We start from the raw sequence: 115,343 nt of genomic DNA, 5'->3' as shown, positions 1-115,343 counted from the left end.
TCCACTTAGCAAAGCTTCTTTGGTGTATGCATAATGAAGATGATTCGGTAGGCCAATATAGATTGTATCCACGCTTTCATTTGCGAGCATCTCCTGATAATCCAGATGAATCGTTTCAATACCATAGGTCTGCTGCCACATCAGCAGCTTCTCTTCATGGCTCGGTCTTGAACTGATTGCAGCCAGGGTAATGGCAGGAATCTCACGGATAAAGCTCAACAGATCCGCCACGATCATACCTGCTCCAACAATGCCCAGTTTCATATTATTCGCACCCTTCCATTCCTTTTTCAAGTATATCCATGACTAGGATCGTCTCTTCATCCCGGATGAACTTCTCCTGTCCATGAACAATCGCCTGGTAGATATCGTCGTAGACACGTGCATAATCCCCACGCTCGGATACGACTTTCTCCTCATGATAATGACCTTCATCATCCATATATGTTAAAATGCCATAGTGCTGAGGCAGATCCACTCCAAAATCCGCATGTCCCTTCGGTAGATAGAATAGCTTCAAATGCTCTTCCTGACGATCCTCGGTCTGCTTGACGAAGACACCTTTAGTGCCGTAAGCGACAAATCTCGGACGAGACTTCAAGCGAAAGAAGCTGGATTTGATCGACACCTTGAACGGACTATAGTGCAGATCAAGATCAAAGTAATCGTTCATTCTACCCGGACCGAGCAGCTGACGCACATCATAATGAATCCTTTCAGGCTCTCCAAAATACGAGATAGCTTGATCAATCGTGTGAACACCGTGTCCATACAAAAAGCTATTGTACTTGGAGTACTGCTTCACAGCGTGTGGTATCTCTGGACGATAGTAATCATAATGCATCTCCACCTCCAGCAGATCTCCAAGCTTACCGGATTCTATGACTTTCTGGGTTGTGAGAAAATCCGAATCATATCGTCGGTTCTGATAGCATTGAATAATGAGATTTTTCTCCTTGGCTTATTGGAAGATATCCTCAGCCTCTGATTTCGTAAGCATGAATGGCTTCTCGACCAATACATGCTTTCCGTGATCAAGAGCCATTTTCGCATAGGAGTAGTGGGACTCTGTGTGTGTACATACAACGACCAGTTGAATCTCCTCATCCTGCATGAATGCAGCTAGATCATCTGTGTACTGAACGCCTGGCACTCGCTCCCACTCCTGCTTCTCCAGGGTTCGGGCAAAGATTGTTTTGACCTTCAAATGCTCCCTATTCAACGAAAAAGGAAGATGATAGCGGTTCGTGCTCTTGCCGTTACCAATATATCCGATAGTCAGCATATTCTTTCCTCCTTGACGTATCTTTAACATCATTATAGTAAAAGAATGCACTGGGTATAGTATTTGCAGATATAACGGTACATTTGATCATTATTCCTACTGAAAACCATTGATTTTTGCACAAAATGTTCATTATAGCTTGATGCAAGTATGCAAAATGTACATTATGAATTGAGGCGAGACTGTTGAAGATCCTGACACAATTATCTGAAATGCATAGCTTCACTCCCAATGAGCAAAGCATTGCTACCTATATTCTGAGCCATAAGGAGCAGATTCTTCAGCTCAACATTCAAGAGCTTGCCAAGGCAACCTATACCTCACACTCCGCCATTAATCGTCTGACTCATAAGCTCGGACTATCGGGCTTTAAGGAGTTCATGATTACGCTTGCCCGGGAGTTCCAGCAAGATAGCCAAAGTCTGTCCCCCGTAGACCCTAACTATCCCTTCAGCGTTGCTGAATCCTCCGTTCAGGTGGCGCGGGAGATCGCTGAATTAATGAAGGAGACCATCGACAAAACTGTCACCTTCATGGACGATGAATTGCTTACACAGACAGCACAGCTGCTGGATCAGGCCGAGAGAATCTTCATATACGCCGTAGGAGACTCGCAAATCCGGGCAAAGAGCTTTCAGAACAAAATGTTCAAAATTAATAAATATGTGATTATAGCGACAGAGCTGTCGGAATGGGCTCACCACACAGTTAATCTTACGCCGCATGATTGTGCCATTTTCTTAACCTATCATGGAAAGTCATCGAGCTATATTAAGGTCGCCCAGCATTTAGCCTTTGAGCGCATTCCATTCATCACTATAACAGCGAGTCGTTATAGCGAGCTGGCACGTCTTAGCACCCTCTGCATACAGGTTCCCAATGATGAGATGAAGCTTGCCAAGATCGGTACCTTTTCTTCGCAGATCGCCTTTGAATATGTGCTGAACGTAATTTATTCCTGCATCTACAAAATCGATTATCAGAACAACCGGCAGCTTCGAACCGAGTCTCTCAAGAGGTTCTACGACGGGGATGGCGATAGGATGAACGATATGTAGCTAAAGAGTTGTGTCAGCTATTCACTCCATGATCGATTATATCCATGCATCGAATCATGGAGTGAATAGCTATAGCCCTATGGGGTCATGTTCAAATAGGTCATGTCGGTTATAATGTACCCTGGTACATATGAAGTAGACAGGAGAGACTTATGGACAGACATAGCAGTTCCAATTCAAAGAAGCTACACAGTGGGACGATTTACCAGGCGATCTGGAGATGGCATTTATATGCAGGCATTATTTTTGCTCCCTTCATCCTGATTCTGGCGGTAACCGGCTCGGTATATCTATTCAAGCCGCAAATAGAGCAACGGATGTATCAGGATTATTATGTTGTAAAGGATGAGGGCAACAAGCTGCCGCCTTCTCAGCTGATCGACACCGTGAAGGCGGCATATCCAGAATATAACGTACTGAGATACCGTCCCGGAGAAGACGCGACCCGTTCTGCCGAAGTGAAGCTAGGGCTTGGAGATGAGAAGCTCACGATATTTGTAGACCCGTACAGCTCCACAATCATTGGCGAGCTGAATGACCGTCATCGACTAATGGATCGTATTGAGGAGTTCCATGGGGAGCTAATGCTTGGAACCGTCGGTGACCGAATTGTGGAACTGGCCGCCTGCTGGGCATTGATTCTCGTCATTACAGGCTTGTATCTGTGGATACCAAGAGACTGGAAGAAATGGAAGGGTGCCTTTGTTCCCCGGATCAACACCTCAAAACGCAATCTGATAAGAGATCTGCATGTGGTCCCTGCCTTCTGGATCTCAGCAGCCATGGTATTCCTGATCATTACAGGATTGCTCTGGTCCGGATTCTGGGGAACAAAGGTACAGACACTGGTGACGAATTCCGGACTCGGCTATCCTCCCTCCATCTGGGTTGGCAGCGCACCTTCCAGTACGTTAAAAACCAAAGACATCGCAGATGTGCCTTGGGCTGCAGAGAATCTGGAGGTTCCTCTCTCCAACCCAAGTCAGGAGTACACACAGCTATCCATTAACAACGTAGTGAATACAGCTAACCAGCTACAGATCTATCCAACCTATGAGGTGATTTTCCCAAAATCCGCTGAGGGCGTGTTCACGTTATCTGTCTTCCCCCCCAAAGCAAGAGATGAGGCTACCGTCCATATCGATCAATATACGGGGGCTGTCTTGGCGGATTATCGCTATGAGCATTATGAGGTGCTTGGCAAATGGATGGCATGGGGGATTACCCTACATAAGGGATTGGAATACGGGTTGCTTAATCAATGGATCGGGCTAATCGTATGTATCGGCATCGCTGGAATTGTAATTACAGGCTTTCTGCTATGGTGGAGACGTAAGCCCAAGACACACATGGGAGCCCCTAGAGCACAAAGCTATGGAAGCATTAAAGGCATTGTAATCCTGCTGATTATCTACGGGCTGCTATTCCCGCTGGTGGGCTTGTCCCTGATCGTGGTTGCACTCCTAGATGTATTAGTCATCACCCGTTCTGCCAAGCTTAGGCAAATATTCAACTCCTAATTCATATAAGTACAAGGCGGTATTTAGAGATGAGGTTAACACAACACAGCTACTTGATTGCCCTGGCATTGCTGCTGCTCTTAACGGCTTGCAGCTCTGTCAGACCAGACACAGCAGCCAAATACAAGCAAGAGAATGTGCTCGGCATTGACATTCATATCCCCTCTCCCGTCCAGTCAGGCATATCCCAAGCCTATATTGCCACCCTGACACAGGACGGGCAGGAAGTAGAGCATGCGGAGCAGGTTCATTTTTATTTTTGGAATGACGAACCTGCCGGCGAAAGCTCTTATTATCATAAAGAGGTCCTCCCCAGCTATGAAGGAGACGGAAGGTTCCGTGCAGAAGTCAGCCTGCCACAAGACGGTACGTACTTCGTCCAGGTGACCGCTTCCTCTCAGGGGTCCACCGTGATGCCGACCAAGCGTTTCACCGTAGGCGACGTAGAGCCCTCTAATCAGACAGACCAGACTCCTGTACACCCTTCTTCGCATGAAGGGCACCATTAGAAATAGCTTTCATTGAAATAGAATTTGCACTTATAGTAGGAAAGGTAAGCTTTCAGGCTGGATCAACCTATATCGAATGAAGCGTCTTCGCTAGCCAATCATAGGACATCCGGCCGTTATACTCATGCTTTCCTTCAAATAAATCATAGCCAAAGTGAGCCTTGGCATTCAGGCTGTCGTACAATGCACGCAAATAATGAATCGCCGTCTTCGTTGTCTCTACCGGGAATATTGGATCATGTATCCCTGCCTCTATAAAAAGCGGCCGCGGAGCGATAAGCCCCAGAACCTCCGGCATCTCTGCATGATTCAAGAGACCAGGTATGTAATTGCATAGACAATGGCGCATGGCCAATATACTGCCACGATAGGTGTTCGGGTAGATGCCTAACACGGATGCCTTCATGCGTGAATCCAAGGCAGCAGATAAGGAAGCGACCATTCCCCCACCGGAATGTCCCATGTTACCAAGCTGATGAGCGGATACCTCAGGCCTGGTGGACAGATAGTCAGCTGCTCGCCATGCTTCGGCGGCGCGTAAGCCGGCAGTTGTCTTTCCACTCATCAATAGAGCGGTTGAAAGATTGTAGCAAGAGTTCCCGAGCGAGGGGTCTTGTCTCTCATCTCGCTCCAGCATGCGATCCCCGAAGCCTACAATCTCAGGAACCAGTACGACTAAGCCTCTACGGACCAGTTCGAGTGCGATATTATCTGTCGGCTTACTGCTACTACTATCGAGCTTCGGACTGCCGTCCTTCTCTAGTCCCACCAAGGAGCGGCTTCCATATCCATGACCATGCCAGAGCAGCACACCAGGTCGGCGCTCACCTGGCTTGATCGATTGGGGAAGCATAACATATGCTGGCATTCGCAATCCATGAAGCGTAGTGAATTCTACGCGCTCCCGGACTACCTCTGGCAGTTCGACCCGTTCCAATAGAACAGGGTCTAACCCAATATCTCCGCGCTGAGGAAGCTCGAATGCTCCCAGCAGCATCTGAAGCTTGGTCAGAATTCGTTCCCTTTGTTGTACCCATGGTTCGGTCTGCTCATCGCGCCGGCTGTCTAAGGTGTTGAAAAGGTGTTCGAGGTAAGCATCAGGCTTTCTCATCGTTATTCCTCCTTGTAACCGTGCTGATTCTTAAGATTGTGGCTGGTAGGCGATCGAGCAAAAACAGCTAATCAAAGGATCAGCTGTTTTTTTGTTCTACTTACATTGCTAGTTATCGCAAACCATGCGTGCTAACTTCTAGAGCTTAGTTAGATCTTGCTGACAAGCTCCTTATTCTGAATCATGGATACCAAATACGCCAGGGTCAGGCCTTGTCCCCAGCCCTGCACTCTCTTTTTGGAGATCACTTTATAGTCATCCGCTGAATACATGACGGCAGTACCTGCCGATACATTACGTACAGAGCCATCCTCATCAATATTGGCAAGGATACCCTTATAGGCTGCTCTCATATAATTCTGATGCAGTGGATGTCCGTTAATGACGATCGCAGCTGCAATACCTGCCGAAGCAGAGGTCTCCTCATAGGAAGATTCGTCATTCAATACGGTCCGCCACAGCCCATCCGGTGTCTGTAGTCGCACCAATGCACTCAGCTGGTCTCCAAGTGCACCACCAATTTGCATCCACATCGGCATGAACGGATTCAGCATCTTGTACGCCTGCGCCATAGTGTATGCCGCCCACGCATTGGCTCTGCCCCAGTAGATACCAGACAGATGGTCCTGTCTCACATTGTCCCACGCATGGTAGAACAGATTCGTCTTCGCATCCTGTAAATATTCCTCATGCCAATAGAACTGATTCAGCGCATCGTCAATGTATTCCTTATTGTCCAGCTTGAAGCCAAGTCGGAGCAGAAAATAGGCTGCCATGAATAAAGTATCGGCCCACGCTTGCTCTGGGAAATCGTTATCTGATGAGACCGTGTGCTGGAATACACCTTCACCAAAGCGTATGGCATCCTTGCGCAGATACTCCGCTTTCATCAGCGCCAGCTCCAGATATTTTTCATCCCCCGTAGCTTCATGCAAGGTCAGCAAGGTATGTCCCATTGCACAGGAGTTGACCATCAGGGTCGGTATACCAAGCTCCAGATACTCCTCCACCCAATGAACGAGAAAATCAATGTATTCCTGGTTCCGAGTTACCTCCCAAGCTTTGCTGATCCCGTAAAAAGCCACTCCGCAGGACCAATTCCAGGTAAAATCCATGTTCATCGTTCGCCGAACTACCCGATCGATCAGTTCCATTACTTCTGCTTCATTACATTCGAATTTCTTCATATGAATCTCTCCCATCCTTGTAATGCCTCTGGTGTAGGCTGCTCAAGCACATAAATAGTAAGCGCATTCATTATTTTGCTGAAGATAAAGCGTCTTGCTCGCCAAAATCTTCTGGTCGATCCCTCTCTGCCTTAGCTTGCCGAAGGAATAGACCTCTTAGCTCTTCCCTATGTAGATCATCTACCTGATTGTATATAAAATCAAGTCTTCTTCATGTTTTCTCTGGAATTGTGCACATTTAACTCTAATATTTAATCCCTGTTCCTAATGAATTAAGCCTATTATCAAGCAGCATACTGAGTAATCAAGATGTCAGACCAAACGGGTGGGCGGTATATGTCTGTCGCAGAGGCGGAACCACTTAAGTTCATTCGTTTAGTTGACGATATATAGTCATTGCAGACTATACTATATAAAACCGTCTGGGGAGTTGGCTATAACATTGAATAAATTCTTACCGAAATTGCGTCGAATAAGAAGTATACAAGTCAATATTTTAATTCGGATGGTGCTGAGCATCATTATTGCTACTATGATAAATAATCTGTTGATATACCTTCTACTAGAGACTTTTAATGAGCTGAACAGTAAATGGCTTTTTAACACCTTCCCTTATCTCATGACAGTTATCTTCATCATAAATGTCATTTGTATCTTTTTATTGTTGACACGCCGTATCGTAAAGGATTTGAGCAAGCTAGAGCATGGCCTTCACGTCATCTCCGAGGGCAACCTGCATTATCGGGTATCTATGAACCGTCAGGATGAGCTGGGGAGTGTCGCGCGAAATATCAATATGATGGCCGAACGATTGCAGCAGCAGATCATTAAGGAGCGTGAAATGGAGACCTCCAAGATGGAGATGATTACAGGCATTTCTCATGACCTGCGCACCCCGCTTACGAGCATTATTGGGTATTTAGAGCTGTTAAGGACCAACTCCTTTCACAATGAGGATGAATATAACCGCTTCGTGCAAAATACGTACAGCAAAGCAACACACCTAAAGAAACTGCTGGATGATCTGTTTGAATACACGCGACTGACCAGTATAGATACTCACCTGGAGCTTCAGCAAATCGATGTCCGGCAGCTGCTGGAGCAATTACTATTCGAATTCGAACCGATCGCCCAGGAGAACGAGCTTCGTATTGTGAAGGACATGAATCACATGCCGGTTAGCGTCTTTATTGATAGTGAAAAAATAGCCCGCGCTGTTGATAATCTGCTGATGAACGCCCTGAAATACTCAATCAAGCCCGGTACCGTTCGCATCTCACTGAAATTGGATGACCAGCATATTCATATTGAAGTTGAGAATAATGGGCATCCGCTCACGCCGGAGCAAGAACATAAGCTCTTCGAGCGTTTCTATAAAGTTGACTACTCCCGAAGCAGCGAAGGGATCCAGACAGGGACAGGATTAGGCCTGTCCATAGCTAGAAATATTATTGAGCTGCATGGTGGAACGCTAATACTGGAGCACAAAGGTAATCTATTCAAATTCATACTGTCATTGCCAAGGAATGAGAATCCGGTCGTTTCCTGGCCTTAGTACACCCCAGATTGAAAAATGATCTATAGTAATTGACTGGAAGAAAAATGAACCCATCTTGTCCTATAAAGCCCTTGCCAAGAATATGCTGTCTATAGCTATTTGAGGAGGGGAGTCATATTATTACCACATTTATAGGCCATATTTTTTTGGGTTTATCCCTTTCTGCACCCATTGGGCCGATCAATGCTGCACAATTGGACAAGGGGATTCGGGGTGGATTTTTTCCTGCATGGTTTGTTGGATTGGGTGCCATTTGCGCAGATATCCTGCACATGCTGCTGGTTTTTTTAGGAATTATCCACCTGCTTGAGCTTCCGTTTGTGAAGGTTTTTCTGTGGTTATTTGGATGCTTTGTACTCATCTATACGGGGATAGAAAGTATGAAAAATGCGGGAACCCTCACTGCATCGCAGTCGAGAAGCCCTGAGTCAGGACTCTCCTGGTCATTCCTGCAGGGCTTTCTGATGTCTTTGTTCAATCCCCTCTCCATCATGTTCTGGCTTGGTATTTACGGCTCGATATTGGCCAAGAGCATGAATGAATCCTCAGTCCAACAAGTGCTATTGAATAGTGGCGCAATCGTCCTAGGTATTCTTTTATGGGATGTCGTCATGGCCGCAGCGGCAAGTCTGTTCCGCAAATACCTTACTTTCGGTATTCTCAAATTCATCTCTGTCGTATCTGGCCTTTCACTCGTCGGCTTTGGAGTATATTTCGGGGAAAAAGCTATCCAGTTCCTATTCTTCACCTAGGCCTGCCTTCAACCTCATGTGTCCAAGACCTGCTACATTCCCAATTGCATGTGTATCAAAAGGCCATAGTCTCGAAGTGAATCACGGGCCTCGCCTCCGGTTAGTTCGAAGCGAAGTGGGTTCCCGAATGCATCGGAAACCGCATGAATTTTGGCGTTTAGTCACCTCGGGATCGTCCGATTCGCTAGAACACCAACTGAGTCAAATCCTGAACCATATAGGTGTCGCGCTTCATATTACAATCCGTCTCTATAAAAGCTTCATAAGCTTGTGTATTAAACTCATATTCCTGCAGAGCATAATCCAAGAAATGATGTACATTGAAAGGGTCAATTACTGCTCTCGCCCTATCTATTCCGAATAAAGGGTTAATTACTGCTCCAGATTCATTCTCGTTAATCTTAGCAACATCATAAACGAGAGATCCTTTTCTCCACACAGGATGGGCTTGAGAGTATAAAAAATCAATAACCAGATTATCTGAGGCCACCCATCCATACTGCCGAAATGTAATATGCCTAAAAGTATGTTCAAAGTGGGTGTGAAGGTAAGAGGCCAGCAAATTATTGACAATAAAGCGCTTTTTACCATCTAAATTGTTGTTGTCGTTAATAAATGCTGTAAACTCTACTTCGATTTCTTTTAGAAAGATGCATACGTTCATTTTTTATCTCCTGTTATCTAAGATGATGCAACCTGATAGCCTGATAAGATTACTCTAATTTTTTTTGTTTATCAACAATGAATTGTAGAACACCAAAAATTTAATAAAAACTTAATATAATTAGGAAATGCTATGTCTCCTCATTTCACTCTGTTTTTGTGCAGCCGGATTCCCGTTATGCGGAGTCCGGATACTGAACCTTTTACTTTTTCCATATTAAACCCATGCTTGGTATGAGAGCTTGATGTCGAATCAGAGCTTGGTGCCGAGCCACCCTTCTTGCGAACTCGCTGCACCACCCAATCACTTACCGCGATTAGGGAAACAAGCACCAGACTCGTATAGAACCCAGGACGGCTAAGTGCATGAAATAATGTTCCTGATACGGCCATGGCAATCAGCAACAATCCAATCCAGCGCTTGGCCGCTCTGAATCTCTTCTTCTTCAGAAGCTTGCCTGAGGACAGCAGGATAAATGCCCAATTGTAGAGCAGCATGATCCCAGCCGCCGTCGTAATGTACTCATACACTTTCCCAGGCAGCAGGAGAGACATCACAATGGTCCCAATTAACCCACAGCCAATGAGAGATAACGCGTACAAGGGGTATTTCTTTTTCCATGTTCGGGAGAACAGACGGGGCGCATCTCCCTCCTGTGCCAGTGTGAGCATCATGGACGTAACTGCATAGAGAGACGCTGTCATGGTAGAGAATCCGGCAACGATGAGCACACCATTGAACACGTGTGGAATAAAGGCCAACTGTTCACTACTAAGGGCCAATACGAACGGACTCTCCTTGGGATTAAATGCCTTCAAAGGGACCATCGTTAATGCCAGACCAATAGAAAGTACATATACTGCTGCCAAAGATATCAACATAACCTTCCCTGCTTTTGGGGCCTCCTCTGGTTTTTGCAATCGATAAGAAATAATACCGAGCACCTCAATGCCACCATATGCATAAAAGGCAAACAGAAAGGCAGACCACAATCCGATCGCTCCTGTCGGGAAGATCGAGGTAGCATCAAGCGGCACCTTATGATCGTACTTCGCTCCTCCAATCCACCCTGCTAACAGTGCCACAGCAAGGGCCAAGAACATGAAGATCGCAGCAATCTTGATGACGGCCAATACATTTTCAACCCGATCAAAGCCTTTATTACCAAAAAAAACGATGCAAAGTCCAACGATACCGAAGCCTGCTGCAAAGATCCATAAGGGAACCGTCGGGAACCAGAATCGGGAGAAAATGGACAAGGCTGTCAGCTGACTTCCCATGATGAGCAGTTCGGAGAACCAATAGATCCAACCACTAGCGAAGCCAGCCCACCCTCCGAATGCCTTCTTCGCATAGGAGCGAAAAGACCCTTGCTCGGGATGATCTGATGTCATTTGGGCCAGCGCATCAAAAACGATGTATGTACCCATGGCAGCACAAACATAAGCCAGCAACACAGCGGGTCCACCAATGGAAATGGCCAGACTGGAGCCCAGAAAATAGCCTGTTCCAATCGTACCAGCCACACCGAGAAGGCTTAATTGCCACCATTTTAATGTTCCTTCTTTGGTCGAGGAGCTCGAAGCCGCTTTACTCATTCATTTCCTTCCTTTACTGTTTAATTAAGTCCTTATAATGAGAACAAAAAAGAAAGCAAGAGATGCCGGCAGTAGATCTTACCATATCTCTTGCTCTTTGTCGGAATAGCCTTGATTAGTGAGTAACGTTGCCAGGGGTCTGAGGCTGCAGTGAAGCAGGAGCAAAGCCATTTTGCATGAGCTGCATATCCTGCTGCGGCAGCTGTGGAACCTGATAGTAGCCATGCTTATTCTGATACAGTGAGATCTCATAGGCCATCTCAATACAGTTAGGCAACGAGTCTGCAAGGACACGACGAACTACCGGATTGGTTGATTCCAAAGCCGCATTGGTCTTCATTACTGCTCCGCCTTTGACGGCGTTCAGCATGCTTAAGGAAATGATCTGATCAGACACCTCAGCAGCTGATTGTATCGGCTTCTTGGGCTGACCTGGCTTCATTCCGAACACGAAATCATTGCCTTGCTTCATTTTATAGCTTTTGGTTGGCTGGGATGGGTCCAGACCTGTCTTGAAGCATTCCAAAGTGGTATTGTACTCCTCAGCCATAAACTGCATCTGGCGTTGCAGAATGTCCTGCAATTCAGGGTCCTTGACCTGCTGGCTCAGCATAGTATAAGTGTCCAATGCATGGACAGCACTCGCCAATACCTCATGAACATCAAACATCTCATGCCCACCATGATTAAGCTGTGGTGGGATTTTTCCTGTTTCAATATTCTGGTGATTTTGCATTTCCATGTGTGTGATTCCTCCTGTAATTTGTGCATGACAAGCTTGATGTCTCATGTTCTTGAGAGCCTTACAAGCCTGTCGCAATAATTAACTGCAAGCGCGGTGATTCCTTGTTTGCAATCTGCGTTTATTATCTTTACCAACTTCGTAGATTATTCAGGAATGTATGGAATTAGCTAGTGTAATGGCCGCCTGTATCACCTGTCTGTCAAGAGATTATGCCGGTCATGAGTAACGCATAAAGGCGTACTGCATAGGCTAATGCATAATCATCTAGGAGGAATTCGATTGTATAATTATGAACCCCACCGCTCTAAGCAGCATCTCGCCTGGCATGAGACACTTGAACTGCATGAATTAACTGCCTTTCAGAGCAATCAGTTGACACTCTTCAAAATGGTCGTGAATGAGGTGGTGAACCCGCAGCTCCATCAATTGTATCTGGAGGCGATTCAGACCATTGAGCAAAATCTGACAGAGCTCCTGCAATACTACCCACTTGCTCCAGAGGGCACAAGAAAAGGTGGAAAAGAAATGGATATGACTGCCTTCTATGCTGGGCTGCTTCTGGGGTTTGCCAAGACCTCGGTACGTAGTTATGCCATTGGCATTACAGAGACTGCGACGCCACAATTACGTCAGACCTTACAGAAACAATTGAATGGAGCTATTCAACTACACGCTAAAGTGTTTCAATTTATGCTTGAGCACGGGTTTTATCCATCCTATGACCTTCCCAAGCTTCTATCCAACGATGTTGCCATGGCCAATAAGGCCATATCCATGTGAAGCACACAGCCTTGCATAAAAAAACAGCAGTCCGTAGGAGGAGAGCTCCTGGACTGCTGTCATTATTAGTACAAAATAACTTAGAATATCGTAGGCACCATTCCCCCATCCATACGGATTGGGGAACCTTTGAAGGCCGAGGCGTATGGACTGCAGATGAATGTGGCGAGCCTCCCGATCTCGGAAGGTCGAATAAATCGTTGAATTTCAGATTGGGGCAATTGGGTGCTCATAAATTGCTTCTCTTTTTCCGCAAAGGACATGTCCTGATTGGCATAAATCCCCTCGATAATATCCTGCACATTCTCCGAAAGTGTGGGTCCTGGCATGATCGTATTGACTGTCACCTCAGTGCCTTTGGTTAATTTGGACAAGCTCTTGGACAGGGAGAGCAGCATAGATTTGGTCATACAATACTGCGGCATTTGTCCTGATGGCATGACGGCCTCCTCGCTCGCAATAAAGATAATACGACCATCGTTTTGACTCAGCATATTCGGCAAATAGTGTCTGCATAATCCATTGGCAGCAAGCACATTCGTCTGGAAGTATTGGTTCCAGACGTCATCGCTAACGTCCTCATACTGCATAATTTCATAGATTCCCATATTGTTGATCAAAATGTCAACTTGAGGATATTTTTCGAATAACTTCTTTCTCTGTTCTTCATCCACCAGATCTGCTGTAGCGTTAAGAGGAGAGGTCATCGGAAATTCCGATTGAATCTCCTGAATCGTTCTCTCTACTTCTATGTTATCACGTCCGTTGACCAATACATGTACACCTTCTCTGGCCAACTCTATAGCGATAGCTTTCCCAATTCCCTTCGTCGATCCCGTAACCAAAGCTGTCTTGTTGCGCAGCCCCATATCCATGTTCAATCATCCTTCTGCTTCACATTCTCGGCAAGCTGATTCTTCTTCGTTGTGTGAGAACCTACTTGTATCCGGTAGTGAATATATTACAGCTCCAGCGTATTATAGTAACTAGTACCTACCGCCAAAATTCTTGCTTCACACGCCAATTCGAGGGCGTCTCTCCCTCCCGCAGTCGGAAAGCCCGATAGAAGGAATTCTGATCCGCATAGCCAACGAGGAAAGCCACTTCTTTAATATCGAGGGCAGGATCTGCAAGAAGCTCTCTGGCTTGCTCATGTCTTGCATCCCCCACCAGCTGCTTGAAGCTGACTTTCTCGTCTGCAAGTCGACGCTGAAGCGTCCGCCCACTCATGCCAAGCTCTCGTGAGACTGTTTGAATGTCGGTTCGCCCCCCGGAGAGACTGCGCTTGATGAGCCATTTTACCTGCTCGCTAATGCTAGGCTTGTCCTGATGCTCATTCAGGGATTGATCTAATGCTGGAGTCAGGATCGCCAACAGTTCCTCGTTATACGTAGTGAAAGGCTTGTCTAGATCTTCGCGCTGCAAAATCAACCGATTCCCTACAGTGCCTGTCTGAATCCCGCAGCCAAAATAGGCTTCAAGCGTCACCCTGTCCCCCATTGGCTGGGAAAGCTCCACTGATAAGGCGGTTATAGCCCGCCCTGTTCCTCTGCGGCCAAGCTCTAGAAGATAGGCGAAGGTGATACCTATGAGTATAGATGGACCTGCATGATGGGGATCTAACCATCCTAGCTCAATGATACAAAGCTCACCCGACTCAGTGATCCGCAGCTTCTCTGGAGGACAGAATGGCTTGTACCGTGCCATGCGGTTCAGTGCATCCCGATAATCACGGGCATGATAAGTCGCCAGGGCAGCTGGAGGATAATGTGCTGCTTCGAAGGCCGTAGCTAGGCTGATGATACCACGGGCCGTATCTCCCATCAGGTCTGAATAAGCTCGCCAAATTGCAAAATATTGAGCTGTCGTTACGACAGGCTCTGAAATGACCGTAAGCGGGAGTCCTGCTTGAAGAGCAATGTCCTGCGGTGTGATATTGAATTGAAGCAACCCAGACCAGAAGCCCGGTGCGATTTTGATGCGGTCTGCAGTATGGAATTTCACTGCCATTCCCCCTGTAATCTACGTGTATTTCATTGTTCATAATGCACTATAACGCAAAAAACCGCCACATTGGCGGTTCTTTACAGATCAGATGCACCATTAGCGAATCGACTCATCCAGGCCAGCTATAAAATAATCAATGCCCTCTTCCAGGTCTGGCGGCAGCTCTTGTAGTCTCAGACTGGCTGTTAGCTCTTGCACGAGCTTGTCCCGATCCCGGCCAATAAGATCGACGGTATGCGCAAGCTGCTCCCATGGAGCCAGATCTGCACGAAAGTCTGAGCCATTCATGGGTGTGCCATGGGATTCTACGTACCAGCTTGCATCGTATGCGTAAGCCAGACCAAGCACTCTTAGAAATTCTGTAGAGCGGTATCGCCGTGGCCCACCATAAATTGCTGGAGCAAGTGCATCCCCCAAGAAGAGCACGTTATCCTCCAGTACGTGGAGAAAACAAGAATCTTCGGAATGATCCCCACCCACATGAACTAGCTCGCACGTTACGTCGCCCAGCTCCAGCTTCAGTTTTTCTAAGAATTGTATATCTGGAGCTATCACTCGGACCTGGGCTGGGTCATCATATTCGAGGCGAATGTGACTCGCACTTTCGTCATTAATCGTGCCATCAGCTATCAGTGTCTCCAGCGTGGACTCCGACCAAGTCAGATCGGCCAGCCGTGTCAGCATCTCGCTGGTTCTAGTGTGGGCAATCGCTGGGATATCCCATGCATGCATCCCAAAGCTATGATCCCAGTGCCAATGAGTCAATACCAGAATATCCGGTTCTCGAATTCCTCTTCTCTCTAGCTCAGCCTTGAAAGCATGGGCATGCTCAAGAGAATTGCCAGCGTCCAGCAGCAGTGTCCGACGCGAGCCTGTAATTGCAGCCAGAATAGGTCGATCTGTCTCATGCTCAGCATGCATGATGATAATATGTGGTGTAAGCTGTTCAAATTGATGCTTCATTTCCACAATTCCTCTCTTTCAAAACTGTCTACTATACTATATCAATATTCTCTGGGTTTCAGAATCCTATGCACAACTGATATGATATGAGCAAGTAGACAAGAATTTTTGTGCTGTGGAGGTAACTGATCATGACAAGAGATAACATTATAGAATATTGTCTATCCTACCCGGGTTCCTATCAAGATTTTCCGTTCGGTGAGGATTGGATAGTCATGCGTCATCGTGGGAATAACAAGTCCTTTGCTCTTATATTTCAGCGTGAAGGGCATCTATGTGTCAATCTGAAATGCGAGCCTAGTCGTGCTGACTTCCTTCGTGGTCTATTCAAGGAAGTGAAGCCGGGCTATCATATGAACAAAGAGCACTGGAATACCGTCATCCTGGATGGTGAGCTTCCAGAGCAGGAAATACACGATATGGTAAATCATAGCTTTGAACTAACCAAGCCTAAAATCCCCAAAAGACAGGCACTAAAGAAATCATAATAGAAAGTGGTGCTATCTATGCAGCCAGAAAGCTGTGTTCCTTCAGGACTCCTTGCAGAAGAAACAGGTTTTGGGTACACTTTATCATTGATCGGCGGCAAGTACAAAATGACGATACTATACTGGCTGGTCGAAAACAACGTCATGAGGTTCAATGAGCTAAAACGAAATATTGGCATCATCTCTTTCAAGACCCTGAGCGTCATGCTGAAGGAGCTGGAAGCAGATGGACTGATTATTCGAACCGAATATCCACAAATCCCTCCCAAAGTGGAATACTCTCTCTCAGAGCGCGGGCGATCCCTGATTCCGATCATGGACATGATGTGTGAATGGGGAGAAAAGAATCGTTCGTTGAACAACCTTCAATCTAAGAGTATACGCTAAAAAAAGACTCCAATCCTGTAAGGGTATTGGAGTCTTTCGCTTCATGCAAGCATTCCTTGCACGTTATCATTTAGAGATTGTTCAGGAAACGAATATATTCTTCTGCATTTGCAGCGACTTCACTAGATGTCGTGCCCTTTTCCGTGCCATAGAAGGCGAAGAAAGAGCGATAGTCAGCTTTACAATACTCGGCTGTCATTTGAAAAGGCAATAGTATCTGTTCAAGCGAATAACGGTACCTGCCATCCGCATGATAGTCATCCTTCTCTATGCCTGCTGTTACCGCGAGAGCCAATTTACGGTCTGTCAGCTTATTTCCTTCGGAACCATAGGCCCAGCCATATGTGAGCACCTCATCCTGCCATTTCTTCAAGAGCGGGGGACTGCTGAACCAGTATATCGGAAATTGAAGCACAAGATTGCCGTGAGCCTCAATCCGTCGCTGCTCCTCTTCCACATCCAGATGACCGTCAGGATACTCCTTATACAGATCATGTATGGTATATTGCTCCGGGTACTTGGCCAATTCCTCCATCCATCGTTTATTAATAACCGAGGTGTCCAGATTAGGGTGGGCCACGATGACAAGTGTTTTCGATGTATGCAAAGTAAGTTCCTCCTTCCGTGTTCACCCTGAGTATACCCGTTCAAATCATGTCCCGTAAGTACGCACTTTTAGTCTAGCTACTAACCTTGAGGTAAGTATGGAGGCGAAGTTATAACACCGTCAAAATCTGTGGCCCGTGGTCAGTAATGGCAACCGTATGCTCATATTGGACACAAATCGAACGATCAATGGTACGGGTAGTCCAACCATCCCTTTCCACGTAGGAGCGCCAATCACCCAAGGTTAGCAGAGGCTCAATGGCAAGCACCATCCCTTTCACAAGGAGGACTCCACTGCCTTTGGTGCCGTAGTGTGGCACTGTGGGCTCCTCCCATAGCTCCCTTCCGATGGCATGACCAGTGAAATCGCGCACATTACCATAACCAAATCGCTGGACATAGCTATCAATAGCATAGCCAATATCTCCGATACGGTTGCCTGCGAATGCTTGCTCAATACCGAGTAGTAGGCTTTGATGGCACACCTTCATGAGCTGCTCAATATCCGGAGAGACAGTTCCTACCGTATAGGTCCATCCTGAGTCTCCGTGAAAGCCTTGGTAGAAGGCACCGATATCAATAGTAATGACATCCCCATCCTTGAGGGGAACCGAGTCGGGGAACCCATGGCAGATCACATCATTCTTGGCCGTGCAGATGGAGGCGGGGAAGCCCTGATGCCCTTTAAAGCTAGGAGCAGCCCCCCTTGAACGTATTTTCTCCTCCACTAATCTGTCGATCTCAATCGTTGTAACTCCAGGCTTAACCAACTCTCCAAGCAAGGCATGACATTCGGCAACGATACGTCCTGCCTCCCTCATCAACTCGATTTCCTGATCCGTTTTTACAATGATCATGCCTTGATCTCCTTGCTAGAATAGGTTCGATGAAATCGGGACAACTCACACCATCAATCACTACCTAAGGCTATCCATAAAATAGCGCAGAGCATTGGATACCCACTTCTTCGGATGAAGTACAAGCTGAATCTCCAGCTTGAGCTCTGGATGGTGAAGAGGAAGTACCGTTAGCTCCCCGCGCTCAATCTCTTCCAAGGCTGCCATCTGTGGCAAAATCGATATGCCCTCACCGTTCTTGATGCTTCGCTTGATCGCCTCCGGATTCCCAAGCTCAAGTCCGACACGATAAGAAATCCCGTTCGTGCGAAGCAATCTCTCCAGCAGCTGTCTATAATTGCAGGTATGCTCTGGCAAGATCCACTCCGTATCCTCCAGATCAGCGAGCTCAATTCGTTCCTGCTGAATCAGCGGGTGATTAGGATGAACAATGAGTACAAGCGGTTCCTCCCGAATCGTAATCCAATGGAGGGCTGGATCACTGGAATCATCGGCAAGGATAAGTCCTACGTCCGCTTCTCCCTCTCTTACTTGATGCAGGATCAACTCCTCGCGATCCGTATTTAATCGTATATTTAGCTCTGGATACTCCTTGCGAGTAGACTGCATATATGCAGGTAAGAAATACGAAGCAATGGAGTCCATCGTGCCGATCGTCATCGAGCCACCGCCCTGCTTGGCCATCTTCTCCTTGGATTGCTCGAAGAGCTCCAACATTTGTCCGGCCAGCTTGAAGAGCTCCTCTCCTGCAGAGGTTAGACGGATCTTGTTGTTGCTGTAGCGCTCGAATAGCTTGACTTGATAGGCCTTCTCCAGCTTCTGGATCTGCGTCGTGACGCTGGATTGCGCGTAGCCCAGCACTTCCGCAGCCCTTGTAAAGCTCTCCCGTATGGCCACTTCCCGAAAAGTCTGCAGATAAATAAAATCCAATGTAGCCACCCCATCGAAAATATTGATTATAATGATCGTTTATTATAGATAACTCTGATGTTATTACCTATGGTACATTAGATTTACCATATTGGAAAGGGATTACTAATCATGATGAATGAACAACAGATTCATGGGATTTTCATACCGGTGATCACACCGTTCTCACTCGACCACAAGCTGGATTGCGAATCATATCGAAAGTACGTTACCCATCTGGCAAGCCATGACATTCAAGGACTTGTCGTAAACGGCACGACAGGCGAGTCGCCAACCGTCTCCTGGGACGAAGTGAAGCAGCTGGTTCAGATCACGCAGGAAGTGCTCGCAAGTATGAACAAGACGATTCCCATTGTCGTTGGTACGGGAACCAACGATACGTATTCAACAGTTCATCGGACTGAAATGGCAGCTGAACTAGGTGCAGATGCAGCCATGGTAGTTACTCCTTATTACAATCGACCAACACAAGAAGGAATTGTAGAACATTTTCGCACCGTGTCCCGTGCTGGCTTGCCTGTATTGGTCTATGAGATTCCAGCTCGTACGGGGAGTCGCATGACACTCGATACTCTGCGGAAAGTGCTGGATCTGGAAGGCGTAATCGGACTTAAGGACAGCTCGGGTGGCCTTGATCTCCTCCTGCAATTGACTCAGTATGAGACAAAGCCTATCCTGTGCGGTGAAGATGGATACTTCCATGCTATGCTATGCCAAGGAGCTGCTGGAGGCATGCTTGCTTCCGCACACATTAACCTTCAGAAATATGTAGACATCTATCAGCGTTTTGTAGCTGGCGATGTGAACGGATCACGGGACAGCTTCAGACTACTGGAGCCAGTCATTCAGCAAGTATTCTCAGAGCCAGCACCGGCTCCAATCAAGTGGTGGCTCACCCAACAACAGATCATTGCCACAGATCAACTGCGCTTGCCGCTGCTGCCTGCATCGGACAAGGTCAAGCAAGGACTTATAGCGTCCATTCCATCTTAATTACTGGGCTCCTCCTGGACCAGACTATGCAAGACACATGAATACACTTATTAGGAAGAAGCATCTCCAGCTAGGGAGACGCTTCTTTTTTCATTTAGTTGCTCACTTTCTGGTATATCTCTGCCCTACTTCCTTCCGTTACTCCATTTTCACCCTTAACAGCAACCATTGAATACCAATGCAACTAATGACTGCTCCGCATGATTGGCGCCTTAATCACGAATTATCTGCTACGTCCACAATCAGGGACTATCGACGGCAATTCGCCCCCGCCACTAAGATACAGCTATGGATTGAATTCCAATTGAAGCTGAAGGCGAAAGGAATGTGAAGACATGCCAAGAAATGCGAATATGCAGTCACTCAGGTACCCTGTTTCCAGAGCCCCCACGAGATTAGGACGAATGATAAGAAATCGCTGGCTTTATTTGATGCTTCTCCCGGGACTATTGTATTTTCTCATTTTTAAATATTGGCCAATGTATGGGGTTCTCATTGCATTTAAAGACTATCAGCCCTTCCTTGGCTTCTGGGAGAGCCCATTTGTAGGCTTGAAGCATTTTGAACGTTTCTTTCATGATCCGAATTTTGTGGTTCTTTTTCGCAACACACTAGTGCTAGCCATGCTCAACATTTTGTTTTTCTTTCCCCTCCCGATTGTTATAGCACTGATGCTGAACGAGCTTCGCTACCACCTGTTTAAACGAACCATTCAGACCCTGGTCTATATTCCTCATTTCATGTCCTGGGTCGTTGTCGTCGGAATTGCTTATATTTTCTTGACCACTGAAGGTGGTATTGTGAACGATCTTCTGGTGTACTTTGGCTGGGATAAGATCAACTTTCTCGCAAGCAATGAATGGTTTCGGACCATCGTGACCGCCGAGGTCATTTGGAAGGAGACCGGATGGGGTACGATTATTTTCCTCGCTGCCCTCGCTGGTGTGGATCCACAGCTGTATGAAGCGGCACGCATGGATGGAGCGAATCGACTTCGCCAGCTATGGCATATCACACTGCCCGCCATCCGCAGCACCATCATAATCTTGTTGATCCTTCGGCTCGGACATTTCCTGGATACAGGCTTTGAACAGATTTTCCTCATGCTTAATGCAATGAACCGTGATGTCGGAGAGGTATTTGATACTTACGTCTATTCCGTCGGCATTAGCCAGGGGCAATATAGCTTCAGCACTGCTGTTGGCTTGTTCAAGTCACTCGTTGGTCTAGTGCTGGTCGTCGTAGCCAACCATTTAGCCAAGAAATTCGGTGAAGAAGGAATCTATTAAGGAAGGAGCGTGTACGGGAAATGTCGATCAGACCCAGCAAGGGAAGCCGGATTTTTGACTACTTAAACATCACATTATTGAGTGCATTCGCTCTGCTCACCGTGCTTCCTTTCATTTACGTGATTGCCGGTTCTTTTGCTACGCAGAAGGAGCTGTTAACACGTGGATTCATTTTATTCCCTACAGAATTTTCACTGGATGCATACAAATACATTTTCTCTACCCCGACACTTGTCAAAAGCTTGTTCGTTACCATTTACATTACGCTATTCGGCACGCTCATCAACATCTTTCTCACCTGCCTGATGGCCTATCCGCTAGCCCGCAAGGACATGGATTTTCGCCGCCCCATCCTGATGCTCATTGTATTCACTATGCTATTTAGTGGCGGGATGATTCCGACCTTTCTCGTGGTCAAGCAACTGGGAATGATCAACACGTATTGGTCCCTGCTCATTCCCGGAGCGATTAGTGCCTTTAACCTGATTATCATCCGCAACTTTTTCCAGCAACTGCCGGAAAGCCTGGAGGAATCTGCTAAGATAGATGGGTGTAACGATCTGAGTGTGTTTTTCCGAATTGTAATCCCTTTATCCATGCCAGCCATTGCTACCTTCTCATTGTTTTATGCTGTAGGCCACTGGAATACTTATTTTAACGCTGTCCTGTATATCAACGATAATACGAAATGGCCGATTCAGGTGCTCTTGCGGCAGTTTGTAATCCTCGCTTCTGGTGGAATCGGGGACTCTACCGCAATGGAAGCCGATTATGTGGCACCACCTGAGCAGTCACTGAAAATGGCCGTCATCGTCGTATCTACCTTACCGATTTTGCTGGTCTATCCTTTTTTGCAGAAGCATTTTGCCAAAGGCGTATTGCTCGGGTCAGTAAAAGGCTGAGCACCCATAATTAACGATTCCTAAATAGAGGAGGATCATCAATGAAGAGACAATCTTGGACAGCTTGGTTCGGCACAGGAGCTATGCTCATCTCACTAAGCCTGATCATGACCGCTTGTGTCGGGGGTAATAACCAAGCCTCGCAAGGAGCCAGTCCAGACAGCCCTGACGGAAGACTGATGCTATCCATGATGCTGCCGACCTATAATGCGGAGCAAATGCCTGAGAGCAGCTCCATTCTTGCGCAGCTTGAGGAGAAGACCAATACAGACCTATCCGTGTCATGGGTCCCCTCCTCGTCTTATACGGATAAACTAAGTGCTACAGTAGCCTCTGGTGAGCTTCCAAAAGCATTCGTTGCTTTGGAGCCTAAGGCCTCCTTCATCATTAATGCTGCCCGTTCGGGCATGTTCTGGGAAGTCGGCCCGTATCTGAGCAGCTACCCGAATCTTAGTAAGATGTCGGATGTCGTATTGAACAATGTTTCCATCGACGGCAAAATATACGGTCTGTACCGGGAGCGGGACCTGGCACGCTTCGGATTAATGATACGTCAGGACTGGTTGGATAATCTTGAGCTAGAGCCACCCAAGAACCTCGATGAGTTGTACGAAGTTCTGAAAGCGTTTGCCAACCAGGACCCTGATCAAAACGGACGCCAGGATACAGTTGGACTCGCTGTTGGCATGCAAGGCAATAACATTGCTGGCTTTAAGGATATCCTGGTGTACATGGGAGGTCCGAATGAATGGGAGCTGAAAGATGGTCAGATGATTCCTGCTCACATGACGGAGGCATACATGGACACCCTGAAGTTCTATAAGAGGCTATATGATGAGAAGCTGATTAACCAGGACTTCGCACTAGTGCAGGATGGCCGCACGGTCATGTACAAAGGCAAGGCTGGTCTTTGGATCGACAATATGATTGACGGTAAAAATATTGAGGAAAACATCAAAAAGGTCGTACCGGAAGCCAAGATTGATCTGATTAACCGGATTGCAGGGCCAAACGGCGATGCTACTCGCGCTGGAGCGGGCTTTCTGGGCATGTATATGATCCCAAAAACCAGTGTCAAAACGGAGGAAGAGCTTAAACAGATCCTCACCTATTTCGACAAGGTATCCGAGAAGGAAATTCAGAATCTGCTGAAGTATGGCGTTGAGGGTATGCAATATACGTTGGAGAGTGGACAATACGTACAGAGCACGGATGCCAAGGCGCGGGCTGAGATGACGGACAGCAGCCAGTTCATGATTTTGCAAAATGAGATCGAGAACTATGGCACTGAGCTGGAGCAGCTTAGTACGGAGCTATTCAAGGACAATGCCACCTTCGCCACTCCCAATCCGGCAGCCCCTTTCATCTCGAACACGGCTATAGAGCTCGGAAATGAGCTGAATAAGATTATTCAGGATGCGACCGTCAAATTCATTATGGGTACAGCCAGTGAGCAGGAGTGGCAACAGGCAGTAGATAAGTGGCTACAGGGCGGTGGAAGCAAAATCATGGAGGAGATCAATGCCGAATATGCCAAGACAGGAAAGTCATAACCTATGTGTTCTATAATCTTGTGCCATGTAATCCACTGAGTACACGTTAAATTGTCATAGTCAGGTATAACCTAGTCAAGAATAATACGACCTTCGCAGCAAGGGATGCCACACCCCATAGGAACAATACTCGTGTTGATCTCTCCTATGGGGGATGGTAATCGCTACAGGCCTCCCTATGAGCTACAATCCTTCCCGATATTTACCGGGTGTCGTTCCCATGATTTTGCGAAATGAGCGAATGAAATTAGCAGAATTGTTATATTGCAATCGCTTAGCAATCTCAGCGATCTTCATATCGGTCTCCTTCAGCCAGACTTTCGCCATCTCCATGCGGTATGATGTGAGATACTCGCCAAAATTCACTCCGGTCTCCTGACGAAAGACACGGCTCACGTAGTGCGGATGATAATGAATCCGGGAGGAGCAATACTCCAGCGTCAGCTCCGTATCGAACTCTCGATGAATCATGTCGATAATGCTCTCCGAAATTTGCTTAAATTGATGGCTTCGTCTGCTCTCAAGCTCCAGGGTGTAAGGCTGTACGAATAACGACCAGAACCATTGTTCCATCTCCCGGGTATTGCGAAGCCTGAACAATTCATGGACTAGTAGGGCTTCATCCTCCCCTATTCGTTCCATTGGGAGCGATAGCTCTTGGCCAAATTTTAGAAAGCTCACCAGTAGACGCAGCAGCGACAAATGATAATCCTGAAAGGGCGCATGTGCCGAGAAAAGTGCTTCAATGAAATGCTTCAGCTCCACTTCAGCTAGTGATAAATCCCCAGACCGGACTGCATCGAATAAGGACTGCTCTTTATCTTGCGGAAAAAGACTCAGATCACCCTTCTGCGGCTGTACATCTTCAATAAACAAAATCGTCTGTTCCCCAAGACCTGCGCTGAATTTCAAAGCGGTTGTAGCCTCATACATAGCCTGCTGTGCTGCAGAGAACATGTAGAATGGACGGCTAATACCGATACTTACACTAATATTCAAATACTGAGATATTGCGGCCTGAATTGCAGAGGACATCTTAAATAGCTGTGCCTTTAGCATCTCTCCCTGTTGATCGGTCCCGATCAAGGTTACTTGGCTATCTGCACGAACTACAGGGAGAAGCCTCTGCTCAGCGGGGACGAGCTCTTCTACCATATTATTGATAGCGAACATGAGCAAATCTCGATTCCCTTCTTCATAACGGGTATCCTCAAGGGTGTCAATCTGAATGGCAAGCAGGCTCATGGTCGGCCACGGACACTTCCATCCATACCAGCTCAGTTTTTCCACAAAATCATCATTGCTGATCTCTCCTGAGAACAGCTTATGCATGAAAAATTCCTTCAATTGCGTCTGCTGTCCCTGAAGCTCATTAGTAATCCGCGATTGATTGCGAAGCAGGAAATGAACACGTTCTCCAATAGCCTGCAGTTCACCCACAGACTCCTTCGGATCAGCTGTCACCGCTACATCGGCAAGTGCGGTGTTAATCGCACGAATAGGGCTATACATTCTTCTGGAGCCAATCCACGCCAAAAATAACGTGATGAGCAAAATGAGAAAGCATACAAGAAGCGTCATCCAGCCGATCATTTGATTCTGTTCATTGACCTGCTCGTTCGAGGCCACGGATACATAGATCCAGCCATTATAAGAGGATTTACGATAGGTGACGGTTACGGACTCCCCTTCTTGCTTGGATACGTACTGTCCTGTACTTGTGGTTGCTTCCTTAATAGGCTGTAAAGAAGGCTCCGCAGATAGATTGTGTCCTGGCGCACTTCCATCATCACGCTGATGAAGCAGTTTAAATTCATGGTCCATAATGAAAGCGTTTCCTAATTTGTTGTCCTGAAGAGACAATCTTCTTGCGATCGCGTCAGGAGATAACGCAACACTGATGATGCCTTTGGGGTTAGCCGCATTAAAGGGGTATTTCTTCACAAAAAAGACGGATTCACTCGTATGTGAAGTACTGTTCTTATCCCTGATCCAGAAGGAGCCTGTCTGTTCACGGGCGAAGCTTTCCATCTGTGGCATGAAATCGGGCGAGCTATATTCATTAACCCCAGTGCCTGATACCATCCACTCCCTACTAAGACTGATCAGGTAGATTTCCTTAATACCCAGCTCGTAGGTCTGGATCGTGGCGATCCCTTTATATAATTCATGAACCATTTCAAAATCCTGATTCGTAATTTCCTTATTAAAGGCATGGCTCACGACCGAGGACTGTAAAAACTGTGTTGCTGAGTTATCAATGGTCCTGAGCATCTGCTCTACTCCCATCTGTGTCTGCTGCAACAGCAGCTCATTTCCTCGGTTCACATTTTTCTGTACAGTCAAAGAGGAATTGTAATAAGACAAGGCACCTAGTACGATGACTGGAAGAGTGCCTAATACCACAGAGAATAGCAATAGCTTCCATAGGTAGGAAAGAGAACGTAATTTCATAATGCCTCCAATTCTCTTGACGTAGTTTTCAGTCGAACCTTTAACATATTTATACGCGGTTATATCGCTCTCCTCCTGTTTTTTGTGAGGATTGTGACCTTTTCCCCTTGCGTAGTAGCATAACTAGCACAAGTAACAGAGGTACCAGGATTTGAAAGAATGGTGCTATCCATGTAACGGATACGTTCAACCCTAACCATATATACTCTGCATACCTGGGAGATAAAAATGATAACCAGTAAATCGCTATGCCAGTAGGTATTATTAGTGTCTTATATCTTATGTTAGAAATTCGACTCAGGCCTGTCACAGCACCAATAAAGAAAGCAGCCATTTTAATGCCTAGCCCTAGAAAAAGAACCATTGCGAAAAGAGCATCCATTCTCTCCAAAATTCCAGTAAGTCGGATGAGCTGCACCGTTTCCAGTAATGGGTTTGTTGCATTAACAGCAATAGCAGGCCCAAGTACAAGAATGGTAAGCTGATTAAATATAATCAGCATAATAGATACGACACAGTACCAGCCTAATAAAGCTTTGTTAAATTTCGAGTTGTGCTCAGAGAGCTTGAAAAAGGTTAGGAACAGAACTACCTGCCCAAAAGGAAAGGAGACTATTTCCGGAAAGGCAGCTTTCCAGACCGGTTTTATGCCGTTTTCGAGTATCGGCCACATATTTTCGAGGTGTAACAAATCTGTGGTTACAATCAATAAAAGCAATAAACTGTAGCCGAAAATAAAAGCGGGAAGAAGGATGGTGCAGGCTCTCATGAGTACCTCAGGCCCATATCTAACCGTATTCCCCACAACCACGATGGCAATGAACATAATAAAGGCGATAGGAGTCCTGTTTAACAAAGTAAGCTCCGTTACTTCCCCCATATCCCGCAAATTGCGTGAAGTTTCATACAGGAAATACACGGCGAAAAGGAAACCCAACACCCGTCCGGGGATTTTCCCCATATAATATTGTAAAAGCTCATATAGGTCTCTACCTCGATCCAAATGATGTATCCAGAGATACATCATTAATAAGAAAAATCCGATGACAGAGCCAATCAACATAGCAAGCCAAGCATCCTGTTTTGCACCCCCCCCTAATAAGAACAATGTGGTGCTCCCTACTTCAAAAAGAGAAAATGCGATTACCAAATCCGACAGTTTTGGGGTCAATTTACTCAAGACACTTCTCCTTCGATGATGGACTAGTTTTTATTCTAGATTCCGAAACGAATTCTGGAACATTCCGGGCCGTTTTATTGTCACGTTAACCTGAACATTCAGATCCATGTTCTTAAACTCTTTTCCCCAATTCTTTTCAATTTCTCTCCAGTCCTTGGGATACTTACGATGGATGATATCAGCAAATCCGCCCAAATCTGCCCCAAGCTGCTGCATAACTTCCCAGCTCGCACGAATTTCGTCTCCAATTTTCTTTGCCGCCTGATCCTCTATTTGCTTGACCGACGTCACTTGGGACAAATTCAGCTTGGACCCAGATTCACTTATATTCGCCTTTGCCTTAACCTTGACATTCATGATGTAGTGATATCCTTGTTTCACTAGTTGAAGTCTCGTTTTGGATTGTAAAACAGTAAGAGAGATATTCTGTTTAGGTTTCTGTGCTGAGGAAGATAAGGACATGACCGTTCCATTCACTTTATTTGTAAGCCAGCTGAGTCCTCTGCTCTCATGCTGATTCATGTGTCCAACGAGGCGGTCGTTTTGAATAATAGCTAGCTCAGAAACTCGAACTTTTAGTGCTGGGCTAACCTCCTTATAAATATCCAGTGATTCCAGATCTTTTTCATTTCCGGAGTTGTCGGTACCCGTTAATGTAATCACGGGTATACCAATGGCCTTTGCGTCAGAATTCATTTTATAGGCATAATCAAACACCGTTACGGGTGGGAAAATAGAAGAAAGTCGCTTCTCTTTGATTAGCATTTGCGAAATGCTTGAACCAGGTACCTTCTCAGGTGGGATTAGCTTACGTAGAATACTGTTAGCCTTTTTATCTGTCAGGAGCAGCCACACTGTTTCACGCGACTCCGTGTTTCGCAAGTATGTGTCGATGAGTTGGCTGATTCCTCTGTCCATGGTCTCTTTCCCAATGATAACTAGGTTATTATGCGCCAAATATAACCTCCGAGGATTGTCCAAGTTGCTTAAATTGGCTGCTTCCGTGATCGTACTGCCTTTTACAGAGAATACATTTACGGCAGGTTGAGAGGTGCCTGAGCCACCACCAGTATTGGAAGTGATGGAAGACGGCACGATGACTTGGTAGGTAGCTAACCAATCTTCCCCTTCCCGGTCAAATCCAGTAGCCGACGTAATCCCAATTTCATTAAGCTCAATTCGATTCCAGCATCCTGGAAGAATGAATATCAGAATAACTGAAACATAAATTTTACTGATTTTATGCATCCATTCCCCTCCTAATTGTCTGAGTGATCATTCCGTTCATCACTTGTCAATAGAGAATTTGGCTTCTGTTCGGGTCCCTGTCTGATGTGATTGTTATCACCGATCATGGCAGGCCTTGTTCGCATTTTCCACCAAGGAAAACGAAATACAAAATCCTTCATATTATTACTCTTGAAGGGCGATGCGGGTAGGAGATAGGGCACACCGAATGTTTGAAGAGATACCAAGTGAACCAAGATCGGCACCAATCCTACTAAAATGCCGAATAAACCTAGTGAGCCAGCAAGCAACATGAGTGCAAAACGCAACAATCGAACAGCAGAAGCCATATTTATGGCTGGCAGCACGAAGTTGGATATGGCCGTAAACGAGACCACGATGACCATAGCCGCCGAGACAAGCCCCGCTTGAACAGCTGACTGCCCCAATACCAAGGCTCCAACAATAGAGATAGCTGGACCTATTGCCCGTGGCATACGCACACCTGCTTCCCGTATGACTTCAAAAGTCAGTTCCATGAGAAGGGCCTCCACTACTGCGGGCAAAGGGGTATTCTCCCGCTGAGCAGCAAGACTAATTAACAGGGTTGTAGGTAACATCTCCTGCTGGAAGGTAGTTAATGCAATAAAAAAAGAAGGTAGCAGGAGCGCAACAAAGAAAGAAGTGAAGCGAATGATTCGTAAAAAGGAGGCGATATCATATCTTTGATAGTAGTCCTCACTTGATATAAAGAATCTGAAAAAAGTCACGGGAGCAAGAAGCACGAAGGGAGTACCGTCAACTATAATCGCTACTAACCCTTCCAATAACCCACCAGCTACAGCATCAGGACGCTCCGTATCCAAAATCGTTGGAAAAGGTGTGTATACCCCGTCCTGTATAAATTCCTCAATATATCCACTCTCCAAAATACTATCTGTATTGATGGATTCAAGTCGCTTTTTCACTTCCTTAACCACATTCGGATCAGCAATACCCTTGATAAAAGCTACAGACACTTTGGTTTGTGTATATTCTCCAATTGTTAAAGAATCGAATTGCAGCTCTGGTGTTCGCATTATTCTACGTAGAAGAGCCATGTTTGTGGAGATGTCCTCCGTGAACCCCTCTTTGGGGCCGCGCAGAACCGTTTGTGACGTTGGTTCTTCAACCGATCTTCGAACTCCACCCGCAATCGCTACAGTAAAGGCTGCGTTCTCGTCATCAACAATGATTGCCGCCTGGCCATCAAGGATCATTTTTAGAAGCTTATTTTTATCTGTAGACTTGAGACTCCCTACTGGGAGGTGGGTTTTCAGCCAAGTTACTGGATCGAGCGCATCACGAAGGCTAGTCTCTGTATTAGACAATACATCTAACATCTTCGTTAGTAATTGTTGATCTACAAGGCCTTCGATATAGATAATTGTCACTTGAGAATTGCACGTTTCACTTGAAGTGGATAGTATACGAAAAACGACGTCTGAACTTCCACCTATTTTTTTTTGAATCCAATCGACTATGCTCATTCGCTGAAGGTCAGACACATCTTCAGTGTTTGTGTTACTAGGCTCGTGATAATGGTCTCTGGGGGCATTTTTAAATGGCTTAAAGAATTTTTTGTGCTTTTTGAATTTCATAATAGCCCTCTTTACTATATTTTCCTTAAGTTGTACGGCTTGATGCACTTTTATTCAAAGCGCACCATCAAAACAGAAAAGCCCTACTAGCGTTACCCAGCAGAGCATGATATTAATTGTGAATTTCGTATTAACTTCGAAACAAGTACGAGATGATTTTGCTGGACTCTGGGTTGAATTTCTCTATTCAGCTGCCGTTACGAGGTTCTTCTATGAATAGAAGATTCATAGATCTCATGGATTAACTGTACAGCCTTCAGTCCTTCCAAGGCATCAATCGGGAATGGTCTGCCAGACTTCAGGCACTGATAATAATGCTGAATCAAATGAACATGACTGATCCCCCAGTAGGATCGCCCTGTGAATCCATCGTATGCGGGTGGTTCGCAGAGCACTATCTCTTGCCCATCCTTCTGAAGGAATAACGAATGGCTTCGCTGGATCAGTCTCCCCTCCTCGAAGACGATCTCCAGCTCAAGTGGTGAATTCTCGATATATCCATTCGTAGCGTAGAATATGGCTGTGGCCCCATTGGCAAAGCGTATCCTCGCGTGCGCCGTATCCTCCACCTCAATGCAATGTCCCAGTGCGTCCGTCGTCACACTTCCATGAACGCTAGCGATCTTGCCACCGAACCATTGCAGCAGATCCAAGGTATGAATGGCCTGGTTCATCAGGACACCGCCACCTTCCGTTGCCCATTGCCCACGCCACGGACTCTGCGTATAATAAGCCTCTTCCCTGTACCAGGTCAGGACGGCCTTCATTCCCACAAGTTTTCCGAGCTCACCGGAGCTTGTCATCTCCTTGATGCGGATGGACGATTCATTATAGCGATTCTGGAAGCATACGCCGAGCTGTAATCCACTAGTTAAAGCAGCTTCAATCAGTTGTCTGCCCTCCCCAAGTGTATGCGACATTGGCTTCTCGGTGAGCACATGCTTACCCGACTTCAGCATCATTAGCGCCATTGGAACGTGGAGATGATGCGGCGTACATAGATGTACGACCTGAATGTCTGATCTTTGGGTCAACTGATGTATATCACCCAGTGCTTCACATCCATACTCCCTTCCTATTGAGTGAGCTCGCTCCAGATCGGTATCGACTACCGCACGCAGCTGAACGCCTTCCAATTCGGATAACGCCTGTGCATGAACCGTGCTGATATTGCCACAGCCGACAATGGCCACTCCAATCTCCTTCATAGCTATCGCCTCATTTCACCATGATCTACCTGACCTCCAGCGGATACGAGATTCACGGCTTGAGCCTGAGCTTGAAGACATAGCTCCGCTGCCTTGAAGACATGGTGCTGTGTCATAGCACGCTCGGTTCGATGCAAGCAATCGAGAATCAGCTCTCCGAAGAAGGGATAACCCACTTTACCTCCCACGTCCAAGTAATGTTCTCCTTTTTGATCCACCCAGTAGACATGATCACCTTTCTCGGAGCGGGCAATATCTACATATTTTCGAAGCTCGATATATCCTTCCGTTCCCAGAATTGTACATCTGCCATCGCCCCATACGCTGAGTCCACTTGGAGTGAACCAGTCCACCCGAAAATAGTTCGTTGCTCCATTGTCGCCAACCAGCATGGCGTCCCCGAAATCCTCCAATTCCGGGTAGCTGGCATTTGCATAATTCCCCACATGACTACGAACCACGCTAGCATCCTTGCAGCCTGCATAATACAGAAATTGCTCGATCTGATGGCTACCAATATCGCAGAGAATGCCTCCATATTTGCTCTTCTCGAAGAACCATGCCGGTCGATCAGGCGCACTCAGACGATGGGGTCCTGTACCCATTACCTGAATGACACGTCCAATGGCTCCCTCTTGAATCAATTGGCCTGCATATACAGCACTTTCCACGTGCAAACGTTCGCTATAATACACCATGTATTTTCGTCCAGTTCGTTGTACCACTTGTCTGGCTGCCTCCAATTGCTCCAGTTCAGTGAATGGCGTCTTATCGGTAAAATAGTCCTTGCCTGCATTCATCACCTGAATGCCCAGAGGCCCTCTCTCACAAGGTATAGCGGCGGCGGCTACCAGTCGGACATCAGCATCCTCCAGTATCTCTTCAGGAGATTGTGCAGCCTGTACATCCGGATATCGCGCTATGAATTCCTGCACCTTGACCGGGTCTGGATCGTACACCCATTTCAATGTTCCGCCTGCTTCAAGCAATCCATTACACATTCCATAGATATGTCCATGGTCCAATGCCATGGCTGCAAATACAAATTCTCCGGGCTGTACGACGGGCTTGGCTTCAAAGACTGGGGCATATATCATGCCATTGTTCGTATTCATGCTGTTATCTCCTCCTCGCACTTCCCAAGCAGATACTGCCAGCTGATCTCAATGCTCTCGAACGGATCGCGCTGACACTCATCCTGTTCGACTACCACCCACTCGATGCCTGCTTCATTACAGGCCTTAATAATCGCAGGATAGTTCATGTTTCCTTCACCAATCTCCGCAAATAGCTGCTTCTCGGCTACGATCGTCATATCCTTGAAATGCACAACCTGCATCCGTCCAGCAGCCTTGCGAATCCATTCCACCGGGTCGCCCCCACCTGCCTGAATCCAGTACAAGTCCAGCTCCAGGCCGAACGAAGCCGGGTCCGTCTCATCAAGTATGATTTGCAGGCCAGCCTTCCCCTCGAAGCGCTCAAATTCAAAATGGTGATTGTGGTATACGAATTGCAGACTGTAGTCATGCTTGAGCTTATTCGCAATGGACCCTGCTTTTGCAATGAAAGCTCGATAGCCCTCTGCCGAGCCCCGGAAAGCCTGAGGCATTCCCCCAAGACCTACGTACGAGCAGTTCCACAGCTTATGCTGCTCAGCAACCGCTTCCAGGTTGTTCTCCAGCCGATCCCACGGAATATGAGTAGCGCATATGGACAGACCCACTTCATCGGCCAATTGCTTAACCGTGTGAGGTGGTATCGGACCAATACCAGATACCTGCACAGAACGGTAGCCTATCTTGGCCACCTTGGAGAGCGTCTCCCTGAGTCCCTCCTCTGTCTGCGTGTAATTACGCAGCGTATATAGCTGAACAGCCAATTTTTCCGGTGTCATGGCATGTGTTCCTCCTTCAGTTCGTCTTAGTGGGTTCCCGTCACGTCCAGCGCAATATCACCCACGTTCTTCTTTACATATTTTGAGTCAGCAATTTTGCGCTCCAGCAGCTCCAGGAACCGATCCTCATCCAGTGGAAGGTCGACCCAGTCATCCTCCCAAGCAGACAGATACATCGCATTGGACAAGGTAAGCCCATGAATACCCTCCTCACCGGGGGCCAGTAGCTGTTCGCCGTGCAGGATCGCATTTGTAAAATTCCGAAGAATGCCCACATGCTGCTCTCCATGCCCGTCAGGAACAGGAATGTCGCAGGTCCAGCATTCTGGCGAGCCGAATCCACCAGTGTAGCTTGCATTCCATTCAGGCTCGGGGACGCGCAGTCGCCAGAAGGTAAGCTTCCCATCCTCCACGACGATTTTGCCACGTGTACCGTTCACCTCGAATCGATTCGTACCGGGTGCCTCTCCAGTAGTCGTGACGAACAGCCCGGTAGCTCCATTGGCGTATTCCACATAGGCCGTCACATCATCCTCTACCTCAATATCGTGGTATTTGCCAAAATAACAGAATGCTCGGACTCTCGTCGGCATCAACCCTGTCGTCCACTGCCACAGGTCTAGCTGATGCGGGTCCTGATTCAATAAGACGCCTCCACCCTCTCCAGCCCAGGTCGCTCGCCAGCCACCTGAATCATAGTAGCTTTGAGAGCGGTACCAATTCGTGACAATCCAATTGGTACGGCGGACTTCTCCCAGCTCACCTGACGATATCAGCTCCTTCAGCTTCTGGTACAGTGGATTGGTTCGCTGATTATACATAATGCCGAACACCCGGTCCGAAGCCGCCGCCTTCTCATTCATCTGTCTGACCGCCTTGGTGTAGACACCTGCCGGCTTCTCGATCAGCACATGCAAGCCTGCCTCGAACGCCTGAATGGCAAGGGTGGGATGGTCATAATGCGGTGTAGCGACAATCACTGCGTCAATCAGACCCGACTGGAGCATGGCCTCAGGCTGCTCATAGTGATGTATCCCTGCTGGCAGCTCTTCCTTAGCCCACTTCAGGCGCTCTGGGGATATATCACATACGGCGGCTAACTCGGCCCCCTCTATCTGATTCAACAGCTGAATAGCATGGGACTTCCCCATATTCCCGATGCCAATAATTCCGTAACGTACCTTCTCCATTCCGCTTGGATAACCTCCTTGGTTATGGTATGGATAGAGAATATAACGTTTTCATTGGAAGTAGAATACCTGAAACTAAGGCATATTTGTACAATACTAAGGTGTTCATGCCAATTGTTTGGATTATAATAAAAACAACTATTACGGACACGAAGCAGGAGGCTGCAGTATGTCTGAATCCCTATCCTTTAGCGAGAATCTGCTGGAGAATCTCAAGGTATCTATATCATTAGTTCATTCAAAGTCCCAATTTGCAGGCTGGAATCATACCGATGAGATCCCTTCATTCTGTCGGCTATATTACATTGCAGATGGCGAAGGGTCTGTCATAGTGAATGGTGAGACCTATTATCCTAGGCCTAGACAGCTTATGATCATGCCGGCAGGCTCTGTTCAGACAGCCATTACCTCTCGTTTGCACCCCTATACACGTCATTTTTGTCATTTTGACGCCAAGATCGGGGAATGGCCTCTCTTTCCAGCCGATGTCGGCTTGATCCTTGTCGATGCAGCCGATCCTGAGGCAACACGAAGTCTATTTCTGGATATGGAGGAGCAGTTTCATCAAGGTGGTTATCTCGCTCCATTACGCCTCAAAGCTGCACTTCTTCATATTCTTGCCTACTGTATGGAGCAGTGCGAGTATGCTACAGAGCTTAATCGTTTCCTCTATCATGAGGAACGCCACAAGCTTGGAAGTGTGCTTCAGTATATTGAAGAGCATCTGGATCGCCAGATCGAGATTGACGCCCTGGCGGATATCATTCATCTGCATCCGAATTACTTCATTCCCTATTTCAAAAGATTAATGGGCGTCACGCCTATGCATTATGTCCAGCAAAAGCGTATGGATAAGGCAAAAAGACTACTTTCGTTTACCGATCTGTCCATTTCGGAGACTGCTGAGCAGCTCGGTATGGATCTTCCCTATTTCTCGCGTACCTTCAAAAGAGCAACCGGCGTCAGTCCCAGTGCCTATCGAAGCGGTACGAAGTAATCGCCAGAATGCTCCTGTGTCCCTTTCCAGTATCTATAGCACTACCGAGTATCTATAGCACTTTCAAGTACCTATGGCACTTTGGAGTACCTATATTACAAAAAAGTACGTTCTTCACAAAACGAATCCTTTGCAGCATAATGGCAATGGTCAACGGTAGTGAACTGAAATTCATTTCCTACAATTCGAGCTATTAGGATATTGGCAAAATATATGATTGTGAGTGGAGGAAAAAGATATGGCAACTCATTTACAGGATACAACGGTATTGGCGAACGGGGTCAAGATGCCCTGGCTTGGACTTGGGGTATTCAAGGTCGAAGAAGGCCCCGAGCTGGTAAGCGCTGTGCGCGAAGCTATCACCCAAGGCTATCGCAGTGTGGATACGGCTGCCATCTATGCTAATGAAGAAGGTGTCGGTCTTGGTATTCGTGAAGGCCTAGAGGCAGCAGGCATAGAGCGCGAAGACCTATTTGTCACCTCCAAGGTGTGGAATAGCGAGCTAGGCTATGAATCCACGCTGCAGGCCTATGATGAAAGTCTGCGTAAGTTAGGTCTGGAATACCTGGATCTATACCTTATCCACTGGCCTGTTGAAGGAAAATTCAAAAAGGCCTGGCGAGCTCTGGAGACGCTGTACACAACAGGACGCGTCAAAGCCATTGGTGTCAGTAACTTCCAGATTCATCATCTGGAGGAGCTAATGAAGGATGCAGAGATCAAGCCCATGGTCAATCAGGTGGAATACCATCCTCGCCTTACACAGCTTGAGCTTAGAGCCTACTGTCAGAAGCATGGCATTCAATTGGAGGCTTGGTCCCCTCTTATGCAGGGGCAATTGCTTGAGCACAAGGAGCTTCAGGAGATTGCTACGAGACATGGGAAGTCGGTTGCCCAGATCATTATCCGCTGGGACCTGCAGAATGGCGTAGTAACCATTCCGAAGTCCATCAAGGCACATCGCATTGCAGAAAATGCTAATGTGTTTGATTTTGAGCTATCTTCGGAGGATATGCAGCTGATCAGCAGCTTGAATCAGGATATGCGTGTTGGCCCCGACCCGGATAACTTTGACTTCTAATCATTTCCGTAGCAATAATGGCATCTGTATGCTCCAGTCGTACAGGTGCCTTTTTCAGCCTATAAAATTGATTAGACAGTGAGATAATATGCTTATTAAGAAATCAGATTTAAGGGGGATCGTGTAGATGTGAAGAAGCTTGGAATATTTATGCTAGTTCTGGTATTGGCTCTAGGGAGCAATCTACTACTGGATTGGCTCTATGGTGTCCGACATCCTCTGAAGGTCATGTCCAACATCATTCGTACTTTACACCCATCGGAGATATTCATGTTGATGTTCCTAGTGCTATGCTTCATCATCTCCTTATTCAACAAGCGGTTAGGCAAGGCCCTACCTACAGCTATACGTGGTTATCTTAACCTGTACAAGATGCCGACTGAGGTCCAATCCAGCGAGAAACAGCAGCGGGTTAAAGGCCGTTAACCTTGATCATCAGGTTCAGGACTTCTCTTCCTCCTCCCTCCTTGCATCCACGCTACAGCTAGAAGCAAGAAAGGAATGACGATCACAAATAGTGGATAGACATGCACCAATATAAAGTCACTTTCTTGCAGATGTTCCTCCAGATTGGGGGCAATCAGTAGCGAGGACAAAAGTATGATGATACCGAATGGAAGCAGCAGCTTTCGATAAGGAACACTGAATAGACCCTCTGCCACTCGCAGAGCCGCATAGAATAACACTGTAACTTTGAAAAAGATGCCTATAATTACAGCCATTACTCCCAGTACATCGACTCTGTCGATAAAATCAGATACTTCAATCCGGTTAATCATAGTTAGAAAAGGATGAGTAGTTTGGACAAACAGCTCATTGCCAAGGCTGGCTACCATGAGTACCGTCACTTCAGTCAACATCGTTCCCCCAAAAAAGACTGCTGTCAGGCAGACCGCTATAGAGTTGTACTTCTTGGACATGGCGGGTAGCACCATGGCGAAGCTGACCAGCTCACCATAAGGAAACATTAATGCACTGGTTCCACCAATCCCAAGAATCGGCTTCCACCCTTGTGAGGCGACGGGCAACAGATTGTGTAAATCAATAACACCCGAAAATGAGAGCAGCAACAGCATCGTAAGCATTAGGAACATCGACAAAATACCGTAAAGAATAGCTATTCGGCCCAGCACATGTATTCCCAGATACAATACATACACAGCTACACCGATCAGCAGAAGCCCAATGACTAGTATGGGAGTCGTGTTTAACGCCCGAATCTGGATCAGTGAGATTCCGTCGCGCAGATCTCGTGTGGTGTCATACAGAAAGAACAGTAGATACAGGACCCCAACAACTGTCCCCAGGATCTTACCAAGCAATTGCTTGCTGTAACCCGTTAAGTTCAAATCAGGAAATCTGCGATGGAGGCCACTATAACACAGCACCAGAATCATTCCCCCAGCAGCACCAATAATCATGGCGATCCATGAGTCTCTGCCTGCATTCTTTGCGGGATTGACGACGAGAGCTGTACCAAATTCGAAATGTAACAGCAGCAAAAACATTTGTAAGGCGTCCAGCTCTTTTTTTTTCACAGTCCTGCCTCCATGAAGTTATCCTGTCCGCTCGGAGAAGGGGCTTGATCGCGTCTGGGTATGCTTGATGATGGAAATGACTCTAACCTGTACCGTACTATCGGAAAACGCCTTGCCCCAATCCTTGGAAATTCGCGACCAATACTTGGGATTCTGACGCTTCAACTTCTCCCCAAATCCGAGTACATCCGTATGAGAACGCTGAGCCGCCCTCACGGTAGATATCACTAGCTCTCGCGTATCCTTGCTCCAGTCATTCTGTATAGCTTCAATAATGTCAGTCCCAGTCAGATCCAGAGGGCAATTCACCTCCGAGAGCATACCCGTCTGCTTGATGACCAGTGTAAAGACTGGTTCTCCACGCTGGAAGGATACATCTAGATCAGATTTGACAAAGTCAGACTCAACAATTATAGAATCTGGCTCCTTACCACACGCGAGTGAGGATATCCGACTCCTAATCTTGTTCTTAATAATAGACAATCCCATTGCTTCTTCCCCATCAAGCCAGCTGACCAGCTTGTCGCTCCGAAATATACTGGTCCCATGCATATAGATCGTAGCATCAGGGATAATTTTCTCGACATTATCTTTCTTTGGAGCATTCTCGACATTACCTGTTAATTCCACACCAGCGATGACTGGTCCACTTCCGTCTGTATTCATGCTGCGAATGACATCATCAATATTAACCACGTAGGCTTCACCATATACACGCTCTGATGACTCCAGCTTGCCTGTTATATCATTGGCAGGAATACGCCCGATTGATGTCATCGTAGACAGCAGCACTTTCGCCTTATTTTTGCGTGCTATCAAGACCCGCATGGTCAGGCGCGTCTCCGCATCTCGTTCCAGAAAGTCCACTAGCTGGCTGATCCCTTCGCGTGCCAATTCCTCACTGATCACAACGACTCTTACATGTGCTAGAGAGATTCTGCGCGGTACTTTTCGGGCGGCTTTACGCGTGGCTTCCATTATGGTATTGCCTGTCTCTCGATATAAAATGACTGGGGTGGTGCCTCTTGCCTTGCTGCTGGCAATCTCATCTGCCACGATGATCTGGAATGCAACTTCGTATCGCTGCTGCTCCGAACGATCAATACCGATCGCAGCTACGACCGCTCGCTCATTCAATTCCGTCGAATCCCAACACCCCGACAGCTGTGGAACGAGCATCAAGCACATCAGCAGCAATAGTCCTTGCCTCCACTTCTTCCGCACCATGAGCAGTCATTCTCCTTTGATCGGACTCTTGCCTCCACTCTCCTCCGGCATCCGTCTGTTATTTTTGTTGCTGAACATAGCTGGCCTTGTCCTCATCATCCATGCAGGCAGCCGCAACACGGTATCTTTATTGCTCTTCAGTCTGAACGGGCTAAATGGTGCCATATACGGAACGCCAAAAGATTGCAAGGAGCACAAGTGGGCTGCCAGGACAATCAAACCAAGTGTAACTCCATATAGACCAAATAAAGCCGCCAGCACCATAAAAACAAAACGGCATAGTCTGCCAGCTGTAGCCATGTTATAAGAGGGGATGGCAAAGCTGGCAATCCCCGTAATGGCGACCACGATCGTAAGCAAAGCCGTGACCACTCCAGCCTCAACGGCCGCTTGACCAAGCACTAGGGCACCTACCACCGAGACGGTCTGGCCCACAACTCTGGGCATACGAACTCCAGCTTCGCGGAGCACCTCCATGGTAAACTCCAGAATAAATGCCTCTACAATTGCTGGGAAAGGAACCGTCTCTCGCTGGGCCAGTATACTGATTAATAGAGGAGTCGGGATCATTTCGTAATGGTAGGTTGTGAATGCAATGTACAAGGACGGGCCCAGCATCAGGATAATGAAGCATATGTAACGCAGTATTCGCAGGAGTGTCGCACTATCATAACGCTCCGCGTAGTCGGATGCTGACTGAAAAAACTGGGCAAACACAATGGGCATAATGAGTACAAACGGCGAGCCATCTACCAGCAATATGATACGTCCCTCCATCAGATTACCTGCTGCCGTATCAGGACGTTCTGAATTATAGACCGTCGGAAACGGGGTAAAAGTCTTATCCTGAATGAAATCTTCAACCATGCCCGAGTCCAAAATAGCATCCGTACGAATACCGTGAATCCGGCTTCGCACCTCATTTACAACCTCTTCTTCTGCAATATTTTTCATGTACATCATAGCTACATTGGTACCCGTGTAATTACCCACCTCGAACATCTCCAGAGTTAAATCCGAGTTCTTGATCCTTCTGCGCAGCAAGGCTACATTCGTGAACAGAGATTCTACAAACCCTTCCTTGGGTCCCCGGATATTCGATTGAGTGGTGGGCTCGCTGATGGACCGTTCAGGCCCGCCGGGAGTATTGCAACTGATGATTCGATTGCAGCCCTGCAAGAATATCAGCGTATCGCCTGATAGCAGCCCCGCCATCATCTGGCTCCACTTTCTATGAATCTGGATATTTCCCATCGTTAAGGCATGTTCCTGCAATTGCTGAAAGACCTGCTCGGCAGAATCCATATCTGCATCTCGCACGCGTTCAGACCACCCCATGACGGAGCCCAGCACTAGTTGATTCACCGTATCCAGGTTTACCATACTACTCAAATAGACGAGAGCAGCTGGGCACGGATCGTCCATGCCGACAGTAAAACGACGGATAATGAAGTCAGGGCTGCCTGCAGTCAGCTTACGAATCTGCTCCAAATTTTCTTCAAGATGGGGACTGATCATGATAGGCTCATTCTTTCTAGATGGATCGGCTTTAGATGAAGGGGGATTCAAGTAGGCTACCTCGCTTTCCTGCACAACTTCCATTGGATATAAATGGAGTATGTACAACTTCCTCTCATTTATTCGCGAACACAGCGTTGGGTCTGCTTTTTCTTGCAAATTACAGTTTTCATCCCTCTGCCTCTCACGGCAGCTTCCTTCCTTCAAAGAATCCTCATGCAAAAAAACGCCTCCAGCCCCACTCGATGGTGGTGCCAGAAGCGCCTGAACTACTTCAATGATGCCAACAAGCCACTTCAAATCACCTCAAGAACACTGTACAAAGAATATACCAGCATCTTCATCCTCGTTCGAAAGGTGGGGATTGCGTGAAAGCAACAAGTATCCTACAGAATCACTTAGGTAGAATATATCATTGTACCCTTCGGGGTAATCGCCTCCATAGAGTTGAATACAAAACATGAATTGCTCAACCTGGAGATCCTCGTTCTGCAAATATCCCGGACTGCCACCTAGCTTCGAGCCCGTGAATGAGGCTTCTGCTTCATCCTCAATCCTATCCCCGAGTGAGATCGCTTGCGCAGGGACTGTAAATTCTGATTCATTACGTGGTTGTCCTATGGAGTGCGCAATCACCTTCGTAAATCCCATTTTGATCATATTCAGCTCTAGTGGGTCACCATGATACACGATATTATCTAGGAAATAGGTGTTTCTATTATATGTTGTAAACACAGATATAGCCGTTGCTTCAGGATAGGTGCAGCCAAACGTATCATTCAAAAAACGGGCTGGCAAATGCATCGCTAACGTCAATTTCTCACCATCTGGATTTTCTGGCCACGAGATTTCCTCAGGTAAAAGGCTTACTCCACCTGTTCGGGCCTCATTGGCGTGTTGAGTAATATCTGTAAAAGCAATTGTTGTCGCTCTTGTCACGGTCCTCATCCTCCACTTTTGGTGTAGTTCATTTGGTGAGATCTATTTCTATCCAGTTTTTCAACTACGAAATTCTGATCTGAAAAAGAGGCCACTCGAACCGAGCAGCCTCTCTTACAACATTCATGAACCATCTTTATTCTAAAACCATCTTATACACATTCATGTCATCATCGCTCAGGCTCCATCCCTCTCAACCTTACCGGAGCAGCAATGAGTTCATGGAATTCCCTTTACTGCGCCGTAACGCCTCCATCAATGGAGTAGACAGAACCGTTAATGTACGGGGCCTCATCTCCCAGCAGAAATGCAACCAGATTCGCAATCTCTTCAGGCTTGCCAAGTCTTCCCGATGGAATGCTGTCCAGTGTAGCCTGGAACACTTCCGGGTTATCCTTGCCGAATTGGACTACCATCGGCGTCTCGATCGTCCCCGGTGCGATTGCATTAACCCGAATATTGTCTTTACCATACTCAATAGCTGCTGTTCTCGTAGCGCCGATGACGCCATGCTTGGTCGCCGCATAGGGAGCAACGGATTGCACACCCACGACACCTGCTGTAGACGCCGTATTGACGATAGAGCCTCCACCCGTCTTGAGCATTTCCGTAATGACATATTTCAGACCGTACAATACACTTCTCAAGTTAATATCAATAATCTGGTCGAACTGCTCAATGCTATGATCCGCCAGCTTGAGTCCAGGACCAGAAATACCTGCATTGTTGAAGAACATGTCCACTCGGCCAAAGGCCTCTACCGTTGTCTTCACATAATTCTCCACCTCGGCTGCTTTGCTAACATCCGCCTTGACGAAGATCGCTTTGCCGCCTGCGGCTTCAATCTGCTGCACCGTCTCCTGACCGGCTGGCTCCACCAGGTCAACAACAGAGATCAAGGCCCCTTTCTCCGCCAGCTTCAAGGCGGCAGCACGTCCCAGACCGCTTCCCGCTCCTGTGATGATTGCTACTTTTCCAGTATGACTCATGTTCTCTCCTCCTAGGATGCATTAGGACTGCTTCTATGCGGTTGTAATACCCAACCATGGCTAATTATAGACTAGCGTATCAGGTTTGTCTTGGCTAATTCAACCAGTTCGTCTCCTCTTCCGTTCAGCACAGCCTTCATCATCCATAGTGTAAATCCCTCTGCCTGCTTGAGGTTGATTTTGGGCGGGAGGGACAGCTCCTGTCGATTGACTACCACGTCGATCAGTGCAGGGCCATCGTGCAAGAGTGCTCGCTTCATGGCATCCTCAAGGTCTGCTGGGTCTTCAACACGGATACCCTCGATTCCTATGGCCTGCGCCACCATTGCAAAATTCGGATTAACCAGCGTCGTCCCTGACTCCAGAAGGCCAGCAGCCTTCATCTCCAACTCGACAAAGCCGAGCGCCCCGTTGTTATACACGACGACCTTGACTGGCAGGCGATGCTGGTGCAGTGTCAACAAATCGCCCATGAGCATGGTCAGGCCGCCATCACCGGACAGTGAGATCACCTGCCGATCTGGAGCTGCCTTCTGGGCACCAATCGCTTGGGGTAAAGCATTGGCCATGGTACCATGATTGAACGAACCCAGCAATCGCCGCTCTGGTCCCATCTCCAGATAACGAGCTGCCCATACGGTAGGTGTCCCCACATCACAGGTGAAGATGGCCCGATCATCGGCTGCCTCACTCACCACCTTGGTCAAGAATTGCGGGTGAATCGGCTGCTTGCCTGGCTTGCCAACTGCTAGATCATCCAGCTCTTGGCGCACCTTCGCGTATCGATCCACGCATTTAGCAAGATGCTTGCTGTTATGCTCCTCCCTAAGATATGGCAGCAGCTCTGTAATTGTCGCCTTGATGTCTCCACATAATCCATAATCCAGCTTCGTACGGCGTCCCAGATGAGCGGGCTCAATATCTACCTGTACAATTGTTGCATCCTCAGGATAGAACTGGCGGTACGGAAAATCGGTCCCCAGCATGAGTAATACGTCACAGTCCATCATGGCATGATAACCAGACGAATAGCCGATGAGTCCGGTCAGACCTACGAGATAGGGATTATCGTATTCGAGATATTCCTTCCCACGTAAGGCAATAACCATCGGAGCCTGCAGTCGCTCACATAGCTCCATAAGCTCAGGACGTGCCTCTGCACAGCCCGCTCCGCATAATAATGTGATTCTCTTCCCGGCATTTAGATACTCCGCCAGCTTCAAGAGCTCTTCCCTCGCTGGATGGATGACCGGCTTCGTTACGTGGTATACATGCTCAGGTACAGGCTCTGCAGAAGCCTCAAGCGCGGCTACATCACCAGGCAGGACGATGACAGAGACTCCCGAACGAGCAATGGCAGTCTGAATCGCCATCGTGACCATGCGCGGCATCTGCCGTGGTGTCGTGATCACCTCGCAGAAGTGGCTGCACTCCTGAAAGATCTGCTCGGGATGAGTCGCCTGGAAGTATTCACTTCCGAGCTCATCGCTTGGAATATGAGCGGCAATGGCCAGCACCGGGACACCATTCCGATGGCAGTCATACAAGCCGTTGATAAGGTGCATATTTCCTGGGCCACTGCTGCCCGCGCATACTGCAATGCTCCCGCTGACCTGTGCGTCGGCCCCTGCTGCAAAAGCTGCTACCTCTTCATGGCGGACGTGAATCCATTCAATCTGATCTGAGCGGCGGATGGAGTCGAGTATGGCATTCAATGAATCGCCGACGATTCCATAGATTCGCTTGATGCCCGCATTCAGAAGTGCTTCTAGTACCTGATCTGCTATGGATTTCTTCATGGTTGAAGCCTCCTTCGTACGATAGTCTTCCTTCTAGCGGTAGCTTATCCATGTCACAATATACCTATTCTCTTACCCCACGCTTGCCAGGGTTGAATCCCTGCATGTGTTTTTCCAAAAATAGCGGAAGACATAACCATAGACACAAATAACCGAGCAACCCTAATGGCTACTCGGTAACGAGCTACTCTGCAATGAGCTACTCCGTATTTAAATTGTGGATGTTTATGCTAGACGTACTATGCTGTCTTAATCCACGTCCTCAACCTTTGACGGAACCAATCATAACCCCCTTCTCAAAGTATTTCTGAATGAATGGATAGACAATAAGTATTGGCAGAGTAGAAACAATAATCACAGCATATTTCACCTGATCCGCATATTGCTGGGCATATCCCCCTGCTGAACCGCCAGCTCCTGCACCAGAAGCAAAAACCTGATTGGATAGCAGGATATCCCGCAATACAATCTGAAGCGGCTGCAAATGATTGCTCTGGATATAAATGAGCCCGGTAAAGAAATCATTCCAATGGGCTACTAGGTAAAAAAGGGCTACTACCGAGACCACCGCCTTGGAGAGCGGAAGTGCAATCTGCGCGAAGAATTTGAAATGACTACAGCCATCCATCTGCGCTGCCTCGAACAGCTCCTTCGGTAATGAATGCTCAAAGAAGGAACGTGTGATGATCAGATTGTAGACGTTCACTGAGAACGGGACAATGAACACCCACATCGTATTGGTCAGATGAAGCTCCTTCATCAACAGGTACGTGGGAATCAGGCCACCATTGAAGAACATCGTAATTACAAAAGCAAACATGATCCATCTTCTGGCCCGGAATTCCGGTCTGGAGAGCACATAAGCCGCAGGGAGCGTGAACAGCAGATTGACAAAGGTGCCAAGCGTTGTATAGATAATCGTGTTCTTGTACCCCGTCCAGATGCGTGTGTCCTGGAAAATCTCCTGATAGCCGAAAAAGCTGATATTGCGCGGTAGCCACGTCACCTGCCCGGTCGATACTAGAGTAGAATCACTAATCGACGCGATGATTACAAAATAGATGGGATAAGCCACGATCAGAAATACCAACAGAGACAATATCACAACAGCCGCATCAAATGCATAATCCGAGAGCGGTCGTTCTCTTAGCCGAATCTGGTTCAAGGTGATCTCCTCCCTTTGCCCGAGTGATGCCGCTTATCATTTACCATAGACTGATATTGGAGAATTTCTTGGCGATGAGATTCATGGCATATAGGAAGAAAAAGTTGATCAGTGTATTGAAGAGCCCGATCGCCGCCGAATAGCTGAATTGGTTGCTGACAATACCGATCTTGTATACATAAGTTGCTATGACCTCAGAGACTGGGAGATTCAGCGGATTCTGCATCAGAAACACCTTCTCGAAGCCAGTACCAAGCACATTGCCCATGCTGAGAATGAACAAAATAATAATTGTCGGCACCAGTGCGGGAAGCTCTACATAACGGATCAGGTGCCAGCGACTGGCACCGTCGATCTTGGCCGCATCGTATAGCTGCGGATCAATCGTGGACAAGGCTGCAAAGTATATAATGCTGTTCCAGCCGGCATGCTGCCAGATGTCCGACATGACATAGATCGGGACGAAGGCCTCCGTCGAGCCGAGCAGGTTCGTACCACCAAGACCGATTGCACTGAGTACATGGCCGATGACCCCTGAATTCGGCGACAGCAGGACGTTCAGCAAGCCCACCATGACTACTATTGAAATAAAATGTGGAAGGTACACCGTCGTCTGCAGCGTCTTCTTGGCACGTTTCCAGCGAATCTGATGAACAAGCAGTGCCAGAATAATCGGCGCTGGGAAGCTGAAGATAATGGTAGCCAGACTGATGACGATCGTATTTTTCATCAAATCCATGAACATATAGTTGTTGAAGAACTGCTCGAAGTAATAAAAGCCCCGCCACTCACCGCCAGTAAGCCCTTGTGTGAAGTTATAATCCCGAAAAGCTAGCTGGATGCCGTACATGGGAATGTAATTGAATACGAAGATGACGATAATCGCAGGCAACACCATGATCCACAGCTGATAGTCTCTTGTAACCGTATTCAGGAATGTGCGCTTGGGTACCTCTGTTGCACGGGAGAGCTTCTTATCCGATTTGGATGCCTGACTAATCATAAGATACCTCCATTCAGCACGAATTGTAGGCGGGAACGATCCTCAGGTTATTGCTTACTCTTATACTCATCGTAGTATCGCTGCATGATCTCCAGATTGGCCACCAGCCCGGTCCGCTGAGCATCTGCCACATACGCATCCCATTGCTCCTCAACGCCGCCCTTCGTAATCCACTCCGACCATTTGGCAATAGCCATACTGATGAATGACGTATTATTAAGTGCCATCATGCTATTATCCTGAGGTGCGTACTTCAGAAATACGCCAGGCATCACATCATTGTCCAGATCAATCGCATCAAGGGCCGGCTTGAGCGGCTCGGTCTGCTTGCCTACCGATTGCATATCTGTGCCAAGCGTCAGCTTCAGATCGTCCGCAATATACATAGGGCCATTGTCTGCCCAGGTCGAGGTCCATTTCCAGGTACCCGGGTCCATGGCGCTGTCCTCTGGCGGGAGTATAGTATAAGAACCGTCGCCGTTATCCTGAATGTTCGTGCCAAGAGATCCGAACAGTACCTGCATGCTCACCTTGGGATCATATAGCTCATTGATGAAACGCATGGCCGCCTCTTTACTCGCTGAAGTAGCTGACATCTGAACGGTGTTCACTCCGTAGTTCAGAGAATTGTAATCATAGCTCCACGACATCGGAGCCGTCGAATCGGATGACACCTTGAGTGGCGCCAGTGACGTATATTGCGGGCTGACCGCATTGCCGAATCGGTCTGATACCTCCCACCCAAAGGTATATCCTACCTTGGCGGTATCTCCCGAGCCACGGGCCACGGATTGATATTTGGTATAATCCTGCGTGAACACCTCGGGGTTAATCAAGCCCTCGCTGTACAGCTTATGAAGGAACTGCACCAGCTCCTTGTATCGTTCGTCGATGAAGAAATTTTTGACTTGGCCATCCTCCATGAAGTATCCCATGCCGCCGTTATCTGTCAGAGTGATTCCCTGACTTCCGAGTAACACGATCGGCATGAACGCTCCGAAGCCTGTTTTTCCAGTCGGTGCAAAGTCCATCGGAATCTCATCATTCGGATCACCGTTCCCATTCGCATCCTGTTCCTTGAAAGCCTTCAGCACGGTATGCAGCTCATCCCATGTGGTCGGTGCCTCCAGTCCCAGACGATCCAGCCACTCCTGGTTGATGAACTGTCGGGTTGTTGTCTCAGGCCAGTAGCGTTGATATTTGGGGAGTCCGTAGATTTTGCCATCCACCTGTGTAGCAAGCGCCTTCGTCTCGGGCTTGGCCTCGAACATAGCTTGGACATTCGGGGCATGAGCCTCAATCAGACCAGTCAAATCCTCGAAGAGACCTTGGAATTGGGCGAAATCAGCATCTGTAATGGAGTTCACACCAACGATGAGATCGGGGATGTCGCCACTGGCGAGCAGCGCCCCCTTCTTCTGATCCCAATCTGCTGATATCTCCTGCCATTCAATTTCTACACCAGCCCGTGCCTCCGCCTCCTTCAGCCATTCCATCTTATCGAGCTGCTGCGTAAGCGGGTGCTTAATCATAATTGCCTTCAGCTTCACCTTCCCATCCGGCGTGAGCTGTGGCTCAGCCGACTCCTGGCCCCCGCCGCAAGCAGACAGTAACATGCTGGTCATACATACTACTAGCAAGACGATGAACATTTTTCGCATAAGCTACTCCTCCATTGCTGTAAAATGTACACAGTAAAGATTGAACTGAAGATGCTGAGGATTCGAGTGCTTGCAACTGCGGTGAACATTTGGAGCTCCGGCCGCTGTTGTCTCCAGATTTCTTCCATGTAAACGGCTTTTGGTCGTGGAAATCCAGAGACAAAGGCGGTCGCTATCGCTCCTCCACTTCCAAACGTCCCCTCCGTTGCCCACCCTTCCTCAATAATACAGGTTCAATTTATATACGGTTCTTGCTGAATGGTTATTCGGTAGCTTCTTTCTGAATTAAAATCCTCCGCCACGACTCTGACGACCAGCTCTTGCTGTTCACCAGTTAGCTTCACAGCTCGCACCGCAGACTCATCGATTAGAGTGCCATCGACATAGATTAGTGCATGATCATTCTGTGGTACAAAGCTTGCTTGCAACGCCTTAACATTAGCTCCAATGGTCAAGGTATAGTCATTAAGCTCAGGTGCGAAGGCTGGAGATAGTGTTCCTTCATTAAATATTAGCTGCTGCAGAGCTGCCTCAGCGTCAAAGGCTCTCATCGTTCGTAAAATATGATAAATGCTGATCTCTGTGTCAGAAGCTGCGAAGGTAACTTTCACATGCTGCGACGCTAATCCTTGCTGTTCCAGTCCATCCTTCGTCATACTGAGATGATCTGGCAGGAGATACCTCTTCTCCGTCAAAGTGCGAGTGTTGGTTCGCGGAATGTGCTCCCGCAACCAGAAGTGATCATTCAACCGGATCTCCAGCTCTTGAGATGTATGGGCAGTATAATACAATACCGTTAAATAATTAGGCTGCTGCGGCTCTACTCGCATCATGTAGCTGAACCAGCCACCTGGATCAGCTTTGCGCAAGCTGTAGCCGTCCCAGGTTCCTGCGGAGGTACGATCCCCCTGCACCTGATGCTCAAGCTCATGCTGATCATTTCCCACAGGGAGGCTATCAACGGTCGCCTTCACCATGCGGCGCTCAGCCTTGCTACGCTTGATATGCTGCTGCAATTCCGTTGAATCCGGCTGCACCAGATACCAATAAATGCCGTATCGCTCCCGATGCTGCAGATAGTGCGGGGTAAATACGAGACGGTCATCGTCATCGGTATGACGCAATCTGAAGGACAACGCCTCCTTCTCCTGCACCAAGTGCTCCGGCAAGCGTGCAAGCCACTCGTCAGGCGTCATGCCAGCTTCCAAAGTGATGAAATCCTTCATTGGCATATGCCGGGTCGGAACGCTCACCATAACTCCAGTCGCGGAGGTGCTTAGATCTTCTTGTCCCAGCGCTGCACTGAGCACTACCGGACCATAGCGAAAACCAACCGCATGCTGCGCATCAGGCAACGCTTCATAAGTAATGCTCATCGGCAGCCTGATGCGCACCTTATCGCCATCGGTCCAGTTCCGCTTCAGCGTTAGCCAGCCCTCACGAGGTGTTAACATCACGTTCTCTCCGTTTACCTCCAGCTCCACAGGTGCAGTACTCCAGTACGGTACCCGCACATGAATGGAGCATTCGGCCTGATGCCCCTCCTGAGCCTGAATCTGCAACGTGATCTGATCCGAGATTGGTACCCGTGCATCTACATGCACCTTCAGCCCTTCCGTCTCCCAGTCCACTGTCGAGCTCATGAACTGTGTAATGTATAACGCATGCTCGCCTTCATAATACAGGCTGTCGTTCAGCTTCGTGAAGCTCTCCATTCCCGTCCCTGTACAGCACCAGAAATGCTCGAATTCAGAGCTGTATACCTTGAAATATCCTGTGGCCATTGGCTGAAAATACATCGTCATGCCCGTCTCAGGATGCTGAGAGGATAGAATAGCATTACGGAACGTATTCTCGTAAAAATCAGCATACTTCATATCGCCCGTCAGCTTGAACAGCTCCCGGCTCAGCTTAAGCATGTTGTAGCTATTGCAGGTCTCACAGGTGAAAGGCGAACGCTTCCCATCCAGTTGATCCGGTTCACCGAAATGCTCCCACTCACTATTGCCACCAGTCATATAGCTATGATGCTCCACGACCATATCCCAGAAGCGTACGCTAGCCTCCAGATAGAAGCTCTCTCCTGTAAGCTGGTAGCGATGCAATGCACCGAGGAACTTGGGTATCGTCGTATTGGCATGCTTCCCCTGCAGAATATCCCGTCCCTGCTGTACTGGGTGGAATAAAGTCAGTTCATCAAAACGGTGAGCTGCTTCCATATGGGACGTCTTGGCGGTGATGCGGTACAGGTGGTACAGTGCATCATTCATCCCTCCGTATTCTACAGCCAGCACTCTATTATGAATCTCTTCTGTCCAGCCCAATGCCCGATTAGCAACCCAATCGCCTAGCCGATCAGCCAAGCGGTATGCAACCATATTCTGGGTAGCGTGATAAACTGACACAATTCCTGCTATAATCTTATGCATAGTGTACCAAGGTACCCATGCAGGCTTTCCATTCTCTACATGATCGAATAACATTTCAGGAAATGCAGAAATGTATCCGTTTTCAAATTGACATACCTCTAACTCTTCCACGATATACACGAGCCGCTCATGCAGGTCAGTATCTTGTGTCGTGCAATAGGCTTGTGCGACTGCCGTTAAATAATGTCCTAGCGTATGGCCGCGAATCTCTGTGCTTTCCCAGCCAGGATAAGGCTCAGCCTTGGGTGAAAGCCCCCTGTTCGTTCGAAATGAGGACAATAAGCGATCTGGCTCATAGCGACGTAAGTAAGCCAGCTCTTTATCAAAAGCGTTGATACAATATTCATCCTGCAGCCGAACCTGAGCCAGCCGAAGGTCCTTGAGAGGGACGTCTAACAGCGTCTGCTGGACGTTTGCCATAAGCGCTCCACACTCCTGTCATCTTTCTCATGCGTCTTACAGATCTCCCCGTCGGGTGACGTAAGGTTCATTCGATAGTACAGCATAGTCATTTGCCATGGCTTGTCGTCTGACCAGACTCATGCTTACGATATTGTGTTCAGCCGGCTTAGATCTAGATTAGCGTGATTTGCAGCCTGAATAAATAGGGCAACGTTCGAATTAGTGGCAAAAGGTTAGAAAGGATGGTGAAGCAGATGTACAGCTACGAGGTCAATATTCAATCTCCGGTGCACATGACAATGACGGGGAAATTCTCTGCTCCCACCGCAGCTTGGCAGCATATGGAGCGTGATCTCACCGATTATGAACTGATTATCATGACTCAGGGCTGTCTGTATCTGGAGCTCAATGAGGAGCGGTTCGCTGTCGAGCGTGGGGAGTATTTGTTCATGCCACCGTATATGCGCCAGCGAGGCTTCAAGCCTTCAGATTGCAGCTTTTACTGGCTACACTTCTCACCGAATCATGGCATGATCCGAACAGATCAGCCCTTGCACTCCCTTTCCTCCAGAAAAGAGGCTACCATTACACTTCCGCAGCATGGCACTCTCAGAGACCCTGAGAGACTGATCGTCATGATGAAGCAGCTGCAGGATTCCATAAGAAGCTACAACGAGCAGACCCTAAGCAACTATATGTCTACGGTGATTCTTTGTTCCCTTTACAATCAGCTGCTGCAGCAGGCCCCTGTGGCAGACGGGTCCAAGCAGACACAGCTGTACAATGATATTCTCGACTACATCAAGTGGAATTGGCACGAAAATATGAAGGTGTCCCAGATCGCCCAGCATTTCGGCTACAACGAGAAATACTTGTCACATCTGTTCACCACCATGGGAGGAGTCTCACTTAAGCAGTACATTTTGCAGCAGAAGATGGAGGCTGCCAAGTTCCTGCTTACGGATACCAACAATAATATCGGCGAAATAGCAGCTCAACTGGGGTATAAAGATGCACATCACTTCATGAAGTATTTCAAGAAGATCGTCGGCCTGACACCTACCGACTTCCGCAATGCCTATGCCAAGCGATTACTCTATTATGAGTGATGATAGAACACAGATATGCTAGTGATTCATGGCTAACAGGAAAGACGTTATGGGCATCACGTGACAAAGAGACCAATAAGCAAAAAGGACTGAAAGTCAGATCACTGCTCTCAGTCCTTCTACTATTCAATTCTGGAATGCATTTTATATGATCTTACTTCACACGTACTCGGCTTCTCGATCTTTTTCAGCTTTCGAACTTTCGAACTTCTGAATTCTCAAGCTCTTCAAAGTTTCATTGATTAGCCTAGCTTCACCAGAATTAGCCCAGCTTTACCAAACTGTAGCTCTTCTTGCCTTTACGCACGATAATGAAGCGGCCACCGATCGCTTGCTCGGCTGTAATCTCCACGGCAATATCATTTACCCGTTCGCCATTAATGGAGATCGCTCCCTTGGTAATGTCCTCACGTGCCTGGCGTTTGGAAGGCTCGATGCCAAGGTCCACCAGCCAGTCAACGATATTCTTAGCGTCTTTGGACACCTCATAGGTAGGCATTTCCTTGAAGCCCTGTTCAATTTCATCCGCTGTCAGGGACCGAATATCACCGCTGAACAATGCAGCCGTAATTCGCTTGGCTTGCTCCAGCATCTCTTCTCCATGCACGAAGCGAGTCATTTCCTCAGCCAGCATCTTCTGCGCCTCGCGCTTATGTGGCTCCGTCTCGACCTTCTGCGCCAGCTCATCAATCTGCTCCTTCTCCAGGAAGGTGAAGTACTTCAGGTATTTGACGACATCCCGATCATCTGAGTTCGCCCAAAATTGGTAGAATTCATATGGTGTCGTCTTCTTCGGATCAAGCCATACTGCTCCACCAGCTGTTTTGCCGAACTTCGTACCATCTGCCTTCAGCATCAGCGGGATCGTCAGGCCGAATGCCTTGGCTTCGGCTCCTTCTTTCTTACGGATGAAATCCAGACCACTCGTAATATTTCCCCACTGGTCCGATCCACCAATCTGCAGCTGTACATCCTCATTTCTGAACAGATGCAGGTAGTCCAGCGATTGCAGAATCTGGTACGAGAATTCCGTGAAGGAAATACCGCTATCCAGTCGGCTGGACACGACATCCTTGGCCAGCATCGTGTTGATGCTGAAATTCTTGCCGTAGTCTCGCAGGAATTCAATCACATTGATCTTGTGCGTCCAATCATAGTTGTTCACCAGACGGATCTGGTTGTCGCCTTCCGTCACGAACAGCTTCTTCATCTGTGCCGTGAGAGCGTCGACGTTAGCCTGGACCTGCTCCAAGGTCTGCAGAGAGCGCTCTGTCTGACGACCACTCGGGTCCCCGATTGTACCTGTCGCGCCGCCGATCAGAATAACAGGACGATGGCCTGCAAGCTGGAAGCGCTTGAGTACCATGAACGGAATCAAGTGACCAATATGCATACTGTCGCCAGTCGGGTCTATTCCACAATATACGGAGACGGCTTTCTCATTCGCCAGGGCTCTTAGCCCTTCTGCATCCGTCTGCTGGTTGATGGCATCGCGCCATTCAAGTTCATCAATAATATTCATGACCTCATCCACTCCTTCAAATTGTCACGTTCACTTATAACGAGTCCCCTCGCTGGTGTAAGGCATATTGTCCTAACAGCCCGAGAGAGTTGCTGCTGATGTACACAGCTTGCAGCATTTGTTGAAAGACAAAAAAATCGTCCCTACGTCTATTACAGACATAGGGACGATTATATAACCGTGTTACCACCCTGATTGCATCCAGCACATGACGGTGGTCTAGCTTACCGCATGGTCCAGGATACCACTCTTCTGCGAGTTAACGTTCGCAGCGTCCGCCCAGGGTTAACCGGGATACTCCAGAGTGTAATTCGCGTGCTTCATGTGTACCGGGTCTCATCTACCCCCGGCTTTCTGGAACAGGGATCAAGCAGCTACTGGGCTCTTTCAACGCATATCGTGTATAAGATTACAGACAGTATAAGTGAAACGGCGAACCAATGTCAACCAATGCGCATGTATGAAAATTGCGTACTCATTTGTCTTTCAGCTCAATCTCAAATGTGCTACCTGGATTCCCGCCAAACACAATCATTCCTTTGGCAGGAAGCTGAACTGTAGGATGGTCACTGATGACGGAGGAATGAAGCATAAGTCCCTGCTCATCATAGACAACAAAGTCTCCGCCTTGTGCTGCATTAACTGTCAGGACGCGACCTGCTGTTGCATCGCCCAGCTTGAACCACTGTGCATATCCAGAAGCCGGAATCGTCACTGTCGACGCACCATCAGATTTCAATGTATCTATGGCATCTTCACGGATGTAACGATGCCCCCTCATGTCCATATATTCCGTCTGGCCCTGCTGTGAGAAGCGAAGGTGATACGTATCTCTGCCTATCATGACCGGAATCTCGAGGATATTCAGTGCCTGATTCGCATCCACAATCTTGGTGCCATTAGCATAACCGTCAGCAACAATCAGCTTCTGGGTAGTAATTTCTGGACTCAGGAAAAATACAGAGTTGATCTTCTCGTCCAGCACATAATAGGTCTTACCGTTACGCTCATTCCATACGCTCTGATCCGAAGTATTCACTGGATTGGACGGCAGCTTTTGCGCCTCAAAATAGGACATGACCGTCTGGCCGATCGCACCAAAATCCAATGTTCCGTTCACTTGCAAATACTCGTTGCCATTGCTGGCGCGCTCGAAGCTGATACTGACTTTGCCATCAGGGCTCGTGAATTGCTTCTCTCCTGTATAGACATAGGTCGCTGCAGGGATTAATCCGTCCATCAAGGCTGGCAACGTAACCTCCCCATCCTTTACGAGAATTTCCAGCGTCGTTCCCATTGTTCCGTACAACCCGGAGTGTGAAGACATTTCAGCAGGCATGGCTTCTTTCACAGGCGCTGCGAGATTCGCGTTATCAGCACTAGTGATTGTGGCCTCTTCCTCGACCTTGATCTTTCCTTTCTCCTTCAGCACCTCCATCAAGACACTGGAAGCGAATATATTGTTATAAAAAGATGATCCTCCTGAGGTAACAACAGCCATCGACAGCTGCTCCTCAGGCAATGTAATCAATACGGAATGGTACAGAACGGTATCTCCACCCTTGGATAGCGCCGTAATACCGTAATCACTGAATGGCGCAAGCCGCACAGCATCCCAGCCAAGACCATAGTTAAAAGTGTTACGTTCCTCGCTTACCCATGCTCCTCTGCGATACTCTGGATATTGCATCGCAGCTGCCGCCTGCTTGGATAGTATATCGGGTCTATTTCCGATCAGCACTTCAGCGAATTTCGTTAGCTCCTCGGCCGTAGAGTATAGGCCGCCGGTACCGAGTACATTCGTGCTCTCAATGGGAAGTTCTTCATCCACACCGGGGAGACCTGTTCTCGCCAGTCGTTCCCGATCGAAAGCATTCAGCGGTGTTTTGGTAGCACTCAAGTTAAGCGGCTTACTAATGTGAGTATCCAGGAATTGTGTATAACTCATACCACTTACCCGCTCCACCATAATTTCCAGCAGCTGAAATGAATCATTGCTGTAGACCGAGAATTCACCAGGATCGGATTTTAGATCTTCTGTTTTCAGTTGTGTCAGTAGCTTGTCATGTGCATACGTATCCGTATCATCGAACAATATTGAATTTTTGTAATGCATGCCATGCAGACCGGATGAATGATTAAGCAGCATCCGTGGAGTGATGCGCTTGTAGCGTTCATCTGCCATACTGAACTCTGGAATGTAGGTGGTGAGCGGTTCATCCAATTGGATCTGACCCGAATCCACGAGCATCATGGTTGCAGCAGAGACGTACATTTTGCTGACAGAGCCGATGCCAAACATCGTGTCCGGTTCAATCTTCACCAGTTCACCCTCTGCCCCTTTACCGAACCCTTCTGATAGTGTATTCGAGCCATGATCCATAATGGCATACTGTACACCTTGCACACCATAGTTCGCAATGAGCTCCTCTGCCAGGTCGCGGGCCACCTTTTGTATGCGATCATTGCTCTCCTGAGCGGTAATTACAGGGCCTACGGGCATGGTGAATAACAGGATTGCCATCAGTGCCAAACCGAATTTCTTCATCCTTACTCCTCCTTTTCTGATCTATGCTTTTTACATGCATCCATCATATGTCAGAGTACTAAGCCTGGAACAAATTTAACCTTGAAATGACGTAAAGAATCCCTGAACAGCATCCTGTCCAGGGATTTTTTTGTATTACAACTATGGAAATGGAATAAAAACCATATTATTAAAGGTTCTCTGTTCACTCTCGATTGTCATATTCCCACCGTAATGCTCACAAATACGCGCGATGTTCGTCAGGCCAATCCCATGGAATTCTGTATCGGGCTTTTGACTAATCAGGTCAGGCGCTGGTTGCTCCATTTGATTGCGGATGTGGATCATCAAGGCCGACGTAGTCGAATGAATTTTGATCACCATGTGGCGATCCTCTGCTAATCGGATACGTTTGGATGCCTCAATGGCATTATCCAGCATATTACCGAGCACGACACACAGATCATAACGTTCAATGGGCAGTTCATGCTCATGAAGATGAAGCCTGGTATCGATCCGGATCCCGTTCGCTTGCCCAATCTGGAGGGTATTCGTGACTAATGCATCAATAACGAGATTGCCAGTGTTCACACGCTGATAGGCATCCTCAATTTTATGTAAAGTAGTACGAATATGCGCCTGAGCCTCCGCTGGCTGATTGCGTTTCAGACATTCCTCTATATACAAAAAGTGTTGATTCGTATCATGGATAATTCGCTTGATATTCTTGAAGCTATGAACAGTCTTCTCATAGTTCGCATCCTGATAATCCATCTGCTGTTGTAGCTGGTCGTTCTCATGGAGCAACTGGAACTTCTCGATAATATTATCGAACAGGTACACAATCATGACGTTCAGGAACAAGAGCCCACATACGGATATCAGATAATATACATTTTTCTCGCTGTTGGAGGATAGGACATTAACCTGAAAGATACTGATTAACGGTACGCTCAAAAATAACAAATAGTAGCGATTGTGTAGTGGCAGGCTCCGGCGCCTCGCCATCCAGCGTATTATCCCAATGACTGCAAACATGATAATGCAGCTCAGCAGCAACGTAATTCCACTAGTTAACAGTACATATTGCCCCTGAAAATCAGGATAGCTGGAGTACTTCATATCCATCGCTGGATACAGAACATAAAGTGTACCCATATGCACAAGCGTGATAAGGACACTATACAGGATGGAGAACAGAACTTTTAGCTTCATCTCGACACGGTATGCCCCGGACAGACTAAATATAACAATTAAAGCCATCAGGGAAGCGACAATAGACGGCAGATCAATTTGCAGATACAGCATGTCGAGCAGCACAAATATAGCACAATAGATGAATCTGGTCGGCTTACGCGCAGCTTTTCCGAAAACCGAGTCATAATACAGATTTAGCTGGAAACACATGACAAGTGCAACACACAGATGAAGCAGCAGGTAGTATCCGTTCATACATCCATACTCATAACCATGAATTTGGTGTAGGCATCCTTGACTTCCTTGAGCTTGGATCTGCCGATCGGAAGCTCTGCTCCATTTGTCATCAGCACTCTTCCGCTTGTGAATTTCCTGACATGGGACAGATTAATGATAATGGACCGATGGATCTGCAGAAAATGATGCTCTTTTAGAGCAGCTGCATAATTGGATATCAATCCTCTGCTCTCATGGCTATCTTCCGTGGTGACAAATTGCAGCTGGCCTTTGATCGTCAGGCTCGCCACGGCTTCAATGGAGATGATGTCGTCATGCTTCAGCACCAGCTCCTCGGATGCGGACTTGATGACCAGAAGCCGATGATCCATTCTCTGAAGATAGTGGCACAGCTTAAGCATTTTCTCTTCAAAGACCTCTGTCTCGACTGGCTTGAGAATATATTGAAAGGTCACAACGTCGAAGCTCTCCAGCATGTATTCAGCATAGCTCGTCAGGAATACGATCTGCTCATCGCGTCTCCCGAGCTCCCGAATGGCCCGAGCTGTATCTATCCCACTCAGTCCTGACATTTCAATATCCAGAATGAGAATATGGAATGAGGCATCTCGCTGTTGATAGCGCTCCAGGAGCTGCTCCCCCGAGCTGAACTCCTCAATTGCGAACTCCACGCCCGACTTGACAGACAGGCCCACTAGCATGGTCTTGACCCGCTCCCTTTGTCTTTCTTCATCATCACAGATGGCTATACTATACATGAATGTCTTCCTCACTTCCTGAAGCTGTCTATCTTCAACAGTATACAATGATTGGGCCGTGTCATCCTCCATAAAATTCCTTCACACACTCTCCAGCGGTGGAAATGGAACGCCAACAGCCGCAAAGTTAACGGTAGATGTTGACCGTTAACTTTGCGGCTGTAAGGTCCATTTTAACACGATTTATGTCCATTTAGCCTGCGAGACTCTGTGTATACTGCCGAATATCCCGGATCAGTTGCTCGACATGCTCTTGTCTCGTTGCCCAGCTCGTGCAGAAGCGCACAGCACTATGCGTCTCATTGACCTTCTCCCAGAATGAGAAGCTGTATCGATCCCGCAAGGAGTCCAGCAGATGGTTAGGCAGAATCGGGAATTGCTGATTCGTTGGAGAGGCATAACGGAAGGCGATGCCCTCCGCCTTGAGCGCATCCTGGATCATCATGGCCATCTCCACAGCGTGTCTAGAAATATCTAGGTACAATCCGTCCTCGAACAGCGTCTCGAACTGGATGCCGAGTAGCCTTCCCTTGGCAAGTAGTCCGCCTTTTTGCTTGATGAGGTACCGGAAATCGCGCTTCAATTCTTCTTTCAGGATGACGACAGCTTCGCCCAGCAGCGCGCCTATCTTGGTGCCACCAATGTAGAAGACATCACAAAGACGAGCCAGATCGGCAAGCGTCATATCGCAATCACGGGCAGCCAGCGCATAACCGAGACGTGCACCATCAATAAATAGCGGAAGCGCATGCTCACGACACACTTGATACAGAGCCTCCAGCTCAGCCTTGCTGTAGACGGTCCCATTCTCGGATGGCTGTGAGATGTAGACCATTCCTGGTTGTACGCAATGCTCAGCAGTCGCATCATTAGCATGTGCCTCATACAGCTCCCGCACCTGCTCTGCCGTTATCTTTCCATCATCGCTCGGCAACGTAAGCACCTTATGCCCAGTCGCTTCAATGGCACCCGTCTCGTGAACCGCGATGTGGCCCGAAGCGGCAGCAATGACTCCCTGATGAGGACGTAGAATGGAGGAAATGACCGTTAAATTCGTCTGTGTTCCCCCCACCAGGAAATGAACATCTGCCTCCTCACGCTCACAGGCCTGACGTATGTAGCTCCTTGCCAATGCACAGTGCTCATCTGTCCCGTAGCCACTCGTCTGCTCCCCGTTCGTCTCTACAAGACGTGTCATAATACGCTCATGTGCTCCCTCTGTATAGTCACACTCAAATCTAATCATCGTATGCTCACTTCTCCCTCTTATCCAGCTTCTCCTGTATTTTCATTATGGAGGCATGTATCTCTCTAATATCTTCATCACTTAATCCGCGCATCAGGAGCAGGATCTGTTCGTCGGATCGCTCGTTCAGTTCGTGATAGAGATCTAATCCCTTCGGTGACAATCTCAACAGACTCACGCGACTATCAGCATCAGAATTTTGCTTGATGAGATATCCAAGCTTGCACAGCTTGGTGACGATCCGGCTCATATAGCTTCGATCAATCGTGAGCGCATCGACAAGGCTGTTCGCAATACACTCACCTTGAATGCCAATCTCAATAATGACCCGTGCCTCTGCCCAGGAATGTCCTGTGCCCAGAATGTGTCTGTCCATGACTCCAAGCGTATTGGTGTAATAGCGGTTGAAGCGTCTGATGTCTGCGATCATGTCCCTGCTGATCTGACCAGCGTCGATGATGATCCCCTCCGTTCTTTTTGTGGACTTAGTCAACTAATAGTTTAGATAGATAATGTGGACGTTGTCAACAATAATTCATCTGAAAATATATCTAGCACCTTCCGCCATCAGGACTGCTCTGCGATATCAGGCTATGAAATGCTATTAGTGAAGATTACATGATATAATCACGAGGAGGACAAGCTAAATGAAAACGTCTGATGCTTGACTGGCATGTTCCTTGCAACTTGCTATACTTATACTAGAACAAGCATGCAGAAGCTATTGTTAGCACAGACCAGAACTGCAGATCATTTTAACGGGAGTGATGGAATCCATGATTCACAAGCTAGGTCAAATTATGTTGTATGTGAATAATCAGGATCAAGCCGTACAATTCTGGACAACCAAGCTGGGTTTCAATGTAGTATCAGAGGAACAAATGGGTGAGATGAGATGGATCGAGGTTGCTCCGTCAGACTCAGGCACCAGCATTGTGCTTCATAACAAAGCGCTTGTAGCCAAGATGTCCCCAGAATTGCATTTGGGCACTCCTTCCCTCATGTTCTATTCCGACAATCTGGAGGAGCTCTATAGTAGCCTGTCCACTCAGGGAGTCACCGTTGGAGAAATGGTCGAAATGCCCACTGGCAAAGTTTTTAACTTTGCAGATGACGAGGGCAATTATTTTGCAGTCATGGAGAAATAATAGCTTGAGGCACATTCAGACTTGAACTAAGGCTAAGGCTGATGCGCTAATAGGCTTCGCTCCGCGGTTCTGCCGCCCTAAGCCTTAATGACACATACTCCTGGCTACTTGGACAGTAGGAGTACACGTAATCGGAGAGCATCTCAATCCTACCGCGCAAATACATGAAAAAGACTCCGAGCCCATGTTACTGGTTCGGAGTTCTTCTACTTTGATGTTTGTATCGTGAATAGGCCGTACTTAATAAATAGAAATCAATGACTTGGTATACTCGTGTCTTCCCTCGTAAAACAACTGCTCCCGCTCGAATTGATCCACCAGCTGTCCTTCATGCATAACCATAATGCGATGGCTCAGCTGGTGAACGGCTGCAAGATCATGCGAAATGAACAAATACGATAAGCCTAATGCTTCCTGTAGCTCCTGCAATAACTTGAGCACAGCTCCCTGCGAGAGTACGTCCAGACTAGCTGTTGGCTCGTCCAGCACGATCAGGTCAGGCTCAATACTGATTGCTCTTGCGATCGTCACCCGTTGACGCTGACCACCGCTCAGCTCATGCGGATAACGATCAGCCAATGAGGCAGGCAGCTCTACTGCTTCCATCAGCTCATGAATGAAAGCCTTACGAGAGGTGCATGCAAAATGAGACAGCTCCAGCTCATGCTGGTATTGCTCATAGGGATCAAGCAGAGACTCTCGGATTCGCAGCCTCGGATTCAACGCTGCGCTTGGGTTCTGCAGCACCATTTGCATATTTTTGCGATAAGGACGCAGCTCTCGTTCAGATAAGCGCTCAATCGCTTTTCCACGAAAGCGGATTGTTCCTTCCGTAACAGGCTCAATACGCATCAGGCAACGGGCGAGTGTACTCTTGCCACAGCCACTTTCCCCGACCAGTCCGAGACATTCCCCCCGGCTCAATCCGAAAGATACAGCGTCGATTGCGAGCTTGCCACTGGCATACCTTTTGCTTAATTCTTCTACAGACAGCAAGATGTCTGTCATCGTGCCACCTCCTGTGCTTCTGGAACAGGGACCACAGGCGCTCCCAACATGGGGGCAGCAGCGATAAGCTGCTTTGTATATTCATGACGTGGATGGCTCAGCATCTGCTCTCTCCGCCCGGATTCTACGATTGTGCCATCCAGCATCACCGCAATCCGGTCGGCATAACGTCTGACAAGCCGCCAATCATGAGTGATGAACAGAATGGCACAGCCTGTCACCTGCTGCCGCTGCCGCAACAGCTCAAGAATGCGATGACCTGTCATGCTATCCAGGGCCGTCGTCACCTCGTCCGCAATCAGCACATCTGGGGAAAACAATAAGGCCAGCGCAATCGAGATACGCTGCAATTGTCCACCACTTAATTGAAATGGATACCGCTGCGCCATGTCAGCCTCCAGCCCAACCGAGGCTAGCGCTTCTTCAGTCCGCCTGCGGCATTCCGTTGTTGTCACCTTGTCATGAGTTCGTATGTACTCCATAAAGTGCTGCCCAATGGTGCGAAATGGTGTGAAGGAGCCTTGATAATCCTGAAAAATGTAAGCCAATCTGCGGCCTCGGATGTGCTGCAGGCTTTTCAGGGACATAGACAGCAGTTCCTGATCATCCAGTAGAATCTTTCCTTCTGCATGCAGTGTGGGAGGCAGCAGTTGACCAGCGGCTTGGGACAGCAGACTTTTCCCGCTACCACTCTGACCGACCAGTGCATACCACTCCCCTGGACGAATCGTCAGTGACACCTTATGCAGCAGCATTCGCGAGCTACTCTGTACGGTGACCTCTTGGAATGATAGCAATTGAAATACCTCCTTTGGCTTGGGATGTATGTTATTCCTGTTCTGCAGTTTTTCTAACGTCATAGCGGTCTCGAAGCCAGTCGCCGAGCCAATTCGTGCACAGCACTACAATTACAATAGCCAGCCCTGGATATAACATCAGCCCAGGCGTTGATTGGAAATATGGCCTGGAGTCGTTAAGCATACCTCCCCACTCTGGTATAGGCGGCTGCACGCCAAGACCTATATAGGAGAAAGCTGAAATCAGCAGGATGACCTTGCCCAGATCCAGACTGGCCAGTACGAGTACCTGTCCAATGATATGCGGCAGCAAATGCTTGCGTATGATGGCATGTGGTGGCAATCCATTCGTGCGGGCAATGAGGATATAATCCTTGCGCGATTCGGCCATGACGATGCTGCGAACCACTCGAGCATAGCTGACCCATTTCACCATCACAATAGCGAGGATCAGGCTCTCCATCCCAGGACCTAACAGACCAGCCAGAATGATAGCCACAATCATATCCGGAAATGCCAGAAAGCCGTCTGCCAATCGCATGAATATACGGTCGATCCATCCGCCAAAATAGCCGGATAACAGGCCTACTGGAATCCCGACGACAAGGGCAGCAAACAGCGCCAAAAAGCTGTAGCCCAGCGTCTGTTGTCCGCCGAGCAGCAGTCTTGTGAACACATCTCTACCCAGATGATCCGTTCCCAGCGGATGCTGCAGGCTCATGCCTTGCAGCCGATTGCCAAGATCCGTAAGCGTCGGGTCATGACGAAGAAAGAATAATGCATGAATAATGGACATGAGCACGACAACTGTAAAGAGAGAGAGAAGAAGAAGCGGCCACTTTCTGCGGAAGCTTCGCCCTGAATTGTTGCTTAAGACCTTCATCCGTTCTGTTCCCTCTCCTTCCATCTTATCTCTGGATTAAGGTATCTGTAGGAGATATCCACTGCTGTATTTACCAAGAAGACGATTATCGCCATTACGAGAATATAGCCCTGAATCATCGGATAGTCCCGTTGTCGAATGGAATCCACGACAAGCTTGCCGATCCCTGGATAGGCGAACAGTACCTCGACAACGACAATTCCGCCAATCAGGCTCCCGAGACTGATACCGAACACTGTAATGACTGGTGGCAAAGAGTGTCTAAAGGCATGTGCCCAGAATATCCTCCACTCGGATAATCCCCTGGAACGGGCAGCACGAATGAATTCCTGACCCAGCGCATCCAGCAGGCTGGACCGAAGTAGCCTCACATATACACCAGAGATCGCAAGTCCGAGTGTCAGAGAAGGCAGCACCAGTGATTCAAGGCCGTTCCTGCCCATCGTGGGAAGCCAACTTAGACGTACTCCGAAGAAATCAATCAAGATGAGACCCAGCCAGAAACTCGGCACCGCTGCACCTACAATAGATAGCAGACGACTGAGCTGGTCAATCCAGCGATCACGGTACAACGCAGACAACGACCCGAGCGGCAAAGAAATAATGAGCATCACCAGGAGAGATCCGATCGCCAGCTCCATGGTAGCAGGAAGCGCACTGAGGATCATTTCCATGACCGGCTGTCCTGTCGCATAAGACGGTCCGAAATCCAGACGAAGCATACGTGAGAGCCAATCCCCATACTGCAGCAGCAGCGGTTCATTGAAGCCAAGCTCTTCCCTTACTTGTTCGATCTGCTCTTGGCTTACCGACAACTCGTCTACGTTGAGAATGGTAAGCACCGGATCGCCTGGAGCCAGACGCAGGAACAGGAAGCCGATGAATGTAATCAGGAGTAAAAACAAGGCTACTTCCAGCAGCTTGCGGGCGATAATTTGTAGCATTTGGTTAGTTCACATCCAACTGATTCGTAATCATATAATATTCACTGCGACTGGTTACCCAGTTTTTTACCTTTTGTTCGTTGTACGCCACAATCGTTGCAGGATGCAGCACAAAGGAATTGATGACATGCTCATGCACATAGCTGGCTGCCCGTTCGGCGAGCTTGGCTCGTTCTTGCGTGTCCACGGTCGTATTCAACTGATCAATGAACTCTGTCAACTCAGGCTCCTCTGCCCCACTGAAGTTCAGGGCTCCTGTTGGATGATAGGTAGCATTCAGATAATATCCTGCATCCCCGCGAGGAGCCGTCAGATTACTATAGGTTGCAAGATCCCAATCACGGTTGGAGGCCATATACTCCTCCGGTGTATCAATCTGTCTGATCTCCACCTCAATTCCGATTCGCTTGGCGTCAGATTGAAATACCTGAGCAATCAGTGGCAGATCTGCTCTAGAGCTATAGGTGAGCAACACGAGACGAAGCGGTACACCGTTCTTTTGCATGATACCGTTCTGCTGTGAGTAGCCAGCTTCTGCCAACTCCGCCACCGCTACAGACTGTCCTGTTGGATGGTTATCATACGTTGGGGCAAATGGAAGTGATGGCAGAAAAGGCCCTTGGGCTGCTTCTCCATATCCCAGCAGAATCGTATTCACAATCTCTTCCCGGTTAATCAGCGCATCCACAGCGCGTCGAACATGAATATCCTTCATCGCCTCACGCTCCATGTTCATTGTCATCTGGTGAACACGGAACGTGGCTGTTGATTCCACCTTCATTCCGGGCTTAGCGCGCAAGGACTCTAGACTCTCTACTTCTGGACGGTACACGATGTCCACCTGACCGGACTCCAGTGCCAGAGAACGCGCGTTGGCATCCTCATTGAAGGCAAAAGTAACAGAATCCAGCTTGGCAGCCCCATCCCAGTAATCCTCATATCGCTCCAGTTCCAGCTTGCTACCTGGGGCGAAGGAGACTAACCGGAATGGTCCCGTGCCCACTGGCTTGTTCACAAAATCCTGCTCACTAACATCAATCACGGATACATTCGGATTGACAAGCTCCGATATAAATTCGGGGAACTGCTGAGTGGTTGTGATCTGTAGTGTACTTCCCTCAGCCTCGATCTTATCAATCTTGAGTGCATTTCTAATTGCAATGCTCTCCTTGACTGCTCGCTCAATTGAAGCCTTAACTGCTTCTGCATCCATCTTCTTTCCATTGTGGAAGGTCACGTTCTCGCGCAGGTGAAGCGTCCAGTGCTTCCCGTCTTTACCCTCCCAGGACTCTGCTAGCCACGGTACCACCGTCAGTTGTTCTTCATCCAGCTTGACCAACGTCTCCGTAATACCTGCCCGAAGCGGGACATAACTGGAATCTACATGCGGGTCCAACGAACGTGTCGAGAAGTTATACAGGAAGCTAATATGCTTCTTCTGGTCGCTAGCTGTCTCTACAGAGGACGTATTTGCACAAGCATTTAAAAATAGAAGTGCAAGTACGTTTGCCAGAACTATGGCACACTTGGCTCCACTTCTAATGCCAAAGCGCCTCCTTCGATTATGTACTCCAATCTGTGATATCGTATGATCATTTGTCTTTACTCCGGCTTCGTGATTCATAATCCGCTCCTAAATTTCTAATAATAATATTTATCGTAAAAATTACTAATTAACAGTGTATTGAATTTTTGCTGTTCTGTAAAGATCAATTTTATAAAGAGGATGAAATTCAGGAACGACACATTTCATGAATCAGTGGTTTCCTGAGGTGTACCTTGGGCATTGTGCGGAGTAACCGTTGATTGCACTTTGTTCACACCTTGGAGCCCGGCGCCTGTTGCAGCCAACCCTTCACTGTAGATATAGACTGCATGACTACCGAAATAACTACCGGACAAGTGCTGCTGCACCAGCTCTTGTCCGATCTCTGGCGTAACCTCTCTATACCAGACTCCCTCCGGGTAGGCGATTACTACACAAGCATCATTACAGCGACCATTGCAGCGAGTGCGAGTTGTATGCATCATCTGCTCGGCCCCCTGTCTTACAATCTCCGCCCTAATCGCGTCTGTTACTTCATCTGCTCTGGCTCGCATACAGCTTGCCCCGTTGCAAATGAACAAATGACAGCGAGTCCCTTCAAGATTCCAGGTAGCCATTGGCGTCACTCCTTTTTCCCTTCTTGATTAAATGCCTTTACGCATCGGGTACTTCAGTTGCCCCCATCGCAATAGGGGCATGCCTCACTTCATGCTACTGCAGCTGTGGATCGCCAGAATCATCAGCATCACTGAACCAAGGCAACGGGTTCTCGAACCTGCTCCAGTCTCCTGCTAGCTCATCCTCTCGAACGAGGCATTGATCCAACTCTGCCTCCAGCTCGGCTTGCTCCATATCCATGCCAATCATGACCAGCTCCGTTAGCCGATCGCCCCAATCGCTATCCCATCGAACTGCTACCTCTGGCTCGTATTGCAAAATCTCCTGTTGCTGAGCAGCTGGTAGAGCAGCAACCCAATACCCTGCAGGCCCAAACTGAATGGAAGGACCGGCCTGGCTGAGACTTGCAGCTACATCCTCCTTCGCAGCAACCCATACAAGTCCTTTGGCTCGCACCACTTCCTCAGGCCAATGATTCATGAAGTCTGCCAGCCTGGATGGGTGAAATGGTCTTCGACGCCGATACACAAAGGAGCGAATTCCATATTCCTCTGTCTCCGGTGTATGCGACTCCTGCTCTAGCTCCTGAATCCAGCCCGCAGACATGCTGGCCTTCTCGAAGTCGAACAACCCCGTGTTCAGAACTTCAGAAGGGTTCACTTGCCCGTTCACAGTGCGGATGATTTTGGCGCCTGGCTGCAATTTCCGGAGAATTCCCTCGAGTCTGTTGAGCTCGTTCTCCTCTACGAGATCACATTTATTCAATAACAACACATCACAGGTCTCAATTTGATCGATTAGCAGATCAACAACTTCGCGGGTATCCTCCAAGCCTGCGGCCTGGTCACGATCCAGCAAGCTCTGACCAGAGGCAAAATCATGCCAGAAGCGATAGGCGTCCACTACCGTTACCATGCAGTCCAATCTGGCCAGCCGCGTAAGATCAACACCGGTCTGCTCATCGGCATAGGTAAAGGTCTGAGCCACCGGAATGGGTTCGCTGATGCCTGTCGATTCAATCAGGATGTAATCAAAACGCCCTTCATTCGCCAATCGTTCAATCTCCTGCATTAGATCATCACGCAGCGTACAGCAGATGCATCCGTTGGACAGCTCCACCAGCTTCTCCTCTGTACGCGAGAGCGTTGCCTCTCCTTTGACCAGAGCAGCATCGACATTGATCTCGCTCATATCATTAACGATTACGGCTACCTTAAGGCCTTTGCGATTATTCAGCACATGGTTAAGTACGGTTGTCTTGCCTGAGCCCAGATAGCCACTTAGTACAGTTACAGGAATTCGTTGATTTGTCATCTGATTCTACTCCTTTTATTGGGGATTTATGTTAGCTACTTATGATTCGACTCGTACTCATTTTCGTTAATTAGTAATTATTACGATTAACAAACATTAATATATAGCCCTTCCAGCGCTGTGTCAAGCAGATTTCCAACGAAACAAATGATATTTCAAAAGATTATAGGAGCGGACAAAGCTTATATTGAGGCATAAGTTATGACACAACGGGGACCATTTATTAGAAAAATGCATGACATAAATGACAAAAAAGCGGGAGGCACCATGCGCCTAACCCGCTTGTGAATGTGTTACTTTATCTACATCTTCTCGCTAAGCTTCACCCTGATATAAGCAGCAACATCCAGTGCTGCTTATATCTTTCTATCTTTTCTATCTTTTCTATCTTTTCTATCTTTTCTATCTTTTCTATCTTCACTGTCTTTACTGTCTTTACTGTCTTTCTATCTTTTCTATCTATTTCTCTATCGTCGATACGTGTGATTGACTTCAGCCCTTACCAGGCTTCCGCCAATTGCTGCGATACATCAGGTACAGGAAGTAAGGTGCACCAATCAGTGCAATCAGCAAGCCTGAGGGCACCTCTGTGGGAGCAATGACTGTTCGCCCAACTGTATCTGCCAATACAAGCAGTACAGCTCCCAGTAATGCCGACAACACGATGGAATGACGCACATGATGTCCGATCAATACGCGCACGATGTGTGGTGCAATCAGACCAATGAAGCCAATCGTCCCCACACAAGCCACAGCACCTCCGGCCAGTAATACTCCCGCCAGCATTGCCCATAGGCGGGTATGGCGAACAGAAAGTCCCAGTCCCGTCGACGTATGGTCATCAAAGACGAGCAGATCAAAGCGGCGGGCCAGCAACCATGCACCTGGAAGTAGCACCGCCAGGAAAATTCCAATCGTCCAGACCTGCTCCCAGCTCCGTGCATATGTGCTTCCCGTTAGCCAGACATACGCCGTACTGCCATACAGGGAGCCGCGAACGATCAAGGCTTGAATTCCCGCGCCGGCCATTGCCGAGACCGCGATCCCCAACAGGATGATAACCGACGGACTGAGTGCCTTATTCCATGACAGGAAGAAAATAATGAACGCTGCCGCACCTGCTCCAATGATGGCTGCAATCGGCAGGAGGACAATAGGAATCTGTGGAAACGCAATCAGCACTGCCAATGCTCCAAGACCCGCTCCCGACGATACCCCTAGCACAGATGCATCCGCCATCGGATTGCGGACGGCCATCTGAATCAGCACGCCACTGACAGCCAGTGCAGCTCCTGCTCCAGCAGCAACGAGCGTGCGTGGAATCCGTAGCTGAAGCATGGCAGAATGAAGTCCTTCTCCTTGCCCTATCAGTGTATAGAACCAATCGGTGAACGGAATCTTCGTTCCTCCGAACATCGTACTGAGCAGAAGCAGCAACAGGGTACCTGTTCCAAGCGCCCATGCGAGACCGACATAGCGAACACGTCTGGAGCGGCCTCCGACACTCATCGAGGTCTGATGATTCCCACCAGCAGCGAGCTTCATACGAGACAATACAAGCCAGATTAGCCAAGGGGCACCAATCAGTGCCATCATGGCACCTGTCGGCATCTCCATACTTCCATTGCGAATCATCCGTGCCAGGACGTCTGCTGCGGTCAGCAGCACCGCGCCCCATAAGAACGTACCTGGTATCAGCAGTCGGTGAGACCTGAGGCCACTGAGCCTTACCAGATGGGGGGCCACCAGACCAACGAACCCTATCGGACCAATGACACTAACGATTATGGCAGCCAGTATTACGGAGAGCAGTAGACCGATCCCCCGTGTCAGATTCACACGCTGACCAAGCGAGGAGGAAGTCGCTTCATCCAGGTCGAGTACATCAAACTGTCTAGAAAGCAACCAGACAAGAACGGCTACTCCCACAACCCATGGCCATGCATACGCTACACCGCTCCAATCATTCTGGATCAACGTGCCTCCACCCCACAGGAACAATCCCTGCGTCTCAAATGCAAAGAAAATATGTAGCGCACTAGTGAACGAGCCCAGCACCATCGAGACGATCAGGCCGGACAGAGCAAGTCTTACTGGCGTTGCGGAGCGGCCTCCGCTCATGACATAAGCCATGCCGGCTGCCAAGAGTCCTCCCCCCGCAGCGAACACAAATGGGGAATGCTGCAACAGGCTTGGGAACATCACCGTACCTAAAATAACACTAAAATACGCACCTGCATTGATCCCCAATGTATCCGAGGCTGCGAGTGGGTTCTTGGTTATCGTCTGCAGTAAAGCTCCAGCGACCCCAAGAGCTCCTCCTGCCAGTAAGCCAATGACGGTACGGGGCATGCGCAAATCCCAAATCATGTTATGCTCCAGTGACTGTTGACGGTGAGCTAAGGCATCCCATACTGTAGCTAAGGGAATAGCTGCCTCACCGTAACAGAGACTGATGAAAAAAATCAGCAAGAGGGCGAGAATCCCGCCCCCAAAAATACTTGTCATTCGCCAACCATGCTGTGATGAATGCTCTGCTGTACCGCCGGTCATTTGGTAAGCTCACCAACTACCTGATCTACCAGGACTTTGGATGAAATCGGCCCACCGAAGGTCCACGAGGTACCATCTAGCGCATAGAGGCGGTTTTCTTTAACAAAATTCAGTTCCTTCCAGACAGAGTTATCCTTCATCGCTTTCCCGAAAACATCATCATCCTTCTGTGTTATATAGATGAAGTTACTGTCCTGTACTGCTGGCAATGCCTCAATACCCTTCGTATCAAAGCCGTACGCCTCATGCTTCTCGGCTTTCCAGTCGTTAATCATCCCGATCTTGGCCAGTGTACCAGCGACTACGGAATTATCTGCGAAGAGACGCAGTGTCGCTGCATTTTGCACGGTGAACGCCTGTGTTAATACATAATGAAGATCAGATTTTCCTGCATCGGCAAGCTTTTGCTTGGCTTCAATATAATGCTGATCCAGATCACTGATCACCTTCGCAGCCTCATCTGTCTTCCCTACAGCCTTGGCGATTTCATTGAAGACATCCACCATACGGTCATAACTGTATCCGTCACCCTCATAGAAATTGAATTCCATAGTCGGCGCGATTGCCTTCAATTGCTCGTAGATTGCAGCATTGTTGTCTGAGTTGGACAGAATCAAATCAGGCTTGAGCGCAGCAATGGCCTCCAGATTCGGCTCCCAGCGCATACCGACATCCGTTACACTACTATCCAGAGCCGCCTCTGGGGAAACCCACAGCTTGTAATTCTCATTGTCGGCACTACCAACAGGCTGCACACCCAATGCGACCAAGTCCTCTGTGAGCGTCCACTCCAGTGCAACCACGCGAACAGCAGGCTTATCTAGCGTAAGCTCACCGTATTTGTGCTTAACTGTGATAGGTCCTTCAGCAGCTGTCGTAGTATTAGACCCTTCATTATTGGTGGTATCGGTACTTCCATTCCCACCTGCTGCTCCACACCCTGCCAGCACCACGACCAGTGCGATTAATGTGATCCATGAACTCCAGATTTTCTTCATATTCTCCTAATCTCCTTGCTTCATATAGAATTTTCGCACACAAATGATAATGATTATCACTGAATAATTATCAGTTACAATGAATCTCTTGTCAACTACTGATAAGCTTAAATAGAACAAGAAAAAGCAGCCTCTACAGTAATAACTACTGGAAGCTGCCCCTGACCATCGTGGATATTTCTTATATGAACGTACAAACGCTATATTGAGCCTATGCAAGCCATCACTTAGGTTGCACACATTAGATTACAATTCGTACATATTTCAATCGGTTTACAAAGTCCAAATTGGATATTTCACTCCGAATCTGGTGGTTATCGATCTAATCCAAAGCCCTGCTTCTTCACCATATGATGCACGTGAGGGTAGTACAGACGTGTGTAGTATGCAGAAATGGTATTAGACCAGTTGCGTCCTTTCTCTGCTCCACGTTCCGTCAGATATTGACCATACTGTTCATTGAATTGCTCAATCCACGGGGCGAGCTCATGATTATACGTCTCTTCATGATAGAAGGTAGCCTTGGGAAGACGAGGCTTCAAGCCTGAGCGATCCGCTGGATGACCCACGACAAGTCCGCAGACAGGAACTACATATTGAGGCAGTCCGAGCAGCTCAATCAGTTCGATCGGATTCCGCCGCGCTCCGCCAATCGGAACAATGCCAAGCCCCATCGACTCGGCAGCAGCGATCGCAAAGCCCAGAGCAATCCCTACATCGGTCGCCCCCACAATGGTCGATTCTACACTGTCCGTAATGACAATCTCTTCCCCTACCATCTCCATGGCTACCCGCGCCTTGTTGAAATCCATGCAGAACAGCAGAAATACAGGCGCATCCGCAATCCATTTCTGATTACCTGCGAGCTCGGCAATCTTCACCTTACGCTCAGCGTCCTGGACACCAATGACCGTTACCTGTTGACCATGAATGGAGGTTGGAGCAGCTTGCGCAGCATTAATAATGGCATCCAGCTGTTCCTGACTGACAGGCTCATTCGTATACGAACGAATAGAACGATGATCCTTCAGCGTATTAATGACTTCATTCATACGATTCTCTCCTTTTATCTATTACCGTTATCTAGTTTTGTTGTACAATGCATCAAATGTGACATGAATCCAGTCAGAAGTCACTGAATCTGCTACACCTGTAGCACCTACAGCAATTGCAACATATAACAGAATACCTTATATCCTCGTAAGTTAAAAGTTCTACATCTTCAGGACACATGAAATCCACTGCCTCTCTCTATGAAAAAAAGACTGATTCCCGCAGGACCCGTCTTTCCTGGGGAACAGCCTTAGTTTCTTGTATGGCATCAGAGATTCTTGCGATGCCAAATCACATTCTAATTTAGCGATGGTTGACTACACGCTCAATATGGATGGTCAAATACAGCATTTCTTCGTTGGTCAGCTCACGCTGGTACGTCTTGTGAATATACACCTTGATCCGTTCCACACAGGCGAAGGCTTCCTTATATTGCTCCTTTACCATCCCAAAGAGTGCATTGTCCGTGCTGGTGGCATCTGTTCCGTTGATCAGACGCTGGGCGAAAAATTTCAAATGTGTAATGAATCGAAAATATACAAGCGAATCTTCATCATATTCAAATGCAAAATGCTTGCGGACGATGCTGAGCACATCATGCATAACCTTGGTAATATCAACCATATTGCCCATGTTCTCATTCAGCTCGGCGTTTACCAGATGAAGAGCAATCTGGGCCGCTTCGTCCTCCGAGAGCACTACACCCAGATCCTGACGCAGTATTTGAAGAGCCTTTAGCCCAACCTCAAATTCTTCTTTATAGAAGCGTTTGACCTCCCATAACAGCGGATTCTTGAGGTCCATTCCCTTGAAAGCGCGCTTGATCGCAAAGCTAATATGATCCGTAAGGGTGACATAGATACTATCATGCAAAATTTTACCCAACTGGAGCTTGGCGTAATTAATAATTTTCTCCGACGCCTCCATGTGCTCCATGGGTATTTCCGCAAGCAAGGCCTGCAGCTTCTCTGACAGTCCCTTATTGTCCAGCGTGAACATCTTCTCAATCTTGTCATGTTCGACATGATCACCGGCCTTCTTCTGGAAAGCAATCCCCTTTCCCATGATGACCGATTCCTTATGATGCTCATTTATGACGATGATTACATTATTGTTCAGTACTCGCTCTATTCTCATCTGAATCGTCCTTTGCCTGTAAGAGAATCTCTCCATTCGTAGCGATGACTTGCTGATACCAGTAGAAGCTCTTCTTCTTCATGCGGCGCAGCGTTCCACGTCCTTCATTGTCTTTATCTACATAGATGAAGCCATAGCGCTTATTCATTTCCCCTGTGCCAGCACTGACAATATCAATCGGCCCCCACCAGGTATACCCCATAATCTCACATCCATCCAGCATGGCCTGATGAAGCTCGATCAGGTGCTCATTAAGATATTGGATACGACTGTCATCCACAATCGTTCCGTCCTCACGTAGCTCGTCCCGATCACCAAATCCGTTCTCTACGATGAAGATTGGCTTCTCGTACCGATCATAGATCTCATTGCATACATAACGTAGCCCTTTCGGATCAATGGGCCAGCCCCATGAGGTCTTTCGCAGATGCGGGTTATCTAGCCCCATAATACCACCAGTATTCCCCAAAATCGGCATGCCTGCCTTATGCGTCGTACTGCGATAGTAGCTAAATCCAATGTAATCAGCAGGATAGTCCTTGATCAATGCCAAGTCTGTCGGCTCCATGACCAGCTTGATATCATGCTCTCTGAAGATTCGCTCTGCATACTTGGGATACGCGCCGCGCAGCAACACATCCGAGTAGAATAGGGAACGGCGCCGTAGCTCGTAGCTCTCAAATACGTCATCAGGATTACAGGAATTCGGATAGATAATGCTTAACGAGAGCATACACCCCATCTGGGCACCCGGAATGATTTCATGCAATAGCTTGGTGGCCGCAGCACTAGCCACGAACAGATGGTGGCTGGCTTGGTATATGTCCTGCAGCTTGTGCTCCGGGTTCCGTAGCTCAATACCACCTGCAGCCAGCGGTATAGTATGCATATGGTTAATTTCGTTGAAGCCCATCCAGTATTTTACCTTGTGCCCATAACGTCTGAAAATGACCTCGCAGTAGCGAGTAAAAAAGGCAACAAGCTTCCGGTTCGTCCATCCTCCATATTCCCGCACCAGGTGGAGCGGCGTCTCGAAGTGGGAGATTGTAATGACTGGCTCGATCCCATAATGGAGCAGTTCATCAAATAATTGATCGTAGAACTGCAAACCGGCTTCATTCGGCTCCTCCTCATCCCCCTTCGGGAAAATCCGGGACCAGGCTATCGAGGTGCGCAGACATTTGAAGCCCATTTCTGCGAAGAGTGCCACATCCTCCTTATAATGATGATAGAAGTCAATGGCCTCATGACTTGGATAGTACACACCTGAATCAATTTCCTCATCCAGCACGCCATTTACGATTCCATGTCGCAAGGCATCATTAATAGATGGGCCTCTGCCACCCTCCTTCCAAGCTCCTTCTGCCTGGTTGGCGGCTATGGCGCCGCCCCATAGAAAATGCTTGGGAAATGCTGTATTTGAAATCATGTCTTCTCCCTCGTTTCTATAGCTGTCGTGATTATAGTAGTCGTAATAATAGGGGCCGTGATGGTGGCCGTTATTCTATGAACACACTAGTCCATGTACCTTCTCTACAATTCCTCACCATTGCTCTTAATGACATTTTTATACCAGTAATAGCTTTCTTTCTTGATACGGCGCAGCTCTTTAGCGTCCAATTCATCCCGGTCCACATACACAAAACCATAGCGCTTCTGATATCCATTCAGCCAGCTAAGCAGATCTGTGAAAGACCATGCGCAATAGCCTAGGACCTCTACTCCATCCGAGATCGCATCCTGAATAGCAGCTAGATGACTGCGAAGATAAGCGATGCGATAGTCGTCACGGATGAGATCTCCCTCCTCCAGCTTGTCGAACTCGCCTAGTCCGTTCTCGGTGATCAGTACTGGCAGCTGATAACGGTTCATGATGCGACGCATGCCAATGCGCATTCCTTGTGGGTCAATGTCCCAGTCCCAATTGGTGGTCTCCACAAAGGGATTGGCCGCAGTCTTGTACAGTCCGGGAATACCGGAATGCTTGGTGGAGCCCTTTGCACCAGATGTATTCTTAAGCCCAAGCTCAAGCTCGTTATGCAGTCCATAATGCTCTACTGTCGTTGTGCGGTAGTAATTGACACCCATAAAATCAGGCTTGGCGGATGCCAGCAGCTCAAAATCCCCAGGCTGGACCGTCGGTGTCAAGCCATTCTCCTCCAGATACCTCCAGGCCGTAGTCGGATAACGTCCCCAAGCGTAAATATCCATCCAGAAGTAATTATTCAAGTCCTCGCTATTCTCATAAGCCAGAATATTCGCCGGATCAGAATTGATGGGATAATACGGTTTGTAAGCAAAGCTCGGGCCAATCAGCCCGTCAGGAACCCACGAACGAAAGGAGCGAATGACGGTGGCATTAGCCAAATTCGCAATATGGTTGACTTCATACATACGCTTGCGGTCACGTACGCCCGGTGGATGAAGTGCCGTCTCATAGCCGTAGCTTACAAAATAGTTCTGTTCATTCAAGGATACCCAGTACTTTACCCGGTCCCCGTAGCGGCGGAACAGCGTAACTGCATAGTGATCAAAATCCTCGATAATTCGGCGCGACTCCCATCCGCCGTACTCATCCATCAGAGCCTGCGGCAGATCCCAATGGTACAGGGTTAAAATCGGTTCAATGCCGTGGGCAAGCAGTTCATTGATCAGGTCATCGTAAAAGGCCAGCCCCTGTTCGTTTACCTCCCCCCGGCCAGTTGGATAAATACGGCTCCAGGCAACGGAGAATCGGTATGCCTTCAGGCCTTGCTCAGCCATCAGTGCAATGTCTTCCTTATAGCGATGGTAGTGATCGACGGCTATATCCCCATTCGACCCCTGGTATGTCGTTCCTTCCTGCTTGGTGAAAGTATCCCATACGGAAGGCCCCTTTCCGTCCGCATCCCAGGCTCCTTCAATCTGATAAGCGGCGGATGCCGCTCCCCACAGAAAACCGCCCGGAAACGGTGATTTTTGGCGATGATCCACAGTCTCAACCCCCATTTTTTAGTTTGTCATTATTCATGCAGCTTCAGCAGCGGCTCACGATACAAGACCTGACGCTTAGCTGTCGCCTCTACACGGTGAAATGTATTCAGATTCGTCACAATGACAGGTGTCGTCAGCTCAAGACCTGCTTGGCGAATCGCTTCCAGATCGAACTCCATCAGGAGTTCTCCTTCGCGAACCTGCTGCTGCTCGGTTACTTTTAGCACGAACGGTGCTCCTTTGAGCTTAACGGTATTTAACCCAACATGAATCAGGATTTCGAAGCCATCGTCTGCTGTAATACCAATGGCATGCTTGCTCTTGGCTATGGATGTTACGGTTCCGGCGACCGGGGCATAGATTTTTCCTTCTTCTGGTATTATAGCTACCCCGTCCCCCATAGCACCGGAAGAGAATACCGGATCAGAGACTTCTTGAAGAGGAATGACCTGGCCGCTAACTGGAGCAGCTACGCCTGTTTCTTGAGCGTCTGCTACCGGAATGGAAGAGGCTTGCTGTTGCAGGGTCTCTGCATTGCTCCTATCAGACGGTGCTACCTCTGCTTGCTCCTCAAAGCCGAATATATAAGTCAGTACAGCCGTAATGACGAAGGCAGCAGTGATTCCAATCAGGAAATAGACAAAGGTGTCGGTTGCAAAGGCAGGCAATGTCGTAACAGCTGGAAATACATAAGCAAGTACCGTGGAGTGGAACGCACCGATAAACGCACCACCGATCACACCGCCTATAATCTGGGCAATTAATGGGCGTTTCAGCTTCACTGAAATTCCGTACACAATCGGTTCCGTTACACCAGCCAGAATGGACGGCATCAAAGCGGATAAGGCATAGGCTTTTAGCTTCTTGTCCTTGGCCTTCAGGAACACTCCTAGCGCAGCGCCGGAGGAAGCAAAGGTAGCTGCTGCGGAGGGCGGCTTGATCGTATCGAACCCATGCAGACTAAGGTTGTTCAGCATCGCCGGGACGATCCCCCAATGAAGTCCGAACATGACAAGCAGTGTCCAGCCCCCACCGATCAGAGCGCCCATGATGAGCCCGTTGGAGCTGCTGAGATAATTAATTCCTGATGCGATCCCATTTCCGAGATATACACCCACCGGACCGACTGCAGCGGCGGCCAGCGGCACCATAATCATCAGGGATAGCAGCGGTACGGCGAACATCTGGATATTGGCGGGAATGATTTTTTTAAGGTAACGTTCCAGGTAAGAATAGACCCAAATGGTCAGCATCGCCGGAATTAATGTTCCTGTATAAGACATGAGTACGACTGGAATGCCGATAAAGCTGGTGACATCTCCGATGCTCTTCATCAGACCTGTAAAATTCGGCTCAAGCAAGGCGCCCATGATGGTCAGGGACACGAACATATTCGCTCCGAAGTGCCTTGCCGTCGAAATGGCTAATAGCAGCGGCAGAAAATAAAATACGCTGTTGCCAGCGGCTGCCAGAATCTTGTAAGTACTGCTGTCCTGAGACAGCACCTCAAGCGTCGTGCTTAGAATCACCAGCACAGCCTTCAGCATCCCTGCTCCGGCTAAGGCCGGTACGATTGGCGTCATGATCCCGGACATCGTGTTGAAGAAGCGTGTGATCAGATTGCCGGATTTTTCACCTTTGGCCTCTTCCTTCGCCTCTCCTGCTGCCTTGATGTCATGCTGTGCAATGATCTCTTTGTATACAGCATTAACATCATTGCCAATGACCACCTGATACTGCCCGTTTCCTTGCACCACCGTTATTACTCCATCCAACTGCTCAAGCTGCTGCTTGTCCGCCTTTGCGAAATCCTTTAGCTTAAAGCGAAGCCGCGTCATGCAGTGATACAGTTCAACGACGTTCTCCTCGCCACCTACATGCTCTACAATACGATTGGAGAGCTCTGTAAATTTGCCCATTGTTTAATCCCCCTTAGCTGTGTCATGTGGTCTTGCGGGACGTGATCAGCAACAAAAAAAGACCTAAATCGTAAGAAGCGGCAGAATACATACGTATCCCATGCTCTACAATTTAGGTCTTGCCTGCTTTACCAGTAACAATCCCGTATTCGGTTAAGTACTTACCTCAACAAATTAGCATAGAAGATTTTTGATGTCAACGCTTACTTTTATACTCTTTCATTTCGGGTCTTGTAGAAACCGATAACGTTGGGATAAGATAGCTTTACATTTTTAGACTGCAAGGGGGCACATGGAGAGCGTTAGACTCTCCATAACACGATGAAAATCATCTCATTTTTCTTACAGCTTGCTCTACTCACTGCATTTTACAGTGCAGGGCTACTGCTTCAGTCGCTCACCGGACTCCCGATTCCTGGCAGCATATTCGGGCTGTTGCTGTTGTTTGCAGCACTCAAACTGCACATCATTCCAGAGAATTGGGTCATGCATGGAGCTACATTTCTGCAGAAGTACATCCCCCTCTTTCTGGTGCCTGCCACCGTTGGGGTTATGAACTACTTCCATGTGTTCACCGGTGGTGGACAGTGGCTAATCTTCATTGTAATATTCAGCACGTTGCTGACCATGGTTCTCTCCGGTAAAGCCACACAGTGGCTCACCAAGCTGACGTCAAATTCCGAGGAGGCTGCCACATGCTCGAAATCCTTCTCGAAGCAGCCGTAGTTGTAGCTATCCTGGTGTTGTTCACTGTGCTGAACGCACTGTATCGGAAGCTCAAGTGGGCGATTCTCGTACCAACCTTGACCTGCTCTGCGCTGATTATCATCCTCCTACTGGGCATGGGAACCTCTTATGATATGTTCATGAGAGGCGGACAGTGGCTAAGTTATTGTCTCGGTCCAGCTGTTGTAGCGTTAGCCTATCCCATGTACAAGCAGCTGGATGTTTTGCTAAAAGAATGGCGGGCTGTACTTGGAGGAACTGCTGTCGGAATTCTGACAGGCATGTTGAGCGGCATCGGGTTGGCTTTATGGATGGACTATCCCACGGAGCTGATCATTTCCCTACTGCCCAAGTCGATCACAACACCTGTGGCGATGGGCATTGCCGGAGGATTAGGCGGGAATGCATCCATTACCTCGGTGTTCGTGATGATCGCCGGCTTTACAGGTGTCGTACTCGGACCTATGATTTTCAGATGCTTCAGAATCACTAATGATATCGGGCTAGGCATCGGATTTGGAGCCGCTTCACACGCGCTTGGGACGAGCAAGGCGGTAGAATTCGGCCCGGTTGTGGTCTCTACGAGCACAGTTGCACTTACGCTCAGTGCAGTGTTCGGCTCAATGCTGGCTCCGCTCATTGTATGGGTGCTACCCTGATAGACTAGAGATATAGTCAACACGCATAATATCGTTTTTCACAGTTTTGGGGCCAATTAGAACCTTATTCATCCTGACTACAAAAAAGCCCTCGCTAAAAGGCGAGAACTGGAATTGAAAAGTTGAATCTGTACGGCACGTATTATCGCTGCTATCGTGCTTCGTTTTTTAAAGGCCATTTCGTGTAGGAGCTTTCAAGAACGAGTTCTCCTTTGGGGAGGCCCGCTCCACCATAAATAGTTATTAAATAAGTGCCTGAGGGGACAAGTGGATTACTGTCATTATTTATGACTTCTACGGTCTTACCTACTGCAACGGTCTCATTAAAAATGACCCTTTTCTTGCTGATGTGCTGTACCTCAACTCTATAGGGTGCGGCTCCTGTATTTTTGGCATACAGTTTTATATTTGGATATCCAGCAGTCACAGAGTAGGTATTCGTAGGGTCCATTACATTCCCCTTCAATTCCCATGTTAGTGAATCCTTGATTGAAGGGTTAGCTTCAATGATTTCATTTTTTTCTTTGGATACTAAAACGTCATGTGCCGACACAGCACTACTAACTCCAGCAATAAGTGAAATAGACAATAGAGTTGCGCCCATAATCTTCGTAACTTTGTTTGTCATTCGTTTGAGTTTCCTTTCCGTGTAATTCTAATAGTCTAGCACAGTTAAATTCATACGTCCAAATTAGTCATATTCTTACAAACGACAGCATAGGAGCACCCACTATACAGCATATAATCAGCTATACCTTACATGACCAGGAGGAATTAAAGAACCCCTCCCATCAAAAAATACGCATTATAGATACAAAAAGAGCGTACCCGAGCAGGCTGCCCAAGTACGCCAAGTACGGAGTATTACACAATGGCAATAAAGTCAAAGCTATATTAACCACATTCCAATCGTGCTGGATTGAAATACGGATAATACCGAACTACAAATCTAACTTCATAGAATTAATAGGAGACCGCAGCGGCCAGATCACTTTGCAGTAGCGGCAGACGGTGCATACTGCGCACGAACCGGACGGTCTTCGTCTCGGAATACATGACCACCGAATGCGTCTCGGCCTGATTGCGCGGCAGGTACTTCACACCTGGCAGGAAATCGCCAGGAGTTACTCCCGTGGCTACGAACAGCACGCCCTGGCCACCGACCATCGCATCCATACTCAGCAATGCATCCGGGTGCTGCAAGCCCATCCGAATGCAGCGGGCCACATCCTCATCGCTTTCAGGAAGCAAGCGCCCCTGAATTTCACCACCCATGCATTTCAGTGCAGCTGCCGCCAGAACCCCTTCCGGGGCACCGCCGGACCCCACATACATATCCACACCGCTATCTGTGCAGGTTTCAATCGCAGCCATAACATCCCCATGACCGAGCAATTTGATACGTACGCCTGCTTTACGCAGGACACTGATCAGATGCTCGTGACGGGTACGGTCCAGGATGGAGACTGTGAGGTCAGACAGGGACTTATCCAGAATACGTGATGCCTTAATCAAGGTGTCCTCCATGGAATCATCCAATGAGAGCTTGCCGGCCAGCTCCGGTCCCACAGCCAGCTTCTGCATATAGATATCAGGAGCGTGCAGCAAGCTGCCCGCTGGAGCAGCGGCAATGACGGACAGGGCATTATTCAGCCCGTTAGCCACCGTCTCTGTGCCTTCCAATGGATCCACAGCAATATCAATTTTGGGCCCCTTCCGGTTACCTACCTTTTCACCGATATACAGCATGGGGGCTTCATCCATCTCGCCTTCGCCAATGACGACGGTGCCGTCCATGGATACTGAATTAAAATGAGTTCGAATGGCTACGGTAGCGGCATCATCTGCACTATGCTTGTCACCGCGACCTGTCCATCTGGCGGATTCCAAAGCAGCCGCTTCTGTAATACGTACCAACTCCAAGGCCAATTGACTTTCCATAACCATCATCCCTCCATATATATGCTTCTTGTTTAATTTGTAAGCAAGCGTTAACTAGCGTTACAGCTCTTTAGTAATAAGACCCGCCGTCTCTTCAATCGCCTTATCCGTCACGTCAATAACCGGGCAACCCAGCTCGGCGAACAGCTTCATAGCATAATCAATTTCCTCCTGAATACGCTCCAGTGTGGCGTACTGCACATTATGCGGCAATCCCATGACCTTCAAGCGTTCACTGCGAATCTTCAACAGATCCTCTGGCTTGATCGTTAAGCCGAATATTTTACCAGGCAATGCTTCCCATAGCTGCGCAGGTGGCGTCAGCTCTGGAACGAGCGGGAAGTTCACTGTCTTGAAGCCCTTGTGTGCCAAAAACATCGAGAGTGGCGTCTTGGATATGCGCGAGACACCCAGCAATATGATATCCGCTCTTTGTATTGCGCTTACATCCTTGCCATCGTCATATTGTACTGCGAAGTCAATCGCTTCCACTCGCCGAAAATACGTATCATCCAGTCGATGGAGCAGACCCGGCTTCTCCTTGGGATCATTGTTGAAGGTATCAGCCATCGCTTGCATCATCGGACCCATCACATCCACAGCCCGCACATTCAATCTGACCGCTTCCTCCTTGATGAGCTCTCGCAGCTCCGGCTGGACCAGTGTATAGGCCACAAATCCACCACGCCTTGCGACCTCCTCCATCATCTGGGTCAGTTCCTCTTCATCTCTTACATTCATATATCGTTTGATCTCTGTGTTCGGCAGCTCGAACTGTCTCATCGTAGCCAGCACTACCGCCTCGGCTGTCTCGCCAATCGAGTCTGAGCATACCGCTATAAAGTGACTTGAAGACTGAACCATCCCATTCCTCCCACTATTCCTCTGCTACCATATCCAGCAACATTTTAATGATATTCGTCTTGGTAATGCGACCTACAACCTTCCATTGCTCTCCTGGCGAGTCCGACTCTACCGGAATGACGACTGGAAGACTGTCAATCTGATGAGAAATAATCTTGCGAGCTGCGTCCATAATGGTGTCTTCCGGAGATACTGTGACCACATTCGGTTGCCTGGTCATAATCATACTCACCGGAATCGCACCTGCTGTAGGATTGCCGAGTGTGACCTTCAGAAAATCCTTCCGCGAGGCTACACCTGCCAGATGTCCGTGCTCATCGGTAACGATCAGATTCCCGACATTAGCCAGAAAAAGAGATACTACAGCATCCTGAATCGTCGTCGTCTCCCGGACAATCACGGGTACGCTATGAATGTCTCCTACCTTCATCTGCAGAAGTCGGAATTTCTCATCCCGGTTCTGTGTACCACGCTTGCCGAGAAAGTAGCCTACCTTGGGCTTGGCATCAATATAATTCAAGATTACCAGCTTGGACAGGTCTGTCCGCAGGGTGGGCCGACTGACATTCAGCATTTCTGCAATCTGCTCACCAGTAATCGGTGCATGCTTTTGTACAATATTTACAATATCCATTTGTCTTGGTGTTAGTTCGATCGTCAATCCCTCCGCTTCCGTTCCATGCAGGCTGTGCAGGTCCCGGAATCCACATCGTGTCGCTGACCGCTATATCTGTTCAGCACCGTTATCATTATCCCGCCGCCCGCCTCCTTCATGAGGTCTATTATGATGCCAGTCAGAAGGTAATTTACCAACTTATTGCTTTATTGATTCATATAATACGTCATATATATTTTATATGCAACATTATTACCCCAATATAAGTCATAATTATTTTCTATGACTGTTATTGTGATTCATAATGGAAAGTGATGTTTCATGGTACTAAGTGAAATAAAAAAGCCCCCTGTCCAATATTCTGGATCAGCGGGCTTATGAAATCAGTTATAAATTATCTTCCAGCCAGTGACAAACCAATTTCCGAGATGACTGCACTTCCCAAATACGTGCCGGTGAAGACGAATACAGCTACAATGGCAATTTTCCAAGAAGTCTTCCGCAGATCCACCAGCCTGTCTGCTACTGAAATGCCTGCAAATGTAAGGATCGGGGTTGTAATCGATAAGAAATTGACATTGGCAATAGCCGTAATGAACACATCCGATATCAGACAGCATATAAGAGAAGTAATCGATACCCAGCCCAATACTGGAAATTCCGCCAGGAATTTGATCGGCTGTCTCTTCATCACCTCAGCAATCAGGATTCCAATGAACGAGAACAACCACAGCACAGCCAGACCGGATATCGTCCCTAGACCGACATGGCCACCCTCGCCCGCACGCCAGAATTTGACTTGCTCAGTGAAGAGAATAAGAGACACGCTTAGCAGCATGATCAACGCATATTTACCATACTTATAAACCACCGGATTCATTAACGATCACCTCTTACCATGAATTTGTACATGAAGCGCTGCAGGGGAACTGCCAGGAAGACCATGGTATAGGTACCCAGAAAGCTGGTTAGCAGTTGGCTTGCTGCCGCGTAGCCGTTGATCGTCTCTGTCATCTCCGGGTTGATCGCTATAAGAGCCGAGGATGCGCCTGTCATCATACTGGCAGAGCCGACGCCTGCGGACATGGCTAATGCTTCAATAGAGAAGCCCATCGCATGCAAGATCGGAGCAATAATGCTGAAGAACAGCGTACCAAACAATGTACCTATAATATAAAGAGACAATACGCCTCTTCCTTCAGACGAATCCAGTGTATACTTTTCAGAAATATAAGCGAGTTCTCCTTCACGTCCAAGTCCCAGTGTCGCCCCGATTGCCTCTCTTCTCAATCCCAGCAGGATAGCGATCGGAAGCCCGAGCAGTATCGTTCCGAGGTTGCCAATCTCCTGAAGCAGGAACACCCAGCCTACCTCGAGGATCTGATCCAGCTTCGGCGCTACATCGGCCCCGTAACGAGCCATTAGCGGAAGCATGATGAAAATCAAGTATTTACTGGCGAAGTTCACATTCGTCTTGCTGTAAATTTTGGTCATGATGCCTTTGCGCAGAACGGGAATACCTAATACCATAGTGATCAGAATAGCGAATACAAGCGGAAGCAGACTAATACGGATGTTACCTACGGGAATGGATTGAATACCAATGAACTCTGCCACCGTAATGATTAACAGCACGAAAGCAAGCAGATAAATATAGGATTTCGTTCTAGTCATAGTTCAGGCTAACCTCATTTCTAGTCTTATGTTCAGATCTGTGCTGGCTCTCATCACAATTCACAATGAATTGTATGTTATTACTATCTATTAGCTAAAGGGATGTTCAGCCTTGGATTGGGGAGGCTCAACGATGGATGCTAACAGTTGCTCATAAGAAGCAAAGCTTCTCCGATACAACCGACTGCGGTCAATGCTTCCGCTCATTCGCTCCAGCACTTGCGTCAGGAACCTTGGGAACACCTCATAGATGAACTCCGGATCAATGTCCTTGAAATCATCCCCATGGATCGTCCCCGTGAAGCCACTGTAGCCGATCTGAATACATGGCATCATGTAGGCCAGATCACCAATGTCCCCTGCTGCACTGATCGCGTTATTATTGTAGATATCCTCGATTTCATCGTTGGCAAGGAAGGCCTCTTGCACGAATTCGGACAGATAACGATCCTGCACAAAGGGCAAATACCCCATTTGAGTAGCGATGTCCACCTCACCCTGAAGAGCCAGTGCACTTCCCAAAGCAGCCTTGTCCATCGTCTGGGCTGCTAGCTTCATGTAATCCACGGTTTGGGTGCGAAGATCACTGCCAACAGTAATATGATTAGGGATTACATTCGTGGACATATCGGACTGAAGTACAATCGGGTTCATTCGAATCTTCTCTGTATCACGCAGCTGCTGTCGAGCCAGACCAAGCGCTACATTGAACAACGTAGACATGCTGTATGCATTTTTACCACTGAATGGATCGAAGCCTGCATGCGAGGCTTGTCCTTTGAAGGTATATTTTTTGTACAAAAAGCCTGCCAGGTCACAATTAATCTCAATCGTTCTGCGCTCGAACTCCCCACCCATAGCGTGCACACAAATGCCAACATCAATATCATCGAAGACGCCGAGCTTCATCGCTTCCGGCTTGCCGCCATAATAGGAGATCTTGCCTTCCTCAAGCAACTGATCCCGATAGGCCAGGTCCAGGTACTCTTCCGCAGGCACGAAGACAAAGGTGAGCGCATAATCCAGCGCTTCATAAGCTTTGGTGTTGTAGTAGTATTGATAGAGAGCAAGTGCGATGGCAACCTGGGTATAGTGCCCACAGTTATGAGCCGCACCTGTTGCAGGATCGGCCTGCCAATGTGAGGGGGCATAGACTGCATCCAGCTCGGCAATGAACGCGATATTCAACGGCTTGCCGGTGCCCAAAGTAGTCTTGAGCCCTGTAGTGCTAAAGCCCTCCAACTCAATACCGGGATTCACGCGCTGAAGGAAATCCTTAACCAGATTACTGGTCTGAAATTCCTTGTAGCCAAGCTCTGGGTTTTGGAAAATTGTTCGAGAAATGCTGTGGATTTCTGAAAAACTTGATTTAAAGTCCATATTTTTCTCCTTATTTCCGAAATATTTCACACAATAATGAAAACAATGTTACTTTATATCTTTTCATGCTGTCAATCACAAATTAATAAAAATTAACATTTTGCAGGCAGTTTAAAGCTCCAAAAGAGATGGAGTTCCATGATGCAAAGATCCTCTCCAGCATGCACATAAGAAGGCAAGCATCCGCATAAATACTACGGATACTTGCCTTTTCACATCTGCTTCCTCTGATCTGTCGACACTCCACGTAATTCACTACATTTCTGTAGATCCTATTTTCCTGCATGCTGTTCAACAGCTCGGTTAGTCCAGAGTTGCTGTCCGTATCCGAACAGCGGCCGTTTTGAAGCCTGGCATTTTGCAGAATGGGTCCAGCGCCGGATTCGTAGCCTTGTTCACATTCTGAATGCCGCCCCAATGCATGGGGACGAAGATCGTATCCGGGCGAATTGCAGCACTGTACTTACTGCGCACAGTGAAGCTGCCCCGCCGGGATGATATCTCTACCCATTCACCTTCCCTAATCCGGTATTGTTGAGCTGTTTGCGGATGAATTTCCACGAAGTTATGCAGTTGTCTGGCAGCCAGTGCAGGACTGCGACGGGTCTGTACCCCCGTCAGATAATGAGCCAGCACCCTTCCATTAGTTAAGGTCAATGGATACTCTCCATCCGGGAATTCTGTCTGCTGAGGAAGCTGGAACGGTGCGAAGACCGCTTTTCCATCTGCGTGGGCGAATCGCTCTGCAAATAGCATGCCTGTACCCGGATGTTCCTCTGCGGGACAGGGCCAGTAAATTCCTCCCTCTTGTCTCAGACGTTCATAGGTTATTCCATAATAATCTGCAGTTCCGCCTTTGCTCGCAATCCGCAGCTCTTCGAATATTTCTTCAGCCGACGTATACTGGAAGTATTGCTCCTTGCTCAGGCTCCGTGCCAACTCCCGCAGAATCATCCAATCATGCCAAGCTTCGCCTGGAGGGGGCTGAACGGCCTCACGCAGAAGCACACGTCCCTCCAGATTCGTCATGGTTCCCGTGTTCTCCAGATAGGACGTTACCGGCAGTACGACATCTGCCATCCGCGCAGTCTCAGACAGGTACATATCTGCAACGATGAGGCAATCCAGCTTCTTCAAGCCCTCTTCCACTCGATCTGCATGCGGACTGGAGACGACAGGATTGGAGCCCATAATGAACAGCGTACGGATCTCCTGCGAATTCATCCGTTCAAGTAGTTCATAAGCGGATACACCTTGGCGCGGCAGACCCTCCGGTTGTATACCCCATACAGAAGCAATATAAGCACGATCCGCATCGTTCTCAATGGATCTGTATCCTGGCAGCTGGTCGGCTTTCTGTCCATGCTCTCTTCCGCCTTGCCCATTGCCTTGTCCGGTCACCGCTCCATAACCGCAGCCTTCACGTCCAATCTTGCCTGTAGCAAGCACGAGGTTCAGCAGTCCCCTCACAGCCAGATGACCGTCCGTCTGCTGCTCCACTCCGCGTGCTGTAAATATAATCCCTGTCGGAGCATCACCGTACATGATGGCGGCTGTACGCACTTGCTCAAGCGCAAGCCCACAACGATCAGCCATCTCGGACAGATCAAGCCCGGCTAGCTCAGCTTCCAGCTCTGCATAGCCTTCCGTTCGACTAGCAACAAAATCCTCATCAACCAGTCCCTCAGAGACGATGATCTTCATGAACATAGCAGCCAGAATAGCATCCGTGCCCGGCTTGATTTGCAGGTGAATATCTGCGAGGGCAGCCGTAGCTGTATGTCTTGGGTCGATCACAATGATCTTCGTCCCCTTCTCCTTGGCCTGGAGAAAATACGGCATTAACGTAGGCTGGCATTCCGCTATGTTGGTACCCGCCAGAATAATACAAGAAGCTGCGGCAATATCAGACAGACGGCAGGTCATTCCACGATCCATGCCGAACGTCTTGACGCCTGCTGAAGCTGCGGCTGACATGCAAAAACGACCATTATAGTCTATATATCTAGTGCCAAGTGCCACCCTGGCGAACTTGCCCAGCATGTAGGCCGTCTCGTTGGTCAATGAGCCACCCCCATATACACCGATAGCATTCTGACCAAACCGGGATGTGGTCTGCTTGAATTGTGCACCTACCAGACTCAGCGCCTCCGCCCAGCTAGCTGGGGTAAGCTCGCCATTTTTTCGGATCAGCGGCTGCTTCAGACGATCGCGACCCTGTGCGTGCTGATGGGCATTTTGCCCTTTGACACATAATCTTCCTTGGGAAGCCGCATTAGGAGCTCCTTGGACAACGAACGACCTGCCCTGTGGTGTTCTCTCCTCCAGCCGTATATCAGCCTTGCATTGTACACTGCAAAAAGGACATTGCGTCAATGTAGTTAGCATCCCTTTTCCCCATTTCTATTTAGGATGAATTATGCTCATTGCCATCTAAGATGAATGGTGCTCCGTGCCATCCTAGATGAATAATGTTCATTCCCTCGCTAGCCATGTCCATTCGATAACTCTGTCTTTTCTCCAGCTGTGCTCTACCTTGCTTACTCTCTCTTTTCTATGTTTGCTCTAATGGTACTCTCACACGGCGTTGGATCGAGTCCACTAAGCTTGCTCTCTGTTCCAGATCCAGCAACTGTTCACGCACCGTGGTGAGTCCTATCCGATCCAGCCACTCAGACATTCGTTCATCATACTCGCTGGTATGTCTGTAGAGCTGCAAGCATGCCATTAGAAGCTGAAGCGCATGCTCCTCATCCTCTTCCACCCCGACAAGCTGCGCCTCACAGATAGGCGAGTGTGAATGACCGCCAGCATAGACTTCCCAGCCTATGGGACTTCGCATAAGTCCAATCGGTTGTACGTGCAGGACCAGAATGGGGTCGTTGATAGTATTGACGACAGCGTTGACCCTAGTTGGAAACACTATACCGCTCCAGCTCTCTGAGAGTCGACTCGCTAGTCTTCTCCCCTGTTCAGCCAATGCTCCCGACATAGCGTCAGCAGAATGACTCATCACATACAAGCTGTTGCCTGAAGTGGCCAGATCCTGATGATCCGATACTTTGTGAGTCTGCTGCAATCCTTGTTTTTCATGCAAAATATCAATGTAATATTCAATTGCAGGCATGCAGAGTCCACAGCCAGTCGATGACCGCCATCCTAGCCTAGCCATAGCCGCTACAGTCGTCAGCCCTGGATCAGATTCGCAAAGTTCGCGCAATTGGCTACATACGTCAGCGTGAGTCAGATCAGTGCATTCACATAGTGGCGCCTTCCTCTGGACTGGCGAAGCAGCAGCTTGGCTAGTGTTTCCCATATCTGTATGAGCGTACTGTACCAACGCCTTGACGATATTGAGACATCCGCCACAGGAGCCGGAGGCTTTGGTGTGTGCTCTGACTTCCTCCGCCGACTGCAGATTATGCTCACGTATTGTATTCATGATCGTTCGCTTGCTCACTGCGTTACATGCGCAGACGGTCTCCTGATCCGGCATGGAAGCCACCAGACTCAATGACCCATCGTTGCCCGTATCCGCCCGAGCAGCTGTCATTGCCGCTAATTCACTGACAGACGCGCTGCTGCGTACCATGCCTACCAAAGTCGTTCCTTCCATCGTATCACCGAATAGCACAGCACTATGCACGACACCATTCTTGGCTGTTATCCGCTTGTAAGTACGACGAATGCCATCATATTGCTGGATAACCGTTTCTGTCCCGGGCTCACTCAGATTGCCAACCGAGAATACATCGACCCCCGAAATCTTTAGCTTTGAATAAGGGATGGAGCCTCGGTACCCCTCATGCTCATGTCCGCACAGATGTGCAGCGAGCGCTTTGGCCTGCTCGTATAATGGTGCAACCAGACCGTAGGTAATCCCGCGATGCTCTGCGCATTCCCCTACAGCGTAGATATGAGGCTGGCTTGTTCTCATATAATCATCCACCACGATCGCCCGCCCCATCTGTAGACCGCAGTTTTTGGCTAGCGCAACATTCGGGCGTATACCGATGGCCATCACCACAATATCCGCCTTCAGCTCTGTGCCATCTGTGAATTCGAGGCCAGTAACCTGCTTCTTTCCCTTAATTCTCTTCGTATCCGCTGATAAACGAAATAGCATACCTTGGCCTTCCAGCTCCGCCTGCAGCATCCCGGCCGCTGGCTCATCCAACTGGCGGTTCATCAGATATGAGGTGTTGTGCACAACAACGACTTCCATTCCCAAGTGCAGCAGCCCTCGCGCAGCCTCAAGCCCCAATAGTCCGCCACCAATGACAACTGCCTTCTTATAGCGCTGGGAATATTCCACCATTCTGCTGCAATCCTCAATATTTCGAAATGAGATCACACCCTCTAGGTCCACACCCGGAAGCGCCGGAATGAAAGAGGATGAGCCGGTAGCTATGATTAAGCGCTCGTACGTGCGACAAGTCCCGGCAGTCGTCAAGACAGTTCGGGCATGCGGATCAATATCAATAACCCGTTCTCCCGTAATCAGTTCAATGCCATGCTCTGCATACCAGCTATAATCGTTTAGAATGATATCATTTAACTCAGCCCCGCCTTGCAGCATTTTGGATAGCATAATCCGGTTATAGTTGGGTTGCTGCTCATCCCCAATGACCGTAATATCGAATTGGTCTGGTGCGAGCTGTATAATCTCTTCTACGCATTTGATTCCAGCCATTCCGTTACCAATGATGAGTAGTCTAGTTCTCTCCATGGCACTCCCCACTTCCAGCTCCCAGCTTGTATTAATAGCTCTCATTCATCAAAGTCAGAAAACCTGACTCAATCGTTCACCTGCAGCGCAAAAGCGTCTTTGCGAACGTTCCCTCTCCTGTAGACAGAAAAAGCCCTTTTCCATTAAAAGAAAAGGGCTCCATTGCCGATTACACACAGCACCTCGTTGTGCTGCTCATATTAGTTCTAATATAATCTGCAATTTTAAATAAGTCAACAAAATTAACATCAAAAGGGTTCGAAAACGAAAATTCAGGTTTTTATAAAATTATGTGTCATGAATATTGACATTTGATATTTTGGTTTTTATAATTTTAATCAAAATAACATGGCTACATGTTCATCCAGCGAAGGCACAATGACGTGCTATTTCGTGTCGGCAAAGAGGCCGCCAACTTATGTCATCAGGACAAGTTGCGGCCTCTTTTTGGGTTGAGCAGGCTATACAGAGGAGTGGTTAGATGGATAAGACGAGTTTTTGGAAAAGCGGGCACAAGCCTACCCTATTAAGTTCATTCTTGTATTTCGACATCAGCTTCATGATCTGGGGCATGATCGGGCCACTTAGCGTACTCATTGCCCTCGATTACCCCATGGACCCGGTGCAAAAAGCCAACCTGGTAGCTCTCCCAGTGCTAGGCGGTTCCATATTACGTCTGTTGCTCGGCTTTCTATCCGATTACATCGGCCCAAAGCTAACGGGGCAACTGGGAATGGCCACGACCTTTATTCCATTGTTACTGGGATGGCTATGGGTCGATTCGCTGGATCAGCTCTATATTGTAGCCCTGCTGCTTGGCGTAGCTGGCGCTTCCTTCGCAGCCGCCCTGCCGCTTGCAAGTCAGTGGTATCCCAAAGAGCATCAGGGATTGGCCATGGGGATTGCCGGTGCAGGCAACAGCGGTACAGTCCTCGCGACCCTGTTCGCCAATCGGATCGCTGAGCATTTCGGAAGCTGGAAGATCGTGTTTGGCCTGGCTGCAATCCCGATGTTCATCGTCTTTATCCTGTTCTCCATCCTGGCCTCCAATAGCCCCAATCGCCCTGCACCCAAGCGTCTAAGCCATTATGCCAAGGTGCTGAGCCAAGGGGATGCCTGGGTATTCTGTCTACTCTATTGCGTAACGTTTGGTGGTTTCGTAGGCTTGGCGAATTATCTTACTATTTTCTTCAACGTGCAATATGGCCTGTCCGCTATTCAAGCTGCTGACATCGCAACCATATGTATTATCGCAGGTAGCTTCTTCAGACCAGTAGGTGGTTATCTGTCAGATCGCTTCGGCGGCATCAAGGTACTTACAATGCTTTACGGAGGTGCGGCACTCATGCTGGTAGGTGTATCCTTCCTGCCATCACTGCCTGTAGTCGTTGCTCTTCTGTTCATCGGCATGATGTGCCTGGGTGCTGGTAATGGCTCCGTATTCCAACTCGTGCCACAGCGTTTCTCTAATGAAATTGGATTAATGACAGGCATTGTTGGTGCAGCAGGCGGTCTCGGCGGATACGCGCTACCATTAATACTCGGCAATATGTATAAGGCTACAGGCTCCTACTCTCTCGGCTTTATTACGATCGGTATGGTAGCTGTGCTGGCCCTGATCCTGCTGCTCGTCATGCAGCTCAAATGGCGATATACCTGGCTGTCCTTACAAACAAAAAGAAGCGGCGAAACAGCAAAACCAGCATAAACAGCTCAGCAGCATACGATTTAACAAGCTGGTCAACTGTATAAGCATCTACGAACTCGCCTCATCACAGACGAAACAGTAGGCGATCCAATTAAGGGTCTCAACCTGCTATCAACTGTTAACCTCAGACAAAGGGACTTATCTCAAGCCCATACCACGGCAGAGAAAGTCCCTTTCCAATTTGTACGGATCACCTTCTAGCGCATATCTTAAACATTATAAATGTGGCCCTTTATACAGTAAAAATGTATATCCTATCAACTATGGTGCGGCCTGTTTCCTGAATGGCACCCATACCTCGTTTATGCCTTAGCTTGAAATTTCCTCCAACCTGGACATTTCCGATTTATCCTTTAATCATCGTATTTTATTAAAAGCAAGTACAGCATCATATGTCACAGAGGTTTTCTGTAAGCACTCATTATTGTAATAATTCGGTGACAAAACGTTCCGCGATTTCTAGATTCTCAGGCTTTTCAAGATATAGTTTTTCTGTCTTCAGGTGAAGACAGAATGACTTTACACAGGCATTATCATAGCAGTCCCCCGACGGGAGGACTACCCGTTAGGGCCTTCTTCAGTAGGCTCTGGGCGACCCGGAATACGAAACCACTGGTGCTACTTGCTCCTCTGTTAAGAACAGTCCTTCCCCTAAGGCCATGGATATTGCGTAGTCGGCCTCGCTGCTCGGATCGTAGTCAAGCGCAGCTCTATTGATACCCTTGCCCTGCTAGTGCCGAGTTAGATGACATCTTCTGCACTAAGCGAGTTGTGTAATAACAAGGTGAGCTGAGACAGGCCTTGTTCCACCAGCAAGAGGAGTGATCGTTAGTGCGGTGGAATTACCAGTAGGATTTCGTATGGTCAAAATTGAATTAATGACCGTCGTTTCTACCAATGCCATTCCTATGATCTGAGATGTGCCTGTTGCTCGCCCGACTACCGTATAGGCCAAATCATCACCATTGAGCGTTAAAATCAGTTGTCCTGCTTCAGTTACACTCACTTGAAACAATACTTGATACGTACCGATTGCGGCCAAGTTAAATGAACTATCACCCGTTCGTGCAATATTAGTTCCACTACTAGGTCCATTTTGCGGAAAACTTACGTCTGTACCCGGAGCAACAGTTGCTGCATTATCAGGAGGCATCAATGCAAAAAAATCTGCAAAGTTCAACACTGCTCCCGTGGCGCCAGTCGAGCCTGTGGCACCCGTTGCTCCTGCTTCGCCAGTCGGACCTGTGGCGCCTGTTGCTCCTGTTGCACCAGTCAGACCTGTGGCGCCCGTTGCTCCTGCTTCGCCAGTCGGACCTGTGGCACCCGTTGCTCCTGCTTCGCCAGTCGGACCCGTGGCACCCGTTGCTCCTGTTGCACCAGTCAGACCTGTGGCGCCCGTTGCTCCTGCTTCGCCAGTCGGACCTGTGGCGCCCGTTGCTCCTGCTTCGCCAGTCGGACCCGTGACGCCTGTTGCTCCTGTTGCACCAGTCGAGCCTGTGGCACCCGTTGCTCCTGTTGCACCAGTCGGGCCTGTGGCGCCCGTTGCTCCTGCTTCGCCAGTCGGACCCGTGGCACCCGTTGCTCCTGCTGCACCAGTCAGACCTGTGGCGCCCGTTGCTCCTGCTTCGCCAGTCGGACCTGTGGCACCCGTCGCTCCTGCTTCGCCAGTCGGACCCGTGGCACCCGTTGCTCCTGTTGCACCAGTCGGACCCGTGGCGCCCGTTGCTCCTGCTTCGCCAGTCGGACCCGTGACGCCTGTTGCTCCTGTTGCACCAGTCGAGCCTGTGGGACCGCTTGGCCCACCAACTGGTCCAGTAGCCCCCGTAGGACCCGTTGGACCTGTTAAAGACGGGGCGGCTAAAATGTTCTCCAATTTAAATTGGAGAAGTATTTCTTTCTTGACTATTTCCTGCAAAGTATCTCTTACACTGGCATCAACAGCAAGCAAGTCACTGATGCTTGCAGGCACAGTAATTCCCGGTAAAGTTCCGACAGCGTATTGTATTTTTTCGGCTTCGGCATTTATGATATGACCTAACCCCAGCTCTTCAATGGCAATCGATGCTAACAAAAGATTAAGAGCATCATCCCTCGTAATGGTAATAGCTGGTGTAATATTGGGTATATTGGATTGTGACAAATTACACACCCTTTCATAGCTATTATTTATTTAATAACATATGTGCTTTGAAGAAATAAAGTTCCTGCATAGATCAGATGAACCGCAGCTAGAAACGGCTAGGCCCACTCGTGAAATTATAATTAGGTTGATACTGATGCTCGATCTTCAAGAAAACTACTGACACCTCCCGATTTCCTTCCGTCTTCGTACAACGCTCCTTCAGGGGGCAACCTTCGTAGGAGGTACTTAGATAATGTCGTTTGTGAATTTCATATCCATTTGTTAAGGCTTCCTTGTGTTCTCTACGGAGATGCAGCGTTTGCCCAGCCGGGCAGATCCATGTATTCCCTGCTTCGTGATACGACCAGTTCTCAATCTTAGAGATGTTCGCTTTCAACGCTTTGCTCTTGTCTTTATGGTAGCTTCCGTATTTCACGACAGCCGTGATTTCTTTCATTTCTAGGTAAGCGTAGTTTTCTTCACCACCATAGCCTGCGTTTGCAATGACGGCCTGTGGAAGTCTCCCTAATAGTTCCCCGGCTTTTTCCATAAGCGACTGCAAACAGCGGGTATTTGTCGACCGTTGGTGGATACTGTAGGCTAATATAAACTAATTTCCCATTCCTTCCTGCACGTTATAGCCGGGTTTCAGCTGGCCGTTTCGCATGTAATCTTCTTTCATCCGCTTGAAAGTCGCATCCGGGTTCGTTTTGCTGAACTTCAAAACCAAAGGGCGTACCAAAAGCCATGAAATGGCTTTTGGTACGCCCCCCCCTTAATTCGAATACTATACTATTCAACAAAAAATGGTGTACCATCTATACTGTAGATATTCCAACATTTCTCGTTACTCATCCTTCAACAAGCTACGCTCCATTAACCAGAATGTAGACATCCCCACTTTGTTCATCAATCTCTGTGGCGAAAGTAGTCACCCTTCCTACATCCGGCTCATGTACATTGCCGCTTGCCAGATCGATCTTCCAATCATGCAACGGACAATGGACCTTGTGACCGCAGACCATCCCTTCAGACAGCTTTCCTCCTTTGTGAGGACAGTGATTCTCCAGCGCCTTGATGCTTCCATCCTGCAAGCGAAATAATGCTACCTCTTTATCCTCTATGCGAAGGGTTCTTGCACCCAATTTGTCGATCTCACTCAGGTGTGCTACGCGAATCTTGCTCTCCATCTCTTTTCCCCCTCCTATATTACTCTGTTACAGCCTGCAGGCCAGCCAAAGGTTCGAAATTCTTGCGAAGTCCGCCGTCCTCGACGATCTCTTTCCAAGGATCTCTTGTGTAGCTTAACGTCTCATCCAGTCTGCCTTGCAGGCGCTTGCGCTCCTCTGGGTCTGAAAGGGCTGTCTTAACCGCTTCAATACCGACGCGCTCCATCCAGTGGGCTGTACGCTCATTCCAGGTGGCCTGCTCACGGTAATATTGCAAATAGGCCGATGACCATTCCAGCACTTCCGCTTCTGTCTTGACGGTGCATAGCAGCTCCGCTGCACGTACCTTGATGCCTCCATTACCACCGACATACAATTCCCAGCCTCCGTCAATGGCTACAATACCGACGTCTTTGATGGCAGCCTCTGCACAGTTACGCGGACAGCCGGAGACAGCAAGCTTAACCTTGGCTGGCGCATTCATACGCTCAAACGCCTTTTCCAGCTTAATGCCCATATCCATTGCATCCTGTGTGCCAAAGCGGCAGAACGTATTACCTACACAGGTCTTTACCGTTCTCAGCGTCTTTCCATAAGCATGCCCGGAAGGCATATCCAGCTCCTCCCAGATCTTCGGCAGGTCCTCCTTCTTGACACCAAGTAAATCCAGCCGCTGTCCACCTGTAAACTTCACCAAAGGAACCTCATATTTCTCCGCGACATCTGCAATCTTCTTCAGATCAGCTGGCGAGGTGACTCCGCCATAGATTCTAGGTACTACGGAATACGTACCATCCTTCTGGATGTTGGCATGGTAGCGTTCATTGGTGAAGCGGGATTCCTTCTCGTCCACATATTCAGCCGGCCATAACATCCCCAGGTAATAGTTCAGGGCAGGGCGGCACTTGGAGCAGCCTCCTTCCTCTTCCCACCCCAGCACATTCATAACTTCCTTGACAGTCATCAGACCCATTTCTTTAATGCTGTCTACGATCTCATCCCGACTCAGCGAGGTACAGCCACAGATACCTTCCTTGACCGATGTCGCCTCATCTCCCGCATATAAATGAAGGAGACCCTCTACCAGTGGCTTACAGCCTCCGCAAGAAGCAGACGCCTTCGTGCAAGCCTTGATCTCGCCGACTGTTCGACAACCGCCAGCAACAGCGTCTGCAATGTCCTTCTTGCTCACACCATTACAGCCGCAGATGATCTCGTCATCACTCATGGCCTCAAGCATGGCCGAGCCTGAATTACCGGCTTGACCTGGCGCATATCCGAGCAGAAGCTCTTTTTCCCGGCCAGCAATGGACTCACCACTTTTAATCAGCGAGAACAAGGACGCTCCATCGGAGGTATCCCCGAACAATACAGCTCCGACGAGACGCTCGTCGCGGATGACAATCTTTTTATACACACCATCTATTTCGTCCTGATACCGCATGGAGCGCATACCTGGCTCATCGTTATAATAGCCTGCAGAGAATACATCCACACCAGACACCTTCAGCTTGGTGGAGGTTACGGAGCCTGCGTAGCCCTCGCTACCAATTCCCGCCAGCTGCTTGGCTAGTACAGCCCCTTGCTCATATAGTGGAGCTACAAGACCATACGCAATCCCGCGATGCTCTGCACATTCACCTACAGCATAGATATCCGGGATGCTGGTATGCATGAAGTCATCCACAATAATCCCGCGGTTCGTATCTAGGCCTGCGGATTTGGCTAATTCAATATTGGGCTTGATCCCGACGGCCATCACGACCAGATCTGCTTCCAGAGTGGTGCCATCCGCGAAACGAAGTCCATTCGCCCGCTTACGACCCATGATCTCTGCAGTCTGGTGGCTTAGCAGGAACTTCATTCCTTGAGCTTCCAACTCACGCTGCAGCATCACAGAGGCCGGTCTATCCAGTTGGCGATCCATGAGCCCTTCACTATTATGAATGACAGATACATCCATCCCCAGATTCAAAAGCCCCCGTGCTGCTTCAAGGCCTAGTAGGCCACCACCGATGACGGCTGCCTTGCTGTATTTCTTGGCGCTCTCCATCATCGTGTGACAATCTTGGATGTTGCGGAAGCCGATGACCCCCTCTTTATTCGCTCCTGGAAGAGGTAGAATGAAGGCATTGGAGCCTGTGGCAATAAGCAGCACATCATAGGCTACCTCCATGCCCTTGAGAGATCTCACCACCTTATTCGCAGGATCAATGTGCTGGACTGGATCTCCTGTGTGAAGGTGAATCCCGTTGTCTTCATACCAATCCCAGTCATTAATGACGATATCGCGAATATCCGACCCTCCCGCCAGGACCGTCGACAGCATAATGCGGTTGTAATTCGGGTGCGGCTCCTCTCCAAAAACAGTGATCTCATACGCATCAGGAGCAAGCTTCAACAAATGTTCTATTGTTCGTATACCTGCCATCCCATTTCCGATCAGTACCAGTTTCTTTGCACTTCCCATCCTACATATCCCCCTTCTGCGAGCTTCAAGCCTTATGGCAGCACGGAAACAGAAAAAGCCCGCTCATGCGCAAAGAGACATCGCTCTATGCTACACGAAGACGGGCTTCATTGCCGCTTCCAGACAGATACGCCGTTGTATCCATCAGATTAATGACCTTGTAAGTTAAGGTAATATTAGCTTTAATATAAAAGGAATTCACGACCATGTCAACTATCTTTACGCAAAAAGTGTTTAACTTATAAAGTAACAGAAGAATAAGGTAAAAAGAGGCAATAAAAATCACATTTTCAGAAAAAAATGATTGCTTTTTTGTTAAAACACCTCCAGAATGTACGAAAAGACACCAATACTGATGCGAAACCTGCTCGTTAGCAAGTAATTATATGTCAGGTTATATAACCCGATACTACAGGAGGGAAATTCCCAGCATGCGTTCTTTTCTTATTATTGACGCCCAACCGCCGGAGAATCTTTCCAAATATCATCCTGAATCCATCATGTTATCCTACGGTTATCAGGTGCATCCTTCCGGTAGCGAGGCTATCGTTCGTGAGTCCATCCAGCATGCGGATGCCATGATCCTACACCTGCCACTCTCTTCAATAGAGACATGGGGAAATACCCTCGTCAAGCAGAGGTCCTTACCTATCTTCTGGTGGTGCAGCACCGAGACGGCCCAGTCGTCGCTGCAGGATTGCGAAGTAAATGTATCCATTGACGGAGTGCTTACCCCATCTATGACGGAGCAGGAGCTTCACTGGTCACTGCATTTTGGAGAAAAGCGATTCTTCGAGCGGCAGCACTGGCATAGCGAACGGGAGCAACTGCACGCACGTCTGGAGGAGCGGAAATGGATTGATAAAGCTAAGGGGATACTTGGACAAATTAACGGCATACCCGAGGCCGAAGCCTATGACGTCCTGCGCAAGAAGGCCATGAATGATCGCAAGCGTATTGTCGATGTAGCGATATCTATTGTTAAAGCGCACGAAATGCTTAGAGCATAGTAATCCGAGAAGGAGAATTGACGATGAACATGATCGATGTCTTGAAGGAGGTTGGACGTGGCAAACGCGGAGCCCGTGACCTCACCTACGAAGAAGCCTTGCAGGCCGCAGAGCATATTCTTGGCGGCACAGCCACACCGGCACAGATCGGTGCCTTCCTTGCTGCGGAGCGCATCAAGATGGAGAGCGTGGAGGAGCTTGAGACATTCGTGCTAACCTGCCGTAAGTATGCTCAGCGACCTGCACTGCAGCAAGGCATTGATTTTGCTGGCCCCTACGACGGTAGAGTCTCGTCCTTCATTGCCACTTTTCCAACAGCGTTTCTGCTTGCAGCAGCGGGCTTACCAGTCACACTTCACGGAACCTCTCCGCTCCCTCCAAAATGGGGCATTACATTGTCTATACTCCTGAAGGAGCTGGGAATTCATCCTGAACAGGCGGCTAACGAGCTCATGGCCAGGGCAGCGGTAACTTCAGGAGTGACCTATATGCATGCCGAAGCATGGTGCCAACCGCTCAAAAGGCTTCGCTCCATTCGTGAGGAACTGGGACTACGTACTGTACTGAATACCATGGAAAAGCTGGTGGACTACAACCATTCACCTTACATCGTGTTCGGCGTTTTCCATAATACGGTATTCGAACGAACTGCCAAGCTCCTGAATCGCTTGAATTACCAAAGTGCATTGATTATTCAGGGCGTTGAGGGGTCGGAGGATCTTCACATTAACAGACCTACCCGCACTTACCGGTTGGATGCTGGTCATACGACCATGGAGGTCATTGATCCGGAAATGTTCGGTCTGGAGGCTGAGCTGCCAGAAATGACCTGGACCCCTGCTGCCCAGATTCGAGTTACTGAAGAGGTCCTGCGCGGTGAGGGGCATATGGCATTCATGAATCAGGTATTGCTGAATGGGGCAGTCCGCCTGCATGTCGCTGGCCGTGTGGATTCTATTGAGGAAGGAATCTATACCTGCAAGCTCCTGTTGGAGAACGGCGAAGCCTGGCGCACCTATACCGGCTGGCGTTCCGTTATGCAAGAGAGTCTACAGGCGGAGGCACCCTCCTCCAGTCGTTAAGGATGTTAAAGATGTCACGCAAAAAAACGTCTTTCGACGTACTTCCACAGAAGAAAGACCGCGTTTGGGTGAAGTTTTCTTACGATATCGAATTTGCTCAGCTTCGCTAAAACTTATAAATTCAATTATATTCGAAAAAAAAGCTCTCCCGACAACGACGGTTCGGGAAAGCTTTTTTTCCTATTGCTGACTTGGACCACTCTGCTTGCAAGCAGCTATCTGTATGTACGACTCGACATGTAGTAGGTCTGCGAAGGGGCTACATGCTGTGACTGAAAATAAATGCTATGGTCTGTCTGAATCGCATTTGAAGTTGACTGGTTTGCAGGTCGGGTACTTACATTCATTCCGTCTGTTCCTTGAGGTGCCAGATAACCGATGATGCAGGCCAGCAAAAAGCATACAGCGCTAAGCAATGCCGCTCTTGCCCGAGGGTGTCGATCTGCGTAATCCCGTAGCATGACATCCATCCTTTTCAATGAGTTTCCTAAGATACTCATAGCATATCATGGCTGACAGATCGCAGTAACTTGCCTGAGACGAGGATTTAACCTCGACTTTAGTCTAAGTCTCCCCCTAGACCCACAGCTCAAGCCCCCTCCTGTCGTTACAACCTTTTCACCTAATCAAAAGATATTCACTCGACCAGAGGACTTGATGTATTGCCTGTATTGCCCATGTGTATGCTTAATAATCCCAGCCTGTCCCACTATGGATAAGCCTGTCTGCGTGGACCAGACTACAGACTACAAAAGCGGTCGTGATAGCCTCAGCTCACATTCCGCATTGCGATCACACCGAAGTGTGCCCCCCTCCACCTTGAGCTTGGCGACCTGGATGGACGTTCTGCGCTGCCCATAGGTGGTAAGCTCTTCATGAGATGAGCTTCGCCCCGGATGGGTGAAGTAAAAGATATACGCCTCTTCTCCCTGAACGACCACATCTGCATGTAGCCCTACCCCAGAATCGTCTTGACGTGTACCTGACTGCTCCAGAATGAGACCTGTTCGCTCCCACTGCTCGGCATCCGTCGATCGAAATACTCCCTGCCCTCTCCATTCGTCCACGATCATCCAGTAGAATTCGGACATGAAAAATACATTCGGTCCTTCATGTGCGCAATGCGTCAGCACCGGGCCCACCACTTCCCAATCGACCAAATTTATACTATCGGCAGCATACGTGTGGGAATGATTAGCCTCATCCTTGTACCACATCCGGAATGTACCATCTGGCAAAGGATACACACACGCGTCAATGACCCGATCCGAGCTAAGGGACAGCCGCCCCATTAGCGTCCACTGCTGAAGATCAGGGCTCGTGTAATGAATAATATGCCGCTCATGTCCAGCCCACTCCGTAGGCACACCTTGAATGTAGCTCACATACATATGATAAGTACCTTTATGATAAATGATTTCCGGTGCCCAGAATGTATTTCGTCCCCATTCAAATTCAAGTCCTTGAAGTGTCCCTCGGTACAACCAGCTTCGCCCCTCGTCTCTGGATACAGCGACTCCAAGATCAGTTCCGTGTACCCAGGCTACACCTGGCCCCTCCACCGTTGCTCTGCGATTTGTGTAAATCATCCACCATTCCTCTGTAACATGGTTCCAGATTACGGTAGGATCTGCTGCTCCATCCATGATAGGATCTCTGAATAAAGGACTGCTCTTCATAAACACTCTCTCCTTCGGATATAAATATAGTAATCTATAATTCAGAATCGAATTTCATTAACAATATAGTTGATATATTCATAAATATATTACTATATTTCAACCATAGAATACTACATCCTTCATCCAATGGATAAAAAAGAAAATATTATTATTTTCAGTCCCATAATTTTCTTGAAAAGTGATATAGAATCATATAATATAGAACAAGAGTTTCCATACATACAAAAAAGAAATGGGGTTAATTGCAACATGTCAACACACGTACAATCCAACTTATCCAAACCAAACGCTGATTTTTCCAGTCATCCACCAATGTCTGTGAAAGATTGGATGATCACCATCCTGATTCTGGCGATTCCTGTGGTCAACTTGATCATGATGTTCGTTTGGGCATTCGGAGGCGGAGCAAATCCCAGCAAAGCCAACTATTGCAAAGCTGCTTTGATCTGGGCTGCCATCGGTCTTGTAATCTACGGTATCATCATGGTTCTTACACTGGTAGTCTTCGCATCTGCAACGAGCAGCCTTAGCTATTAATACATGTTGTCCTGATTCGGAAATGTGTAGCTGCATCAGGAACAAACAGCCAGACGTCAATACTGACGTCTGGCTGTTCTATTTTTGCTTTAACTATTCTTTATCGTTCGCTTCGTATTCTATTCTTTCTTTATAATCCTGGTTCCGCAAATGCTCTACGGCCTTTTGATGTCTAATCAGCAGCTGTTCACGAACTTTATCCGGCTTCAATACCGTCAATTCCGCACCGAAGGACATTAGGAAGGAATATAACCGCTCGCCTTCTTCAATACGCACAGACACTCTAAGCCTCCCATCCGCCTCTCGCCGAATGCTGAGCGGGTCAAAATAATCAGGCACCCTGTAGGCAATCGCTCGCGAGAACAACATCTCAAGCTGAACCATCTCATGCTCCTCATGCACTCGTTCCTCTACTGAAGCGGCTGAGCTTGAATCAGCTACCTCTGACACAAACCGTAGCTCTGTGATCCGTTTGATCTTGTACGTCTCTAAGCCCGCCTCCTGTTGTGCTATATACTTTATTCCTTTGAAATACCACGAATTGTTCTTGAAAATGAGCTTGACTGGCTGTGCCGTCTCCTTGCTCGCCCCTCCATTAGAGTCCACGTAGTCAAATGCAATCAACTGTCTCGTGAATATTCCTTGCTTCACCTGATTGAATAGCTCCATCTCCTCGGCAGGAGCACTGTCCCATGGCGAATATTCGAACTCGATCCAATCCAGCTTATGGTCGAATAGGGTTGTGAGACGTTTAAGCATATGAGCACTGTTCAGATGAGGTATCGCACTGACACTGTATAGCCCCAGCAAAATCTCATTCTGCTCATCCTCGCTCAGCAGAGACTTGTCCATGACATAGTTATCCATCAAATGGATGCCACCATGCTTCCCCATCGTGGTATAAATCGGGATGCCGGCAGCACTTAGACGATCAATATCACGGTATACCGTGCGTACAGATATCTCGAACAGCCGTGCTAGCTCGGGGGCTGTCGTTTTCTTTTTTTCCAGTAACAATAACAGCATTCTGAATAACCGGTTCTGTTCCATAACCTGAGTATACCATGACAGTAGTTGTCAGGGTATACATGCTACACTGATGGTGAAGGCTTGACCACTCATGAAGGAGGATTCACAGGATGAAGATGAAGGAAGGTTTCTTTTGGGGCGGCGCTACGGCAGCCAATCAATTCGAAGGTGGATGGAATAAGGGAGGTAAAGGACCTAGCACCTCGGACATGATGACTGGAGGCACGCATACGACTCCTCGACGCATTACGCCTGTACTGGAAGAGGGAACGTATTATCCAAGCCATGAGGCGGTTGATTTCTACGGGCATTACAAGGAAGATATTGCATTAATGGCTGAGATGGGCTTCAAAATGTTCCGCATGTCCATCAACTGGTCACGGATCTATCCGAACGGTTATGATCTGGAGCCTAATGAGGAAGGCTTGCAGTTCTACGACGATGTATTTACTGAATTGAAAAAGCATAACATCGAGCCGCTAGTTACCATATCTCACTATGAGACCCCGTTTGGTCTGACAGAGAAGTACAACGGCTGGGCTTCGAGAGAGGTCATCGACCACTATATCCGTTACTGTAATACGATCTTTAATCGCTATAAGGACCAAGTCACTTATTGGCTGACTTTCAATGAAATCAACTGTCTAACGATGCCAATGGGAGCTTACATGGCTGCAGGCATTCTCTTCGATGGCAAAACTACATTGACGGATGGAATCGACAATCCGCAGATCCGTTTTCAGGCATTGCACCACCAATTCGTGGCCAGCGCCAAGGCTGTTCAGCTTGGTCACCAGATCAATCCGAATTTCAAGATCGGCTGCATGATTGCCTTTATGACCACATATCCGAACACTTGCAATCCAGATGATATCTTGCTGGCACAGAAAAAAGATCAGATCTCCAACATGATCTGTGGCGATGTACAGGTACGGGGAGCATACCCTGGCTTCGCTAAGCGTTTCTTCGCAGAGGAAGGCATTCAAATTGAAATGCAGCCTGGCGATGAGCAGACACTACGTGATGGGTGCGTTGACTTCTACTCCTTCAGTTACTACATGTCCCTCGTGGAAAGCGCTGATCCATCCGTGGAGAAAGTCGGTGGCAACCTGCTTGGAGGTGTCAAGAACCCTTATCTGGAAGCATCAGACTGGGGCTGGCAGATTGACCCGCAAGGCCTGAGATACACGCTGAACCATCTGTATGACCGCTACCAGATTCCGCTCATGGTTGTGGAAAACGGACTGGGCGCTGTGGATGTCGTTGAGGAAGATGGCACCATTCAGGATGACTACCGTATTCAATATTTGCGGGACCACATTATTCAGATGCAGGAAGCTGTTGCTGATGGCGTTGACCTGATTGCATATACCATGTGGGGATGTATTGACCTCGTGAGTGCCTCCACAGGTGAGATGAAGAAGCGTTATGGCTTCATTCACGTCAACAAGGACAACGATGGTAATGGAGACCTTAGCAGAACCCGCAAGCAAAGCTTCCACTGGTACAAGCAAGTCATTGAGTCCAATGGTGAGAAGCTGTAACCTTTCATTTACGTAATAGATTCATCTCTAGCATCAACTCATTAGCTTCAGCTAATAGTTGCACTGTTGCATCCTGATGAATACGTAATATCAATAGACCCAGCACTACACAGTGCTGGGTCTATTGATATTGACCATCTGTATTGGTCTTCTGTTCCGATCTTCTGTATTGATCTATTGTATTAATCTTCTGTATTGATCTACTTTTACTTAACTCCTCCGAATGAGCAGGTAACGGATTACAGTTCGCGGCATCCTTATATCCAACGTTGTACTATGATCTCACTTCACTTCTGCAACTGGAACCTTGAAAGACACCACCGTTCCTGCACCAGGAGTGCTGGAAATCTGTAAACCTCTCCCATATAGCTGCCTAAGCCGCTTATCCGTGTTCTTCAAGCCTACTCCGCTAGTTGAAGCTGAGCCGGGTTGCAATAAGGTCTCAAGCTGCTTCTCATCTATACCGACTCCATCATCCATGACCATAATTTCCGCCTGCTGTCCATAGATAGCAACAGCAATGGTAACTGTTCCCCCGCTTCCTCTCACTAGAATCCCATGCCTCAAGGCATTTTCAACTAAAGTCTGCAAGGATAAGGGCGGAATCCTCACCTTATCCTTTGCATCCTCCGCAATGTCCCATTGAATCTGAATTCTATCGCCAAAGCGCTCTTGTTCTATATATAGGTAGGACCGCAGCAAATCCAGCTCATGCCCCAGAGGAAGCAGTTGGTACATATTTATGGGATCGAAGCTACGATGTAGATAATTGCCAAATTCATGAAGCATCGTAACCATCCGATCTGTGTCAACCTCACTTAGGGATGCTATGGTATTCAGCGCATTATGCAGAAAATGAGGTTGAATCTGCGCCTGAAGCCATGCGGCCTCCATACGGAGGCGCTCCCCGAATGACTGCTTCAGAGACACCCAAGCCCGAATGCGAAGTCTAAGCTCCATGGCCCCTACAGGCTTGGTGACATGATCATTCGCACCTGACAGAAAAGCAGTCTGCACATCCTCAGGCTGGTTACGTGCGGTTAACAAAATAATGGGAAGCTCAGATATCGAGAACTGCATACGAATTCTCTCGGTTAGCTCATAACCAGACATATGCGGCATCATGACATCCGAGACTACAAGGTCCCACTCACCTTGATGAAGCTTCAGTAATGCCTCCTTACCACTTAACATGCTAGTGATATCATAATGCTCCGAAGCCAGCATATCGCGAAGGATGTCAAGATTAACGGGGTCATCATCAACAATTAGTATTCTCGGACGCTGGCCCTCTGACAGCAGTTCTGAATTCTCTACTGAACCCGCCTGCTGAATCCTAACCTCATCCAGCCATGCAGTATTCGCATGCTCGCGGAGCAAAGGTGTCTCTGATATTGCTGTGAATGCTGCTGACTCTATTCGCTCCTCCTGACCTGAATTGCGATCCGCATAGCTTTCCTGAACTGAAGCTGCCGCTGCAAGGCTGAACGAAAATTCAGAACCTGTACCTGGAATCGAATGAATGCGAAGCTCCCCACCATGCAATTCGACCAACTGCTTGGTGATGCTTAACCCAAGCCCAATGCCGCTGCCGATAGCGGAAATGCTGGAGTCACCTCTCACATATGGCTTTAATATTCTGGCTTGCGTCTCTTGATCCATTCCAATGCCCGTATCCGTGACACGGATCATCACCATACCTTTATGGGATTCTGCTGAAATGGTGATTGTGCCTTCCTCAGTATACTTGATTGCGTTATGCACCAGATTGAACAGAATTTGTAGCAGTCGGTTCTCATCCGCCAGGACAGGTGGACAGCTTGCAGAGATGTCAACGACAAGCCCAAGCTTTTTTCCTTCTGACAAATAACGCAGCATATCGGTCACACCATGAGCCAATGCGTGAAGGTTCAGCATTCTCTTATTCAGACGAAGATTTTGCTCCTTCAGCAGTGTCACATCCAATAGATCATTCAGAAGCAATGCCATGCGCCTACTCACATTGATCACAAGCTCCAGTCTGCCCTGACTACGAGACCCGAGCTCTCCGCTGGCCTCCTCCAGCACCGACTGCGCCATATTAATGATGCCGTGCAAGGGATTGCGCAGCTCATGGGAAGTATTCGCCAGGAAGTCATCCTTCAGCTTGTCTGCCTTCTGCAGATCAGCGGCCATCTTCTGCACTCGTAGCGTATTCTGATAGAATCGGTTGAACCAGAAGGCTGCAAATCCAAGGAACGCAATAATCAAATCGATAGGATAGTAAGGCATATCTGACCAGAAGTAAGCCTTAATCATTCCGCTGCTAACCTGATTTACTGTTACAGCAGCTACCGATAGTAGAATGAGAAAAGCATCCTTCTCTCCTCTATAAATTGCACCTAGCACAAATCTGGGGATAAAGATCACGTTGATTATGAACAGGACTAGCAGCATTTTCCGTACCGGAACAATCCACTCCAACGGAACAATAAGCGCTACCAGCAGACAGAGCACACCAAAGATATTAAACAAACGCATGAATCGCTTGAACGTTCCCTGACCGAACATGGCATGCCCGAACCAGGTCAGACACAGCCCAATGCCCAAATAGCTGATCAGTCTGATTTTGGTGGTCCAGAACATATTCAGAGGGAACCATTCCATCAGGACACGATCATCATCTGACAGGATCGCGAAAAAAGTAAATATAAGCAGTGCGGTAAAAAACAACACGGATTTATTACGGTAGCCCAGGAAATATAAAATGATACTAAAGAAGGCATGCATTAAAATAACGACAGCCACCGTTAGCTGCAAGGATTGCCTGAGCAGGACCTCGTGGTCAATCGCTGCCGCCGTACCGAGCTTGATCGACTGCGTGATGCCTCCTGCGTATGCATAATCAAAATTGGACACCTGAATCACCATATCCAGCTGCTGCGCGTCAGGTCTAAAGTACGCTGAATACGGGTTGTTATTGGGATCATTCTGCTCTACCGTAATCGAAGGATGACCATTCTCCATGACCAGCTCATGATTGATGTACAATCTCGATGCCGTCTGAATACTTGGTAAACGAAGTCCGTAAATATCATTCGGTTCATCCACCAATACCCGCAGCCTGTATGTACCGATCCCATAATTCGTTCCCGTAGCTGTCTGCTCCTTCCAGCTGCCAGGAACCTGTATCCACTGACGATCTACAGCAACGTCTTTACTTGTAAGCAAGGCTGGCTCCAGCAGCTGTTCCGGGTAAAATTCCCATTCGCCGTTAATGGTCACGATGCGCTTGTCGTCAAAGGACATACCACGCAGATCGAGGATTCCCTCTTTGGCCAGTGGCGAAGGCGGCTGTATATTGTAGTTAAGCCATAACAGTCTGATACCTAGTATTACAACTACGAATAGTAGAAGTATAGATAGCATTTTCTTCCCGGTTAGCGAGTCTATAAATTTTTGCAAGGCATCCAATCCTTTTCATAAATTTCGTACATTCTATGGTGACGGTCAAATTCACTAGTTGATTATATCAACTGACTTGCTGTTTTGTAACGAGTGGAGTGAACCGAATCTCAAAATTTTATTAAGAAAAAAGACACCTTCTGTACTTTACAGTAACAGTAGGTGCCATGAGAATTGTATTAGGGTATATAACGGATTCAAGGGTCCATCTATTGAACAGCTGGTCCTTGAAGCTTTACCCCCAGCACAGACCAGGCTACACACCATGGACGTTGCTCCTGCTTATCTTTCGGAATCCAATAGCAGGACTCGATCTGGTCTGGGTCTGGTACCAGCATCAGCATACGAAGTATCAATTTGCGAACATCCTCAGGATGGTCTGCACGAGGGTAAGGATAATCAAGCTTAACGCCAACCTTCTCGGCAACCTCGGAGCTATGGGAGAGCTCATATTCAAAGCTGGTATTACCGCCCATACTCAAGATACCGGAATAACCGCTTGTAAATTCACCAGACACCGTACTGCTAGTAATGTGCACAGTTGAAGTCTTCTTCTCGAAAAAGGCTGAAGTCTCACCAGGCACCCAGCTTACATCCAGTGCCAGACTTCGCTTGACATCTGCATAATGTGGGATGTCCGTGAAACGATGCAGAAATGTCCTGTAGTCGTGTGAATCTAGCCTCTCATCGTAGCTCTTTAATATGGGAAGCACATCAAAATCAACATCCGTTGCTGATGCATGGAAGACATGGCTTAGGACTCCAAGAGATCGCTCCATCTTCCAATCGTATAGCTCATAGGTCGTTCTTACGATATGCGGGGTCAGGTACACGTAAGTAACGGAGCTCTCTCCGGGAATTGGAACAATTGTCTTGTCGATGTGTCTCGTAAGCTCCGAGATCTCGGAGCTATGCTCTGCGTGCTCAGCAGCAAATTTCAGAGAGAATTCTGCGCCGACTGGAAGACTCCCTCCAGCCTGCACATACGAACCCATGCGAAAGCGTGTGGAGATGGCAATCTGCTCTGTTGTCGATCGACCATAAAAAAAGGTGGAGCCACTCTCCTTACCGGAATGTCCGTTGGTGACGTAGGGAGGCGCTCCCTCGACAACTCCGATAAGTGCACGAAATTCATCCCCAGCCTTTTCTTCAGCCTGCCCTACCTGTCTCATCACATCTGATTTATACCGACACATGACGAGATTACTGCCGCCCTGGTTCACAAAGTTCTCGTCATTATAGTTCATATACAGCCAGATCTCCTGACGCATCTCCCCCTTCGTGCCAATAGGAACGAAATACTGAAGTGCTCCCATGTAGACCCAGGTTGGATATTTCGTATGACCGTGCGTCCTTGTATATGCGGGGCTCCATTCCCCAGTACGAATGTTAAATGTCTTCATTTGGTTGTTCTTATATCCAGCCCAGCTGTGTGGACGATGCCATCCATTGATGAACAGCTGCACCGAAGGATCTTGGATTCCACCTTCGATCGTGCCTGACTCCAGCGCAAGAAAGTCTGCCCGCCCATCATACTCCTCATGGTGCCTGCTCTCGGTCTCCCGCAATCCGCTACCTGTGGACCCATGGGTGTCTAGCTCGCAGCGGAAGCTGGCAGTCCAGATATTTGAATAAATCGTAACTACCCCCATCATCAGATGGAGATTACCATCAGAATGAGCATAAGCACATGCGCATACCTGCTTTACATTTTTCCAGTGGGTGTTCACCTCCTGGTGCCAAGCTCCCGATTGATCCTGATAGACGATGCCAAGCCTGTGCTCCGAGTCCACATGCTGGGCGCCGAGCAGATACAATCGACCTTGCAGGGAAAGAGCACTGAACTGCGTACGACGATTGAAGGAGTATGGAATTCGTTCTGGCTTCGACCATGTCTCACCGTCAGAAGTAGTCACATAGGACAGCTGCCCATTCTCAGTCCAGAAGACATGTAATATTCCTTGATGAACGACGCTCGCCAGGTTGGCTATCTCCTGATGGCCATTGACATTATAACCGAGCTTCTCATAGACCATCTGGTTAGCAGCCAGACACTCCATGACTTCCTTATCCTTGAGCTGCTTCAGTCGGACCCGAGTATAAAGGATCTGATCGCGATTATTGGAGGTCGATCTTTTGTGATAGAAGAAGAAGGCGCTCCCATGAAAATACGTACCATTCACACCTTCAAATTGCAGGCTTGCTTCAGGGATGCGGAGATTCGTATACGTGTTGGACATCTTGTCACCTTTCTTTAAGCTTTATTTACGCTTCATTATAGTAGTTCATTTGTACTTTCCCTCCAATTGTAATGTATCTCGTTCTTATGCGAACCTAACTTTAGTTAACTTTGAAACAAATAATTTTTGAAATGTATACGAGTTACGCTTTATACGGCGAGTTTAGCTCCAGATAGCAAAAAAAGGCCGACATCGCATTTCACGATGCCAACCTGACTCCTCATTCATACAGCAATACTATGCTAGCCTTCGACTATATCGGCATGCAGAGCACTTGCGATCTCCATCATTTTAGCCACCACAGCCTCATGAGCAATGGCCACATACAGATCCCCTTCATAGTGACGGAAAGGAATGTCCGCGTCTACATGCTTCCACATGAAAAAATCCCCTTCGATCGTCATGGTGCTCTCTGCACCGACGACTGTAAGCACCTGTGAGTATTCAAACTCTGGCTGCTCTGCAAAGTAAGCCTTGCATTCCTCCAAGGAAATGGCTGGCTCTGGATGCCCCTCCTGCATGGAGCGAGTAATGCGAAAACGCTGATTCATCATCATACCTCCAACCAATATATTGCAAATTCATTTCAAGTTCTGGCCCTCATACCTTATAATGCTTACCTGCTCATGTCAATGGCTTCAAATGTGGCTACTGCACTCAACCCTTTATAAATTAATACTATTGGAACAATATGAGAGTTATGAGAATTTTGATATACTATGATGTGATAGATGGTAGATGGTAGATGATAGATTATACGATGAGTTGGGAGAGAACAATGGATGTTGTATAGACGAGTTGGTAAAATAGCAGCTGCCTCAATTCTTGCCTTGTCCTTGCTTGGCAATACATCATCGTTCAGTGATGTACATGCCGATTCAGGGATTACCGTCATGCTGGACAATGTACCATTACAATTTGATGCAGCTCCACGGATTGAGCAAGGAGTTACCTATGTACCGTTTCGCTCTATAGGCGAAGCTCTTGGCATTCAGATCGCCTGGGACAGCAAGGCACAGACCGTGAAGGCGGTCGGATTGGTTAACGGACAGACGACAGAGGTCCTGCTGCAGATCGGCAGTAGTACAGCTACTGTGAATGGGAACACAGTCAAGCTAACAGCAGCACCAGTCCAAAGGGACGGACGACTACTCATCCCGCTGAGCTCCTTCAGCAGTCAATTCGGTGTGAACGTAAGCTGGAACCAACAGACCCGAACTGTCTCTCTCGTATCGCCACAGCGCGCGATGCATCTGAGAGCCTTCTATGCGTTGCAATCCTTTCAAGAAAGAGATTTAGTAGCTTCTATGAATTCAGTCGCTTTTGGCTGGAGTCGTATTGATCGAAATGGTCAGTTTACTTTAGAAGGGGAAGAATATCGGCTGCCTGCCGCAGCTGGTGATGTGACACCTCAAGCCCTTGTAGCCGATGCTGCTTCCAGAAGCATACAGCCGTATCTCATGGTCTACGCTCTGGACGGAAACGGTGAATTGACGAAAATGCTAAGTGACAGCAGTGCTCGTCAGCAATCCATTAACGGTATATCAGCTGCCGTGGCTGAGAATGGATTTGGCGGGGTTGTGCTTGATTTTGAAGGCTTGGGCTTCAAGCTGGACGCTGTGCAGCAGCAGAAGCTGCTTAACGATTATGTGCAGCAGTTACGTGCCGCGCTGCCCGCAGACATCTCTCTATCACTCGCCGTACCTCCGCTTAATAGCGCGTATAAAGGCTATGATTATAAGACTCTAGCTACTATTGCAGATGATATCATCATAATGGCTTATCAGTATAATCCTGCAGGAACCAAGGCACAGGTCCCGGAGCCTAACAGTCTTGTGGATAAAGCCATTCAACTGGCGCTGGATGCCGGGGTTCCGAAGTCGAAGCTTCTATTAGGCATTAGCCTGAGCAGCGAGACTCCCTCTTCGATAGATGATAAGCTTGGTCTCGCCAAGCGTTATGATCTGAAGGGTGCAGCCTTCTGGCGGCTGGGATTATTCCGGGCGTATGATACGCCTATGGAGGATGCAGTACATGCTTCGGTTATAAAAGAGTGATCTGCAAGGAGAATTGAATAGATTCACATATTGTGCAAAAGGAAAGCGGGTGCTCAAGTGAGCATCCGCTTTCTCCGTGTATACTTACCCAACTGATAATATTATACAGAGCCTGTTTTCCACATTGTCTTGATTTGTGGATACGATTGCTCCGAGTAATTCAAGTATAGGGTTTAAAATTGCTTCAAATAGGATAATTTCTCCTGCATTGGCACACATTACGTGTATGTCATACAACAAGAGGTGTATTCATGCCCTTATCCCATCCTGCATGTACTGATCTGCAAAAGAACATTTCCTATATTAAGCAAGCGTTATTCCATACCGACGACCTGGAACAGCAGTCCGTTACGGTGCACGGACAAGAAGGCGCGCTCTTATACATTGATTCGCTCGTGGATCAGGACCTGATTCAGACGAATGTGCTGGCTCCCTTGTATGAGAAGAGTGACACAGACGCCCATCAAATGTTCAGCTCCTTAGGCAGTCAGAAGCAGACAGATTTGCATGCAGCTGTAGACGCCCTGCTCGAAGGACACTGCATCCTGATCATTGATGGAATTCGTGAGTTCTTTATGTTCTCCACCGAAAAGCTATACAATCGCAGCACAAATGAGCCGGAGAACGAGGCGGTTGTCCGGGGGCCGCATTATGGCTTTATCGAACAGCTCACTGTCAATCTGAATCTGGTTCGCAGGCAGCTCGAAAGCCCGTCCCTTGTCGTAAAATATTTCTATGTTGGCCGCAAAGCCCGCACCAAGGTAGCTGTCTTATATGTTCAGGACATAGCCAACCCAGACCTGATAGGACGAGTAGAACAGCGTATACGCGCTATCTCCTCCGATATGGTATTGGCGCCTGGCTTTATCGAGGAATTCACAGAGGATTCCCCCTTCTCACTGTTCCCCCAGCAGCTAAGCACCGAGCGGCCGGACCGGGTCGTAGCCAATCTAATGGAGGGACGCGTAGCAATTCTGACAGACGGTAGTCCGGTAGCTCTTCTAGCTCCGGTCACCTTCTTCTCCTTCTACCAGAGCCCGGATGATTATCACGGACGCTGGATTATCGGTTCATTTCTAAGACTCATTCGGATGATGAGCTTTATCATCGCTTTCACGCTGCCGGCCGTGTACATTGCGACAATATCTTTTCATTGGGCCATTTTGCCCGTAGAGCTGGCACACACAGTAAAGAAATCCTTACAGAACATCCCGTTCCCGGCTCTTGTTGAAGCCATGCTATTGGAGGTGATCTTCGAGGTACTCCGCGAAGCCGGGATCCGTCTACCGAGCCGGGTGGGACAGACCATTGGGATCGTTGGCGGCCTCGTCATTGGGGATGCCATCGTACAGGCAGGGCTTGTCTCCTATACGATGATTATCGTCGTATCCCTGACCGCGATCTCCTCATTTCTGGTGCCCTCGAACGAGATGAGTGCGGCTGTACGGATTCTTCGTTTTCCGTTGATGCTTGGTGCAGCGCTATTTGGGTATATCGGCATCGCCTTCGGTCTTATCATTCTCACGATCCATTTATGCAAGCTGGAGAGCTTCGGTAGTCCATATTTCGCTCCACTGGGCCCGTTTCGCCCTGGTGACCTGAAGGATGTATTACTTCGCTTCCCGCTGTGGGCACTGCGTGAGCGGCCACATGACCCTCGGCCTCAAAGGCTTCGGCAACAGTATTTCTCTAGGAGTTGGAAACGACGTGAGTAAAGAGAGCACGGTCACACGTGGACAATTATTTTTCATGATTATGAAATTCGAGATTGGAGTCGATATTCTCTCACTCCCCTACCGGATTCATCTGATTGCCAAGGGCGGAGGCTGGATCTCCGTCCTGATTGGCGGAATGCTCATCCAGCTCATTATACTCTTGTGCTGGCTACTG

Annotated in this window: 95 protein-coding genes, 2 pseudogenes and 1 other annotated feature (2 of these 98 cut by a window edge); of the genes and pseudogenes, 27 read left to right on the top strand and 70 right to left on the bottom strand. The window is 48.2% G+C overall.

The annotated features are described in order from the left end of the window. Together MKX74_RS13060 and MKX74_RS13055 are read right to left on the bottom strand one after the other, a co-directional pair. Positions 1 to 264: the beginning of a Gfo/Idh/MocA family protein gene (locus tag MKX74_RS13060; RefSeq protein ID WP_341180573.1), read on the bottom strand. The gene continues 723 nt to the left of window position 1, outside the view; only the first 264 of its 987 coding nucleotides appear in the window; its start codon is at positions 262 to 264; its stop codon lies off the left edge, out of view. Between the two features lies 1 nt (position 265). Next, positions 266 to 1,285 (bottom strand): annotated as a pseudogene (locus MKX74_RS13055) (Gfo/Idh/MocA family oxidoreductase). Positions 1,286 to 1,470: 185 nt separating this feature from the next. Between MKX74_RS13055 and MKX74_RS13050 the strand changes: the two are divergent. The 3 genes from MKX74_RS13050 (at position 1,471) to MKX74_RS13040 (ending at position 4,372) form a co-directional block, all read left to right on the top strand. Beyond that, the gene (locus MKX74_RS13050) at positions 1,471 to 2,343 is read left to right on the top strand and encodes a MurR/RpiR family transcriptional regulator (protein ID WP_341178670.1); all 873 of its coding nucleotides are present in this window, start codon (positions 1,471 to 1,473) and stop codon (positions 2,341 to 2,343) included. Positions 2,344 to 2,495: 152 nt separating this feature from the next. Then, positions 2,496 to 3,863, top strand: a complete 1,368-nt coding sequence (locus MKX74_RS13045) for a PepSY-associated TM helix domain-containing protein (protein WP_341178669.1) — start codon at positions 2,496 to 2,498, stop codon at positions 3,861 to 3,863. Between the two features lie 29 nt (positions 3,864 to 3,892). Beyond that, positions 3,893 to 4,372 (top strand): FixH family protein, encoded by a 480-nt coding sequence (locus tag MKX74_RS13040; RefSeq protein WP_341178668.1) that lies wholly within the window; start codon positions 3,893 to 3,895, stop codon positions 4,370 to 4,372. Positions 4,373 to 4,439: 67 nt separating this feature from the next. Here the strand turns inward: MKX74_RS13040 and MKX74_RS13035 are convergent, their stop codons facing one another. Next, positions 4,440 to 5,483, bottom strand: a complete 1,044-nt coding sequence (locus tag MKX74_RS13035) for a dienelactone hydrolase family protein (protein ID WP_341178667.1) — start codon at positions 5,481 to 5,483, stop codon at positions 4,440 to 4,442. Between the two features lie 149 nt (positions 5,484 to 5,632). Beyond that, on the bottom strand, positions 5,633 to 6,670 hold the full coding sequence (locus tag MKX74_RS13030; protein WP_341178666.1) for a glycoside hydrolase family 88 protein: 1,038 nt from the start codon (positions 6,668 to 6,670) through the stop codon (positions 5,633 to 5,635). A 442-nt stretch (positions 6,671 to 7,112) separates the two neighbouring features. Here MKX74_RS13030 and MKX74_RS13025 point away from each other — a divergent pair, with 442 nt between their 5' ends. Then, a complete protein-coding gene (locus MKX74_RS13025) occupies positions 7,113 to 8,225 on the top strand; it encodes a sensor histidine kinase (RefSeq protein ID WP_341178665.1) in 1,113 nt (370 codons plus the stop codon). A 149-nt stretch (positions 8,226 to 8,374) separates the two neighbouring features. Then, positions 8,375 to 8,980 carry a LysE family transporter gene (locus MKX74_RS13020; protein ID WP_341178664.1) on the top strand — a complete coding sequence of 202 codons (606 nt, stop codon included), beginning with the start codon at positions 8,375 to 8,377 and terminating at the stop codon, positions 8,978 to 8,980. 184 nt (positions 8,981 to 9,164) lie between these two features. On the opposite strand, the gene MKX74_RS13015 is transcribed toward MKX74_RS13020, so the two are convergent. The 3 genes from MKX74_RS13015 to MKX74_RS13005 all read right to left on the bottom strand — a co-directional run bounded on the left by MKX74_RS13015 (position 9,165) and on the right by MKX74_RS13005 (position 11,984). Continuing rightward, positions 9,165 to 9,644, bottom strand: coding sequence for a hypothetical protein (locus tag MKX74_RS13015; RefSeq protein ID WP_341178663.1), 480 nt, complete (start codon positions 9,642 to 9,644; stop codon positions 9,165 to 9,167). A 140-nt stretch (positions 9,645 to 9,784) separates the two neighbouring features. Then, positions 9,785 to 11,242 carry an amino acid permease gene (locus MKX74_RS13010; protein WP_341178662.1) on the bottom strand — a complete coding sequence of 486 codons (1,458 nt, stop codon included), beginning with the start codon at positions 11,240 to 11,242 and terminating at the stop codon, positions 9,785 to 9,787. Positions 11,243 to 11,357: 115 nt separating this feature from the next. Next, entirely contained in the window at positions 11,358 to 11,984 is a 627-nt protein-coding gene (locus MKX74_RS13005) for a spore coat protein (RefSeq protein ID WP_341178661.1), read from the bottom strand. 255 nt (positions 11,985 to 12,239) lie between these two features. On the opposite strand from MKX74_RS13005, the gene MKX74_RS13000 reads away from it, so the two are divergent. Further along, positions 12,240 to 12,767 (top strand): spore coat protein, encoded by a 528-nt coding sequence (locus tag MKX74_RS13000; protein ID WP_445667268.1) that lies wholly within the window; start codon positions 12,240 to 12,242, stop codon positions 12,765 to 12,767. Between the two features lie 80 nt (positions 12,768 to 12,847). Here MKX74_RS13000 and MKX74_RS12995 read toward each other — a convergent pair whose 3' ends face one another. From MKX74_RS12995 to MKX74_RS12985, 3 genes are all read right to left on the bottom strand, one after another. Then, positions 12,848 to 13,642, bottom strand: coding sequence for an SDR family NAD(P)-dependent oxidoreductase (locus tag MKX74_RS12995; RefSeq protein ID WP_341178659.1), 795 nt, complete (start codon positions 13,640 to 13,642; stop codon positions 12,848 to 12,850). 118 nt (positions 13,643 to 13,760) lie between these two features. Then, positions 13,761 to 14,777, bottom strand: coding sequence for a helix-turn-helix transcriptional regulator (locus MKX74_RS12990; RefSeq protein WP_341178658.1), 1,017 nt, complete (start codon positions 14,775 to 14,777; stop codon positions 13,761 to 13,763). Between the two features lie 93 nt (positions 14,778 to 14,870). Continuing rightward, positions 14,871 to 15,737: an MBL fold metallo-hydrolase gene (locus tag MKX74_RS12985; protein WP_341178657.1), complete on the bottom strand. Its 867-nt coding sequence runs from the start codon at positions 15,735 to 15,737 to the stop codon at positions 14,871 to 14,873. Between the two features lie 131 nt (positions 15,738 to 15,868). On the opposite strand from MKX74_RS12985, the gene MKX74_RS12980 reads away from it, so the two are divergent. Further along, positions 15,869 to 16,225 carry an MmcQ/YjbR family DNA-binding protein gene (locus tag MKX74_RS12980; RefSeq protein ID WP_341178656.1) on the top strand — a complete coding sequence of 119 codons (357 nt, stop codon included), beginning with the start codon at positions 15,869 to 15,871 and terminating at the stop codon, positions 16,223 to 16,225. An 18-nt stretch (positions 16,226 to 16,243) separates the two neighbouring features. Next, positions 16,244 to 16,612: a winged helix-turn-helix transcriptional regulator gene (locus tag MKX74_RS12975; protein WP_341178655.1), complete on the top strand. Its 369-nt coding sequence runs from the start codon at positions 16,244 to 16,246 to the stop codon at positions 16,610 to 16,612. Positions 16,613 to 16,682: 70 nt separating this feature from the next. Here MKX74_RS12975 and MKX74_RS12970 read toward each other — a convergent pair whose 3' ends face one another. The 3 genes from MKX74_RS12970 to MKX74_RS12960 all read right to left on the bottom strand — a co-directional run bounded on the left by MKX74_RS12970 (position 16,683) and on the right by MKX74_RS12960 (position 19,005). Further along, on the bottom strand, positions 16,683 to 17,219 hold the full coding sequence (locus MKX74_RS12970; RefSeq protein ID WP_341178654.1) for an NAD(P)H-dependent oxidoreductase: 537 nt from the start codon (positions 17,217 to 17,219) through the stop codon (positions 16,683 to 16,685). A gap of 109 nt (positions 17,220 to 17,328) precedes the next feature. Then, positions 17,329 to 18,075: a type I methionyl aminopeptidase gene (map, locus tag MKX74_RS12965; RefSeq protein WP_341178653.1), complete on the bottom strand. Its 747-nt coding sequence runs from the start codon at positions 18,073 to 18,075 to the stop codon at positions 17,329 to 17,331. Positions 18,076 to 18,135: 60 nt separating this feature from the next. Then, positions 18,136 to 19,005: a LysR family transcriptional regulator gene (locus tag MKX74_RS12960; RefSeq protein WP_341178652.1), complete on the bottom strand. Its 870-nt coding sequence runs from the start codon at positions 19,003 to 19,005 to the stop codon at positions 18,136 to 18,138. Positions 19,006 to 19,116: 111 nt separating this feature from the next. Between MKX74_RS12960 and dapA the strand changes: the two genes are divergently transcribed. The 4 genes from dapA to MKX74_RS12940 all read left to right on the top strand — a co-directional run bounded on the left by dapA (position 19,117) and on the right by MKX74_RS12940 (position 23,742). Next, the gene (gene dapA / locus MKX74_RS12955; protein ID WP_341178651.1) at positions 19,117 to 19,998 is read left to right on the top strand and encodes a 4-hydroxy-tetrahydrodipicolinate synthase; all 882 of its coding nucleotides are present in this window, start codon (positions 19,117 to 19,119) and stop codon (positions 19,996 to 19,998) included. Positions 19,999 to 20,402: 404 nt separating this feature from the next. Further along, positions 20,403 to 21,287 carry an ABC transporter permease gene (locus MKX74_RS12950; RefSeq protein WP_341178650.1) on the top strand — a complete coding sequence of 295 codons (885 nt, stop codon included), beginning with the start codon at positions 20,403 to 20,405 and terminating at the stop codon, positions 21,285 to 21,287. Positions 21,288 to 21,307: 20 nt separating this feature from the next. After that, complete coding sequence (locus MKX74_RS12945; protein ID WP_028592745.1) at positions 21,308 to 22,189, top strand: carbohydrate ABC transporter permease; 882 nt, start codon at positions 21,308 to 21,310, stop codon at positions 22,187 to 22,189. A gap of 41 nt (positions 22,190 to 22,230) precedes the next feature. Next, positions 22,231 to 23,742, top strand: a complete 1,512-nt coding sequence (locus tag MKX74_RS12940) for an extracellular solute-binding protein (protein WP_341178649.1) — start codon at positions 22,231 to 22,233, stop codon at positions 23,740 to 23,742. A gap of 183 nt (positions 23,743 to 23,925) precedes the next feature. On the opposite strand, the gene MKX74_RS12935 is transcribed toward MKX74_RS12940, so the two are convergent. The 8 genes from MKX74_RS12935 to MKX74_RS12900 all read right to left on the bottom strand — a co-directional run bounded on the left by MKX74_RS12935 (position 23,926) and on the right by MKX74_RS12900 (position 34,535). Then, positions 23,926 to 26,196 (bottom strand): AraC family transcriptional regulator, encoded by a 2,271-nt coding sequence (locus MKX74_RS12935; protein ID WP_341178648.1) that lies wholly within the window; start codon positions 26,194 to 26,196, stop codon positions 23,926 to 23,928. Between the two features lie 49 nt (positions 26,197 to 26,245). Beyond that, complete coding sequence (locus MKX74_RS12930) at positions 26,246 to 27,376, bottom strand: GerAB/ArcD/ProY family transporter (RefSeq protein WP_341178647.1); 1,131 nt, start codon at positions 27,374 to 27,376, stop codon at positions 26,246 to 26,248. A gap of 30 nt (positions 27,377 to 27,406) precedes the next feature. Further along, positions 27,407 to 28,624, bottom strand: a complete 1,218-nt coding sequence (locus MKX74_RS12925) for a Ger(x)C family spore germination protein (protein WP_341178646.1) — start codon at positions 28,622 to 28,624, stop codon at positions 27,407 to 27,409. 11 nt (positions 28,625 to 28,635) lie between these two features. Further along, entirely contained in the window at positions 28,636 to 30,243 is a 1,608-nt protein-coding gene (locus MKX74_RS12920) for a spore germination protein (RefSeq protein WP_341178645.1), read from the bottom strand. A gap of 197 nt (positions 30,244 to 30,440) precedes the next feature. Further along, a complete protein-coding gene (locus MKX74_RS12915) occupies positions 30,441 to 31,451 on the bottom strand; it encodes a Gfo/Idh/MocA family protein (protein ID WP_341178644.1) in 1,011 nt (336 codons plus the stop codon). Positions 31,452 to 31,453: 2 nt separating this feature from the next. Further along, positions 31,454 to 32,566, bottom strand: a complete 1,113-nt coding sequence (locus MKX74_RS12910) for a Gfo/Idh/MocA family protein (protein WP_341178643.1) — start codon at positions 32,564 to 32,566, stop codon at positions 31,454 to 31,456. Further along, positions 32,563 to 33,345, bottom strand: a complete 783-nt coding sequence (locus MKX74_RS12905) for a sugar phosphate isomerase/epimerase family protein (protein WP_341178642.1) — start codon at positions 33,343 to 33,345, stop codon at positions 32,563 to 32,565. The genes MKX74_RS12910 and MKX74_RS12905 overlap by 4 nt, the downstream gene beginning before the upstream one ends. Before the next feature lie 26 nt (positions 33,346 to 33,371). Further along, positions 33,372 to 34,535, bottom strand: coding sequence for a Gfo/Idh/MocA family protein (locus tag MKX74_RS12900; RefSeq protein ID WP_341178641.1), 1,164 nt, complete (start codon positions 34,533 to 34,535; stop codon positions 33,372 to 33,374). A 169-nt stretch (positions 34,536 to 34,704) separates the two neighbouring features. Here MKX74_RS12900 and MKX74_RS12895 point away from each other — a divergent pair, with 169 nt between their 5' ends. From MKX74_RS12895 to MKX74_RS12885, 3 genes are all read left to right on the top strand, one after another. After that, positions 34,705 to 35,532, top strand: a complete 828-nt coding sequence (locus tag MKX74_RS12895) for a helix-turn-helix transcriptional regulator (RefSeq protein ID WP_341178640.1) — start codon at positions 34,705 to 34,707, stop codon at positions 35,530 to 35,532. 238 nt (positions 35,533 to 35,770) lie between these two features. Then, on the top strand, positions 35,771 to 36,613 hold the full coding sequence (locus MKX74_RS12890) for an aldo/keto reductase (protein WP_341178639.1): 843 nt from the start codon (positions 35,771 to 35,773) through the stop codon (positions 36,611 to 36,613). Positions 36,614 to 36,742: 129 nt separating this feature from the next. Then, a complete protein-coding gene (locus tag MKX74_RS12885; RefSeq protein ID WP_341178638.1) occupies positions 36,743 to 37,039 on the top strand; it encodes a hypothetical protein in 297 nt (98 codons plus the stop codon). Here MKX74_RS12885 and MKX74_RS12880 read toward each other — a convergent pair. The 10 genes from MKX74_RS12880 to MKX74_RS12835 form a co-directional block, all read right to left on the bottom strand. Then, a complete protein-coding gene (locus MKX74_RS12880; protein WP_341178637.1) occupies positions 37,036 to 38,151 on the bottom strand; it encodes a GerAB/ArcD/ProY family transporter in 1,116 nt (371 codons plus the stop codon). The two genes, MKX74_RS12885 and MKX74_RS12880, sit on opposite strands and share 4 nt — an antisense overlap. Before the next feature lie 18 nt (positions 38,152 to 38,169). After that, entirely contained in the window at positions 38,170 to 39,378 is a 1,209-nt protein-coding gene (locus MKX74_RS12875; RefSeq protein ID WP_341178636.1) for a Ger(x)C family spore germination protein, read from the bottom strand. A gap of 6 nt (positions 39,379 to 39,384) precedes the next feature. Continuing rightward, positions 39,385 to 40,980, bottom strand: coding sequence for a spore germination protein (locus tag MKX74_RS12870; RefSeq protein ID WP_341178635.1), 1,596 nt, complete (start codon positions 40,978 to 40,980; stop codon positions 39,385 to 39,387). A gap of 222 nt (positions 40,981 to 41,202) precedes the next feature. Continuing rightward, the gene (locus tag MKX74_RS12865) at positions 41,203 to 41,844 is read right to left on the bottom strand and encodes a hypothetical protein (RefSeq protein ID WP_341178634.1); all 642 of its coding nucleotides are present in this window, start codon (positions 41,842 to 41,844) and stop codon (positions 41,203 to 41,205) included. Between the two features lie 224 nt (positions 41,845 to 42,068). Next, positions 42,069 to 42,824, bottom strand: a complete 756-nt coding sequence (locus MKX74_RS12860; protein ID WP_028592733.1) for an SDR family NAD(P)-dependent oxidoreductase — start codon at positions 42,822 to 42,824, stop codon at positions 42,069 to 42,071. 71 nt (positions 42,825 to 42,895) lie between these two features. Beyond that, positions 42,896 to 44,623 carry a ubiquinone-dependent pyruvate dehydrogenase gene (gene poxB, locus MKX74_RS12855; RefSeq protein WP_341178633.1) on the bottom strand — a complete coding sequence of 576 codons (1,728 nt, stop codon included), beginning with the start codon at positions 44,621 to 44,623 and terminating at the stop codon, positions 42,896 to 42,898. Positions 44,624 to 44,885: 262 nt separating this feature from the next. Beyond that, positions 44,886 to 45,788, bottom strand: a complete 903-nt coding sequence (locus MKX74_RS12850; protein ID WP_018884579.1) for a carbohydrate ABC transporter permease — start codon at positions 45,786 to 45,788, stop codon at positions 44,886 to 44,888. A 40-nt stretch (positions 45,789 to 45,828) separates the two neighbouring features. Beyond that, positions 45,829 to 46,791, bottom strand: coding sequence for an ABC transporter permease (locus tag MKX74_RS12845; protein ID WP_025680985.1), 963 nt, complete (start codon positions 46,789 to 46,791; stop codon positions 45,829 to 45,831). 47 nt (positions 46,792 to 46,838) lie between these two features. Next, the gene (locus MKX74_RS12840) at positions 46,839 to 48,452 is read right to left on the bottom strand and encodes an ABC transporter substrate-binding protein (RefSeq protein WP_341178632.1); all 1,614 of its coding nucleotides are present in this window, start codon (positions 48,450 to 48,452) and stop codon (positions 46,839 to 46,841) included. Positions 48,453 to 48,685: 233 nt separating this feature from the next. Beyond that, on the bottom strand, positions 48,686 to 51,301 hold the full coding sequence (locus MKX74_RS12835) for a beta-L-arabinofuranosidase domain-containing protein (RefSeq protein ID WP_341178631.1): 2,616 nt from the start codon (positions 51,299 to 51,301) through the stop codon (positions 48,686 to 48,688). Positions 51,302 to 51,537: 236 nt separating this feature from the next. Between MKX74_RS12835 and MKX74_RS12830 the strand changes: the two genes are divergently transcribed. Next, positions 51,538 to 52,392, top strand: a complete 855-nt coding sequence (locus tag MKX74_RS12830; RefSeq protein ID WP_025680988.1) for a helix-turn-helix transcriptional regulator — start codon at positions 51,538 to 51,540, stop codon at positions 52,390 to 52,392. Between the two features lie 262 nt (positions 52,393 to 52,654). Here the strand turns inward: MKX74_RS12830 and tyrS are convergent, their stop codons facing one another. From tyrS to MKX74_RS12800, 6 genes are all read right to left on the bottom strand, one after another. Beyond that, complete coding sequence (gene tyrS, locus MKX74_RS12825) at positions 52,655 to 53,914, bottom strand: tyrosine--tRNA ligase (protein ID WP_341178630.1); 1,260 nt, start codon at positions 53,912 to 53,914, stop codon at positions 52,655 to 52,657. Between the two features lie 159 nt (positions 53,915 to 54,073). After that, positions 54,074 to 54,314 (bottom strand) — a binding site (T-box leader). 75 nt (positions 54,315 to 54,389) lie between these two features. Further along, a complete protein-coding gene (locus MKX74_RS12820; protein ID WP_341178629.1) occupies positions 54,390 to 56,462 on the bottom strand; it encodes a serine hydrolase domain-containing protein in 2,073 nt (690 codons plus the stop codon). A 141-nt stretch (positions 56,463 to 56,603) separates the two neighbouring features. Then, complete coding sequence (locus tag MKX74_RS12815; protein ID WP_341178628.1) at positions 56,604 to 57,893, bottom strand: GHKL domain-containing protein; 1,290 nt, start codon at positions 57,891 to 57,893, stop codon at positions 56,604 to 56,606. Then, positions 57,890 to 58,633: a LytR/AlgR family response regulator transcription factor gene (locus tag MKX74_RS12810; RefSeq protein ID WP_341178627.1), complete on the bottom strand. Its 744-nt coding sequence runs from the start codon at positions 58,631 to 58,633 to the stop codon at positions 57,890 to 57,892. The genes MKX74_RS12815 and MKX74_RS12810 overlap by 4 nt, the downstream gene beginning before the upstream one ends. Before the next feature lie 193 nt (positions 58,634 to 58,826). After that, positions 58,827 to 59,879 (bottom strand): threonine aldolase family protein, encoded by a 1,053-nt coding sequence (locus tag MKX74_RS12805; protein WP_025681001.1) that lies wholly within the window; start codon positions 59,877 to 59,879, stop codon positions 58,827 to 58,829. Positions 59,880 to 59,886: 7 nt separating this feature from the next. After that, positions 59,887 to 60,309, bottom strand: coding sequence for a MarR family winged helix-turn-helix transcriptional regulator (locus MKX74_RS12800; RefSeq protein ID WP_341180572.1), 423 nt, complete (start codon positions 60,307 to 60,309; stop codon positions 59,887 to 59,889). Positions 60,310 to 60,655: 346 nt separating this feature from the next. On the opposite strand from MKX74_RS12800, the gene MKX74_RS12795 reads away from it, so the two are divergent. After that, positions 60,656 to 61,027 (top strand): VOC family protein, encoded by a 372-nt coding sequence (locus MKX74_RS12795; protein WP_341178626.1) that lies wholly within the window; start codon positions 60,656 to 60,658, stop codon positions 61,025 to 61,027. Between the two features lie 240 nt (positions 61,028 to 61,267). Here MKX74_RS12795 and MKX74_RS12790 read toward each other — a convergent pair whose 3' ends face one another. The 14 genes from MKX74_RS12790 to MKX74_RS12725 all read right to left on the bottom strand — a co-directional run bounded on the left by MKX74_RS12790 (position 61,268) and on the right by MKX74_RS12725 (position 78,770). Continuing rightward, positions 61,268 to 62,035, bottom strand: a complete 768-nt coding sequence (locus tag MKX74_RS12790; RefSeq protein WP_025681004.1) for an ATP-binding cassette domain-containing protein — start codon at positions 62,033 to 62,035, stop codon at positions 61,268 to 61,270. Then, on the bottom strand, positions 62,032 to 62,832 hold the full coding sequence (locus MKX74_RS12785) for an ABC transporter ATP-binding protein (RefSeq protein ID WP_025681005.1): 801 nt from the start codon (positions 62,830 to 62,832) through the stop codon (positions 62,032 to 62,034). Before MKX74_RS12785 ends, MKX74_RS12790 begins: the two co-directional genes overlap by 4 nt. Before the next feature lie 31 nt (positions 62,833 to 62,863). Beyond that, on the bottom strand, positions 62,864 to 63,715 hold the full coding sequence (gene nikC, locus MKX74_RS12780) for a nickel transporter permease (RefSeq protein WP_341178625.1): 852 nt from the start codon (positions 63,713 to 63,715) through the stop codon (positions 62,864 to 62,866). Beyond that, complete coding sequence (gene nikB, locus MKX74_RS12775) at positions 63,712 to 64,659, bottom strand: nickel ABC transporter permease (RefSeq protein WP_341178624.1); 948 nt, start codon at positions 64,657 to 64,659, stop codon at positions 63,712 to 63,714. The genes nikC and nikB overlap by 4 nt, the downstream gene beginning before the upstream one ends. A gap of 4 nt (positions 64,660 to 64,663) precedes the next feature. Continuing rightward, a complete protein-coding gene (gene nikA / locus MKX74_RS12770) occupies positions 64,664 to 66,283 on the bottom strand; it encodes a nickel ABC transporter substrate-binding protein (RefSeq protein WP_341178623.1) in 1,620 nt (539 codons plus the stop codon). 125 nt (positions 66,284 to 66,408) lie between these two features. After that, positions 66,409 to 66,822 carry a (2Fe-2S) ferredoxin domain-containing protein gene (locus tag MKX74_RS12765; RefSeq protein ID WP_341178622.1) on the bottom strand — a complete coding sequence of 138 codons (414 nt, stop codon included), beginning with the start codon at positions 66,820 to 66,822 and terminating at the stop codon, positions 66,409 to 66,411. Between the two features lie 94 nt (positions 66,823 to 66,916). Then, entirely contained in the window at positions 66,917 to 68,137 is a 1,221-nt protein-coding gene (locus MKX74_RS12760; RefSeq protein ID WP_018884597.1) for a GTP-binding protein, read from the bottom strand. Between the two features lie 492 nt (positions 68,138 to 68,629). Then, positions 68,630 to 70,690: an iron ABC transporter permease gene (locus MKX74_RS12755; protein WP_341178621.1), complete on the bottom strand. Its 2,061-nt coding sequence runs from the start codon at positions 70,688 to 70,690 to the stop codon at positions 68,630 to 68,632. Next, the gene (locus tag MKX74_RS12750; RefSeq protein ID WP_018884599.1) at positions 70,687 to 71,688 is read right to left on the bottom strand and encodes an ABC transporter substrate-binding protein; all 1,002 of its coding nucleotides are present in this window, start codon (positions 71,686 to 71,688) and stop codon (positions 70,687 to 70,689) included. Before MKX74_RS12750 ends, MKX74_RS12755 begins: the two co-directional genes overlap by 4 nt. 314 nt (positions 71,689 to 72,002) lie before the next feature. Continuing rightward, positions 72,003 to 72,740 (bottom strand): NADPH-dependent oxidoreductase, encoded by a 738-nt coding sequence (locus tag MKX74_RS12745; protein WP_341178620.1) that lies wholly within the window; start codon positions 72,738 to 72,740, stop codon positions 72,003 to 72,005. Between the two features lie 304 nt (positions 72,741 to 73,044). Beyond that, the gene (gene licT, locus MKX74_RS12740; RefSeq protein ID WP_341178619.1) at positions 73,045 to 73,878 is read right to left on the bottom strand and encodes a BglG family transcription antiterminator LicT; all 834 of its coding nucleotides are present in this window, start codon (positions 73,876 to 73,878) and stop codon (positions 73,045 to 73,047) included. After that, positions 73,850 to 75,307, bottom strand: a complete 1,458-nt coding sequence (locus MKX74_RS12735) for a glycoside hydrolase family 1 protein (RefSeq protein ID WP_341178618.1) — start codon at positions 75,305 to 75,307, stop codon at positions 73,850 to 73,852. The genes licT and MKX74_RS12735 overlap by 29 nt, the downstream gene beginning before the upstream one ends. 104 nt (positions 75,308 to 75,411) lie before the next feature. Beyond that, positions 75,412 to 76,851, bottom strand: a complete 1,440-nt coding sequence (locus tag MKX74_RS12730; RefSeq protein WP_341178617.1) for a glycoside hydrolase family 1 protein — start codon at positions 76,849 to 76,851, stop codon at positions 75,412 to 75,414. Positions 76,852 to 76,880: 29 nt separating this feature from the next. Beyond that, on the bottom strand, positions 76,881 to 78,770 hold the full coding sequence (locus tag MKX74_RS12725; protein ID WP_341178616.1) for a beta-glucoside-specific PTS transporter subunit IIABC: 1,890 nt from the start codon (positions 78,768 to 78,770) through the stop codon (positions 76,881 to 76,883). Between the two features lie 321 nt (positions 78,771 to 79,091). Between MKX74_RS12725 and MKX74_RS12720 the strand changes: the two genes are divergently transcribed. Together MKX74_RS12720 and MKX74_RS12715 are read left to right on the top strand one after the other, a co-directional pair. Further along, positions 79,092 to 79,496 carry a CidA/LrgA family protein gene (locus MKX74_RS12720; RefSeq protein ID WP_341178615.1) on the top strand — a complete coding sequence of 135 codons (405 nt, stop codon included), beginning with the start codon at positions 79,092 to 79,094 and terminating at the stop codon, positions 79,494 to 79,496. Beyond that, entirely contained in the window at positions 79,466 to 80,155 is a 690-nt protein-coding gene (locus tag MKX74_RS12715; protein WP_341178614.1) for an LrgB family protein, read from the top strand. The genes MKX74_RS12720 and MKX74_RS12715 overlap by 31 nt, the downstream gene beginning before the upstream one ends. Positions 80,156 to 80,306: 151 nt before the next feature. Here the strand turns inward: MKX74_RS12715 and MKX74_RS12710 are convergent, their stop codons facing one another. The 9 genes from MKX74_RS12710 to MKX74_RS12670 all read right to left on the bottom strand — a co-directional run bounded on the left by MKX74_RS12710 (position 80,307) and on the right by MKX74_RS12670 (position 91,404). Then, the gene (locus tag MKX74_RS12710) at positions 80,307 to 80,783 is read right to left on the bottom strand and encodes a hypothetical protein (protein ID WP_025681800.1); all 477 of its coding nucleotides are present in this window, start codon (positions 80,781 to 80,783) and stop codon (positions 80,307 to 80,309) included. A 335-nt stretch (positions 80,784 to 81,118) separates the two neighbouring features. Beyond that, positions 81,119 to 82,096, bottom strand: a complete 978-nt coding sequence (glpX, locus tag MKX74_RS12705; RefSeq protein WP_018884609.1) for a class II fructose-bisphosphatase — start codon at positions 82,094 to 82,096, stop codon at positions 81,119 to 81,121. A 60-nt stretch (positions 82,097 to 82,156) separates the two neighbouring features. Then, positions 82,157 to 82,960 carry a pyruvate, water dikinase regulatory protein gene (locus MKX74_RS12700; protein WP_018884610.1) on the bottom strand — a complete coding sequence of 268 codons (804 nt, stop codon included), beginning with the start codon at positions 82,958 to 82,960 and terminating at the stop codon, positions 82,157 to 82,159. Between the two features lie 13 nt (positions 82,961 to 82,973). Continuing rightward, the gene (locus tag MKX74_RS12695; protein WP_018884611.1) at positions 82,974 to 83,594 is read right to left on the bottom strand and encodes a helix-turn-helix transcriptional regulator; all 621 of its coding nucleotides are present in this window, start codon (positions 83,592 to 83,594) and stop codon (positions 82,974 to 82,976) included. Positions 83,595 to 83,970: 376 nt separating this feature from the next. Continuing rightward, positions 83,971 to 84,456: a hypothetical protein gene (locus MKX74_RS12690; RefSeq protein ID WP_341178613.1), complete on the bottom strand. Its 486-nt coding sequence runs from the start codon at positions 84,454 to 84,456 to the stop codon at positions 83,971 to 83,973. After that, positions 84,456 to 85,250, bottom strand: a complete 795-nt coding sequence (locus tag MKX74_RS12685; protein WP_341178612.1) for a DUF3100 domain-containing protein — start codon at positions 85,248 to 85,250, stop codon at positions 84,456 to 84,458. The genes MKX74_RS12690 and MKX74_RS12685 overlap by 1 nt, the downstream gene beginning before the upstream one ends. Positions 85,251 to 85,340: 90 nt before the next feature. Next, positions 85,341 to 86,630, bottom strand: coding sequence for a M20/M25/M40 family metallo-hydrolase (locus MKX74_RS12680; protein ID WP_341178611.1), 1,290 nt, complete (start codon positions 86,628 to 86,630; stop codon positions 85,341 to 85,343). Positions 86,631 to 86,933: 303 nt separating this feature from the next. Next, complete coding sequence (nasC, locus tag MKX74_RS12675; protein WP_341178610.1) at positions 86,934 to 89,018, bottom strand: assimilatory nitrate reductase catalytic subunit NasC; 2,085 nt, start codon at positions 89,016 to 89,018, stop codon at positions 86,934 to 86,936. Between the two features lie 166 nt (positions 89,019 to 89,184). Then, on the bottom strand, positions 89,185 to 91,404 hold the full coding sequence (locus MKX74_RS12670; protein ID WP_341178609.1) for an FAD-dependent oxidoreductase: 2,220 nt from the start codon (positions 91,402 to 91,404) through the stop codon (positions 89,185 to 89,187). 436 nt (positions 91,405 to 91,840) lie between these two features. Here MKX74_RS12670 and MKX74_RS12665 point away from each other — a divergent pair, with 436 nt between their 5' ends. Then, on the top strand, positions 91,841 to 93,067 hold the full coding sequence (locus MKX74_RS12665) for a nitrate/nitrite transporter (RefSeq protein ID WP_341178608.1): 1,227 nt from the start codon (positions 91,841 to 91,843) through the stop codon (positions 93,065 to 93,067). Positions 93,068 to 93,827: 760 nt separating this feature from the next. On the opposite strand, the gene MKX74_RS12660 is transcribed toward MKX74_RS12665, so the two are convergent. The 4 genes and pseudogenes from MKX74_RS12660 to nirB form a co-directional block, all read right to left on the bottom strand. Beyond that, positions 93,828 to 95,207 carry a collagen-like triple helix repeat-containing protein gene (locus tag MKX74_RS12660; RefSeq protein WP_341178607.1) on the bottom strand — a complete coding sequence of 460 codons (1,380 nt, stop codon included), beginning with the start codon at positions 95,205 to 95,207 and terminating at the stop codon, positions 93,828 to 93,830. 127 nt (positions 95,208 to 95,334) lie between these two features. Continuing rightward, positions 95,335 to 95,907: pseudogene (locus MKX74_RS12655) on the bottom strand (transposase); the annotation flags it as partial. A 148-nt stretch (positions 95,908 to 96,055) separates the two neighbouring features. Next, complete coding sequence (gene nirD / locus MKX74_RS12650; protein ID WP_018884619.1) at positions 96,056 to 96,379, bottom strand: nitrite reductase small subunit NirD; 324 nt, start codon at positions 96,377 to 96,379, stop codon at positions 96,056 to 96,058. A 19-nt stretch (positions 96,380 to 96,398) separates the two neighbouring features. Beyond that, positions 96,399 to 98,828, bottom strand: coding sequence for a nitrite reductase large subunit NirB (nirB, locus tag MKX74_RS12645; protein WP_341178605.1), 2,430 nt, complete (start codon positions 98,826 to 98,828; stop codon positions 96,399 to 96,401). 431 nt (positions 98,829 to 99,259) lie between these two features. Between nirB and MKX74_RS12640 the strand changes: the two genes are divergently transcribed. Together MKX74_RS12640 and MKX74_RS12635 are read left to right on the top strand one after the other, a co-directional pair. Continuing rightward, positions 99,260 to 99,838 (top strand): ANTAR domain-containing response regulator, encoded by a 579-nt coding sequence (locus tag MKX74_RS12640; RefSeq protein WP_018884622.1) that lies wholly within the window; start codon positions 99,260 to 99,262, stop codon positions 99,836 to 99,838. A gap of 23 nt (positions 99,839 to 99,861) precedes the next feature. After that, on the top strand, positions 99,862 to 100,920 hold the full coding sequence (locus tag MKX74_RS12635; RefSeq protein ID WP_341178604.1) for an anthranilate phosphoribosyltransferase: 1,059 nt from the start codon (positions 99,862 to 99,864) through the stop codon (positions 100,918 to 100,920). 215 nt (positions 100,921 to 101,135) lie between these two features. On the opposite strand, the gene MKX74_RS12630 is transcribed toward MKX74_RS12635, so the two are convergent. Then, on the bottom strand, positions 101,136 to 101,381 hold the full coding sequence (locus tag MKX74_RS12630) for a hypothetical protein (RefSeq protein WP_341178603.1): 246 nt from the start codon (positions 101,379 to 101,381) through the stop codon (positions 101,136 to 101,138). A gap of 285 nt (positions 101,382 to 101,666) precedes the next feature. Next, a complete protein-coding gene (locus MKX74_RS12625) occupies positions 101,667 to 102,599 on the bottom strand; it encodes a family 43 glycosylhydrolase (protein WP_341178602.1) in 933 nt (310 codons plus the stop codon). A gap of 315 nt (positions 102,600 to 102,914) precedes the next feature. Between MKX74_RS12625 and MKX74_RS12620 the strand changes: the two genes are divergently transcribed. Next, complete coding sequence (locus MKX74_RS12620; protein ID WP_341178601.1) at positions 102,915 to 103,139, top strand: hypothetical protein; 225 nt, start codon at positions 102,915 to 102,917, stop codon at positions 103,137 to 103,139. Between the two features lie 93 nt (positions 103,140 to 103,232). On the opposite strand, the gene MKX74_RS12615 is transcribed toward MKX74_RS12620, so the two are convergent. After that, positions 103,233 to 104,189, bottom strand: a complete 957-nt coding sequence (locus tag MKX74_RS12615) for a helix-turn-helix transcriptional regulator (protein WP_341178600.1) — start codon at positions 104,187 to 104,189, stop codon at positions 103,233 to 103,235. Between the two features lie 89 nt (positions 104,190 to 104,278). Between MKX74_RS12615 and MKX74_RS12610 the strand changes: the two genes are divergently transcribed. After that, a complete protein-coding gene (locus MKX74_RS12610; RefSeq protein ID WP_018884628.1) occupies positions 104,279 to 105,712 on the top strand; it encodes a glycoside hydrolase family 1 protein in 1,434 nt (477 codons plus the stop codon). Positions 105,713 to 105,994: 282 nt separating this feature from the next. Here MKX74_RS12610 and MKX74_RS12605 read toward each other — a convergent pair whose 3' ends face one another. The 3 genes from MKX74_RS12605 to MKX74_RS12595 all read right to left on the bottom strand — a co-directional run bounded on the left by MKX74_RS12605 (position 105,995) and on the right by MKX74_RS12595 (position 111,947). Then, positions 105,995 to 109,156 carry a hybrid sensor histidine kinase/response regulator gene (locus MKX74_RS12605; RefSeq protein WP_341178599.1) on the bottom strand — a complete coding sequence of 1,054 codons (3,162 nt, stop codon included), beginning with the start codon at positions 109,154 to 109,156 and terminating at the stop codon, positions 105,995 to 105,997. Between the two features lie 209 nt (positions 109,157 to 109,365). Then, a complete protein-coding gene (locus MKX74_RS12600; RefSeq protein ID WP_341178598.1) occupies positions 109,366 to 111,396 on the bottom strand; it encodes a hypothetical protein in 2,031 nt (676 codons plus the stop codon). Between the two features lie 242 nt (positions 111,397 to 111,638). Next, entirely contained in the window at positions 111,639 to 111,947 is a 309-nt protein-coding gene (locus tag MKX74_RS12595) for a hypothetical protein (protein ID WP_018884632.1), read from the bottom strand. A gap of 231 nt (positions 111,948 to 112,178) precedes the next feature. Between MKX74_RS12595 and MKX74_RS12590 the strand changes: the two genes are divergently transcribed. The 3 genes from MKX74_RS12590 to MKX74_RS12580 all read left to right on the top strand — a co-directional run. Continuing rightward, positions 112,179 to 113,453 carry a stalk domain-containing protein gene (locus MKX74_RS12590; RefSeq protein WP_341178597.1) on the top strand — a complete coding sequence of 425 codons (1,275 nt, stop codon included), beginning with the start codon at positions 112,179 to 112,181 and terminating at the stop codon, positions 113,451 to 113,453. A 251-nt stretch (positions 113,454 to 113,704) separates the two neighbouring features. Further along, positions 113,705 to 115,168 carry a spore germination protein gene (locus tag MKX74_RS12585; RefSeq protein ID WP_341178596.1) on the top strand — a complete coding sequence of 488 codons (1,464 nt, stop codon included), beginning with the start codon at positions 113,705 to 113,707 and terminating at the stop codon, positions 115,166 to 115,168. Next, on the top strand, positions 115,161 to 115,343 hold the 5' portion of the coding sequence (locus MKX74_RS12580) for a GerAB/ArcD/ProY family transporter (RefSeq protein ID WP_341178595.1). The gene runs 909 nt beyond the window's last position; the window shows 183 of its 1,092 coding nt (coding positions 1–183); it begins with the start codon at positions 115,161 to 115,163; its stop codon lies beyond the right edge, outside the window. Before MKX74_RS12585 ends, MKX74_RS12580 begins: the two co-directional genes overlap by 8 nt.

This window comes from Paenibacillus sp. FSL K6-1230 (assembly GCF_038002385.1).
GTDB classification, from domain to species: Bacteria; Bacillota; Bacilli; order Paenibacillales; family Paenibacillaceae; genus Paenibacillus; species Paenibacillus massiliensis.
The sequence above is the reverse complement of the archived record's forward strand: the minus strand, read 5'-3'. Positions and strand labels throughout refer to the sequence as shown.

Bases quoted from the DNA above. Each gene is read 5' to 3' on its own strand.
- MKX74_RS12830 (WP_025680988.1), top strand. From the start codon at position 51,538: ATGTACAGCTACGAGGTCAATATTCAATCTCCGGTGCACATGACAATG.
- MKX74_RS12590 (WP_341178597.1), top strand. From the start codon at position 112,179: ATGTTGTATAGACGAGTTGGTAAAATAGCAGCTGCCTCAATTCTTGCC.
- MKX74_RS12935 (WP_341178648.1), bottom strand. From the start codon at position 26,196: ATGAAATTACGTTCTCTTTCCTACCTATGGAAGCTATTGCTATTCTCT.
- MKX74_RS12595 (WP_018884632.1), bottom strand. From the start codon at position 111,947: ATGAATCAGCGTTTTCGCATTACTCGCTCCATGCAGGAGGGGCATCCA.
- MKX74_RS12735 (WP_341178618.1), bottom strand. From the start codon at position 75,307: ATGATTTCAAATACAGCATTTCCCAAGCATTTTCTATGGGGCGGCGCC.
- MKX74_RS12865 (WP_341178634.1), bottom strand. From the start codon at position 41,844: ATGAGGACCGTGACAAGAGCGACAACAATTGCTTTTACAGATATTACT.
- MKX74_RS12720 (WP_341178615.1), top strand. From the start codon at position 79,092: ATGAAAATCATCTCATTTTTCTTACAGCTTGCTCTACTCACTGCATTT.
- MKX74_RS12640 (WP_018884622.1), top strand. From the start codon at position 99,260: ATGCGTTCTTTTCTTATTATTGACGCCCAACCGCCGGAGAATCTTTCC.
- nirB (WP_341178605.1), bottom strand. From the start codon at position 98,828: ATGGGAAGTGCAAAGAAACTGGTACTGATCGGAAATGGGATGGCAGGT.
- MKX74_RS13005 (WP_341178661.1), bottom strand. From the start codon at position 11,984: ATGGAAATGCAAAATCACCAGAATATTGAAACAGGAAAAATCCCACCA.
- MKX74_RS12845 (WP_025680985.1), bottom strand. From the start codon at position 46,791: ATGATTAGTCAGGCATCCAAATCGGATAAGAAGCTCTCCCGTGCAACA.
- MKX74_RS13000 (WP_445667268.1), top strand. From the start codon at position 12,240: ATGCATAATCATCTAGGAGGAATTCGATTGTATAATTATGAACCCCAC.
- MKX74_RS13015 (WP_341178663.1), bottom strand. From the start codon at position 9,644: ATGAACGTATGCATCTTTCTAAAAGAAATCGAAGTAGAGTTTACAGCA.
- MKX74_RS12680 (WP_341178611.1), bottom strand. From the start codon at position 86,630: ATGGACTTTAAATCAAGTTTTTCAGAAATCCACAGCATTTCTCGAACA.
- MKX74_RS12990 (WP_341178658.1), bottom strand. From the start codon at position 14,777: ATGGCAGTGAAATTCCATACTGCAGACCGCATCAAAATCGCACCGGGC.
- MKX74_RS12915 (WP_341178644.1), bottom strand. From the start codon at position 31,451: ATGAAGGAGATTGGAGTGGCCATTGTCGGCTGTGGCAATATCAGCACG.
- nirD (WP_018884619.1), bottom strand. From the start codon at position 96,379: ATGGAGAGCAAGATTCGCGTAGCACACCTGAGTGAGATCGACAAATTG.
- MKX74_RS12745 (WP_341178620.1), bottom strand. From the start codon at position 72,740: ATGAATGAAGTCATTAATACGCTGAAGGATCATCGTTCTATTCGTTCG.
- MKX74_RS12995 (WP_341178659.1), bottom strand. From the start codon at position 13,642: ATGGATATGGGGCTGCGCAACAAGACAGCTTTGGTTACGGGATCGACG.
- glpX (WP_018884609.1), bottom strand. From the start codon at position 82,096: ATGGAAAGTCAATTGGCCTTGGAGTTGGTACGTATTACAGAAGCGGCT.
- MKX74_RS12630 (WP_341178603.1), bottom strand. From the start codon at position 101,381: ATGCTACGGGATTACGCAGATCGACACCCTCGGGCAAGAGCGGCATTG.
- MKX74_RS12635 (WP_341178604.1), top strand. From the start codon at position 99,862: ATGAACATGATCGATGTCTTGAAGGAGGTTGGACGTGGCAAACGCGGA.
- MKX74_RS12615 (WP_341178600.1), bottom strand. From the start codon at position 104,189: ATGGAACAGAACCGGTTATTCAGAATGCTGTTATTGTTACTGGAAAAA.
- MKX74_RS12925 (WP_341178646.1), bottom strand. From the start codon at position 28,624: ATGCATAAAATCAGTAAAATTTATGTTTCAGTTATTCTGATATTCATT.
- MKX74_RS12840 (WP_341178632.1), bottom strand. From the start codon at position 48,452: ATGCGAAAAATGTTCATCGTCTTGCTAGTAGTATGTATGACCAGCATG.
- nasC (WP_341178610.1), bottom strand. From the start codon at position 89,018: ATGCTAACTACATTGACGCAATGTCCTTTTTGCAGTGTACAATGCAAG.
- MKX74_RS13030 (WP_341178666.1), bottom strand. From the start codon at position 6,670: ATGAAGAAATTCGAATGTAATGAAGCAGAAGTAATGGAACTGATCGAT.
- MKX74_RS12790 (WP_025681004.1), bottom strand. From the start codon at position 62,035: ATGACAGACATCTTGCTGTCTGTAGAAGAATTAAGCAAAAGGTATGCC.
- MKX74_RS12755 (WP_341178621.1), bottom strand. From the start codon at position 70,690: ATGACCGGCGGTACAGCAGAGCATTCATCACAGCATGGTTGGCGAATG.
- MKX74_RS12685 (WP_341178612.1), bottom strand. From the start codon at position 85,250: ATGACTAGAACGAAATCCTATATTTATCTGCTTGCTTTCGTGCTGTTA.
- MKX74_RS12940 (WP_341178649.1), top strand. From the start codon at position 22,231: ATGAAGAGACAATCTTGGACAGCTTGGTTCGGCACAGGAGCTATGCTC.
- nikB (WP_341178624.1), bottom strand. From the start codon at position 64,659: ATGCTACAAATTATCGCCCGCAAGCTGCTGGAAGTAGCCTTGTTTTTA.
- MKX74_RS12765 (WP_341178622.1), bottom strand. From the start codon at position 66,822: ATGGCTACCTGGAATCTTGAAGGGACTCGCTGTCATTTGTTCATTTGC.
- MKX74_RS13045 (WP_341178669.1), top strand. From the start codon at position 2,496: ATGGACAGACATAGCAGTTCCAATTCAAAGAAGCTACACAGTGGGACG.
- MKX74_RS12625 (WP_341178602.1), bottom strand. From the start codon at position 102,599: ATGAAGAGCAGTCCTTTATTCAGAGATCCTATCATGGATGGAGCAGCA.
- MKX74_RS12795 (WP_341178626.1), top strand. From the start codon at position 60,656: ATGATTCACAAGCTAGGTCAAATTATGTTGTATGTGAATAATCAGGAT.
- MKX74_RS12920 (WP_341178645.1), bottom strand. From the start codon at position 30,243: ATGAAATTCAAAAAGCACAAAAAATTCTTTAAGCCATTTAAAAATGCC.
- MKX74_RS12750 (WP_018884599.1), bottom strand. From the start codon at position 71,688: ATGAAGAAAATCTGGAGTTCATGGATCACATTAATCGCACTGGTCGTG.
- MKX74_RS12985 (WP_341178657.1), bottom strand. From the start codon at position 15,737: ATGAAGCATCAATTTGAACAGCTTACACCACATATTATCATCATGCAT.
- MKX74_RS12600 (WP_341178598.1), bottom strand. From the start codon at position 111,396: ATGTCCAACACGTATACGAATCTCCGCATCCCTGAAGCAAGCCTGCAA.
- MKX74_RS12835 (WP_341178631.1), bottom strand. From the start codon at position 51,301: ATGGCAAACGTCCAGCAGACGCTGTTAGACGTCCCTCTCAAGGACCTT.
- MKX74_RS12975 (WP_341178655.1), top strand. From the start codon at position 16,244: ATGCAGCCAGAAAGCTGTGTTCCTTCAGGACTCCTTGCAGAAGAAACA.
- MKX74_RS12695 (WP_018884611.1), bottom strand. From the start codon at position 83,594: ATGGATATTGTAAATATTGTACAAAAGCATGCACCGATTACTGGTGAG.
- nikC (WP_341178625.1), bottom strand. From the start codon at position 63,715: ATGAAGGTCTTAAGCAACAATTCAGGGCGAAGCTTCCGCAGAAAGTGG.
- nikA (WP_341178623.1), bottom strand. From the start codon at position 66,283: ATGAATCACGAAGCCGGAGTAAAGACAAATGATCATACGATATCACAG.
- MKX74_RS12725 (WP_341178616.1), bottom strand. From the start codon at position 78,770: ATGGGCAAATTTACAGAGCTCTCCAATCGTATTGTAGAGCATGTAGGT.
- MKX74_RS12895 (WP_341178640.1), top strand. From the start codon at position 34,705: ATGTCTGAATCCCTATCCTTTAGCGAGAATCTGCTGGAGAATCTCAAG.
- MKX74_RS12875 (WP_341178636.1), bottom strand. From the start codon at position 39,378: ATGGTGCGGAAGAAGTGGAGGCAAGGACTATTGCTGCTGATGTGCTTG.
- MKX74_RS12860 (WP_028592733.1), bottom strand. From the start codon at position 42,824: ATGAGTCATACTGGAAAAGTAGCAATCATCACAGGAGCGGGAAGCGGT.
- MKX74_RS12905 (WP_341178642.1), bottom strand. From the start codon at position 33,345: ATGACACCGGAAAAATTGGCTGTTCAGCTATATACGCTGCGTAATTAC.
- MKX74_RS12950 (WP_341178650.1), top strand. From the start codon at position 20,403: ATGATAAGAAATCGCTGGCTTTATTTGATGCTTCTCCCGGGACTATTG.
- MKX74_RS12670 (WP_341178609.1), bottom strand. From the start codon at position 91,404: ATGAGAGCTATTAATACAAGCTGGGAGCTGGAAGTGGGGAGTGCCATG.
- MKX74_RS12890 (WP_341178639.1), top strand. From the start codon at position 35,771: ATGGCAACTCATTTACAGGATACAACGGTATTGGCGAACGGGGTCAAG.
- MKX74_RS12620 (WP_341178601.1), top strand. From the start codon at position 102,915: ATGTCTGTGAAAGATTGGATGATCACCATCCTGATTCTGGCGATTCCT.
- MKX74_RS12900 (WP_341178641.1), bottom strand. From the start codon at position 34,535: ATGGAGAAGGTACGTTACGGAATTATTGGCATCGGGAATATGGGGAAG.
- MKX74_RS12805 (WP_025681001.1), bottom strand. From the start codon at position 59,879: ATGATTAGATTTGAGTGTGACTATACAGAGGGAGCACATGAGCGTATT.
- MKX74_RS12760 (WP_018884597.1), bottom strand. From the start codon at position 68,137: ATGACAAATCAACGAATTCCTGTAACTGTACTAAGTGGCTATCTGGGC.
- poxB (WP_341178633.1), bottom strand. From the start codon at position 44,623: ATGAAGAAATCCATAGCAGATCAGGTACTAGAAGCACTTCTGAATGCG.
- MKX74_RS13010 (WP_341178662.1), bottom strand. From the start codon at position 11,242: ATGAGTAAAGCGGCTTCGAGCTCCTCGACCAAAGAAGGAACATTAAAA.
- MKX74_RS12710 (WP_025681800.1), bottom strand. From the start codon at position 80,783: ATGACAAACAAAGTTACGAAGATTATGGGCGCAACTCTATTGTCTATT.
- MKX74_RS12800 (WP_341180572.1), bottom strand. From the start codon at position 60,309: ATGATCGCAGACATCAGACGCTTCAACCGCTATTACACCAATACGCTT.
- MKX74_RS12585 (WP_341178596.1), top strand. From the start codon at position 113,705: ATGCCCTTATCCCATCCTGCATGTACTGATCTGCAAAAGAACATTTCC.
- tyrS (WP_341178630.1), bottom strand. From the start codon at position 53,914: ATGAATATTATTGATGAACTTGAATGGCGCGATGCCATCAACCAGCAG.
- MKX74_RS12815 (WP_341178628.1), bottom strand. From the start codon at position 57,893: ATGAACGGATACTACCTGCTGCTTCATCTGTGTGTTGCACTTGTCATG.
- MKX74_RS12980 (WP_341178656.1), top strand. From the start codon at position 15,869: ATGACAAGAGATAACATTATAGAATATTGTCTATCCTACCCGGGTTCC.
- MKX74_RS12820 (WP_341178629.1), bottom strand. From the start codon at position 56,462: ATGAAGAAATTCGGTTTGGCACTGATGGCAATCCTGTTATTCACCATG.
- MKX74_RS12715 (WP_341178614.1), top strand. From the start codon at position 79,466: ATGCTCGAAATCCTTCTCGAAGCAGCCGTAGTTGTAGCTATCCTGGTG.
- map (WP_341178653.1), bottom strand. From the start codon at position 18,075: ATGATCATTGTAAAAACGGATCAGGAAATCGAGTTGATGAGGGAGGCA.
- MKX74_RS12665 (WP_341178608.1), top strand. From the start codon at position 91,841: ATGGATAAGACGAGTTTTTGGAAAAGCGGGCACAAGCCTACCCTATTA.
- MKX74_RS12810 (WP_341178627.1), bottom strand. From the start codon at position 58,633: ATGTATAGTATAGCCATCTGTGATGATGAAGAAAGACAAAGGGAGCGG.
- dapA (WP_341178651.1), top strand. From the start codon at position 19,117: ATGATGAATGAACAACAGATTCATGGGATTTTCATACCGGTGATCACA.
- MKX74_RS12870 (WP_341178635.1), bottom strand. From the start codon at position 40,980: ATGGAAGTTGTGCAGGAAAGCGAGGTAGCCTACTTGAATCCCCCTTCA.
- MKX74_RS12945 (WP_028592745.1), top strand. From the start codon at position 21,308: ATGTCGATCAGACCCAGCAAGGGAAGCCGGATTTTTGACTACTTAAAC.
- MKX74_RS13040 (WP_341178668.1), top strand. From the start codon at position 3,893: ATGAGGTTAACACAACACAGCTACTTGATTGCCCTGGCATTGCTGCTG.
- MKX74_RS12700 (WP_018884610.1), bottom strand. From the start codon at position 82,960: ATGGTTCAGTCTTCAAGTCACTTTATAGCGGTATGCTCAGACTCGATT.
- MKX74_RS12610 (WP_018884628.1), top strand. From the start codon at position 104,279: ATGAAGATGAAGGAAGGTTTCTTTTGGGGCGGCGCTACGGCAGCCAAT.
- MKX74_RS12690 (WP_341178613.1), bottom strand. From the start codon at position 84,456: ATGAATCCGGTGGTTTATAAGTATGGTAAATATGCGTTGATCATGCTG.
- MKX74_RS12910 (WP_341178643.1), bottom strand. From the start codon at position 32,566: ATGAATACGAACAATGGCATGATATATGCCCCAGTCTTTGAAGCCAAG.
- licT (WP_341178619.1), bottom strand. From the start codon at position 73,878: ATGAGAATAGAGCGAGTACTGAACAATAATGTAATCATCGTCATAAAT.
- MKX74_RS13035 (WP_341178667.1), bottom strand. From the start codon at position 5,483: ATGAGAAAGCCTGATGCTTACCTCGAACACCTTTTCAACACCTTAGAC.